This is a genomic window from Lacticaseibacillus baoqingensis, assembly GCF_003946165.1.
Classification (GTDB): Bacteria; Bacillota; Bacilli; order Lactobacillales; family Lactobacillaceae; genus Lacticaseibacillus; species Lacticaseibacillus baoqingensis.
The window spans coordinates 1-110,687 of sequence record NZ_RHOI01000009.1 but is presented as its reverse complement, the minus strand read 5'-3'; the positions used below and the strand labels follow the sequence as shown (position 1 = coordinate 110,687).

The window sequence follows — 110,687 nt, the reverse complement described above, 5'->3', positions numbered from 1 at the left end:
GATTTCATTTTACAAGGACTCAGGCTACGAGTCTTTTCTATTTGGCTAATTTGTTGCACTTACAGTGTAAATCCGTCGCGCAAAAATGGCGCTGCGGCCACTTTTGCAGTGTGCCGCAGCGCCATTTTGCCGGGGATCATTCGTACATATATTCGCGGGTTTGTGGCAAACCGGTGCCAGAAGCGCCTTTGGTTACCAAAAACTGCATGACATCGATATTGCCAGAAGCAAAGCTGGCAGCACAAGCTTGCAGATAAAGGTCCCACATCCGCGCAAACTCGCCACCCATCAACTTGATCACGTCTTCGCGCACATTATTGAAGTTATTGTCCCACAGTTCAGTGGTCCGTTGGTAGTGGCGGCGCAGCGGTTCCAGATCAGAGATCTGTAAACCGGCGTTGATGATGTGATCGACGTTTTCGCTTAAACCGGGGACATAACCGCCTGGGAAAATGTACTTTTGCAGCCAGGCGTTATTAGCGCCGCCTTGTTGGCGCGTGATCCCATGGATCAAAGCCGAACCGCCTTGTTTCATCAACTTAGCGACGTCATTGAAGTACAGGCCTAAGTTTTCTTGACCGACGTGTTCAAACATGCCCACACTGGTGACATAATCGAATGGTTCGTGGTCCAATTCGCGATAGTCGCGTAACAGCACTTGGGCATGGTCTTGCAAGCCAAGCGCATCGATGCGATCTTGGACAAATTTGGCTTGTTCTTCAGACAGCGTAATGCCAACCACATCAAGATGATATTCTTGAGCGGCGGTCAGCATCAGCGTGCCCCAGCCGCAGCCGATATCCAAGAAGGTCCGGCCGGGTTGGGGATTCAGCTTGCGCAAGATGTGTTCGACTTTGTTTTTCTGTGCAGTTTCCAGATCGTCGTGCCAATCATCGAAATAAGCACAGGAATAAGTCATGGTCTTATCCAGCCACAAGCGATAAAAATCATTACCGATATCATAATGCGAGTGGATATCGGCCTTGGACTTATGCTCGGAGTGAGACTGTTTTGGAATAAAGCGCATCAGCTTCTTATTGCGCATGAAGCTGCCGGCACTTTCATAAGCAGCGGTCAAAAGGGTCTCTAATGGCCGATGGTGCATTTGGCTGGTGACGTCGATGTCGCCTTTTTGATAGGCTTCACCGAGTGCCAAAGATGCGTTTTTGGCGATGGTGCGGATCGGGATCTCCTTATGAAAAGCGATCGTGATCTCTGCAGGGCCATCTCCGTATGTCTGCTCCGTATGGTCCCAGTATTGAACCTTGACTGGGATATTGAAGGAGTGGGCGAACATCTCGTCGTAGAATTTCTTGGTTAACATGATTGCCTCCTCGTGGGTATTACCCTATTACTTTACGCCTTTTTCCTAAGAAAAGGAAAGTAAAATGCACGGATCAGTGCCGACTTTTCTGTAAAAAATCGGCTCACATACCAGGCTCGTCGCCGTTTTCTTCGGCATCAACCGTATAATAAAGCTCCTTTTCAGGAAGCAAGACGGCGGCTTTGGTGTGCGCATCCAACGCGGCGGCGGCACGATCAGGCGCTAAACAATGCCAAGGCACGACAATGTCTGGGGCGACCATTTGGCACAAGCGGATGACATCCGGTGCCGTGGCATGACTGGCGACTGCAAAAGTCCGGACCAGCGGCTGCAATTTGGCGCATAACGGCGGGAAAACGGCAGCCGTTTCGGTGGTTACATGACAATAAAGGTCCACGGGCAAGTCAGCTAGCGCACCCACTGTGGCTGGGGTGGTGGCGACGACATACCGGTTTGGCTGCGCGCGCAATTGGGCCAAGCGGATCGGGCCATCCGGCGTGATGTGCGCGACTTGCGCCAGCAGCTGCGCGGTGGCTGGCGGCCAAGCAACTTGCCGGTGATGGCGATGCGCGGTTGTTTGCAATGCCGCCAAGCGCTGCCAGTTGCGCTGGTCGCAATCGACTGCCACCAACTGCGAGCTGGCGGCTAAGCAATCTGCTATCGCCGCTTGTAAGTCCGCTTCATTCAAAAGCGTTGGCGCGGCACCAGCTGGCGGCATCTCGTTGGCAAAAGCGGTGCAATCAAGAAAAAGCATTTTGACATGCCGTTTTTTCACCGCCTGGCACCACTTGGCCACTGCGGTTTGGTGCGCGTCGTTTAAGCGCACATCGCCAGAAGTCAGATAAGCGTGGTCGCCGTCATCGATCAAAACGGCCATGGCCCCAGGTTCGTCATGATCTGAGGCAAAACCAGTCACGCTTAAGTCGCCGATGGCCAAGGGGATCGTTAACGGCAAGGGATGCACATTGGCCAGCGGCTTTTGTTGGCCTAAAGCGACTAAAGCGGCATATAAGCGCATGCTGGCAGGCGATAAGTAAATGGGCACGGCTTTTTGCAAATAGCGCAAAGCGTCCATGTGGCCATGATGCCAATGGGTGATGACGATCGCTTCATCGGTAAATGCGTCGGCAGTATCGGCAAACAGCTCCGGTAAATTTGGAAGCGGGTTTGCGGCGCTGCCGCCAGCAGCAGGTGCTGTGGTGGCGAGGCCAAAATCTGTGATCACCCGGCTGGTCGCCGTGGCGATTTCGACAATGTTGCCGCCGAGCGTATTTAAACCGTTTAAGAATCTAACGCTAGTCAATGTGTGTCCTCCTTGATGGTAACGGCTTAGCTTAACACGCGAGCGATCAGTAAACAATCATGCCAGGATCGTGGTCAACAATCGTTAAAGAGATGCTATACTAGAAGTTGCCGCGGGTGAATGGAGGGAGTTATCGCCGCCGCGGCTGATCCATTGATCTGGCGATAACACGTTCATGATCCGACCAGCAGTTCCAACTGATGCGCAGGCAGTGGTGCCTTTGATCGACATTGTTTTTGAAGAGATGGAGATCCCAGCGCTGATGAAATTACCTAAAACGACCTTGTATCCCGTTTTTGAGCAGGCCTTTTTGCTCAAGGATTATCGGTATGGGTTTGCGCAGACGTTTGTCCATGAGCAAAATGGCCGCGTAGATGGCATCTTAGTGGGCTATCCGCATGGCCAAGAAGCGCATATCGACGATGCCTTTGCGCCGTTATTGCCGAAAATCGGGATCGCCCAAGACGCCGCGTTATTCCCGGATACGGAAACCTATTCTGGTGAGTGGTATGTCGATACCTTAGCCGTTGCCGATGAAGCGCGCGGTCATGGGATCGGCACCGCGTTGTTAACCGGGGTCGAACCCTTGTTGAAAGCACGTGGGGAACACTTATTGAGCTTGAATGTGGATCAAGTGAATCCACGGGCAGAAAAACTATACCGCCGCGTCGGTTATCAAAAGCATGGCGAGTTGATGATCGGCAGTCACCGTTATAATCACATGCTCAAAGCGCTATAAGCCAGTCAAAAAGGTGCCGCTGACAAACCCGTCAGCGACACCTTTTTGATGGTTACATCCCAAAACTCATCCCGACATTGTCATGGCGCACCAAGGGGTTGGCGTTGTGGACTTGCCGCCAACGGTCGAGGATCGCGGCGATCAGCAACCCAGCGGCGACGTTATTCGGGTCATCGATTTCAAGTTTAAACACGGTATTGGAAGCTGTGCCGGCTTCAGCAATAGTCGTGATGGATTTGACCCCGTGGTATATATGGTATTGGTTCGCCAATAAATTGCCGATGATCATCCAATTGAGGTCTGAAACAAAAATAAATTCACGCCACACGCCAGCCATTTTTTTGATCGAACCCACGCGCTGGCGGGCCACATAAAGGTCATAACGCGGAAAGATCCCGACGGTTTTTTGCCGGATCTCTCCCAGTTCTTGGCCGCCGATCGTGTGCAAATTGAATCCGTCATTAGCCAGACCATGGCGGCCGTTAAGAATGTACACGGGCTTAAAGTCACCATCTTTGACGACGCTCATCCCGGTGTCTTTTAATGATTGTGCATCTACATAAAACAGCACCCGTGAAACCTCCTTAAGCGAATCGGATCACTCGGCTTTTTCCGCGGCGTTTAAAGCGATCGCCTTATCGATGGCCATCCCGACGCCGTCTTTGGTGTTGATCGCCGTGGTCCATTGCGCCAAGGCTTTGATCTTTGGCAAGGCATTGCCCATGGCAACCCCGTATTTGGCCATGGTGATCATCGATTCATCATTCAAATTATCCCCGATGGCCATACAGTTTTCTAAGGTCAGCCCTTTTTTGGCGGCATACGCGTTTAAGGCCAACCCTTTTTGGGCTTTGCGCGAGTTGATCTCAATGTTATTGACCGCACTTGAGGTAATGATCAGCTCACCGCTTTTTGCCAGCACTTGCTGCGGCTCTGCGAGGGCTTTTTGGCCTTGCTGCGAAAAGGCGATCACTTTCATCACTTCGACGTCTTTTTGGGCGACCAGCGCGTTATAGTCATCGACATAGTTGATTTCCATCAACTCTAAGCGCGCAGCCGCCAATGCAACCGCGATTTTGTAGCTGGTATCAGGGTTGAGCCGCACCAGGACATCGGCCACATTTTGGATCCGACGGACGCGGCTGTCGGAGTAAATGCCTTGGTTGGTCACTAATTCAAAATATAGCCCGCGGGCTTGTAAGGTCTCAAGCGTCAAGGCGACCATCGCTTCAGGCAAGGGTTCATCAACGGTCAACTGGCCGTCGGTATCAAATACCCGCGCCCCATTCAAGGTGATAAAGGCGGTTTTTAGCCCGTGTGCTTGCACCAGCGGCTGGGCTTCGCTTAAGCCGCGGCCAGTGGCCACCATGAACTCGATGCCGGCTTGTTGTGCGCGGCGAATGGCGGCTGCATTGCCATCAGAGATCTGCATTTTGTCATTGAGCAATGTCCCGTCCATGTCTGATGCGATCAACTTGATCATGTCATGCCTCCTTGGCGTGTGCGTGTTTGCCGTGTCTGCCTACAGTTTACCATGTTTGGGCTAGAGCACAAAGGTGGGGCAGTGTAGAATAAAGAGGGAGGGACGAGCATGAAAACGATAATCCATAATGATTGGCAAACGGTGCTTGAACCGGTGTTCACCAGCCCGGAATACGCCCAATTACACCAATTTTTGAAACAAGAATATCAAACCCAAACGATTTATCCGGAAATGCATCATATTTTCCAGGCCTTTGAGTGGACGCCTTTTGCCAAAACCAAAGTCGTGATCTTAGGCCAAGATCCGTATCATGGGCCGAATCAAGCCGTTGGGGCCAGTTTTGCCGTCGCCCCAGGGGTGCCTTTGCCGCCATCTTTGCAAAATATCTACAAGGAACTGCAAGCCGATGTCGGCTGTTTGCCAGTGACGCATGGGTATTTGAAAGCTTGGGCGCAACAAGGCGTCTTATTGCTCAACGCCGTTTTGACCGTGCGCGCTGGACAGGCATATTCACACCAAAATCACGGCTGGGAGCAATTGACGGATGCCGCGATCGCCGCTTTGTCTGCGCGCGGGCAGGTGGTGTTTATTTTGTGGGGTGCGGCGGCGCGGGCCAAAGCGCGGGTGATCGATACCCAAAAAAATGTCATCATCCAGTCCCCGCATCCGAGTCCGCTGAGTGCTTATCGAGGTTTTTTTGGCAGTAAACCGTTTTCAAAAACCAACGCGGCTCTAAGGGCGATGGGCGAATCACCGATAAATTGGCAACTTCCTAGTACACTTAAGGACTAGTCAAACCGGCATAAAAGGGCTATCATTAACACAGTAAAACGCTTTTATGGAGGGACACTATCGTGGATTTATTTGAGAGTTTGAGCAACAAGATCGCTGGTAAAGGTTTGCGCATCGTTTTCCCAGAAGGTACAGATCCTCGGATCATCGGGGCTGCTGTACGCCTGGCAGCTGACGGCGAGATCAAGCCGTTATTGCTGGGGGATGCGACTGAGATCGCTAAAGTCGCGGCTGAAAAAGGCTTCGACATCACTAAAGTTACCGTCCGCGACCCAAAGACGGATGCGTTCCACGATGAAATGGCAAAAGCCTTCGTCGAACGCCGTAAGGGCAAGGCCACCCCGGAACAAGCAGACGAAATGGTCAAAGACCCGAATTACTTCGGGACGATGCTGGTTTACATGGGCAAAGCAGACGGCATGGTTTCCGGTGCGGTGCATTCAACGGCTGACACCGTGCGCCCGGCTTTACAAATCGTCAAGACCCGGCCGGATGCGACTCGGATCTCTGGTGCGTTTATTATGCAGCGCGGCCGCGACGAACGGTATCTGTTCGCTGACAACGCCATCAACATTGATCCTAACGCCCAAGAATTAGCTGAAATCGCGGTAGAATCTGCGCGTACGGCGAAGCTGTTTGATATCGACCCTAAAGTGGCCATGTTAAGCTTTTCCACCAAGGGTTCTGCCAAGGCCCCGCAAGTCGACAAAGTGGTTGAAGCAACGAAGATCGCCCATGACTTGAAGCCTGAGCTCGCATTAGATGGCGAATTACAATTTGATGCGGCTTTTGTCCCAACTGTCGCCAAGCTCAAGGCACCAGATTCTCAGGTAGCCGGGCAAGCGAATGTCTTCATCTTCCCAGATCTGCAAGCCGGCAATATTGGCTACAAAATCGCGCAACGCTTCGGCGGGTTTGAAGCCATCGGCCCGATCTTGCAAGGCTTGAATGCGCCAGTCGCTGATTTATCTCGCGGCTGCAACGAAGAAGACGTCTACAAGCTGGCCATCATTACGGCAGCTCAAGCGCTATAATTGCGGCACAACAAGCAAGCCACTGCATGCAGTGGCTTTTTGTGTGCTTGGATGCGATAATCAAGTCAAATCAGCAATGAGGAGCGGCAGGTCTAGATGGGATATCCCCTTGAAAAAAGGGTCCTGCCAAATGATAGCATGGATTTTGCAAGTGAAGAGGCATTGCAGCAATGGGCCAAAGCCACCGTTGCGCCGAAGTTGCAAGCCGGAGATGTCTTGTTATTAGACGGTGATCTAGGCGCCGGCAAGACGAGCTTGACGAAGGGGTTAGCGGCGGGATTAGGCATTGCCGGGCCGATCAAATCGCCAACGTTTACGATCGTGCGCGAATATACCGATGGCCGCTTGCCGCTTTACCATATGGATATTTATCGGCTGGAAAATGGCGGCGCAGAAGACTTAGGCTTGGAAGAGTATTTTGAAGGTGACGGCGTTTGCGTGGTCGAGTGGCCGGAATTTTTAGGCGTCTGTTTGCCAGCAGATTATGTGTTGATCCAAATCGAAAAAGACGACAACGATGACGACTTGCGGCATCTTAAAGTGTCTGGTCAAGGCAAGCGGGCGCAAGCCTTAGCAGCCGCGCTACAAGCATAAGCAGCAAGCAAAAGCACTAAGGCGCAGACTTGAGTCTGCGCCTTAGTGCTTTTGACGAAACGTTAGTGGCGCACTAGTTAATGCTGCGCGGCAGGATAAATCGCGCGCAACCCGGCTAAATCAGCTGCCGATAGGGTCGTGACGCCTTGATCGACGGGATACATCACCGAAGTCACCGCCGTGCTGTGATCAAGGCCCAAGGCATGGCCAAGTTCATGCATCGCAACTGATAACGACAGTTCAGAAGCATAAGTCAAATTGAGCTGGGCACTGCCGTGATTCACCGTCGTGGTGGTCAAGCCATAGCGGCGGATGATCTGCGGGCCGCCATGACCAAGTTCAAAGGTGCCATTATTCGTTGCCATTTGCTTGTGGTACACGCCAAATGTCACCATGTTTTGCGTCGCACCGCCGGCACCAGCCGTGAGGGTGACGATCCCGGTGTGGTTATAAGCGGCGACGGCTTGTTTAAACAGTGCTTGCTCGCGGGCGGGAACGCCATTGTCAAAGTGATAAGCATAAGTGTTAGCTAATGGCATTCCTGAGACGATGCTTTCCGTGGGCGTGGCCGGGGTATTGGAAGCGCTGGCAGCACTAGACGAAGACGTACTTGATTGACTGGCTGAGGTCGTCGTTGGCGTCGCGGGGGTAGGCAGTTGCGGCAAAATCGTGTCGCGCCAGGTCCAAAGTCCCATGATAATGATCCCCAAACCTAACAGTCGGGATAACCAACGCATTTAAACCGCCTCCTTATTCCAGTAAAATAACATACCCCGATTGATCAAGGCGAGTCACCGGCGTGTTCTTAAGCATTCGCTAACTTTTGCGGCCGGCTTAGCGCGCCAATTCGCGGTGAAACCGCCAATAAACCAAGGCAACCAGCGGCAAGGTCAGCATCAATAGCGGATAAAACCATTGGAATGGGACGCTGCCATACAGCAGCCCCCCGATCAGCGGGCCTAAGACCATTCCCAGATCCATGCCGATGTAAAACGTGCTGTTGGCTAATCCTTGTTCATTCAACGGGGCAACGATCAAAGCCGTTGCTTGGCAAACCGAATACATCACCCCATAGCCGCCAGCCAAACCGGCTGCAGCCAGCAGCAACCACCAATTATTCGTCATCAAAGTCAGCCCCAGCATCCCAACGAGGCTGCTGATCACCCCTGCCAAAAGAAACAGGCGAAAAGGCAGCCGATCGAAGTAATCCTTCAAAGCCACGCGCAAGCCCAATAAGATCAAGGCGTAAATCAAAAAGAAGCTGCCAACGGCCACGTGCAAATGCCGGGCCGCCACATATTCCACTAAGTAAGATTGCGTGGTGAAATAAGGGATCGACAACAGCATGACGATCAATGCCACAGGAACCACTTGCGGCTGCACCAAACGCAATTTTTTTTCGGGGTTTGCCGGCGCTGATCGGCGTTTGGGCTGGCCATGGTCGGCAATGAATTGGATCACCACGACTAAGATGGCGCTAAATGCGGCGGCACATAAAAAGGCCCAGCGGTAGCTGAAAGTCTGATACATCCAAATGCCTAACGCCGGGGCGACTGCCATGCCTAATGCATTCATCATGCCAAAAAAGCCCATCCCGGTGCCGATGCGGTCTCGCGGCAATAGTCCTGAAAGCCAAGTCGACATACAAACCGAACATAAGGCAAACCCTAAGCCATGCACGATGCGGATCAAGGCGATCAGCCAGACATTGGCGGCAAAGGCGTAGCCCAACCCGGCGATCAACAAAAGGCACCCGCCGCTTAGTGCCAGGCGAAACTTTGAAACCCGGTCGGTCAGCTGTCCTGCAAACGGGCGAAAAACCAGTGAGGTCAGGTTCATGATGGCGGCAATACTGCCGGCAAGCATCGCACTGGCGCCGATGCTATGGGCAAAGCCCACGATCAAGGGGTTGATCAGCATGGTGCTGGACATGTAGCAAAAACTCCCGAGCAGGATCAAGAGGGTGTCTTTGTTGAACAATTTTTTTGTGGTAGGCACTAATTTCAGCTTCTTTCTATAAGCGCTAGCCACCATTGTACCACGAGCTGGCGCACTTGCCGCTTGTGGGCAGGCCAAAAAAATGCGCTGATCGGCACGATCAGCGCATGGGTGACTGGGACTTTATGCCGCTTTGAGCCAAGCATTCAAGCGGTCAACGCCAAAGCGTTGCGCTTGACCCAGCAAGATCCGAGCACATGCATAGCTGTCTTCTAAGGCATTATGGTGATGCTCCAGCGGGATCTGCATGGCGGCACTGACGGTATTGAGTTGATAATTGGCCAGTCCCGGCATCAATGCCCGCGAAGTTTTCAACGTATCGATCACTTGATAATGCGGTGCCAACAAGCCGTAGCGTTCCAGGCTGCGGCGCAGCACGGAAACGTCAAAAGTCGCATTGTGCGCACAAACGATCCGGTTTTCAGTGAAAAAGTGCTGAATATGCGGCCAGATATCAGGAAACTTCGGGGCGCCTTGGACCATTTGCGGGGTGATGCCGTGGACTTGAATGTTGCGGCGGGCAAATTCTACTTCCGGGTCGATCAACGAATAGAAACTGTCGACAATGCGGCTGTTTTCAACCACGACCAGCGCGATCGAACAAGCTGAGGCCCGTTTGGCATTGGCGGTTTCATAATCCATCGCAATAAAATCCATGTTAATCTCCTATTAAATCTTTGGTGACCAGTTCCACAGGACAATGGTCGCTGCCGGTGATCTCGGTGTGGATCTTAGCATCTTCGATGACATCAATGAAATTATTTGACGCCACAAAATAATCGATCCGCCAACCGGCGTTGCGGCTGCGTGCCCCAAAGCGATAACTCCACCAAGAATAAATGTCGGTTTGATCCGGATAAAAATGGCGGAACGTGTCGACAAAGCCTGCATCCAGCTGCCGGGTAAAGTCTTGGCGCTCTTCATCGGTAAAGCCGGCATTGTGATGATTAGACGTGGGGTTTTTCAAGTCGATCGGCTGATGCGCGACGTTGAGGTCGCCGCAATAAACCACCGGCTTTTGGGCGGCTAATTCAGTGGTATAAGCTTGAAACGCTTGATCAAAGCGCTGCCGATAGTCCAGCCGCTTAAGCTCACTGCCGGAATTAGGGGTGTACACAGTGATCAAGAAAAACCGTGGGTACTCAAGCGTGATCACGCGGCCTTCATCGTCAAATTCAGGGATGCCGATCCCATAAGTCACCTGCTCAGGCTGATGTTTAGTGAAAATGGCCGTCCCAGAATAACCTTTGCGCTGAGCATAGTTGAAGTATTGATAATACCCTGGCGTATCGACTGTGGCCTGGCCGGCTTGCATTTTGGTTTCTTGCAAACAAAACCAATCTGCGTCGAGGGTTTTGAAGGTCGCATCGAAGTCTTTTTTTAACACGGCTCGCAAGCCGTTAACGTTCCAAGAAATGAGTTTCACATTGATCACTCCAATCTTCTCTAGTGTACAAGAGAAAACCGTCTGCGACAATTATGTTAAAATATATCCGAGTTCAATTCAGAGAGGATTTGATGATGTGGCAGCCAGTGTGTCTGCACTAAATGGGATTCAATTGTTGCATAATGAACCATTAGCCAACTATACCTTTACCAAGACTGGCGGGCCTGCAGATCTGCTGGCATTTCCTAAAACCGTCGGCGAGCTACAGATGCTTTTGGCGCACGCACGCCAACAAACCTTGCCATTGACGATCATTGGCAATGCGTCAAATTTGATCGTCAAAGACGGCGGGATCCGCGGGCTGGTGATCATTTTGACGGCGATGAGCACCATTACCGCCACTGCTGATACCGTCACCGCCGAAGCCGGCGCCCGGTTGATCGACACTAGTGAAGCCGCTTATCAAGCCGGCTTGAGCGGGCTGGAGTTTGCCGCTGGCATCCCAGGGTCCGTTGGCGGGGCGGTATTCATGAATGCCGGCGCGTATGGCGGTGAGGTGCAAGATTGTCTGTCAGAAGCGACGGTGATCACCCGCAACGGTGAGTTAAAGACGTATGACAATGCGGCTATGGCGTTTGCGTATCGCCATTCGCTGGTTCAAGAGACTCAAGATGTGGTGATCCGCGCGACATTTGCGTTAAAGCCAGGCGATCAGCCGACGATCCGCGAAACCATGGATCACCTCAACGCCTTGCGCGCCGCCAAGCAGCCTTTAGAATACCCGTCATGCGGATCTGTGTTTAAGCGGCCAGTGGGCCATTTTGTCGGCCCCTTGATTCAAAAAGCGGGCTTGCAAGGCACCGTGATCGGCGGGGCGCAGATCTCCACCAAGCATGCGGGGTTCATCGTGAATATCGGCGGGGCGACTGCCACCGATTATTTGGACATGATCCATTTGGTGCAAAAAGAAGTTGCGGCCCAATTTCACGTCCAATTAGAACCTGAAGTCCGCATCATCGGCGAAGATCGATAAGGAGGACAAGGATGCACCTACTTGAAGCGATCTTGTTATTGATAACGTTGGTGATCCTTTCCAACATCATCAGCCATTACGTTGTGGTCATTCCCGTATCGCTGATCCAAGCAGGGCTGGGTTTGCTGGTGGCGTTAGTTTTTCAAGTCAAGCTGCAAATGCAAACAGATTGGTTCATGTTGTTGTTCACCGCCCCGCTATTATTTAACGATGGGCGGCATTTTCCTAAGCGGGAATTATGGGCTTTGCGCGGGCCGATCATTGGCAATGCGATTTTCTTAGTATTTGCGACGACGTTTATCGGCGGGTATTTCATTCATTGGCTGATCCCCAGTTTGCCCTTAGCCGCGGCACTGGCGCTGGCGGCGATCTTAAGCCCCACCGATCCGATCGCGGTGCAAAGTATCGCGCAGCGGGTCCATTTGCCTAAAGGGATCTTGCATTTGGTCAGCGGTGAAAGCTTGATCAATGATGCCAGCGGTTTGATCGGTTTCAAGTATGGCATCGCCGCCACGGTGACAGGCAGTTTTGTGGCGACGCAAGCGATCGGCGATTTCTTTTTTGTGGCGATCATTGGCGCCCTTGCCGGCGCGGTGTTGATGGCAGCGTTGAATTTGTTGCGGCTGTGGTTGCTGCAACAAGGGCTCAATGACGTGATTTTGCACACGGTCATGCAATTGGTGACGCCGTTATTGATTTATTTAGTCGTTGATGAAGGGCTGCATGCTTCTGGGGTGATCGCGGTCGTCGTCGCAGGGTTATTGAATAATGCTCGGGGCAATCGCTATATTGCCGCGCTGCCGGAATTGCGGATCGTGTCAGAGCGGACCTGGGATATTGTGGTGTATGTCTTAAACGGGATCATTTTTTTGATCTTGGGGATCGAATTACCGGTGGCCATGCATCAAACCATTACCGCGCGCGATGTGAACACCGGGCAGGCATTGCTGGATGTGGTGTTGGTGTATTTGGTGGTTTTAAGCTTGCGCGTTGCTTGGGTGTATGGGTATCAAGTCTTTGGCCACTTACCGCAAGCAAGTTTCAAAACGGCGGTACTCAGCGGCTTATCTGGGGTGCGCGGGGCCATTACCTTAGTTGGGGTGTTGGCGGTGCCATTGACCTTGGCCAATGGGCAGCCGTTTCCAGAGCGGCATTTGATGCTGTTTATCGCGGCGGGGTTTGTCGTGTTGAGCCTGATAGTGGCCGTAGTCGGCTTGCCGTTGTTTACTAAGACGCGTACGCCGTTGACCTTGCGGGGGTCGACGGTGTCTGCCGACGACGATGATGACGAAGGCAAAACGCCTGCTGCCCCGCGTTTGTTGACGCAAGCGCAAGCACAGCGATTCTTATATCAAATGGCGGTGCGGCGCTTGGAAAGTGAACGCCGAGAAGCCAATCAAAAACCGGTTTTAGATCTGATCAGTGAATATCAAATTTTGATCCGCCGCTTAGATCTGGCTGCCGACACCAGTGAAGACCCGATCCCGCCATTAGTGCGCGACGAGTTGACGTTGCGGCGGATCGGGTTAGCCGGTGAATTGGCAGCTTTAGAAGCGGTTAAGGCAACCTTATCTGCGCCTGTTTATGCCAAAATGGCCAAGCGCCTGCGCCAAAAACAAGCGGATATCGACACCATGTTGGCGCATGCTGGCAAACCGACCGTGCGCATGCATTTGGCCAAGTGGCGCTTGGCGGTCACGCATGGCGGCATGCACCTGTTGGGGATCCGCCGCAGCAAAGCCGGATATCAACAACGCTTAGCGTTAGAAAAAACGTTGGCTAAAGGCGGTTTGAAGCAGTTATCGGCGTACTTAAAGCAACCTGAACAGCGGCATCATCGGTATAATCGGCAAGTGATCTATGCGCTGATCGTGCAATATCGCAATCGCATCGCCAGTGTCAAAGCGATCGCGCAGCATAAAAGCACGCAATATGAAGCACAATTGCAACAACTGCGCGCCATCGCCTTGGCGGCAGAGCGCGCAGCGATCCATGATCTGCTCGAGCAAGGGTATATTACCGGCGGATTGGCCCAACAGTTGAGCCAAGGCGTCAACTATACCGAAAACGCAGCGGCCATGACAGCAGAAGAAGTTTGACGGTTTCAACGCCGGCATGATCCTCACTTACGGAGGATCATGCCGGCGTTTTTGTGTGCAGTAATGCAGACGCTCACGAAGCCGTAATTATTCTTGCAAGAAGTGCTTGTTATTTTCTTGGCAGTCTTTATAATAAGTTCTTGGCATTAAACTTTTAGTTTAGTTTAAGTGAACTCGATGATTGGAGGCGGGTATGGATATTGGTCGCAAGATCCGGGATCTGCGGATCCGGAAAAATTTAACCCAAGAAGAGCTTGGAGAACGCACTGATTTAAGCAAAGGGTACATTTCGCAGCTTGAACATGATCAAAGTTCCCCTTCGATGGAGACATTTTTTGATTTGCTGAATGTGTTAGGCCAGTCGCCGGCGGAGTTTTTTTCGGAAGAGCCGAACCAACAACTCGTCTATACGCGCGCTGATCAAGTTGAATATGTCGATGAAGACCGCGGCTATCAATTACAGTGGCTAGTCCCACAAAGCAATGAAAACGAAATGGAGCCGGTGCGCATTACGTTTGCGGCCGGCGGGGAATTCAAGACCTTTGAACCCAGCCCAGCAGAAACGTTTATCTACGTCGTTTCCGGCAAGGTGCGGCTGAAGCTGGGCGAACATGATTATCAAGCCAAAAAAGGCGAAACGATCTATTTTCATGCCACCAAACAACATCGGATCCAAAATGCGTCAGCAGGGCGTGCTGAGATCTTGCTGGTGGCAACAGCGTCTTATTTATAACGCGCCTAATTAAAAGGGGGAGTTTGACCGTGAGTCATACGATCATTGAATTGCAGCATGTGAGCAAGCGCTATGGAGACACCGTGGTGCTCAAAGATATCAACATCGAAATCGAACAAGGTAAATTTTATACCTTGCTGGGACCGAGCGGCAGCGGCAAAACCACGATCTTGCGTGCTATCGCTGGGTTTTTAGAAGTGAGCGAAGGCGACGTTTTATTTGACGGCCAAAGGATCAACGATGTGCCGGCCAATGAGCGCAAGGTCAATACGGTGTTCCAAGATTATGCGCTATTCCCGCACATGAACGTCTTTGAAAATGTCGCTTACGGGTTGCGCATCCAAAAAAAGCCTAAAAAAGCAGTGGCACAACGCGTGGAATCTGCGTTGAAAATGGTGCGGCTGGAAGGCTATGGGGATCGTGAGATCTCTGAATTATCCGGAGGACAGCAGCAGCGCGTCGCGATCGCTCGGGCGATCGTGTTAGAGCCGGCGGTGTTATTGCTGGATGAACCGCTGTCGGCGTTAGATGCAAAGCTGCGCAAAGACATGCAATACGAGCTGCGCGAGCTGCAACAGCGCTTGGGGATCACCTTCTTATTTGTCACCCATGACCAAGAAGAAGCTTTGGCTTTGTCTGATGAGATCTTTGTCATGAATGATGGTGAAGTGCAGCAAAGCGGGACGCCGGTGGATATCTATGATGAACCGATCAATCACTTCGTTGCAGATTTTATTGGGGAAAGTAACATTGTTGCCGGGCATATGATCGCGGATTATCAAGTTGAATTCAATGGCAAAACATTTGAATGTGCCGATGCTGGGATGCGGCCCAACGAACCCGTCGAAGTGGTGTTGCGGCCAGAAGACTTGGATATCACCTCAACCGACGCCGGCAAGGTGCAAGTGAAAGTTGATACCCAATTATTCCGCGGCGACTATTATGAAATCGTGGCTTATGACCGGTTGAATAATGAGTGGCTGATCCATTCCACCAATCCTGCTGTCGATGGCGATACCGTCGGGCTGACGTTTGACGCAGAAGACATTCACGTCATGCGGCTTAACGAGTCTGAAGAAGACTTTGACGCGCGGCTGGAAAGTTACGAAGGCGAGTAGGAGGAAGATTTGATGAAGAAAAACGGGACCAGCATGGCATTTTATGTGCCATATGGGTTATGGTTGGCGCTTTTTGTGATCGCGCCAGTGATCTTGATCATTTATCAAAGCTTCTTTGACATCAATGGGCACTTGACTTTGGCCAACTACCAGACTTACTTCAGTTCTGGGACGTATATTTTAATGACGTTCAATTCGGTGTGGTATGCGTTTTTGATCACGGTGGTGACCTTGTTGATTTCATATCCAACCGCGTATTTGTTGCATTACACCAAGCATAAGCAGTTGTGGTTGTTATTGATCATCTTGCCCACTTGGATCAATTTGTTGTTGAAAGCCTACGCCTTCATTGGCATCTTCAGTCAAAATGGCGGGATCAATACCTTCTTGGGGATGCTTGGGATCGCACCAAAACAGTTCTTATTTACGGATTTTTCCTTTATTTTTGTCGCCAGCTATATTGAGATCCCCTTCATGATCTTGCCGATCTTCAACGGCATCGAAGAGCTGAACGAAAGCTTCGTCAATGCCAGCCGCGACTTAGGGGCCAAATGGTGGCAGACTTTCACCAAGGTGATTTGGCCATTGACGATCTCAGGGGTGAAGTCTGGGGTCCAAGCGGTCTTTATCCCGTCGTTGTCACTCTTCATGCTGACGCGCTTGATCGGCGGCAATCGGGTGATCACACTGGGGACAGCGATCGAAGAGCATTTCTTAGTGACGATGAACTGGGGGATGGGATCGACGATCGGCGTGGTGTTGATCGTCGCGATGGTGATCATTATGTTCCTAACGGGTGAACGGAAGAAACGGGGGCGGCGCGCATGAGAAAGTTTAAGTGGTCTAACCTCTATTTGATCTTGGTGTTTGTGATCTTGTATGTGCCGATCGCCTATTTGATCCTTTATTCCTTTTCCAAAGGCGACGCGATGAATCATTATCATGGGTTCACTTGGGCCCATTATGCCGCATTGTTTGCCGATACGCGCATGATCCAAATCGTGATCGATACGCTGTTGTTGGCGTTATTGTCCAGCTTGATCGCCACGACGATCGGGACTTTAGGGGCTTTGGCGATCCACCGGACGTCACGGCCATTCGTGAAAAATACCGTCTTGTCGTTGAATAACATTTTGATGGTCAGTCCAGATGTCATCATTGGGGCCAGTTTTTTGATTTTTTATACCGCATTGAAGATTCCCTTAGGCTTTGGTTCGGTGTTGATGAGTCACATTGCTTTTTCGATCCCCATCGTGGTGTTGATGGTGCTGCCCAAGCTGCAAGAAATGCGCCAGTCGATGCTGGATGCGGCACGTGATCTGGGCAGTACCAATGCGCAGATCTTGTCGCGGGTCGTGGTGCCGTTTATTACGCCAGGGATCTTGAGTGGTTTTTTCATGGCGTTTACGTATTCGTTAGATGATTTTGCCGTGACGTTCTTCGTGACTGGGAATGGCTTTTCCACCTTGGCTGTGGAAATTTACGCGCGGGCGCGTCAAGGGATCAGCTTAGAGATCAACGCGTTGTCTGGGGTAATGTTTGTCTTTGCTTTATTGTTGGTGATCGGATATTACTTCATTCAACAAAGCAGTCAAACCCGCAAAGCCAAGCACAAAGCAGAAAGTGAGGCGAAGCTCAATGAAGCGACTCATTAGTCTGGTTGTCGCCATTTTGGTAGCGGTAGCGGGGTTGGCGTTGTGGTCTGCGCACTTGCAAAAATCTCAAGGCGCGACTGGCGACAACACGTTGAATTTGTACAACTGGGGCGATTACATCGATCCGGCGCTGATCACGAAGTTTGAAAAACAAACCGGCTATCACGTCAACTATGAAACCTTTGATTCCAATGAAGCTATGTATACCAAGATCAAACAAGGCGGGACGGATTACGACTTGACCGTCCCATCGGAATATATGATCGAAAAGATGAAAAAAGCCAACATGTTAATCCCATTGGATAAAAGCAAACTGACCGGGCTCAAAAACATGAGTCCAGACGTGATGGATCGCAGTTTTGATCCTGGTAATCGTTACTCGATCCCTTATTTTTGGGGGACGCTGGGGATCATCTATAACGACAAGTTCGTGCATGCTGGCGAGATCCAGCACTGGAATGATCTGTGGAAGCCGCAGTATCATGACAACATCATGTTAGTCGATTCTGCGCGGGATATTTTAGGCTTTTCCTTAGTGAGCTTAGGCAAGTCGATGAATACCACTGATGCGCCGACCCTGCAAGCGGCCAAGGGTAAGCTGGATGAGCTCGCCCCGAATGTGAAAGCGGTCGTTGCCGATGAGATCAAGATGTATATGGCAGAAAACGAAGCGGCCATTGCCGTGGATTGGTCTGGCGAAGCCGCGGACATGATGGCGGAAAACGCCCATTTGCATTATGTCGTGCCTTCAGAAGGGTCCAACTTGTGGTTTGATAATTTGGTGATCCCTAAAACCGCCAAGCACTTTAAGGCGATCTATGCGTTCTTGAATTTCATGATGACACCTAAAAACGCTGCCCAAAATGCGGAGTACGTCGGCTATTCGACGCCTAATCAAGCGGCGTTGAAGCTGCTGCCCAAAGCCGTGCAAAACGATCAGCAATTTTACCCAAGTGAAGCGATCATTCGGCGTTCAGAGGTCTATCAAGACCTGGATCCAGCGGTCGTCGGGATGTACAATGATTTATTTCTAGAATTTAAGATGTACCGTAAATAACGTCGAGACTTTGAACCGATTGGTAAATCTTGGCAATAATGGGGTGAGACGCTTGCTTGTCTCCCTCATTTTTTATTGCCTAAACACGGGTTGCAAAGCCGCGTATACGCAATACTGTTTCCTTACTTTACCGGGAAAATGCGGGGTATACCATAACCCATGATTACCGTGTCACTAGTATAACTTCGTTCAAACACGATGAATAATTTTTATATATCATGACTTAAAAGACGTGCAAATATCGATATAATATAAAATGATGAGACGTTCACGAGAAAGGTATGGGAAAATATGGCATTGATGCAAAAGCAACATGGCGACATTTTTCTCTCCTCTTCGGCGCTGGATCGCTTGAATCTTTATAAAGTGATCCGCCAGCTTCGCCTCGTTCAGTCGCCGGTTGATGAGCGGCTGGCGGCGCAAAAAACTGGTGCTCCATTAGTCAAAGAGGTGAATTTGCGGCAAGTCGCGAATTTGACGGGTCGCAACTACGGCAGCATTTATAATATTTATAATGATTTGTTGGGGGTCTTAGGCGGGCTCGTAGGCAATGAGCACGCCCCATTAGCAGAATTGTTTGCGATCCCTGAAGGTCAGTTGCGCTTTCATATGATCGCCGTGACGGATCCCTTTCAATTCATGCAAGCGGTCATGGATGGTGAGTATGAGTCGTTTGAAGACTTTGTCGCGGCTTTAGGCATGTCGCGGATGACAGTGACCCGCCATTTGCGGCCGATGCGCGAATTGGCGCAAACCTTTGGGGTGCAGCTGCAGCCGGATACCTTGAGTTTCAATGGGGATGAACGGCGTTTGCGCTTATTCGTGACGATGATGTATTGGCAAGCCACGGCCGGAGCGGTTTGGCCATTTAAACAGCTCAGCCACGCAACGGCAGAACGCTTAGTCGACACGCTTTATACCGCGTTGGATACTGAGCCTGCCAATTTAGTGGCGCGTGAGCTTTCGATGTATTATCTAGCGGTGTGCTATTGGCGCATTAGCAACAATCACATCTTGACTTACGATCGCAGTAAAGCGGTCATGGATTATCCGCTGCCTAATTTGGATCTGGCCTTGGGGCATGGGCGCTTTAAGGACTTCACGCTGCCGCCATTGTCGCGGCAGCAGCTAATGGGGGAAACTGAGTACGGCTTTTTCCTGATGCATTTTGCGCCAGTGTACTTGACGGCTGGCGATCAAAATGCGGCCACGACGATCGAGCGTTTTCGGCGCTATGCTGGCAGCATGTATCAATTGGTGGCGCATTTTGTCCAGGCCTTCCCTGAATGGTCACAAGACCTTTCAGATGCTGATCAGCAATTGTTGATCGTAAACTTGCTGACGATCACTTGCGGGACCTTGGCATTGGGGGAAGACTTTCACCAACACGTCGCATATACCTTCAACCGCAGTTTGCAAGCGCAAGCAGATGATCCGCGCTATGAGCGCGTGATCCGCCAAACGATCACCCAGGTGGTGTTAGCGGATCATTTGGAACAATATATCGATCGCATCGATAGTCTGACGGAAAACTACTATCGGAATTTGTTGCAGCTGCGGGCAGCGTTTCATCCGCAACGCGTCGTACGAGTGGCGCTGGTGTTAGATCAAACGACGCTGGAATATGTTGACTTGATCGCAATGTTGTCACAACAAGCATTCGTGGAGTTATTGCCTAGCGGAGCCGATTTGATCGATGCGGACTTGGTGATCCAAAGCGGTTCACTGCCGCTGCCTTTGCCTGCTGGTGTGGCCGGATTTGAATGGACGCCGAATGCGTCAGCCGACCGGTTTGGCGAATTGTTTGCGATCTTGGTATCACTTTGGCGCAATAAGCGCGCTGGCGCGATCGACTCCCAACGGCGGGCATGACGGCAAGACTGAGACATAAAAACGCGCTTGTAACCGACTGAGACCTTCAGCGGTTTTAGGCTGACGCCTTGGGCCGCGATTCAATCGAATCGCGGTTCCAAGGCGTTTTTGTGTGGCGCAAACCGCAACTGCCAAATCAATATCCAGGCGGTTTTTTGGGCACACTAAAGACTCCCAACGCCTTTGCGTTGCGAGCCTTTGAATTTTGAACTGTGTAGACCTTGGCGCCAAATCGCCAAGGGTGACACCCACAGGCACAGGGACGACGGCCAGATGCCGGGCCTAGTTGCAAAAGCAGGCAGACCAGTAGCGCAAGACCTTGGCTGCGGCATACGCACAGCGTTAATTTTGCTTGTGCGTTGACGCTAGCAGGGATTTGGCTAGTGATGTGGCTGCCGCCACAAACTAGACGCGGCGGTGATGCAGGTGGGCCGCCACGATTTTGGCGCGCGACCTCAGCGGGAGTGCCTGTGGCGATGCGCCTGACCGGCCAAAGCCGCGCCAGGCATGGCATCGAGATTAACAGGCGAAGCGGCAGACAACGACCTGATCAACTGAGGCGATAAAATAAGCTTGCAGATTATCGGCACAATTATCAGGTGAACCGTGCGGGCCCACACGGTGGCGAGTGTACGTGCCCCGCGCTGGCTTTTGTGGGGCAAAAACCAGCGACTCACGCAGTCGCCAACAGGCAGTGATCAATTGCCTGTCTATATACAAATAAGGCAATTTTGCCCGATTTTTGCTAGACAGATACGCACAATAAATTAGGCTAATCGTGCGGAGCTGGGCATCGGTGTAAGGCTTTCATGTAAAAAAATTTATTTTTTTGTATTAGAATTCGCTGAGAGGGCTCTACTTTTTCGGTCTAAATTGCCTCTTTGTATATAGGGGGGTCTTCAGCCCACGAGCGTGATCAAATCTTGGGCGGATGACTGTCGTCAGAGTTAATTGGTTTTACTCAGAAACCCTGGTTTGCGCCCAAGCTAGCACCGCTTGGACACAAGCACTATCGGCGTCATCATCATGGCGGGTCAGCAGATAGAAATGACGTAAATAACGCGGCCCTAGCGAGCGGGCCAAAAGCCCCCTGGCGGCGCGTTGAGAAATGATGGATTGGCCAAAGCCGGCTTGCAACAAGGCAACGATGACGGCATTTGAAGCAATTTGGACTTGCGGAGTTTGATCATTTTGCTCAGTCAAGTAGCGTCGGGTGTAATAAGCCACCCCAGAATCTGGTTCGCGCACCAGCCAAGGGCCTTGCGTGCCGACATGCACCAGTTGATCTGACACCAAGGTGCTGCGGATCAGATCGCGGCCGGCCAGGGGTTTTTCGATAAAACCTAATTCGGCATCATGGTTGGTGATGGCCGTTTGCACCGCCGAGGAATTTGCCATTTGCACGCTAAAAGCGATCGTGGGGAAAGCTTGATAAAGCGCTGGCAATAAAGTGGGCAGCAAATAGGTGGCGAACGTATGCGACGCCACGATCCGGACGCGTTGTTGTTGCGGACCAGCACTCAACTTGAGGTGCAGCTGTTCCCAGCTGGCGATGATCGTCGTCGCTTCTTGATAGAGCTGCGTCGCCGCGGGGGTCAACCCAAGCGCACCGCGCCCATTGCGAATGAATAATTGCGTGTGAAATTCAATTTCCAGTTGCTTGATCTGGGCAGAAACCGTTGGCTGAGCGATGAAAAGCAGGCCTGCTGCTTTGGAAAAACTGCGCGTTTCATAGACCGCTTTGAATGTCTGCAGATTTTTCATGGGCGCCTCCCGTATTATTAAATTATCTGATAGCTATTATTATAGCAATCAATACCGCTGATGGTTAGACCTAGGTATAATTTGGCTTATATCAGTATCTGAGGAGGTTATTAACTGTAATCGATGATGTAGAGTAATGTGTTAATTTGTAGTAATTAGTCGTTCTGCGGTAATCAAGTGGAAGGCAGAATGACCAAGTGCTGCGCAATGATAAACTCGTGAAAAATCGCTGACTGATGCATGGACAGATGATGACGGTTTTCATCATGTCTCGACAGGGTCTCCTTATCTTAATTTGCTATGATATCCAAAAGCAAGTTGGAGGTGAAAACATGTTGAGAACGCACAAGATCCGGTGCTACCCGAACGCGACGATGCGCCGCGTATTGGAGCAAGCATGCGATTATCGCCGCTATTGTTACAATCAGGCGCTTGCCACGTGGAATGACATGTATGACGCGTCACTAGTGCTGGCAGATAAGACGGCGCGGCCTAACGAACGTCAAGTCCGCAATGAGTTAGTTAACAACAAAGCAGACTGGCAATACCGTCGTTCAGCACGGATCTTGCAATTGGCGGTACATGACCTGGCGCATGCCTGGGCGAATTTCTTTAACCCTGAGATGCCAGAACATCGCAAGCCGCGGTTCAAGTCGAAAAAGCGTAGTCGCTGCAGCTTCAAGACCGACAGAGCAATGGTCGTTAATGATAAGTTGCGGTTGGATAAACCGCATGGCTATCGTGATCGATGGTACGACATCCGCTTGGCTGAGAAACCACGCTGGCTAGGGACTATTAAACTCGCTGCTATCGTCAAAGAAGCTGATGGCTATTACGCTTGCTTATGCATCGATGTGGCCAAACCTGAGTCGTTACCGGAAAGCCAACAAGTATGTGGCGTTGATGCCAACATTGGCAAATTCGTTTATAACGATGGTGAGGCAATGTCTGCAATTCGCGGATTGACCGAGCAACTGGTCAGTTTATATAACCGCGTGTCCTTGTACCAGCGGCGGCTCGCTCGCAAACGTCAGGCGAATCCCAAGCACTTTCGCTCTAACAATTACCGCGCAACGAAAACCAAGTTGCAGCGGACCTATCAGAAAGTGACACGGATTCAAGACGACCTCTTGCAAAAGTTTACGACGATGTTGGTGAAAACCAACGGAATGCTTGCGATCGAAAACTTGGACGTCAAGCATATGAAGATGAACAAGCGATTGGCGAAGAACTTGCACCGTTCGTTGTTTGGACGTTTCAAAGTGCTGATGAAGGACAAGGTGCAATGGTATGGCCGCCAGCTGATTATAGTTGATCGGTTCTACCCTAGCACACAGCGATGCAGTCGTTGTGGGTTAGTGAAAACCGGTGACGATAAACTGACCTTAGCTGGTAATGTCCTTCACAGCACGAAACATCACGAGTTTCATTGTTACGGCTGTGGCGCTCAACTTGAGCGTGACGAGAATGCCGTACAGAATTTGATTCAATATGCTCAAGGGCAGGCTATGTCCTAAAGGTTCAAGAGCCAGTCAATGTTGCAAGGTTACTACCGACGTAAGCATACTGGTGTTGACGGGACCGAATAAAATACTGAATGTACAACTAAGAAAGGAAATATGTAATCCTTTACTAGTGTCACTAGACATTCTTCCACATTTTATATAGCAGGCATTATGGAAACAACAAAGACGAGGGCAAGTCAGATCCGAGCGACCTTGCCTGGTTTGAGCCTGGCGATCATCGTGGCGATCGCGGCAAAAGGGTTAGGCTTGTTGCTGCCGCAACTTGGCGGGGCAACATTAGCGATCTTGATCGGGATCGTTTTAGGCAATACATGGTGCAAGCAAGCGGGATTAAATGTCGGCACCAAGTTTGCGGAAAGCCGCTTGCTCGAATACTCAGTCGTGTTACTGGGCTTGACGGTGACGTTTCAAACCATTGGCCAAATGGGCTGGCGCGGGGTGCTTTATGTTTGGCTAATGATGACCATCGTGATCTGTGGCGCCTATTATATCGGCCGCAAGCTGGGGTTTGGCGAAAAAATGAGTCTGATGTTTGCAGGCGGCAATGCCGTTTGCGGGTCAAGTGCCATTGGTGCCATCGCCCCGGCCATTGACGCGGATGACGAAGAAAAAGGCCAGATCATCACTTTAGTCAACCTGTTAGGGACGGTGATGATGCTGACCTTGCCATTTCTTGCCACGGCGGTGTTTGGCGATGATTTGATCGCCAAAAGTGCTATGCTTGGCGGGACCTTGCAGTCAGTGGGCCAAGTCGTCGCTGGGGCAAGCTTATTGAGCCCGGAGACGGTGCGGTACGCGATGTTATTTAAGATCACCCGGATCATCATGTTAGTCGTAGTGGTCAGTGTATTTGAACGCAAAGTCAGCCATGGCCGCCCGCGCGCGTCCCAAGCCGCAAAGCGGCGCTTGCCGATTCCCTGGTATGTGCTCGGCTTTTTGGGCTTGTGTTTGCTGAACTCCAGTTTTGCCTTACCCGCGTTATTAGGCAGCGGTGCGCATGCGGTTTCCGGCTGGTTTGAAACCACGGCGTTAGCCGCCATTGGGTTGCGGCTGAATTTTGCCAAGTTCATGCAGCAAGGGACCAAATTTTTAAGCTATGGCGTCTTAGTCGGCGGGTTGCAAACCGTCGCGGCCTTGGGACTGCTCACGCTGTTGCGATTATGATCAGATTTTCCCCAACGCAATGCGATGCCTGGTGAGTTCGAGTCGCTTTTAGGGCAGAGATTGTGTTACAACTAAAGTGAAGGGGGGAAAAGACGATGACAACAAAGAGAATTTTGGTCGCCTTAGATGGCTCTGAAGCTGCCGATCGCGCATTAGCGCGCGCAGTAGGGATCGCCAAGGAACAAGCATGGGGGATCGATCTGCTGCAAGTGATCGATACGCGGCAATACACTTCGGCTTTTGGGCAAACAGGCAGTGTTGACGGCAAGCTGCTGCATGAAAGTGAACAGCGTGTGGAAAAACATCTGCAAGAGATCACTGCGCCATTGGCCGCAACCGGCTTAGATATCAAGCCCCATATTCGGTTTGGATCACCACGGGCGGTGATCGCGTTTGACGCGACCAAAGATTACCAAACTGGTTTGATCGTGATCGGTCGTTCCAGCAAGAAAATGGTGACGCGGATGTTTATCGGCTCAGTGGCGAGCTTCGTCGTCGAAAATGCGCCTTGTGACGTGTTGATCGTCGCCAACCCTAACGCCAATTGATCTTGGAAAGCACGCGCTTCCCTAAGAATTCCTGCAAGAACACGTACACCGGCAAGCTGGAAGCAATTAAGGGTCCATACACGATGAAGCGGTCCAAGCGCCATAAGTTGGCCAATGAAAATACCTTGCCAGCCACAAAGAAGGTGCCAAACAAGGCGATGACTAAGGTGATCAGCATCGCGGCCTTGTAGCGATTGAATGGTCTGGCCACGATGAACAAGACATGCAACTCGATGATCGCGATCATCAAGACCACCATGGTTGAAGTCGCGTTAAACGACCAATGGAAGGTATATTCGCCCCAAGTCAAGATGAGGGTGTACAAGACGATCGCAATCGCCCCAGGAGCGGCGATGGTCATGACCTTTTGCATGAACTGCCCGATCACACGATCGAAATTTGGCTCTAACGTCAGCAAAAACGACGGGATCGCGACGGCGATCGCCGAAACTGGGGTCAAATTGATCGGGGTGATGGGATAATCTAACGGTAAAAAGAGGAAGATCGCAGTTAAGATCACTGAAAAAATGGTTTTGACTAAATACATGGATGCCACGCGTTCGATGTTATTGATCACCCGCCGGCCTTCATTTAAAACCCCATTCATGGCGGCGAAATTTGAATCCAGTAACACGAAATCAGCGATGCTTTTGGCGGCTTCTGCACCACTTGCCATGGCAATGGCACAGTCTGATTGACGCAAGGCTAAGACGTCATTGACGCCGTCACCGGTCATTGCGACGGTATGTCCGGCAGTTTGTAAAGCGGCGATGAGCCGCTTTTTTTGTGCCGGTGTGACCCGGCCAAAAACCGTGTGGGTGGTCACCAGTTGTTGATAATCGGCATCATCAGCCACGGTGGTCATATCGATATTGGCGTCAGCATGAGGCAGCTGCGCTTGCTTGGCCACGTTGGTCACCGTCACTGGGTTATCGCCGGAAATGACTTTCAAATCGACCCCTTGAGTGGTGAAAAAGCGCATGGTGTCGGCAGCCGTGGGGCGCAATTCATCGGCAATGAATAACAGCCCGATCAAAACTAAGCCTGGTAATTCAGGTGTCAATGCTTGCGCTTTGGCAACGACCAAGACGCGCAGTCCAGATTCTGCCGCGGCTTGGACTTGGGCCTGAGCGGTTTGGGGCAAGCTGGGGCCAAAGACAAACTCTGGCGCGCCGATCAGTAAGCTGCGGTCAGAAAATGTTGCGCCAGACCACTTGCGCGCACTGGAAAACGGGACCGTTGCCACCGGTTTTTTGTGCGGATCGCTGGCAGCGTGTTTGATGGCCATGGCGGTTTCATTGTCATCATTTAATGCATAAACGACTGCTGCTGCGGCTTGGGTCACAGCGGCGTCATCATAGTGGTCATAGGCTTGGACATGGTCCAGTTGCAGCCTGCCAGAAGTGATCGTGCCAGTTTTATCTAAGCAGATCGTATCCACCCGGGCTAAGGCTTCGATCGCGGGCAAAGCCCGCACTAACACCCGTTTGCTGGCCAAATTGCGAGCTGACACGGCCAAAGCCACGTTGGTCAACAGGACCAGCCCTTCTGGGATCATGCCGATCACGGCGGCACTGGTGGATAAAACCGCACGATCATAGGCGCCTCGCCGCACCATCGACACCGTGAATAAGGCGATGCCTAAGGGGATCAGCACATACGTCAAAATCTTGATGATGCGATTGATCGTGGTAAGCAGTTGGCTTTGGGTATCTTGGCCTTGTTTGGCTTCTAGGGCTAATTTGGCAGCAAAAGTGGCGTCACCGACTGCCGTGACTTGCATCAAGGCATTACCGGCAACGATAAAGCTCCCAGAAAGCAGCTGCGCGCCAACGGTCTTAGTGATAGGATCCGATTCGCCAGTCAAGGGGCTTTCATCGGCTTCGATGCCGCTAGTGGCGGCGATCATGCCATCTACAGGCACTTGATCGCCGCGGTGCAGTAATAGGAGATCACCGACGACCAATTCCGCTTGGCTAATGGCTTGTTCTTGGCCATCGCGGCGCACGGTAACTGGCGATTCGGCTAAAATACTCATCGCGTCGAGTTTGTGTTTGGCACGGATCTCTTGAAAAGTCCCGATGGCAGTATTAACGATCGCGACGCCAAGAAACAATAAGTTTTTATAGCTGCCAGTGGTAAAGATCAAAACTCCTAACGCTAAGTTAACGAAGTTGAACAGGGTCAGCGTATTTTGAGCGATGATCGTCTTGACGCTGGCGGTCAATGGCTTTAAGGGCGTATTTTTGGCGCCGGTGGCGGCTTGGTGCGCCACTTGGGCGGCAGTCAAGCCGGTTTGCGGGTCGATAGATTCGGACATCTGCTCACCTTCTTTAAGTCTTACTTCCATTCTAACTAATTGCGGCTTAAAAGTAGTACATCAAAAGGCGGAGTTAAGACAAATTTCGCAAAACTTGTTTGCCAACCGGCAGACTTGCATAATAGACTTAATCAAAGGAAGGTGAGTCGATGGCAAAATATGCAACCCAAGGGACCCGCTTCATCACGTTGAAAAATGGCTACCACCTTTGGACCCAAACGACCGGCAGCGGCATTCCCTTACTCACGCTGCATGGCGGTCCTGGAGGGACCAATGAAGTGTTCGAAAATTTTGGCGAGCGTTTGCAGCCATATGGCGTGCAAGTGACCCGTTATGATCAGCTTGGGTCTTGGTTTTCTGATCAGCCAGACTGGCATGACCCCGAAAATCGCCGCCGCTTTTTGACGATCGATTATTATGTCAGCGAAGTCGAAGCAGTGCGCCAGCAACTCGGCTTAGATCAGTTTTACTTATTGGGACAATCTTGGGGCGGAGTCTTAGCAATCGAATATGCGCTGCGCTATCCGCAATCGCTCAAAGGGTTGATCTTGTCGAGCATGATCGATAATCTCGAGGAATATCTCGTCAATATCAATGCGCTTCGGCAAGCCATGTTCACGCCGGCGGAATTGGCGTATATGCACACTGTAGAAGCGCAGCATGATTTTTCCCAGGCGCGTTATCAAGCCTTGGTGGCACAATTAGGGGAGCATTATTTGCATCATCAAGCGGATCGGCAACCACGCCATTTAATTTCCACAATGGCTGCTTCGGTGTACAATTACTTCCAAGGGGATAATGAGTTTGTGATGGTCGGCGCGTTAAAAGATTGGGACCGCCGAGCAGACATGCACAAGTTGACAATGCCGACTTATTTGACTTTTGGTGGGCACGAAACGATGCCATTAGCCGCGGCTAAGCGCATGGCAAATACGATCCCCCATGCGACATTACACGTCACACCGAATGCCGGTCACGGCCAGATGTTGGATAATCCTGACGATTATTTTGCGCATTTAGGTGCGTGGTTACAAGCACAATCCCGGCATTAGGGGCAAGCGCGCAGCAGCGCGATAGGAGGTTCTTATGTTCAAAGATACGAAAGCCGTCGTTTCTAAGTTGGTCGATACGGCAACTGAGCCGATTACGACCTTTGATCGGACACTCCAAGACCAGCCTGAGTTGATCATTCCGTTGGCCGTTTTGCATACCAGTTTGCTGGTTGCCGGGATCGCTGCTGGGGCCGCCATCATTCGTGGCCATCAAGCCGTGGTGATCGCCAAAGAACAAACCAAACAGATCCGGGCACAAGCCCAGCTTGGTGGGCGCGGTCATCATCATGGCGGCTGTAAGCATGGCCACTGCCAACACGGTGAAGGGCATTGCCATCACCATGGGCAATTTGAGCATGGCCCGCATGCGCATGGCGACCACGGCCCGCACGGTCATGGCCCGCATGCACACGGCGACCACGGCCCGCACGGTCATGGCCATGGTCGGCATCAACATGCGCCTGAGGCGTTAGCAGATGCGAATGCATAGTCACAATTGAATCTTGCTTACAATTGCGGGACAATGGGAACAATCACTTATTGGAGGTTGTTGTCATGCCCGCTATTTTTGTCCGCCCAGGAGTTGTCAAAGATGTCCCGGCGATCTTGGATATTATTGCATCCGCACGTCAGTTTCTTGCGAGTCAAAACATTGATCAGTGGCAAGGAACGTATCCCGATGAGGCAGCCGTTCAAGCCGATATTGACGCTGAAACGAACCGCGTGCTGGTGGTTGACGGCCAAGTTGCCGGCACTGCCAGCTTGATCGATGGTCCGGATCCGTTTTACAAGCGGATCGACGGAGCTGGTTGGCAAGGCAATGGGCCATATATGATGATCCATCGCTTCGCATTATCCGGCCGAGTGCGCGGTCAGCAATTGAGCCGGTTTTTCATGAGTAATTTGATCAGCGAAGCCTATGCGGCAGGTTATCGTGATCTGCGGATCGATACCCACGCCCAAAATCAGATCATGCAGCACGTGATCTTAGGCAATGGGTACCAATATCGCGGGATCGTGTATTTGGATGAACCAGTGCCAGAACGCAATGCATATCAGTTGTTGTTAGGCTGAGTTAAAGGGGGTAGCTGATGGGGTATTTAGGGACCTTAGCATTGATCTTAGTCACGACGATGTTTTTGAGTCACTTCAGCCTCAAATTTGGCGTCCCTGCGGTGATCGGTGAGTTGCTAGCAGGGGTACTGTTAGGCCCGGCGATCCTTGGTTGGGTGCAACCCACCCATTTTGTTGCGGAGTTTGCGGAAATTGGCGTCATCTTCTTGATGTTTATTGCCGGCTTGGAATCAGATTTGGGAATGTTGAAGCGGTATTTTCGCCCTGGCGTCTTGGTCGCAGTGATCGGGGTGATTTTCCCGGTGGGGTTGATTTGGGCGTTTAGTCGATGGTGGGGGTTCAATTTTGTCGCCGCCAGCTTTTTAGGGATCACCTTTGCTGCGACGTCAGTTTCAATTTCAGTCGAAGTGTTGAAAGAATTGGCGGCGTTAGACACGCGCAGCGGCGCGACGATCTTAGGGGCAGCTGTGGTCGATGATATTTTGACGGTGATCATCTTAAGCATCGCCGTTGGGATATTTGGTACGGGGCAGCCGGTGTCATCCCTGCCGCTATGGCTTTCGTTACTCGCCCAAGTGGCTTATTTTGGGGTCATTTATGTGGTGGTCAAATGGGCAGCGCCGTATTTGATGCATCTGGCTGAGCGCTTATTTCCCAGCAGTGCCGTAACTGTGATGTCTTTGCTTTTGTGTTTAGGTATGGCTTATTTGGCGGACGCTTTAGGGATGTCGGCGGTTATTGGGGCGTTTTTTGCCGGGGTGGCGGTGTCACAAACACCTTACCGTACCGAAGTTGACCACAGCTTGACGGCGATCGGCTATGGCGTTTTTATCCCGGTATTTTTTGTCAGCATCGGGTTGAATATGCGCTTCGCCGGATTAAGTCGCGATGCCGTGTTTATTATCGGGTTGACGCTGCTTGCTTTGGCGACAAAGTGGGTCGGTTGCGGCTTAGGGGCGCGGTTGGCTGGCTTGGGCTGGCATGATGCCAATGTGATCGGAGCAGGCATGGTGTCGCGCGGCGAAATGGCGTTGATCGTGGCCCAAATCGGTTTTGATGCCCATTTACTGCACGAAGATTATTATTCCAGCGTGATCATCGTGATCATTTTGACGACTTTGATCGCACCATTCATGTTAAAAGCTGCCTTACGACAAGTGCGTGCGTAGACCAAAGGGAGAGACGAAATTTGAAACAACTTTTTTTTGATTTTGATGGGACGATTGCCAATTCAGAACCAGGGATCGTGCACAGCATCAAATACATGCTCCAAAAGATGGGGCTGCCAGAACTGAGTCAGGCGCAATATCGCACCTTTATTGGGCCGGCACTGAATGCCAGTTTAAGGCGGTATTATCCGCAATTAGATGAACAAGCCATCAAACAAGCCATTTTGTACTATCAAGAGCTGTATACGGCTTCGGCAATTTTTGAAGCCGCCTTATATCCTGGCATTAAAGCGGCTTTGGCGACCTTACAAAATGCGGGTTATCGGTTGAATATCGCCTCAGCTAAACCAGAACCGATGGTCAAGCGGCTCGTAGCGCATTTTGACTTAGGGCGGTTTTTTGCCGGTGTATATGGGGCTACGCTGGATGAAAGCGTGCGCAGTACCAAAACGGCGGTCTTAGCTTATGGCTTGGCGCAAAGTCAGGCGCAGCCACGATCAAGCGTGATGATCGGCGATCGCGATACCGATATGCTAGGCGGTTATCAAAATCATGTGCCCACTTTAGGGGTCGCTTATGGCTTTGGCCAGCGCCAAGAGTTAATGCAAGCACATGCGAATTTGGTGGTTGCACATCCTGATGAGCTTCCTGCGGGGGTGGTCCAAGTATTGGCCCAACCCATGCGCGCAGAGGCTTAATTGCACCACACAAGGCCGCTGATCGAACTTGGACAAGTTGTCCAAGCACGATTAGCGGCCTTGTTGGGTCATTTAGCCAGTACAGTCCCGAATTCGTTCAATAAGACGAGTAATTCTTGCAGTTTGGCGGTGCCTAAAGTCTGCTGCCAGCGGTGAAATTCGCGATGGATCGCCAAAGTGGCATCATGTTCAACTTGGGCGCCTAAAGGCAAGAGTTCCAAGGACTGGCGGCGATGATCACGAGCGTCGGGATGGCGTGTGATATACTGAAGATTGCACAAGACACGTATCTGTCGGGAAACAGCGGGCTTGGTGACCGACCTGGCTAAACTCAGGCTGGTTACATTCCTGCGTGGGCCGATGGCGAGTTCATGCAAGATCTGGTATTGATCAAAAGATAAGTGGTATTGGGCTAATGTATGAATGAATAGATGATCGAAATTCTTCAGCGTGTGACCATAGACAAAGTTGAAGGTCGCAAATAAGGTCTGATCGTGCATATGCTTTTCCCCCTTTTCAATTTAGCGTAGCAAACAATCTCAAAGGGACCAAATAATCAGCCTAATAAAATTATTCATAAAAAAGCGTAAAGGAGCAGCTTTGTGACAACAAGAAAACATCATCGCTGGCGGCATGTCTTGATCGGAGTCGTCGTGGTAGGCATCTTAGGGATCCTTGGGGCCAGCATGTATTTTTATCAATATGCCTTCGTGCCGGCGAAAAAGGACTTTTTGAGTACGAATACGCCGCGGATCCAACAAAACGCCGAGACCTGGCTCAAGCACGTCCACAAAGAGACTTGGCACCAACAAGCCGCCGGCGCGGACTTAACGCTAGTTGCGGATTATATTCCTGCGGCTAAAGCGACCACAAAAACCGTGGTGATCGCGCATGGTTATATGGGCAAAAAAGAAGATATGGCGGCGCGCATCAAGATGTTTCATGACTCAGGATTCAACGTCTTAGCCCCTGATGATCGCGGCCACGGGCAATCTCAAGGTCACTATATTGGGTATGGCTGGCCGGATCGGTTAGATTATTTGCAGTGGCTGCACTTATTGTTAAAGCAAAAAGGCCAAGATCAGCAGATCGCTTTATATGGTGAATCGATGGGCGGGGCCACGGTGATGTATTTAAGCGGCACCAAGCTGCCGCAACAAGTGCAAGTGATCGTTGAAGATTGCGGGTATACCAGCATTATTGATGAACTGGCTTACCAGGCTAAAAGCATGTATCATCTGCCGAAATGGCCGCTGGTGCCGGCGGTCGGTGCCTATGCGAGCCTCAAAACAGGCTATAATGTGTTTGCCGCGGATGCAAGGCGGTCATTGGCCCAAAACACCCGCCCGATCTTATTCATTCACGGCACCAAAGACACCTTTGTGCCGACATGGATGGCCAAAGAAAATTACGCGGCAACTACTGCGAAAAAAAAGCTGTGGCTGGTCAAAGGCGCCAAGCATGCGCAAAGTTTTTGTCAAGATCCCGCACGTTATCAGCGCAAAGTCGTCGGCTGGATCGAAGCTAATTTGCATTAAGTGAAGGTGGGGCATCAAGATGGCACAGTCAAAACGATCAGCAGCCAACCATGGCTGGTTTGCATTTTTTGGTTTGATCCAAAGCGTGTTGCTGGTACTTTTTGCCGCAGGGTTGGGTTTTAACTTGACCATCGGCACGCCGCAGCAAGTGATCCGCCAACTGAATCAAGGGCCAAGCTTACAAACGCTGACAAGCGCCTTGAATGATCAGGTATTAGCCGCTGCCGCGCAAGGCGGCGAGACATTATCGGCTAACACGCAAGTTGTCACGCCTGCTATGACGCGATCGCTGGTCGCTCAAGCAGTGGCTGCCAGTGCGGATTTCAAGCCGCAAGTGGCTTTGACGGCAACGACGCAAGCGGTGCAAAACCGCTTGCACACTCAAGCGGCTAAGCAACAGCGCCACCTGTCAGCTGCTGCTTGGCGCCAAGTCGATCGGCGCATTGCGCGCACTTTGCAGCACAGTATCAATCAAGAGTTGATGCGCTATGGCTGGGGAGTCGCTTATGGCATGTTAGTCTTAGTGTTGCAAACCTTGACGATCGTCTCAGCGATATTAGGGCTGTTGGTGCTGATCGTGATGCGTGTGACCAGTCGCGGCTGGCAGCGGTGGCTGCGCGTAGTCGGCCGTATGACCTATGTGATCGGGTTTCTTGGCGGCGCGCTCGCGATCATCGTCAGCAGCGGTACCTGGGTCGCACGCTTGCATCTCGGCGGCGTTCCGCCGGCGATCGTCACGCAATTGCTGGCGGCGTTTGCCCCGGTTTGGCAAAAAGTCGCCGGTGGCGTTGTCGTGGTGGGATTGTTGTTAGCGTCAATGGCCTACTTATGGCAGTTGCCAAAACGAAAATTATAAAAAATTATCATAAATAGGTACAATTTTAACATCTGTTGCAATTACAACAGATGTTATTTAATTGCTGCACAAGACTGTTTAAACAAGGGTATGTATCGATAATTATTATTGTTTACATATTTATTGGAATTATACTTGCTTGTTTTCATAACAGCAGGTATAGTAACGAAGACTTTTCAGTACACCACGTTGGTTCAGTTGTTGATGCGTCAAAATGGGGTTACCTGGTCAATTAGACGACAAGTTTTGTCGTTGGGAGTGTTTGTTGCAGAAGCATTCAGGATCGTTTCCGTCTGGGGGGATGGGCGATCGCCACTGAATGTGGTCAATGTGTAAGTGAGCGGGCTTTTTTGTTGCGCTTAATACAAGTTAGGGGAACTTGATGAACTTTAAAAATAGAATAATTGTCCTGGGATCATTGGTCGTGATCGCTGGTGGTTTTGGTATGGCAACGGTGACGGCGCATGCTGGTCAAAGTCACGAAACAGTGACTGCTGCGCAAACCACTAAGACGCAGGTGAGCCGGGTGAAAGCGGCTGATCACGCCAAGCCAACAGCCAAAGCGGCGAGTGCCAGTGCAAACAAGCACAGCCAAAAAGCGTCGGCTGCCAGCGCTGCGTCTTTAAGCCGTGCAACTCAAGCCAATGCGAGTGCGCAAGCGCATGCGGCGAGTCAAACGGCTGCCAGCACTAAACCGGCAGCTGTTGCGGCGCCGGCTCAGCCTGTTAAAGCACCGGCGCCAGTCGCCGTGCAAACACCAGCGCAAAAAGCGGCGCAAAAAGCGGCCAGCATTCGCGCGACCACTGGTGAAACGTATGTGGGGACCGTTAGCGGGCTTGGCATGGCGACGGATGTGATCCAAGGCAGCATGAGCCGGACCACTGCCCCTGCGCAAGCCGGGTTGGCGATGACTTGGGGTGGCGCGACGCAGCTTTCGACGACGGACGGTTTGACCACTGAAATTGCCGGTCATGCTAAGAGCAATACCTTCTCCTGGATCACCGGACTGGGGGTTGGCAGTCAAGTCGCCGTTACCGACGCTAGCGGCAATTCCCGCACTTATCGCGTGTATGCAGTCGATGACGTCAATGACGACAGCTATTCTGTCAAGGATGGCAAAGATCAGTACAACGCGATCATCAGTGCCAATCAAGGGGAAGCGGTCGTGTTACAGACTTGCTTGTCTGATACGGTCAATCGGATCGTTTGGGCCCGTTAAGTGAATGTAAGCATAAGGAAGCCTGTTGTGGGGCTTCTTTTTTTTGCCTCGACAAGGGCTTTCTCAGATAATTCTCATTTTGGTGTTGACGTGATGAGAAAAGACGGTTAAGATTATGCCATTGAGTTAATCGAATATGGCTTAGCGGAGAAGAGTAGTCTAGGCGCTGTGGTAAAGAGAACCCGGTTGGTGGAAAAGGGACGACGGCAAACAGATGAAGATGAGCTCCAAACAGCTGCTGATGCGTTCACGCGCATCAGCCGGTCGCGACCGTTATATTGCCGGGTATCAATTGGTACCTTGAGGTGATCTTGGATCACGAATTAGGGTGGTAACGCGACGATTCGCCCCTATGCAGCAGGCATTGCTGGCATAGGGGCGTTTTTTATTTCCGCTAAACATATTCGCAACATTAATAACTATTAAGGAGATCATCATTATGACCAAACCATATCGTGCAGACCTTGTCGGTTCCTTCTTACGCCCAGCTGAATTGAAGCAGGCTCATCAAGACTTTTTAGCGGGGAAATTGTCTAACGCGCGTGAAGTTCAGATCCAACATGAAGCGATCAAAGATCTCGTGCAAAAACAAGCAGCGGCCGGTTTTACTGCGGTGACTGACGGCGAATTTTCACGGCAATATTGGCATCTCGACTTCTTATGGGGCCTTTTAGGGGTTGAGAAGCTGAATAACGTTAAGTATGAACGCAACTTCAAAGGCAACATCAATACCGCCGATAACGTGACTTTGACCGGCAAAATCGCGGCCAACCCGAATCACCCCTTCTATGATGCCTTCGAATTCTTGCAAAGTGTGACCCCAACAGGCCATGAACCTAAGTTTACGATCCCAAGCCCGGCGCTTTTGCTGCGTGATCACCGCTCAGATAATTGGCATGAATTCTATGCGAATTATGCCGATTATGCGCAAGCCATTGCCCAAGCTTATATCGACACCATCCAGCATTTCTATGATCTGGGGTTGCGGTATCTGCAGATCGATGACACCAATTGGGCCTTTTTGATCGACAACTTAAAGCGCAATGAAGGCGATCCTGAAGCGCAAAAGCCATTTGTCGACTTAGCCCAAACGGCGCATGACATTATTAAAAATGTCTTGGCCCACAAGCCTGCAGATTTAACGATCGCATCACACATTTGCCGCGGTAATTTCCAGTCGACCTTCTTGTTTGCTGGCGGTTATGAATATGTGGCAGATTATATCAAGGATCTGCCTTATGATGGCTTGTTCCTAGAATATGACAACGAACGGTCAGGCGGTTTTGCCCCGCTAGCCACGTTGTGGAACGGAGATCAACATAAGCGGATCGTCTTAGGGCTGATCACGTCAAAGTTTGCTGATCTGGAAGACCCAGCCGCAGTTGAAGCCCGCATCCAAGCGGCTACACAATATGTGCCGTTAGAAAACTTGGCCATTTCGACGCAATGCGGCTTTGCGTCTACCGAACAAGGCAATAAGATCACGGATGCAGATCAATGGGCAAAGCTGGCCTTAGTCCAACAAGTGGCCCAAGCGACATGGAAGGACTGAGTCGATGAAAAAGTGGGGATTTAGCCTGCTGGCGGCGTTTGCCTTGGTGCTGGGGTTGGCGGGCTGCGGCCATAAAAGCAGTGCCTCACCGGCAAAAACTATTCGCGTCGGGTCGATGGCATCGGATGTGGAGATCTGGCAGCATATTGCCAAGTCAAAAGAGGCCAAAGCCGCAGGGCTCAAGTTGAAAGTGGTGTCGTTTGATGATGGGGTCCAGTTGAATCAATCCACGCTGGATGGGGATGTCGATGTTAACGCATTTCAGTCGTATGCCTATTTTGAAGCCTTCAATAAGCAAAGTAAAAATGGTAAAGAAGTGGCACTAGGGACCACCTATTTGGAGCCGATGGGAATTTATTCGAATAAACACCATTCGCTCAAAGCAATTCCCGATGGGGCAACGGTGATCGTCGCCAATGATGCGGCGAATCAAGCGCGCGGCTTGGAATTGTTAGCCAAAGCCGGCTTGATCAGCTTGCCCAAGGATTTCAACAGCTTTGGCAAGATCAGCGATATCAAAGCAAATCCGCATCACTTGAAATTCAAAGCGGTGCAAGACAATACGATTCCGCGCATGCTCAAAGATGCCGATTATGGCTTATTGGCGAACACGGTGGCCTATCAAGCCCACTTGAATGTGTTGACCGATTCGCTGTATCATGAACGTGTCGATCAAAGCACCCGTAAAAACGTCAACATCTTAGCCACAGCGGCAAAGAACAAGGATAATAAGCAATACCGCAAGCTAATCAAGGTGTATCATCAACCGGGGATCCAAAAATGGCTGAAGCAGAAGTTTGGCGGGACCAAAGTCGACGTGCAAAAGCCGATCAGTTATTTAGAAAATTAACGGCTAATCTTAGGAGGAATCATTCATGGCAAAAGTTGAAAGTTTCGAATTGGACCACACAAAGGTCTTGGCACCATACGTCCGTTTGATCACGGTCGAAGAAGGGGCCAAAGGGGATAAGATCTCCAATTTTGATCTGCGGCTGGTCCAACCGAATCAAGATGCGATCCCCACTGCCGGCTTGCATACTATCGAACATTTGTTGGCCAGCCTCTTACGCGATCGGATGGACGGCGTGATCGATTGCTCCCCATTTGGCTGCCGGACCGGGTTTCATTTGATCACTTGGGGTGAACATTCCACGACTGAAGTGGCCAAAGCATTAAAAGGCAGCTTAGAAGCAATCGCCAACGACATCACCTGGGACGATGTGCCTGGGACGACGATCGAATCTTGCGGCAACTACAAAGATCACAGCCTGTTTTCGGCTAAGGAGTGGTGCAAGCTGATCCTCAGCCAAGGCATCTCCGATGATCCATTTAAGCGCAATGTTATCTAATCACTCGCATTAATCAGCTGGCAAACACAAGCTAAAAGCGGTACCTGGTTTTGATCACACCGATCAAGATCAGGTACCGCTTTTTGGCGTTATTTGGCATGCGTTGTCGCATCAATGATGGCTGGTCACCGTCCAGTTGGCTGGGACCGTTAAAGTCACGATCCGACCGAGATGATACCCATCTTGACCGGAAAAGGCGAACATGAATGCCGCAAAGCCGTTTGAGTAATGCAGAGTTTTGTCTTGCACCAGGCGATAGCCAGTATCGCCTTGGCACCGCAAGCGGACTTGCGTCGTCACACTTGGCTGTGTGCTTACTGGGTGTTGCGGAGCTTGCGCTAAGGCATAAGTATAACGGACTTCGGTGCCTTTTGTGCCTAATGGTTGGGCCATGATCGACCGTTTTGCTAAGGCAGCGGTGTGCGTGCGAAGCGTTGTTTTCATGCCAAAATGCCAAGCATCATTGGCAGCGATCGCCACGACACAACTGACGATGACGAGTCCGCAAAGCCAGACGCCAATAGTGCGTTTTCGCCCTGGAGCCCATAAGACGCGCGTCCAAAAAAAGCCGAGGGCTGCGGCAATGAATAGGATTAAGATCATGCGTCGGCACCTCCATCAAGCTGATCATCTTGTAAGTGCAAGCTTAAAATAAAGCCTAAGACACACAAGATGAGTGATACGACAAACGCCGCGCGATAACCCGCGACAGTCGCTTGTTGTAAATGCTTCACATAAGCGATCGGCGTGGCGGCTTTCATGGCCGCAGTGGGGGCATTTTGGCTGGTGACTGTGGCTAAAACCGAGACTAAGATCGCCGTGCCGATCGACGCAGCCACTTGCCGCACTGTATTGTTCACGGCGGTCCCGTGGCTGATCAATTCATTGGGCAAAGCGTTCATGCCGGCGGTGGTGACAGGCATGGTGACCATGGTGATCCCAAACATTCTGACCGTATATATGACGGTCACAAACAAGATCGGGGTGTCACTGGTCAACGTGATCAACGGAAAAGTGCCGCACAATAATAAAAACAGCCCGGTCGTTGCTAAGCGCTTGGCCCCGATCCGGTCAAAGATCCGGCCGGTGATCGGACTCATGATGCCCATCATGATGGCACCAGGCAGTAAGATCAACCCGGAATTAAAAGCCGATTGGCCGCGGATGGTTTGAATGTACATCGGCAAGACCATTTCCACACCGACCATCGACATAAACGCCACCGCGGTCAAGATCACTGAAAGCGTGAAGGTCTTATTGGCAAACACGCGCAACTCCAGCAGCGGTGTCTTCATGTGCAATTGGCGGTGGGCAAACAAAGCCACGACCAGCGCACCAACTGCTAAAAAACCAATGACGACCGGACTGCCCCAGCCCAGGGTACCGACAGCAGAAAAGCCGTACAGTAATGAACCAAAGCCGATCGTTGATTCAAACACCGATAACACATCGATTTTTGGGTCAGAGGTTTCCAAAACCTTGCGCATCGAATAACTGGCTAATACGATCACGAATAAGACAATGGGCATCAGCATGGTAAACAAAGCCCGCCAAGAATGATGTAACAATACCCAGCCCGAAAGTGTAGGGCCAACGGCAGGGGCTAAGCCAATGACGATCCCGGCTAAGCCCATGGCACTGCCGCGGCGTTCAGGCGGGAAAATCGAGTACATGACATTTTGAAACGTCGGCGCAGACATACCCACGCCCATCGCTTGGATCAAGCGGCCGGCTAACAAAGCAGGAAAGCTCCAAGCAAAACGTGATAAAACGGTGCCAATAAAAAATATCGACATGGCCGTGAGATAAAGATATTTCACATTGAACTTACTCAACAGCCAGGCTGAAACCGGGATCATGATCCCCATGACCAGCATAAAGCCGGTAGTTAGCCATTGCACTGAGCTCGCCGAAATGTGAAAATCAGCCATTAGCGTCGGAAAAGCGGTGGTGAGAATGGTTTGCGTCAAGAAGGTCGTAAAGGTCCCGATCAATAAAGTCGCAACCATCAATCCCCGATTATAAGGGCGGCCATTAACGTCTGTAGGCATATCCAAGTGAGCAGCGCTTCCTTTCAGAGTATAAATCAATGGATTATTATAGCATTATTTTTATTGAAGGCCCTGTGAAGATTATGAGAGCAGCCCAGAACAGTGACGGATTAGGCGATAGAATTGGCGTCGGCATCGCTACCAAGTGACAGTATCAGCGCCTCAAAAAGCGCCTCTGTCTCGCGATTGGTCAAACAATCGTGGGCAAAGACGCTGATTGGGTGGATCAAAAATCGTATTTTTGGAGGATTAATGCCGTTACTTAAGCATCGTCTTCGTCATCGGGAAGCGCCGGTTGCACTTCAGGGCCGACTGTGACATCAAACCAATTGGCAAAGCCGCGGGCGAAATCGGTAACGGTAAAGGTGTAGCGATCGATGGTGATGGTATCATGGAGCTTCAAGTTAGGGTGGTCTTCCATGATGAAGCCGGCGATCGTGACGATATCCGATTCTTGGAATTCACGCAACTTGGTGTGGAAGAAACGTTCAAAGTCATACAGGGTCGTTTTGCCGCTGACGTGGAAGACATCAGATTTATTCGTTTTAATGATGTATTCATCGGACACATCATCGATTTCATCTTTGACCGTCCCAAAAAGCTCTTCATAAATGTCTTTATCCGTCACGATCCCGCTGGTGCCGCCATATTCATCGACGACCACCACGATCGGGGTTTGTTTGCGGATCATTTCTTGTAAGATATTATGGATCGGCATGCCTTCAGGGACATTGACCATGGAACGCAAGATTTTTGATACCTGCACGGAGTCATCGACACGTGCTTGGCGGACCAAGTCATAAATGTACACGTAACCTAAGATCTTGTCTTTGTCACCGTTAGCGACGACGGGAAAGCGTGAGTAACCTTCTGTGAGGTATTCGCGAATGACGTCTTTGACCGTCGCCGTAATATCGATCACGATCAAGCTGGTGCGATCGACCATGATGTCGCGGGCTTCTTTGTCATTAAGATCAAACGCACGCTGCATATAGGTGACGTCGTTTTGGTCCATTTCCCCAGTATCGATGGCTGCTTTGCTCAAGTTTAAGATCTCTGCTTGGGTGAAGGCTTCGTTGCCTTCATCAGCAGGCTTCATGCCGATCAGCTTGACTAAGCCGGTGGCACTGTTATTCAGTAACCACACGAAGGGATAAAACGCGATGTGAAAGTAATGCAGCGGCGTGACGACGAACATCAATGATTTGATCGGCAGATCGATCGCCACGTTTTTGGGGACGATCTCGGTGAGCACCACTTCTAAGTAAGTTAATAATAAAACCCCTAAAATCGCCCCAACAATGTGCAAGCTGCCATCAGGTAACTGCAGGTGGGTCAGCTTAAACAAGTCCAAAAGCAAGAACTCGACAGTTTCTTCCCCGATCCACCCAAGGATGATCCCGGCGACCGAGACCCCCACTTGAGTTGTAGAGAGGTATTCATTAAGGTTGTGGACCATCTTGAGTGCCCGGCGTAATTTTTTGCGATTGCCTTCGCCTGAGTCCAGCAATTCTTCCAGCGCACTCGGCCGACTTTGCACCAGCGCGAATTCACTGGCCACAAAAAACGCGGCAAACAAGAAGGTGACGACCATCACCAGTAGATTAGAGGCGACTTGGCCACTATCCATTCGATCATTCCCCATTTCAATATAGCGATAATTAGTTCTATTTTAGCATTCAGGTGCCAAAAGTAACAGCCTTTCCCGCGGGTCATGTGCTATGCTAAAAGGAAAATAACTGTGGAGGTGCAAAGTGAATCAAATTCGCATGTTTCGCGAGACCATGGCGGCATTTAAAGCTGATCAAGACTGGCCGCAAAGTACCTTGATCACAGATCCATTGCCAGAAACTGCGCCAAAAGGCAAGGATTTTGCCCCTTGGTCGGTGATCAATCAAGACGTTTTGGCGGTGATGAGTCAGTTTCCCCAAGGCGTTGGCGTGATGAATTTTGCCAGTCCCAATAATCCTGGCGGCGGGGTCGAGTACGGGGCCAAAGCACAAGAAGAAAGCATCGCCAAAGCGACTTATCTGGTGCCTGCATTGCGCCAGTTTGAGTCGAGCTATTATGCCCCAAATCGCGCAGACCCCAATGGTGGTTTGAATACTCCGCATTTGATCTATTCCAGCCATGTGCGCCAGGTCTTTGATGATCAAGCACAGCGATTGACAGATCGCTATCTCGATATCGTCACCGTTGCCGCCCCAAATCGGCGGCGGTTTCCGGATCTTGACGCTGATGTTGCGCAAGCCGATATCGATGCAAAGATCTTGCAAACCTTGCGCGCATTTAAAGCGCACGATGTTGCGATCCCGATCCTTGGCGCTTTTGGTGCCGGCGTGTTTGGCAATCCCGTGGCCCCGGTCGCGACCAGTTTTGCGACTGCGTTATTGCGCCCAGAGTTTGCTGGAGCGTGGACGCGGGTCGTGTTTGCCGTTTATTCACCAGATGACGAATTTTATCAGCAGTTCGTTACCGCTTTGAAGGGAGCATCGCATGCAACTGCACATCCTACAACACACTGAACGTATGACAGTAGGCAAGATCGCCGATTGGGCACAGGCACAAGCCATCGAGTTGATCAACCATCGTCCAGACCAAAAAGAAAACCTTACCCCGCTCAATGCCAGCGATCTCGACGGCGTGATCTTGTTGGATGGTCCGCAAGACGTGGCTGAGCACGCGCCGTGGCTGGCAGCGGAGCGAATTTTGATCCGCAGCATGGATAAGATCGGCCGACCGGTGTTTGGTATCGGCTTTGGGGCCCAACAAATCGCGCGCGCATTTGGCAGCCCAGTGCAGCCGCTGTCCGCTCCGATTTGTGGGGCGCAACCGGTGACCCGCGTTGTTGATCAAGCGATCGTGTCTGCATTTCAATGGCAACGTGCTGCATTATTGCCATTGCCGGGAAGCACGGTGACTTATCAAGATGCCGCTGGTGACATTCAAGGCTTCACTTATCACCGGCGGATCACCGGGATCCAATTCCACTTGGAGATGTTATTGGCCGAACAAGCAGCCATCGTTTCCAGCAATCGCCAAGCCAGCCGGTCGTTGAATGACGCCGAACAAATCGCGGCGCAAGCTGAATTAGAACGGCTGTTGACAGCCACTTTCCTTTAAGCACGCACTGCCGCCAATGCACATTAAAACAGCTCTGCACCCGCCGGTGCAGAGCTGTTTTAATGTCGCAGTCAATGCCCGCTGCGGCTGCTGAAGACAAAATGGATCTGTTCACGGGTTTGCAAGCGGGTATCAGAAAGCTGATAAAGCGCATCGATCGTTAGCCGTTGCGTAAACAAGGTCTTAAGCTGTAACCCTTGTTCTGGTGTGGCTGCTGTTATTGGCGTCGTGACTGCGGCTAAAAATTGCCCATTGCGGCGCAACAGCCCGCTGAGACTTTCGCTGATCGCATGCAGATCGTCATGGGCCAGATCAAAAGTCCCCACGATCAAATCATACGGGCCGGTCAACAAACCCAACGTGTGATCTGGCATGATCCGATACCGCAATCGATCAGAGCTGGCGGTGTCGCGGGCCGAAGAAATCGCGCGGGCGTCTTGATCGACTCCCAGTACAGCGACGGCACCGTGGTTGATCGCATAGCGGCAAAACCAGCCATCGCCGGCATGTAAAGCTAAAACCCGCTTGCCGGCAAGCTCTGGAGCTTGTTTGGCGAGGGCTTGCCAAAGGGGCTGCCGGTTGCCGGTATTTGTGGGTAGGTGGATCGGTTTATCTGGACGCATTTTGGGGTAGGTGTCCTCCATCGTGTCACGACCTTTCGCTAAGTATTATAGCGGACAAGAGGTCAGGTTGTATACTGCTTGTTAGACACCCAGGCCATCAAAAAAGCGAGTCAGGCAATGACTCGCTTGTACGTATTGGGAATTTGGTCCGCGTCGATGGGCAACAGCTCAATCAACAAAGATCAATTCAAACTCGTGATTTTTTGTATCGATGTTCACGGCTACATGGCGATTCAAGTCTGCGACCACATTGCGGGCAAAGGTCATTTTATCTTCAAAATCGGTGATCGTAGCGGTTTGCGGATTGCTCTTGAAGTCGTAGTTTTCACCAATGTAAGCCGGATCAGAAACGAAGCGAAGGTTGTTTTGATCATGGCGGCTGCCAGTTTTCAAAACTTTGTCGATGTAGTGGTACAAAAGACTGGGGCTATAGTGCAGCGGCTTGGTCAGTTCGGTTGTGATCGTGAAATCTTGAACGTCATCGATCATGTTATCGTTGACTTGAACCTGGGTTAACCCTTGATAAAGTTTCATTGCACTCACTCCTTTGTGAACTATTTATATTATAACTCAATCCGGTTTGGCGCGCATTGTTTCTAAGGCGTGATCATATTCCGCTTGGGCTTCTGGCGTGTCTTCTTGGTCTCGTTTGCTCGTTAAAAAAGCCACGATCTCAGGATTATTGTCAGGGGATAATTCACCGATCGCCCATGCAGCTGTTGCACGGATCATCGGCCGTGGATCGTGATCGACTACCGCGAGTAAATGCGGTAAGGCACTTTGGTCTTGCAAATTCACCAGCGCGATGATCGCGTTGCGCTGCAGCGGCTTTTTCCCTCGCCAAGCACCGGCTAAGGACCCGAAGCGCTGTTTGAACGCTTTATTGCTGATCGTCAACAACGGGATCAATTCGGGTAAAACGGTATCCACATCAGGTTCCATTTCCGGATGAAAATGAAAGTCTTTCCCCTTATTAAATGGGCAAACTTGCTGGCAAATGTCACAACCATAAATCACGTTGCGAATCTTGCGCCTAAACTCAGGGGCCATATAACCTTTCGTTTGAGTTTGATAGGACAAGCAGCGCTGACCATTGAGCCGGCCATCGCCTAGCAGCGCTTGTGGGGGACAATAGTCGATACAGCGAGTGCAATCACCACATTGGTTGACGCCTGGGGTATCTGGGGTGAAGGCTAAATTGGTGATGATTTCACCCAGATAGACCCAAGAGCCAAATTCTTCCGTGATCAGCAGCCCGTTTTTGCCAATAAAGCCTAATCCAGCGCGTTGGGCCACTACCACATCCATCAACTCACCCGTATCGACCATGGGTTTAAAGCGGGAATCAGCCACTTGTTCGCTGATAAACGCCACCAATTGATCCAACTTGGCGCGCAAGACATCATGATAATCGATACCCCAACTGGCGCGCGCAAATTGACCGCGTTTTGCCCCGGTCCGCGCAGGGCGGTTGGCGATTTTGGTCGGATAAGCTAAAGCAATGGCGATGATGCTTTTTGGGTGATCAAAAATCTGATCTGGGTAAAGACGCTCAGACAAGACTTGATGTTCGAATCCAGTGGTGTGGCCGTTGGCTTTTTGTGCCTTGAGACTAGCTTCCATGTAGCTGAAATCATCAGCCGTCGTAAAGCCGATCTTGTCGATGCCAATGTCTCGGGCATAATCAATAATTTGTTGTTTGAGTGTCATGCCAGCGCCTCCTATTTGAGGTAGATCGCGCGCAGATCGCGGCGCTGCGCCGCATCAACGCCTAAGACATCAGTGAGATAGTGGTCTAATGAGCCAAAGCGGCTGTTGATCGTCATCAGCGCAGAGTCAAGATATTCGTTGGCAACACCGCCTAAAGACCGCGTTGAGGCAATCAATGCCGGGCTGCCGCCGGCTTTTTTGACGTTGTTGACCATGCGTTCGCTTTCACCGATCAAATAATTATTTGAGGCCAAGTAGTCACGCCGAACGGTCACCGGATCGACGCCTAAAGCCGTCAATAAGTAGACGGCACCCATGCCGGTACGATCTTTGCCGGCAGAACAGTGGAACAATAAGGCACTGTCAGGGGCAGAATTGGCCAATAGCAAATCGAAAAATGCGCGATAAGCTTTTTGGGCATTTGGTTGTAATACCATATCCGCGTAAGTGTTGACCATGTTGCGAAAACCGCCTAAGGGATCTTTGGCTAATGCTTGGCGCCGTAATTGTTCTGCATTGGCGCTGGCTTTGGTTTCATCTACGGCAAACACCGGGGTAAAATGATAGGCGGCGCCTGCAGGCAGTTTATCCGGGGCGCTGGCGCGCTCTTGCGGAGAGCGGAAATCAACGTCGATCTTGACGCCGTAATCGGCGAGGTATGCTTGATCGCGGGTGGATAATTCGTTCAACCGCCCTGAGCGGATCAGCTTGTGCGTCCGTAAAGTTTGGCCGGCTTTGGTCACATAGCCGCCTAAATCGCGAAAGTTGAAGCCATGATGGATGTCAAGTATGCGTGGTGTCAAAATGGATCCTCCTCCAGCGCGGCAAGCGCGCCGCATTTGCTTTTAGTATACAAGCAATCCGCGGGTTTGTGAATTTAAGTTGACTGCCGATCGGCAAAAGCTTGGCGGCCGGCAAGCATACAAAAAGGACAAACGATTTGACGTTTGTCCTTTTAGCCGGTACTATTCTGCTTCAGCCGCGGCAGTATTGCTAGCAATGATCAAGCCAGCGGCAAATGAGGCGACGAGCTCTTTTTTGGCTGCGCTTAAAACGTGTTCATTGTAAGTGAGCACAGTGCCTTCGCTTAAGAGGTCTTCAACGCGCACGACGGTTTTGCCTTCAAGATCAGGCTCAACTTTCTTGGCCTTGGCGTATTTATCCGGATAGGCTAATGCCAAAACATCTAATGGATCGCTTTCGTAATATTCGGCTAATTTGCGGATACTACGTTCGCTAGGAATGGTCTGATCGTTCTCCCACTTGGTAAAGCTAGCCGGAGAAGTATGTGTAGCTTTGGCGACCTCGACGATCGACTCACCGCGATTCTTGCGGATCTGACGCAAGGCGCTCCCAACGGTTTCTGTCATATGATTTCACCACGATTCTAATGTAGTAGATGACGTAATCGTCTACCCAAGTCTGGTACATTAATAATCTAACTTTTAACAGCCTAAAATGCAATCTTTAAACCACTCATTTATCGATTTTTTTATTAATAGCGCCATGACAGCCCGCTTTTGAAGGCGCAGGTGATAATTGCTATCATTTGGCATTGGGTAAGCGGTTGCCGCTTTTTGTCGGTTGATGCTTGTTTTCCCTGAGTCAATGGCTTACGCTTAATATATAAGGACAAGGAAGTGATCAGATGGACCAAGAATATAACCAATTGTTAGTCCCAGTTGATGGTTCCGACGAAGCAGAGCTTGCGTTCCAAAAGGCGGTCAAGGTCGCTGGTGCCAACCATGCGCATCTGGATATCCTCAATGTACTTGATACGAAACAATTTATCGGCGGTTATGGCGGGATGATCTCCGGCGATGCCGTGTACCAATTGACCCAAGATGCTGAAAATTACTTGAATGGGCTTGCCGACCGTGCCAAGCAAGCGGGGTTAGAAGATGTCGCGATCCACGTGCGGTTTGGGAATCCTAAGACCGTTATCGCAACTGATTTTCCACACGATCACAAGATCGATTTGATCATCATTGGCGCTACCGGGCTCAATGCGATGGAGCGGGTCTTAGTGGGTTCCGTGACAGAGTACGTGAACCGGACGGCACCTTGTGATGTACTGATTGTTAAGACGACATGATTGCGCTTACGATCGAGGAGACTCGGTCGTTTTTTTTTGCTTTGAAATGGATTATAATGAGCGCACATCAGTGGAGGTGATCGATATGGTCGAGCGTTTAGCATGGGCCGCCCAAGATCCTTTGTTGCAAGCGTATCACGATCATGAATGGGGCGTACCCGTTCACGATGACCGCGCGTTGTTTGAATTACTGAGTTTAGAAGGCTTTCAAGCAGGCTTGAGTTGGTTGATCGTATTGCAAAAGCGTGCGGCGATCAAGCAAGCGTTCTACGATTTTGAGCTTACGGCAGTCGCCCAAATGCCGCCTGCAAAGATAGACGCTTTAGCCCAAGATCCGCAACTGATCCGCAACCGCTTGAAGCTGCAAGCCGTGGTGGTCAACGCCCAAGCGATTCAACGGGTGCAACAAGCTTGGGGGAGCTTCGACGCTTATTTGTGGCATTGGGTAGACGGCAAGCCATTAGTCAATCGACCGCAGTCTCAAGCAGAGATCCCGACGCAAACACCATTGTCACAAACGATCGCTAAGGATATGAAAAAACGGGGCTTTAAGTTTGTGGGGCCGGTGATCATTTATAGTTATTTGCAAGGCGCCGGTTTAGTGGACGATCATCTGGCTGGCTGGCGGCGGCTTGAGTAGGAAGGACAATATGCGAAGAAAGCGGCTCTTTGGGTTAGTCATGGGGACGATCGCCGCGTTGTTGTGGGGGATCTCAGGACCGGCCAGTGAAATGTTATTTGATCATCAAGTCGACGTGGCCTGGCTGATCAGCTCTAAAATGTTGATCGCCGGCGTCATCACGATGGTGTTGGCTTGGCGGTTGCAAGGGAAAACCGCATTGCTGGCGCCTTGGCGTGAGCGGCGCGCTAGCGGACAATTACTGATCTTTATCTTGTTTGGAATGCTGGCGATGCAATACATTTATTTCAAAGCGGTGGCAGTTGCCAATGCTCCGACCGCGACCATTTTGCAATTTCTTTCGCCGGTATTGGTGTTGATCTATGTGGCGTTGCAAGCGCGTCAATTGCCTCGGCGCACAGATGTGTTGATCATTGCCTTGGCCATGTTTGGCACCCTGTTGGTGGTGACCAAAGGCCAGCTGACTGCCTTGGCGATCACCCCTCAAGCCTTGGCTTGGGGGTTAATGGCAGCATTGGCAGCAGCGGCTTATGCGATCTTGCCGGCACAATTGCTAAAACGCCATTCGCCGCTGGTCGTGACTGCTTGGGCACAATTGCTAGGCGGTATCGCGATGACGGTGGTGCGCCCGTTTTGGGTAGACTGTCCGCACCTGACAATCGGCCAATGGGGGGCTTATGCTTTTGTGGTGATCGGCGGGACGATCGTGGCATACTTGCTTTATTTGATCAGCTTACAATATGTATCGGTGACGGCAGTGAGTTTATTAGATGCCTTTGAGCCGCTAGGGGCGACTGTGACTGCGGTCGTATTTTTCGGCTTTCATTTGGGCTTTTTTGAGCTGATCGGCGGGACATTGATCATCATCACCGTCTTGTTGATGAGCATCACGGAACCCAAAGCGCCATAAATCGCGCAAAAAGCGCCTTCGAGCCATGATCCAAGCAAGATTCGTGGCTTAAGGGCGCTTTTGATGTGAGGCTAACAATGGGTTCAGCCTTAATAAGCTGCACGCGAATTGGTATCAGTGTTTGTGATCAGCGTGCACGTGCAATAGATTTGGCAATTTGCGTTGATGTTGGTCGGGGCGGAGTGCGAGGATGTAGCCGTTTTTGACCCGCAGTTTGTACGTGATCTTTGGTTGCAAGATCGTCGGTTCACCGAAAGCATCGAACATGGGTAAATCATGCGTGACGTGTGGCATAAGCATCCCTCCTTGACTTAATTATACGCTCTTTTTCCGGTCTTGACGTTACCGCTGGGTTACAGTTGCCAATGAAAATGATACAATGAATCTCAGCATAATATATATGGAGGTCACGCATGGATCAGTATGGTATTAGCGAATTAGCGGATTGGTTAGAAGCCCAATCAGAGGCCCTGTTGGCAAAGCACACTCAGTTGCCAGAAGCAAAAGTGGTGGCTGCCGTGGATTATCTGCAGGTGCTTAAGCATCCGGCTCAAGACTATCTCAATACGCTTCAAGGCCACTATTTTCGCCATGAATCCGATCATAAGCTGAATTTATTGGCAGATGCCCAGCCAATGGCCGCGCTGGAAGATCGGATCATGGTCAACCACGTCGACGGCTCGATCACAGAAGATCAGATCAACTTTACGTATAACCACGAACCCGTTTTTGAAAACGGCTATTCTGCAAAGAAAGATTTGAATATTATCAAGTTTGGTTTAGAAGTCATTGGTGCCGTCGCGACTTCTGGGCATTTGCAAACCGTTGCCAAGGCCTTATCGCCTGATGCGATGGTGACGTTGATCGTCGCCGCACATCGGTTTGCCGCTTGGCAAGCTCAAGCTTGAGTCGGCGGTAATAGCCAGTCGGTATCGGTGAGCTGGTGCAGCCGTTTGGAAACAGGCACCCAAAGTTGCGCCTTTAAAATCGCGCGGATGCTCTGCCAAAAAGCAGGGTCTTCGCGCTGTTTTTGATTCGTATGGATCATGAGTGTTGCGCCATTTTCCGTGCGCGCTTGTATGTTGGGGTAAGTCACAGCAGTCAGTTGAGCCGTGAGCATATCGAATTCATTCAGTAACATATTGCCTCATCCTTTCACTACTATTATCCTAACGGCGTGCTGTGAAGGTATCGCCACCAAACTGTGTCTTTTCTGTGAACGCTTCCTTGATGCGCACTGCGGCAGCTTACCCCCACAATTGAAGCTCATTGGGTCTATACTAATAGTAAATAGAACCAGCTTGGAGGAGACTTATGACCGTTCAGCAATTGACGCCAGCCAATGAAGCCCAATTTTACGCGTTAGCGCGCTATGCTTTCAACAAACCGCAAACTCCCAACCGCGATGCTGCCTTTGCCAGCCTCTATGCCCATTCAACCGCTTGGGGCAGTGGTGAGCCGCTCGCCAGCGGGTTGTTAGGGACCCATTTTGCCGTTGATTTTGCCGGGGTCTCATATAAGATGAGCGGGATCGGTTATGTGGCCAGCTATCCGGAGGCCGGCGGTAATGGCCAGATCACTGCGATCATGCAAGCAGCATTTGCCCAGATGCGTGCGCAGCACGAAACGCTTTCGTATCTAGCACCGTTTTCTGCCCCGTTTTATCGGCGATTTGGCTATGAAGGGGCGTTTGACCAAGTGACACATGAAATTCAAGCAGTCGATTTCCCGCGTGTGCCTAAGCCAGATCCGGCCATGAGTGTGCAGCGGCGCACTTTCACTGCGGCGATCCCGGCGATGCAGGCGATTTATGGGCGGAATAAAGCAGCCACTCGCGGCGGGTTGATCCGGGCAAAATGGTGGTGGCAAAACTTAGCCGCCCATTATCCCCAGCGCGAAGTGGCACTGGCGCTTTTGGGGGATCATCCCAGTGGGTATGCGGTATATGAACGCGCTGGCGACACGTTTATCCTCCATGAGCTGTTTTATGATGATTTGGCAGCGTTGATCGCATTAGGCCATTTTATTGGTGCGCACCGCTCGGCGTTTGCGCGGTTCGTTTATACCACGGGCAACCCTGAATCGTTGCATGACCTATTGCCAGAACCGGGACGGTTGAAAACCTCGGTATCTGCTTTTATGATGGCGCGCATCGTTGATGTTGAAGATTTCTTGCAACGCTATCCTTATCAAGTCAGCGATTTGGCACCGGTTATTTTTGCCATTGAAGATGACTTTATCCCAGACAATGACGGATTGTGGCAGTTGGCCATCGATGATGGGCGAGTAACTTGTCAGCGGGTGAAAAAAGGTCAGCCAGCGGTGCAATTAAGTGAACAACAATTGGTCAAAGCAGCATTTGGGGTGCGCTCATTGCGAGACAGCTACAGCCTGGGATTGATCGATGGGGATGCTTATACGATCGCGGCGATTTCAGATATTTTCTTCAGTCAGCAAACACAACTCTACGATTACTTTTAGGAGGGGCACATGGTCGATCTAAAACGCTTTGGGTTTGACCGCTTTCACCATATCGTCTTCACTGATGCAGTGCTGGATCGCTTGCCAATGTTAGCTGCGGTGCCGCATACCAAAACGCCAACCAAGGCGACTGACTTGCGAGTGGTGTTGGCCTTAGATCTGCCGGCAATGCAAACTGCGATCCAAGCAATTGCCCAAGATCACTTGTTAGCCGCGTTGGGGGTGGTTGATGTGCTGTATCCCAAACGCGCCAGCCAACGATATGTTGGGGTGCGCCGAGACGATATTTTTCCTTACTTGCACGTCGATGAAGCAACAGGCGAAGTTGGCCATACCGGCTTAAAGTTTTCTCGGATGCGCAGTTTCAACGATGATTTCACATTGTTAGACTTGCGCTGGCTGGCACATGCCCCGCGGTCGCAAACGACCAGTTCGCAGCGTGTCGGTGATTATGCTGAGTTTTTACCACAATTACAGGCGCGCTTAGCCCATCATGCGCCTCAGCAAGCCATTGCGTTTGCGGCATTGCCAGCAGGGATGCAGCGTGAGTGGGCGCGTTATGTTTACTCACCGAAGCGGCTGGCGACCCAAAATATGCATTTTGAGCAAATGGTTTTAGTGTTAACTTCAGGGGCACGGACGCTGGCTGAATATAAGACGCGTCAACATCCTTAAAAATACCGCTGCTTCTGGTTGTGATGCCATCAGAAGCAGCGGTATTTTTAGGCCTCGATCACAGATAAGGGGCATATTCTTGTTGCAGGCGCTGGCCCAATGCAAAGCGGTCAGCAGCGGTGGCAAAAGCGGCATTGGCGGCATTCAGGTTGAACGTTAAAAAGTCTGCCACACTGGTTTTAAAATGGTCGTGAAACATCTTGTACTCATGCGTCAACGTCGTGGCAGAAACGGTGCGGTTATCCGTATTGATCGTCAATTTGGCATGGGCTGCGTAAAGCTGAGGATACGGGTATTCAGCGAGTGAAGCGATCGCTTTGGTTTGCAAATTGCTCGTCAAGCACAACTCCGCGGTTGCATTAGCATTCACGAAAGCGGCGATCGCCTTTGGTGCTTGGGCTAAGGCAGTTGCGTGGCCGATGCGGGTGATCCCTGCGGCGACGGCTTGGACGATGTTTTGGACGCAGTGGCATTCGCCGGCATGCAAGGTCAGCGGGACACCTAATGCTTGAGCAGCCTTGATTTCGGCGGTCAAATCGCTCGTTGGGAAATGGGCTTCATCACCAGCAAAATCGCCGCCGACCAAACCGTGACCCAACAACGGCGCGGCCACTTGGAACATCGCGGTATTGGCGCCAGAGCGATCTTGGCGCATCCCGCAAACAAGGGCGTTGGCCGTGATGTCAAAGACTTGCATCGCATCATGAAGGCCTAAAACCACGGCTTGGATCGTTTCTGCGACGCTTAAACCGCGATCTTGTGACAAGGTTGGGGCAAACCGTAACTCCAAATAGCGGACGTTTTCTGCGGCGGCTTGGGCGCAAACGTCATAAGCTGCCAGACGCAAAGCGGCTTTAGTCTGCAAAAGCGGTCGAATAAAATCAAACGGCTTCAAGTAATCAAGCAGATCTTGGCTGTCTTTAGGGGCTTGGACCAATGCGGCTAAAGCCTGATCGTCAGCCGGCAGCGTGATATTGGCCAAAGCGGCCAAGCGGCGGATGGCAGTCAGCGATAGAGAACCATCGAGATGGCAGTGCAGCTCGACTTTAGCGAGATGGTGATACAATGAATCCATGAGTTTACCTCCATTCTTATTCGAGTGTAGCATAACTAAGGAAAGTAGGAATAAAACATGCGAATGGTCGATTTGATCGCTAAGACGCGCGATCACCAAGCGTTGACGACTGCAGAATTGCAGTGGCTGATCCAAAATTATGTGGCGGATAAGATCCCCGATTATCAAATGAGTGCTTGGCTGATGGCAGTTTATTTTAATGGTTTAAGTGATGCAGAACAAGGGGCGCTGGCGCAGGCGATGCTTGACAGCGGTGAACGCTTGGATCTGACCGCGATCCCTGGCGTCAAAGTCGATAAACATTCGACTGGTGGTGTTGGCGATAAGCTCAGCATCCCTTTGGTGCCGTTGGTGGCATGCTTTGGCGTGCCGGTGCCGATGGTGTCAGGACGTGGTTTAGGGTTTACCGGCGGGACCTTGGATAAGTTGGAAAGCATTCCTGGGTTCAATGTCCACTTAACCAGCGCACAATTCATCCAGCAAGTGACCATGATCCATCAAGCCATTACCAGTGCCAGCCAACAACTGGCACCGGCAGATCAGCGCTTATACGCGTTGCGGGATGTCACGGGTACTGTTGCCTCCAAGCCTTTGATCGCGAGTTCCATCATGAGCAAGAAGCTGGCTTCTGGCACCGATGCGTTGTTGTTTGACGTCAAAAGCGGCAATGGCGCGTTCATGCCTGACGACCAAGCCGCAGAAAATTTGGCGCAAGCCTTGTTAGCCATTGCCCAACACGCTGGCGTCAAAGCGGTTGCCATGATCACGGATATGAATCAACCTTTAGGGATCACCATCGGCAACAGCTTAGAAGTGGCCGAAAGCATCGCTTTGCTCAAAGGCCGCGGGCCGCAAGACGTGCATCAGCTTTTGGTGGCGCAAGCCGCTCAGATGTTGAAATTAGGCGGCAAAACCCCATCATTAGAAGTGGCGATGGGGATGGTGGAAGACGCATTGAAAGACGGGCGGGCAGCAAAGGCCTTCAAACAGCTGATCCAAGCACAAGGCGGCGATCCGCGGGTCGTCGATGACCCAAGACGCTTGCCGCAAGCAACTCACAAAGTGGCGGTCAAAGCCGCTGCCAGCGGCGTGGTGACTGCCATGGATACCAAGGCGTTAGGTACCGCGGTGATGCAGATCGGCGGCGGGCGGGCCACGCAATCTGATGCACTTGATCTGACCGCTGGGATCGTGTTGCATAAGAAGCTGGGCACGCCAGTGACACCAGGAGAGACATTGGCAGTGGTGTATGCCAGCAGCGTGGATCCTGCACGGGTAGCGACTCAGGTGCGCGATGCCTATACGATCGCAGCCGGGCCAATTGAGAAACCGTCTTTGATACACCGAATTTTAAGCTGATTTTTTATGATTATTGCCGCGTCTGAGTTTTTAGACGCGGTATTATTATGGTATAAGCATAATGATAACGCTTCGCTTCCATATGTTGTTATGCTGATCTTGGGGGGATGAGCGCTAATCGTCTCCGCTGAAAGCGAAGGACAAATCAAAGGAGGGATAGGTATGCTTTTGGGCGTTTCCGTATTGGATCTGGCGCGGTTTCAGTTTGCCATGACCACGGTTTTCCATTTTTTCTTCGTGCCGTTTAGCATTGGGATGGCCTTGGTCACGGCGATCATGGAAACCATGTATGTCCGCAAAAAAGATCCGCTATATAAGAAAATGACCTTATTTTGGGGCAAAATATTTTTATTAAGTTTTGCGGTTGGGGTCGTTACCGGTATTATTCAAGAATTCCAGTTTGGGATGAACTGGTCGAACTATTCACGCTTCATGGGCGATATTTTTGGTGCCCCGTTGGCGATCGAAGCCTTATTGGCGTTTTTCATGGAGTCCACATTTATTGGCTTGTGGATGTTCACTTGGGATCGCTTCAAACCGGCATTACATGCGGCCATGATCTGGTTTGTCTGGTTAGGGACCACACTGAGTGCGATTTGGATCTTGAGTGCCAATAGTTTCATGCAACATCCCACTGGTTTTGCGATCAACGAAGCGACTGGCCGGGTGAAACTGGTTGATTTTGGTGCGGTGATCACCAATCCCCAATTATGGGTCGAATTTCCCCATGTGATCTTTGGTGCGTTTACCACTGCCGGGTTTGCTGTGGCTGGGATGGCCGCATGGCGTTTACTTAAGCATGATCACGTCGATTTTTATCATCGGTCTTTACGCGTTGGGCTGACAGTGGGCTTGATCGCCGTTGTAGGTGCAATCGGTGTAGGTGATTTGCAAACACAATTCATCATCAAAGATCAACCCATGAAGTTTGCTGCGACTGAAGGGGTCTACAAAGACACGAAAGATCCGGCACCTTGGGCATTAGTCGAGTTGATCGATACTAAAAATCATCAAGTGTCTGGCAACATCGAGATCCCGTATCTGTTGAGCCTGTTGTCCTACCACAAGACTTCCGGTGCGGTCAAAGGCATGGAAACTGTCGACCAAGAGTTGCAAGCCAAATATGGTAAAGATAAAAACTATTATGTTCCCGTTAAAACCCTGTTTTGGTCGTTTAGAGTGATGTCTGGCGGCGGGGTCTTGTTGGCATTGGTTGCGATTTTGGGCTTGTGGTTCAGTCGAAAGAAAAACAATACCTTGCTGCAAAAGCGCTGGCTGTTATGGGTGTTGGGCTTATGCTTATGGTTGCCGTTTATCCTGAATACGGCAGGTTGGCTGATCACCGAATTGGGACGTTACCCTTGGACCGTTTATGGGTTATTTACGATTGCTGATTCGATCAGTGCCACGACCACAGCCGGACAATTGTGGTTCAGTAACATTGTTTATTTCCTGATCTTCTCGTTGCTTGGCGGGGTGATGGTTTATTACAGCCACCGCAACTTACGTCATGGTCCGGATGCTGACTTGCACACGGACTATGGGGTTGCTGCTGATCCGTTTGCGAAGGAGGCGTTTGGCAAATGAGTTTCCTCCAACTACTCTGGTTTTTGTTGTTAGCCGTATTGTTCATCGGCTTCTTCTTCCTGGAAGGATTTGACTTTGGGGTCGGGATGGCGACGCGGTTATTGGCGCGTAACGAACGCGAGCGCACACAGCTGATCGCCACGATCGGCCCGCATTGGGATGGCAATGAAGTTTGGCTGATCACTGCCGGCGGGGCCATGTTTGCTTCGTATCCACTGTGGTATGCCAGCTTGTTTTCTGGTTTTTACATCATGTTCTTCTTAGTCTTGCTTGGCTTGATCATGCGTGGTGTTTCGTTCGAATTTGCCGCTCATGCCGAAACCGCACGCGGTCGCAGTATTTGGCGCTGGGCATTGTTTATTGGCAGTATCTTGCCGCCGTTCGTCTTAGGCATGATCTTCACGGCGATCATGCAGCCGTTGCCGATCGATAGCCATATGGATGTTTATGCCGCTCTTGGCGATCAGATTAACTTGTTGACGATCGTTGGCGGGGTGGCGGTCACGTTGATGTGCTTCATGCATGGGTTGAACTTTATCCGGTTGAAGACAGAAGGCGCATTGCGCATTCGAGCCCGAGCATGGAATCAAAAACTTTCTTGGCTCTTATATGCTGGGGAAGTGGTGTTTGCAGTCTTGGTCTTTTTCCAAACCGACTTCTTTGCGAAGCGGCCGCTTTCAACTGGTTTGATCATCGTCTTGATTGTTTGTGCGGCGGTGATCCAACACTTGGGCGTCTTACAAGACAAAGAACTGTTGTCGTTTATCGGCAGCGGGTTAGGACTGACCTTAGTGGTGGCTTTGATCTTCAATGGGCTTTTCCCACGCGTTTTGATCGGGACCAATGCGGCACATAGCCTGTTGATCACGCAGGCGTCTGCGAGTCCGTTGACCTTAAAAATCATGACGATCGTTACTTGCATTTTGTTGCCGATCGCGTTGGCTTACTTTATCTGGGCGTATGTGGTTTTCCACAAGCGGATCCCAGAGGTTAAAGCCGCTTAAAAGCGATGACGTTAGGCGGGCGAGTCAGCAAAGACTCGCCCGCCTATTTTGATCCAGCCAGTCAGCTGAGACGATTGTGTCTTGGCCCTGGTTTTCGTATGATAGGGCTAAACTGGCTTGGTATGAACTGAGTTTGTGGTGAAAAGTAGGGGGGATATTATGATCGATAAGCGCTTATTACGCCTGCCAGGTGTGCAACAAGTGATGATCGGCTTGGCGATCTTGACGGTATTGCAAGCGGTGGTCATCATTTTACAAGGCCATTTTTTGGCATTGGGAATCGTCCATTCATGGGCGCAAAAAGCTTTAGTAAGCTTGTGGCCGTTTATTTGGGGATTTGCCGGCGCGTTTGCTGCCCGGCAAGTGCTCACTTGGGGACGCAATCGCTTGGCAGAAAATTTTGCCCGGCGTTTAGCTGATAAGATCCAACAGCGTTTGATCAAGCAGTTATATGCACTAGGCCCGCAAGCCGTCGCCCATGCCGGTACTGGGAATGCGGTGACGATGGCGTTAGATGGGATCATCGAAGTCCAACAATACTTAGAATTGATTTTGAACAAATTATTGAATATGGGCATTATTCCGTGGTTTATCGTCGGCTATATTTTCTGGGAAAATCACCTTGCAGGAATCGCTTTAGTGATCATGTTTCCAGTGATCATTTTGTTTATGATCATCTTAGGCTATGCCGCCCGGGATAAATCGCAACAGCAATATGCTGGGTTTCAGCAAATGTCTAATCACTTCATTGACTCATTGCGCGGGTTAAAAACCTTGCAGTTGATGGGGATCAGTAAGGCGTATGCCGATAACGTTTATGCCGTTTCCGAGCGCTATCGCAAGCAAACCATGGGCGTTTTGCAGATCGCGATGCTATCGAGTTTTGCGATGGATTTCTTTGCAACGTTGTCCATTGCCGTCGTGGCGGTATTTTTAGGGATCGACTTGTTGCATGGCAGCGTGTCTTTGTATCCTGGGATGGTGTGTTTGATCTTGGCGCCAGAATACTTTATGCCGATCCGAGAATTCGGGAATGATTATCACGCCACATTGAATGGCAAAAACGCTTTGGCCGCTATTTTAGATCTGCTGGATCAACCGGCGCCGCAGCTGCGCCAAGCCTTGCCGGCATATACGGGTTGGCAATCAGACTCGACATTGACAGTATCAGCGTTGAATTATCAATATGCTGATCGTACCGGGATCAAAGACGCTGCCTTTACCATCAGTGGGGACATGAACGTTGCTTTGATCGGTGCCAGCGGTTCAGGCAAGTCGACGCTGTTGAATTTGTTAGGCGGATTTTTACAACCGCAGTCCGGCACCCCGTTTGTCGTTGATGGCCAACCGGTGGCTGATCTGAACGATCAAGCTTGGCAAGCCCATTTGAGCTATATTCCCCAGCATCCGTATGTGTTCGCTGACACGATCGCCAATAACGTGCGCTTTTATCGGCCTGAAGCTGATGATGCTGCGGTGGCACAGGCTTTGCAAGCTGCGGGGTTAACCGATTGGGTGGCGACTTTAGCAGATGGGGTCAACACCCGGATTGGTGAAGGCGGGCGTGGGATCTCTGGCGGGCAAGCACAGCGGATCGCGCTGGCGCGGACTTTGATCGATCAAAAACGTTCGGTATGGTTATTTGATGAACCTACCGCACATTTGGATATTGAAACGGAAGCGGCGCTGAAAAATACGATGACACCGCTTTTTGCCGGCCGGCTGGTGATCATGGCCACTCATCGTTTGCATTGGTTGCAACAAATGGATCTGGTCTTAGTGCTTGACCAAGGCCAGATCGTCGCGGCTGGGGCGCCGGCAGAATTAGCGGCGCATTCAACCGCTTATCAGGCCTTAGTGGCCCAGATGCGAGGTGAATTTGATGTTTAAACATGATCAATGGGTGCGCCCTGATTTGAAACGGTATCGCGGCTTATTGTTTTGTTCGCTGGCCTTAGGCGTTTTGACCTTCATTTGCGCCGGTGCTTTGATGTTTACCTCGGGTTATTTGATCGATTTTTCAGCACGGATGCCATTATTTGCGGCCATTTATGTGCCGGTGGTATTGACCCGGGCATTTGGGATCGGTCGGCCAGTGTTCCAGTATCTTGAACGTTTGGTCAGCCACAACTGGGTTTTGCGTATCACCAGTCACATGCGGCGCAAACTTTATCAGGTGTTGGAAAAAGATGCGGCCTTCATTCAAGAACGGTATCAAACTGGGGATGTCTTAGGCTTATTGGCGGATGACATTGGCCACATTCAAAACCTGTATTTACGCACACTTTTTCCGACGGTCGTGGCGACGATCTTGACGGTGATAGCCTCACTGGCGATCGGCTGGTTCGATTGGGGCTTTGCCTTGTGGATGGCATTGTTATTGCTGGTGCAGCTGCTTGTCGTGCCTGCTTGGGGATTATGGGTCGAAGCCAAGCGCAAAACAGCACAAAAAGCGATGACCCATGATGCGTATGTCGAATTGACCGATAGTGTCTTAGGGTTGTCAGATTGGGTGATCGCCCAAAAAGAGCCGGCATTTTTAACGCAAGCAACCCATTCATGGGCCAAATTGGCGGCTTCAACTCACAAAAGTGCACGGTTTACGCAGTTTCGGGACTTGATCAGCCAGCTGGCCTTTGGGGTGATCCCGGTGGCGTTGTTGATTTGGACCAGTTTAACTTGGACTGGGACACAAACAGCGGCCAATTGGGTCGGCGCCTTCGTGTTGGTGATTTTTCCATTGGACCAAGCCTTCAGCAATATTGCCAAAGGCGTGGGCGAGTGGCCCACTTACCGTGATTCACTCAAACACCTGAATGCGATGCAGCCGACCACGCGCCTACTGCCGGCACAACAAGCCATTCCGCACACTTTTGATACTTTGACGGTGGCCCAGCTCAGCTTTCAATACACCCCTGAAGCCCAACGGTTATTAACGGATATTTCCTTTACGATCCATCGCGGTGAAAAAATCGCCTTACTAGGTCCCAGCGGAATGGGCAAAACCACGCTGTTGCAACTCGTCTTGGGCGACCTCACCCCGACTAGTGGTCAAGTCACGATCGATGGGGTTTCGACGCTGGCTTATCAACAACATCGCAGCCAGTTGTTTGCTGTGCTCGATCAAAGTCCGTTTTTATTTAATACCAGCATCAAAAACAACGTGCGTTTAGGCAATGAAGCAGCAAGTGATGATCAAGTCGCCTGGGCATTGGCCCAAGTGCAATTGAGTGATTTGATCGCCCAATTGCCTCAAGGGATCGACACGCCGATGGCCGAAGCGGGATTTGGTTTTTCCGGCGGTGAACAGCAGCGCTTGGCATTGGCGCGGATCTTATTGCAAGATGCGCCGATCGTCTTATTAGATGAGCCTACAGTGGGATTGGATCCGATCACCGAAGCGGACTTGATCCGGACCATCTTCACCACCTTGCAGGATAAAACGGTGCTTTGGGTCACGCATCATCTGCAAGGGGTGGCACGCTGTGATCAAGTATTATTCTTGGAAGATGGGCGTTTGACAATGGCTGACACCCCAGCACACCTTGCGGCTGCCAATACCCGCTATCAACACTTGTATGCACTGGATGCTGGGAAGTGAGCATGGCGTGGTCAAAATGGCCGCGGTATACTAAAAGCAGCTGGTGATTGCAATGATGCCACAAAGATTAGCGAATAGGAGTATTGAAATGTCGGTTGCAAATTTTTTGGAATTAGTTGAAATAAAGGCAAAGACGGCCTCGGTGTTTCCGTTTTTGCTCGGGAGTTTATATGCTTGGTATCACTATCATCAGTTGCACCTGTTCGAGTTGGTGATTTTCTTCATTGCGATGTTGTTGTTCAATATGGCAGTTGATGCCAATGATAATTATCAAGACTATCATCGCGCGACGAAAACGGAGGCGCTGCGTTACCGTGAAGCAACCAATATTATTGGACGCGAAAACATTTCCCCGAAATTAGTCGGGTGGTTGATCGTGATCATGGTCGTGATCAGCGCCGCATTGGGTTTGTGGATGGTAGCGCGTACCGGCTGGCCATTGTTGTTGTTAGGACTGTTCAGCTACATTGTGGGGTATACTTATGCCGGTGGCCCGCGGCCGATTTCCACGACGCCATTCGGAGAGTTTTTCTCCGGGTTCACGATGGGATATGTGATCTGGCTGATCGCGGTATATGTCAATGTTTATGATACTGTGGGGATGACTTGGACACTTGCTGGAATGGTGTTTGTGGCCAGCGGACTGGCGCAATGTGCGATCGCGGCTTTGATGCTAGCCAACAACATTGCCGACGAAGCCGAAGATAAAGCCCTCAATCGGCGCACGATCGTTTATTATCTTGGGCGGGCTAAGTCGTTGGCGTTTTTCAAGGGACTGTATCTTACCGGGTATTTGGCCTTGTTGCTCGCCGTGGTTAATGGCTGGTTGCCAAAGCTGGCATTATTGAGTTTGGTGACTGTTATTCCGGTCGCAAAAAATGTCGGCGCATTTGCCGCTCAGCCGGTAAAAGCAAAAACGTTTATTTTGGCTGTAAAGAATCTGTTCATCGTCACCGCGACACTGGTGGTCAGTGTCTGGTTAGGCGTATGGTTGAATATTTAAAGTAGGAGGCCCTTATGCATCGTTTGCGTAACATCACGATCCGACGCTTTGCTAAGCGTGATTTGGAGGCATTTGCCCAGGCGATTCGACCGCAGTTGACCACCGCGACATTGAATATGGCGATCATCACCGATACGCATGATCGCACGAAGCTGAGCCGCACCTTTTATGGCCCCAATGGGTATTGGCATGTTCAAGAACAGCATTGGCTGGCTTCAGAGTTGCCAATCGATTGGCGGGTGCATCTAGGCGATATGGTCGATGGCTCAGAGCCTGCGGTATTGACGATGTGGCGGCTGCGCAACATCATCAATGATTATCAAGCCGATGATATTCCCTTTGTGATCGCTCGCGGCAACCACGATGACAACGATAAATATGCTGAGCGCAATCGGCGTTTTGCTGGCAGTTTCCATCCTTGGGTCTATCACGACTTGGTGTGGGAAAAAATGGCGGCTCAAGTCGGCGGGCCACAAGTGACGCGGCATGGGTTGAGTGTTTTTGACCATGGCCACGTGCGCGTGATCACCTTGAATACTAGCGATGTGCCAGTCCATTGGATCGGCGGTCGCAAGAATTATGACATCAAAAAAACGCTGGCAGTTACCGCCGATCAACTGCAAGAACTTGCCGATGCCTTGCAAGCAGCAGGTGAGCGTGATGTGTTGATCATGGCACATGCCCCGGCGATGACGCGGCCAGGAAAACCGGGTTTGCGGTTCAATGGCCAAGCGCTGCATGACTTGTTGCGGGTGTTTAACTTGCATGCTAGCGGGACTTTGGATTGTGGCACGAATCCTGATTTTGGGGGTCAGTTACAATTTGACTTTAGTGGGAACACGGGAAAGATCATTGCTTATGTCGCGGGACATTGGCATGTTGAAGAAGATTTCACCGTTAACGGTATCCACTACAGCTTGTTGAACAACAGTGCATTGATGGGTTGGCAACATGGCTTGACCACGCGCTATAATCGCCGCTGGCGGCGGCGCATCAGCACGCCAAGCGAATATGCAGGATATGTCTTGAGCCTTGATGCGGCTAATCGGCGGCTGCGCTTATTTGGGTATGGCGCTGCCACCCCGAAGCGGGTTTTTGCGTACTGAGTTGAATTTTTAGGTTGGCAATTAGGCTGATTGTCAGACTCATGACGCCAGCGGCAAGGGGAGCGGATGATGAAAAAATTCTCGGTCATGACATGGTGTATTGTGGGGCTCAGTTGGTTGTTGACATTGGTTTTGGTGCTGATCGCGCCGCGATCGGTGGCGATGCACTTTAATGCCGCCGGACAAGTTGACAGTACCAGTGGCCGATGGGGATTATTGCTCGAACCGGTGTTGTTGAGTTTGATTGCTGGGGGATGTTCCTGGCTAGCACACGCGCAACGCCGCCGCAACAACTTGACGACGCTGCCAGTGATCTTAGTGGGCGAGTGGCGGTATTTGGGCTTGTTGGTCGTGATCTTGGTGGTATTTGGCTGGCTGCAATTGAATCAAGTAGGAATTTTAAACTAAGCCAATCGCGTGCTTTTGGGCAGCCGCGCGACCAGGGAAAATTTTTCGATAGAATATCGCCAAGTGCGGGTGATCACCAGCCTTTAATGCAGCAAAAAGCGTTTAATGCCGGCCGTCAGCAAGCACACGAAGCTCTGAAAAAATAACAAAATAAATTTTTGGTAAGCGCTTGCAGATGCGGGTAACTCATGCTATACTTTAGTCAGAGTTAAGGAAGGTTCGCGGAACGAACAGGAACAGCTCGAAAGTGCAATATGCAGTTCAACACAACGATTAGAGCCAGGTACAGTGACAGCTGTGCCACCACCAAGTCGAACCAAGAACCAAGAACCAAGAACCAAGAACCAAGAACCAAGAACCAAGAACCAAGAACCAAGAACCAAGAACCAAGAACCAAGAACCAAGAACCAAGAACCAAGAACTAAAACCGTATCCTAGATAAAAAATCAGCATGGAGGCGCAAGTCTAATAACAAGACTTTACGATCCAAACGGAACAATGGGTTTCCAGTAGATGTTTATCAGGTGCAAGTAATTCACCGAACCGTGCCAGGTTATATGGCCACATCAGTATCGTAGCGACTCATTGAACCGTAAAAGTGAATATTAGTTAGAGGTGTCAGAGTATTTCAATTGTAGTAGTAATAAATGTCACACAGACATGTGCAGTAACGCCGCGAACATCCTTAACTTAAGGACTCCGAATCACGAAGTAAGTGAAGCGGAGTCTATTTTTTTGCGCTGATCGGTAGGGGTGAAACCAGTCTTTGGTGATTCAATTAGATTTTTAGTTGACAAATACGCTCATTGTGGTAATCTAACGTTAATCAATTTCTTAGGAGGTTCTCATCATGATCAAGATTCTCAAGTCCAACTTGCATGTTGCGTTTAGCTTCGCGTTTAGACAGTGATCTGTCTGGTGCGAGGCTCATTGACTTGAGTTTAGGCCACGCAGATCGGCTCTCGACTGCGTGGCAAATCGTGACGAAGAATCGTCCCCATTTACCCCGCAGTCGATTATGGCTGCGGGGTTTTGTGTTGTTAACCGCCATTATACATACTTAGGAGGATTTACCATGAAAGTGCAAATGTACTCAGTTCGTCCAGATGAAGATGCTGCCATTAAGAAGAATGCCGCGGAATTAGGGGCCACGATCGATACGGTGAGCCACGATTTTACCCCGGCAGATATCCCCAGCCTTGCTGGCCACGATGTGTTGTGCTTGGCTCAGCATGGCGCGATCGGCAGTGCTGAAGATTATGCCGCGATCGCAGCTGCAGGGGTCAAGCATATCGCCTTGCGGATCACCGGTTATGACATCATCGATTTAGCTGCGGCGGCCGCCAATCATTTGAAGGTCACCAACGTGCCGGCATACTCGCCACGCTCTGTTGGGGAAATGACCTTGACACATGCGATGGTATTGGTTCGCCATCTCAACGAGACCCGTGCGCGGATGGCAGCTGGCGATTACAGCTGGGGCGGCATGGAAGCCGAAGAGATCCACACGCTGACTGTTGGGATCATTGGGGTTGGTAAGATCGGCTCTGCTGTGGCACGGTTGTTCTACGCTTTAGGCGCAACAATCATTGCGAATGATCCGATCCATCGACCGGAATTGAGTGATGTTTTGACCTATGTGGACAAAGACGAGCTGCTGCAAACCGCTGATATCGTCACCGTCCACACCCCGCTTGATGACACAACGCATCATTTGATCGATGCGGATGCTTTGGCCAAGATGAAGTCAACGGCGATCATCTTGAATTGCGCCCGTGGGCCGATCGTTGATACTGATGCTTTGATCGCTGCTTTGGAAAATAAGACGATCGCAGCAGCTGGGCTGGACTCCATTGAAGATGAAAATGGGATCTTTGGTGATAACTTGACCGGCAAGGATGTGCCTAACGCGCGTCTGCTGAAGTTACAAACCATGGCGAATGTTTCCCTCAGCCCGCATATGGCCTTTTACACCCGGCCAGCAGTGGAAAATATGGTCGCAATCGCGTTACATGACGCGGACACCATCTATAATGGTGGTGTTTCTGAACACGAAATTCGGGGGTAATCAGCCATGAAAAATGCCAAAACTGTCACGATGAATATCTTGAATGGGTTGTCAATTGGGATCATCGTGGCGTTGATCCCAGGGGCGATCTTCAACTCCTTGGTCAATGCATTATTACCAACATGGCCACAACTAGCGTTCATCACTGTTTTCACAGGGGCTGCGCAAACCATGATGCCTTTATTATCAGCGGTTTGTGTAGGGATGCTGGCAAAATTCACGCCGATCCAAACGACTTCTTTAGCATTAGCTGCGCTGATCGGCGCGGGGAATGTGACGGCGGCTAAATCCGGTTTTGCACTAGCCGGTACCGGAGACATCATCAATACTGGGATCACTTTGGCGATCGGTTATGTTTTGATCTTGTGGTTAGGTAATGCCTTAAAGGCTTACACGATTTTGTTGATGCCTAGCATCTTGTTGTTAGTTGCTGGTGGGATCGGGCATTTGACCTTAGGCCCAGTCAGCGCCTTCACCCAAGCGATCGGCATCGTGATCAAGAATTTAACGGTCATGCAACCGATCGTAATGGGGGTCTTAATGGGGATCGCCTTTGGCTTGTTGATCGTCAGCCCAATCAGTACCGTGGGGATCGCGACTGCGATCACCTTGGCTGGTATCGGTGCAGGTTCGGCGAACCTTGGAGTCGTTGGGACACAGTTTGCCTTGACGGTTTATGGCTGGTCAGCCAACTCGTTTGGGACTTCGATCGCGCATTTCTTGGGGTCGCCTAAAATGCAAATGGCCAATATCTTCAGTCGGCCGAAATTGTTCTTGCCGATTTTGATCAATGCCGGGATCATGGGTGGTTTAGGCGCTATCTTCAATATCCAAGGGACCCCAATGAGTGCCGGCTTTGGCTTTGCAGGCTTGATCGGACCTTTGGCAGCATTGGCAGGTATCGGCCATACGACTGCTGGCAGTCTCATCGAAGTCACCTTATTGTTCTTGATCATTCCAGTGGCATTGGCAATCATTAGCAACGTCTTGTTCACCAAAGTTTGGCATTATCATGAATCTAGCGACTATGAATTGAACTATGCATGATCACTGTTTTGCACGTGATCATGCAGCAACACACAGGGCAAGCCGTGGTCGGCTGTGCCCTGTTTTTTTTTCTGTAAAAGGCACTGGCGATTTTTGGGTGGCGATGGCGGCTGTGGTATAATGCCTAGTGAAACCGTCCGCAGAGACGTTATTGATTAGGAGATATTAAGAATGACAGAGATTCCCAGGTTTACGCCGGTGTTGCTAGGCAGCGACATGAACGTATATGGCATGGCACGGTCTTTTCACGAACTCACCGGACAAGTGGTGGACGTGTATGCCAAGGTGCAACTGGCGCCGACTCGCTTTTCTAAGATCGTGAATGTGCACTTGATCCCGGACTTCGACTCGGATCCGACGTTCATTGAACATATGCGCAAAGTCGCTGAAAAGTATGCTGATCACCAAGAAAAAATCATTTTGATCGCGTGTGGTGATGGGTATGCCGAACTGGTTTCCAAGCATAAGGCGGAATTGAGCCAGACGTTTATCTGCCCATATGTGGATTACGATCTGTTAAAGCGGCTTAACTCCAAAGAAAGCTTCTATCAAGTCTGTGACGAATATGACCTGCCTTATCCCAAGACGAAGATCATTACCAAGGCGATGTATGAATCCGGGGCGCAAATTTCAACGCCGTTTGAATTTCCCGTTGCTTTGAAGCCGACCAACTCTGTTGAATGGCTCTTGATCCATTTTGAAGGGCGCAAAAAAGCGTTCACGATCCACTCGCAAGTTGAACTTAACACGATCATTGCCAAGATCTATGACAATGGTTATACGAGTGATTTGATCTTGCAAGACTTCGTGCCAGGCGATGACAGTCACATGCGCGTATTAAATGCCTATGTGGACCAACATCACCAGGTGAAGATGATGTGCTTGGGCCATCCGTTGCTGGAAGATCCGACGCCTGCAGCAATTGGCAACTATGTCGCGATCATCCCTGAATATAACCAAGACTTGTATGACAAAATGCAAAAATTCTTGGAAGCGATCAAATTTACCGGCTTTGCCAATTTTGACATGAAATACGATGAACGCGATCATACCTTTAAGTTATTTGAGATCAACATCCGCCAAGGGCGTTCCAGCTTTTTTGTCACGTTGAATGGCTATAACCTCGCTCAGTGGCCAGTGTTGGATTATGTTAGTGAGACTTTAGCAAAACAGCCTACGGTATACGGTAATAAAGATGAAAGTCAGCATCAGCTATGGCTTGGCGTGCCGAAGAAAGTCTTCAAAAACTACGCCAAAGATAATGCGGATAAAGAGCGCGCCTTACAGTTGCTTGCTCAAAAGCGTTATGGCACGACGGTGTTTTATAATAAAGATATGAGCTTAAAACGCTGGGTGTTGATGACGTATATGTTCCATAATTATGTTGGGCGGTACAAACAATTTTTCGCCGAAAACAAAGGTGACGCTTAACTCAAACAGCGCTTTCGGTGGGGTTCACCCCATAAATTTCTTTATAGGAGGTTTCACCATGGCAACTGAAACAGAGTTTGAAGTAGAATCCATGCACTACAACCGCCTATTATTGGCGGTCGATGATGATGACGACGAATCGTCGCGCAAGGCATTCAATTATGCATGCACGCTGGCGAAGATCTACGCGATCCCGTTGGGCATCGTCTCAGTCCTTGAGACTGGCGACTTGAACATCTACCAATCACTGTCACCAGATTTGTTGAGTGAACGTCGCGGTGAGATCGCGGCTAACTTGAATACCTATGTAGAAAAAGCTGAGGCGTTTGGTGCACAAGACGTGCAGCCATTGATCGGTGAAGGCAATCCGGCGCATGTGATTTTAGAAGAAGTCGCACCTGCGTTCAAACCAGATCTGATCATTCTAGGCTCACACAAGCGCCGCGGGCATAATCACATCGGGCATGTTGCCGGTGAGATCGCGCGTGAAGCGAATGCGTCAGTGATCATCGTGCGCTGATCTTCTGATAGCAAATAGTCTCGAAGTTTGATCGTTGACCATCACCCGCAGAAGCTGGGATGGCGAGCCTAAAATAAGCGCCTCTGCCCTGTTGATCATTGCCATCAAAGGGGCAGAGGCGTATTTTGTTTGGAGAGTTAAAACCGCTGGATCAAGGAGGGCATGATGCAATATACAAACGTCGAAATTGCGACGGTGATCGCGCGTGTTAGCCGCTTTACCGTCAAAGTAGCCTTGCATGGGCAAGAGCAGCTGGCGCATTTGAGTAACACCGGACGTAATAAGGAATTGCTGATCCCTGGGTTTCCGATCAGTGTGCGCCGCGCTGACAATCTCGCCCGCAAGACGCCTTATGACGTGCTGGCAGTGCAGCGAGATGGCCGCTGGATCAATATTGACAGCCTTGCGCCTAATCGAGTCGTCAATGCGGCGCTGCGGGATGGCAGTTTGGTGCTGCCAGGGTGTGCGGCGCCATTAGTGGTGCATCCCGAAACCACTTGGCGCGATTCCCGACTGGATTTTGCAGGCAGTGATGCCAATGGGAAGAAGTGGTTTGCAGAAACCAAAGGGGTGACCTTGGCTAATCGCGATTTGGCGGCTTTTCCTGATGCACCGACGACCCGCGGGTTGAAACATGTTCATACCTTGACGCAAGCGCAAACGGCTGGCTATGCAAGTTACTTATTGTTCGTGGTGCAGCTCAGCGGGATCCAACGCATGACGATCTACCACGAACGTTTTGCCGAGCTGGCCCCTGCAATTACTGTGGCCAAGCAAGCAGGGGTGCAAGTGCTGGCTTTAGGATGTGATACCGGTCCAGATAAAATAACACTTTGCCATGCGATCGCCTTTGATGAGACGCTGCCTTTCCAAGAAGCGATGGCTCCAGAAAATTAGAAAATACTCATTATTTATTCATAATGCATTGACTTGTTTACTTAAGCTAATAATAAGAAATAAGTTGGAGAATATACCCGCAACGGTGCCGTTTCGGGTATTTTTTGTGACGTTAATCAAAAATTTCACAGAGTCATGGCCAGATGAGAGAATTTTCAAGATTAGAAACTTGATTTGATTTAGCCTATTTTTCCGCGTAACATAAAACCTGATGCTTTCGCAAGAAATATGTTTGAACTCACAGAGGGAGGAATTTAATGACAACCAAAGTCGAGGTCAAGAACCTAACCAAATTGTTTGGCAAACGCCAAAAAGCCGCTCAAAACATGTTGGCTGCAGGCAAAACCAAAGATGAGATCCTGGCTGAAACCGACGTCACAGTCGGCGTTGATCGGGCGAATTTTACGGTCAATGACGGTGAGATCTTTGTCATTATGGGCTTATCAGGCTCTGGTAAATCAACCACGATTCGAATGATCAACCGCCTAATCGACCCGACCAGTGGCAGTATTTTGATCGATGGTCAAGATATCGCCAAGCTGTCTAAGGCAGAATTGCAAACCGTGCGGCGCGAAAAACTCAGCATGGTTTTTCAAAGCTTTGCCCTTTTGCCTAATCGGACGATCCAACAAAACACGGAATTCGGCTTAGAGATCCAAGGCGTCGCCAAACCTGAACGTGCCCAAAAGGCGAAGGAAGCTTTAGCTTTAGTCGGTTTGAAAGGGTATGAAGAACAATATCCCGCTCAATTGTCTGGTGGGATGCAGCAGCGAGTGGGCTTGGCCCGAGCACTGGCTAATGATCCAGAAATCTTATTGATGGATGAAGCCTTTTCGGCCTTGGACCCGCTGAATCGAAAAGACATGCAAGACGAATTGCTGGACTTGCAAGAAAATATGCATAAGACGATCATTTTTATCTCGCATGATTTGAACGAAGCCTTGCGCATCGGGGATCGGATCATGATCATGAAAGATGGTCAAGTCGTGCAGATCGGGACGCCGGAAGAAATTTTAAGTCAACCTGCTGACGCCTATGTGGAACGCTTCATCGAAGACGTTGATCGCTCCAAAGTGTATACCGCCGGCAATGTGATGGTGCGTGCCACTACGGTGAACATCGACAAAGATGGGCCGCGCTTAGCAGCGCGGCGCATGCGCGAAAATGAGATCTCTAGTTTGTATGCGGTGGACTCTAAGCGGCACTTGCGCGGGATCATTGATGCCAAGTCAGTCCGTTTAGCCATTGAAGCAGGCCAAAGAGACATTCGCCCGCTGGTCCAAGATACAGTCCCCACCACGCATTTGGACACGCCATTGGCAGACTTGATGGATGCTGTTTCCAGTACTCCCATTCCTTATGCGGTCGTTGACGATGATCACCGATTGTTGGGCATCATTATCCGTGGGGCCGTCTTAGGGGCCTTGTCAGGAAATGAGGTGAACGTCAATGTCTAAACTGCCATTAGCACAATGGATCGACGCGTTTGTTGCGTGGCTGAACCAATTTGAAGGTTTTTTCTATGCGATCACGAACTTTTTAGCGGCGATCGTTAATGCGATCCAGTGGGTGTTTGATTTACTGCCCATTCCATTATTTATCGTCGTGATCGTTGGCGGAACTTGGTGGGTGATCCGCCACAGCAAGCGCTATGGACTGTTGATTTTTGAGTTCTTAGGCTTGTTGTATATCTGGAATCAAGGATTTTGGCGCGATATGACGCAGACGTTGACGTTGGTATTGACGGCGAGTTTGATCGCGATCATCATCGGCGTTCCATTAGGAATATGGGCGGCAAAAAGCCGCACTGTGGCGATGATCGTCAAGCCTTTGATGGATTTCATGCAAACCATGCCAGCGTTCGTATACTTAATCCCGGCAGTCGCGTTTTTTGGTATCGGAATGGTCCCTGGGGTCGTCGCAAGTGTGATTTTTGCGATGCCGCCAACGGTGCGCATGACGCAATTAGGGATTCACCAAGTGTCTGATGAATTGATCGAAGCTGCGGACAGCTTTGGCGCGACCCCTTGGCAAAAGCTCTTCAAAGTCCAGTTGCCATTAGCCAAATCCACCATCATGGCCGGGATCAATCAAAGCATGATGCTGGCGTTATCGATGGTCGTGATTGCTTCGATGATCGGGGCAATGGGACTGGGGACGAAAGTTTACTTTGCGGTCGGTCGCAATGATGCCGGTGGCGGTTTTGCCGCTGGTTTAGCCATCGTGATCGTGGCGATCATCTTAGATCGCGTCACGCAAGCCCTCAACCGGAACAAGGTCTGAAGGGGTGGTGGCATGCGAAAACTCAAAGTATTGGTTTTGACCTTCGTTGTGATGGCATTGGCGGCGTGTTCGAATCGGCCGGCCAGCTATAATGAGACTCAAAAACTCGGTCCGCAAATCAACTACACGATCACCGGTATCGATGCAGGTGCCGGGGTGATGGGTAGTACCACTAAAGTCATTGCGGCATATGGTTTGGATCAGGCCAATTGGCAGCTGCAAACAAGTTCCACTGCGGCGATGACCTCAACTTTGCAAAAAGCCATCCGCCATAAGCAACCGATCGTTGTGACGGGTTGGCAGCCGCATTGGATGTTCACGAAGTACCCGCTCAAGTTTCTCAAAGATCCTAAGGGGGTATACGGCAAGGCAGAAGACATCCATACGATCGTCCGCAAAGGCCTCAAACATGACGCGCCACAAGCTTATACGCTTTTGGATCGCTTCTATTGGACCCCTAAGCAAATGTCGAGCGTGATGTTGAAAGTCAACGCCGGTCAGGACCCGGCTAAAGCAGCGCAGGCGTGGTTGCAGAAACATCCAGCTGAGTTAGCCAAGTGGACCAAAGGCTTGGCCAAGGTCCACGGACAGAAATTGACCATGACATATGTGGCTTGGGACTCAGAAATTGCCTCCACGAATGTCGTAGCGGAAGCGCTGAAGACGATTGGCTACGACGTGACGATTCGCCCAATGGAGATCCAACCGATGTGGGCCAGCATCGCCACGAATGCTGCAGATGCGCAAGTGTCCGCTTGGTTACCCAATACCAGTGGCAAGTATTACGCGGATTACAAAGGAAAGTTTGCGGATTTAGGCGTGAATCTCAAAGGCGCCCAAGTCGGCTTGGCCGTACCAACTTATATGACCAAGATCAATTCGATCAATGATCTCTTGCATAAGTGAGTTTCGTGGACGTTTGGGGCTAGAAACCGCCAGCTAAAAGTTTCCAAAAAAGTGCGCTTGGATAACATCCAAGCGCACTTTTTTTGCAGGCACACTGGCGCTAGTAGTTAGCGGAGGGGCGTTTGATGCACGAATCACCTTGGTTGCAGTGAAATTAATTGCTCGCAATTTGCTTGCAAACGCAATATAATGACGGTAACAGCGTGTGACTTATAGCGGTTGCGCGCATGGTTTGGCGGTGCTGGTTGTGGTGCTGGCGGTGACAGTGTAAAATGAAGGTTCGGAGGTGGATTATGGCGAAGCATAAATCCAGCCGCAAGCGAGTGTGGCTGTGGCGTGTATTATTGACGCTCGGCTTGCTTGTCGGCTTAGCACTGGTGTTTAACGAACAGATCAAGTTGTTCGTCGTTGATCACCTCACCCAAACAACGATGCAAAAAATCGATGCCAATACGGTGAAAAAGAATCAAAAGACCCCAGGAAATTTTGATTTTAAATCAGTCAAAGCCTTGGATGTTTCGACTGTTGGCAAAGCGGCAGCGACGGCCAATCAGCGTAATGCGATCGGCAAGATCGCGATCCCGGCGGTGAACTTGAAGCTTCCGATCCTAAAAGGTTTATCCAACAGCAATCTTTCGACAGGCGCTGGCACGATGAAGCCTGATCAGCAAATGGGTCAAGGCAACTACGCTTTGGCAGGGCATTATATGACCGATCGCGGGATCTTATTTTCCCCTTTGAAAAACGTTCAAGTGGGCAATACGGTTTATTTAACTGATATGGCCAAGGTCTATACGTATAAAGTGGCGACTAAGACGACGGTGAATGAAACACAAGTCCAATGGATCAACGATGTCGCCGGCAAGAAACTCGTGACCCTGATCACGTGTGCTTCGGCAACAGAAGGCGAAACTAATCGGATCATGGTGCAAGGCGCTTTGACCAAAACCACTAAAGCGACGACTAAGACTTTAGCCGTCTTTGATTAGCTTGCCAAAAGGCGTGGTGAAAACTGCGCCTTTTTCGTTTGGCTAGGCGAACTCTGGTATAATGAGCGCAGCGGGGAGGGGTTTGGTTGCATTATCAGAATTTTTTGAAAAACACGCCGGTTCGCCGTGCCTGTGTATTAGCGTCAGTGATCGTGGTCTTATGGCTGGCACGCAGCATTATGAGCACGATCTTATTGACCTTCATTTTTGCTTTTTTGGTGACGCGGGTGTTGAATCTTGTTCGGCGGCACATTCCGATCCGGGCAGTGGCAGTGGTCGTGCCGCTTTATCTGCTAGTAGTAGCTGGCGTCATGTATGCGGCGATCCATTATGTGCCAGAGATCATCAAGCAGACGGTCAGTTTGTTTAACTCAGTGCTGGAATTTTATAATAATGGTTCATTTGATAATAACGAGACGATCCAGTGGATCTTGAAAAGTATCGATCAGATGAATTTGAAAACACAGATCCAACACTGGCTGGCTGCCTTGCTTCAGTATGCCGGTAGTATTGGCGCAATGGGTGTGACCTTTGTTTTGTCGTTGTTGCTGAGCTTCTTTTTCACGGTTGAAATCGATAGTCTTAAAAAGTTCGGCAATTTGTTTATCCATTCGCCGTTTGGCTGGTATTTCGCAGATCTGAAGTTTTTTGCAGATAAGTTCATCGATACCTTCGGTGTGGTGATCGAAGCACAAATCGTGATCGCCATGGTCAATACAGCGATCACCACGATCACCTTGATTTTCCTGAAAATGCCCAATATTCCCAGTTTGGCGATCATGGTTTTCATCTTATCGTTGATCCCAGTGGCAGGGGCCTTTATTTCAACACTGCCGCTGGCGATCATTGCGTTTACGGTTGATGGGATCAAAGGGGTGATCACGATCATCATTATGATCTTAGTGATCCATACCCTTGAAGCATATGTCTTAAATCCAAAATTCATGTCCAGCCGAACCAAACTACCGATTTTCTTTACCTTTGTGGTGTTGCTCGTCGGCGAGCAGTTATTTGGGGTGTGGGGTTTGATCGTCGGGATCCCGATCTTCACGTTCTTGTTAGATATTATTGGGGTCAAGAAGATCGCGGATAATTAATGTGAGCCCAAAAGCGGCTGAAAAACAAAACAGTTTTAACCCATAATAAAGCGCCTTGGTACCACGATTCGGCATCGAATCGCGGTACCAAGGCGCTTTATGTCGCTAGGCGGGGCTTTGTAAAACGCGACTAGATGATGTTGTCCTCGTCACGTTTATTGTAATCATTCAATGGCGTCGGATCTTGCTAATGAAATGTAAGATCAAGGCTAAAGCGCCGCCAAACAAACAAAAATCGGCGGCAATATGCACCCCGGCACCGAAAGCGGAGCTGTTGACCCATAGTTGCAGTGACAATGAATTCACATAGACGAGGAAATAGATGATGCTAAGCAACCAGATACCGCCGATGATCCACCAAATTTTTCGCATGCGTTCTCCTTTTGCAAATCATGCCTACTAAAATGTGCGTTAAGCAGGGAATACTTGCTTCTATACTACCAAATTAAGAAAATGGCGTCGCGTTTTTTTCTGAAATGCGGTATCATTAACGAGATATAAAAATTAAAAGCGAGGTAATTTCTAGATGGCAAAATTAGTGCTTATCCGTCACGGTCAAAGTGAATGGAACTTGTCCAACCAGTTCACCGGCTGGGTCGACGTTAACTTAAGCGACAAAGGTGTTGAAGAAGCAAAGGCGGCTGGGCGCAAGCTCAAAGAAGCCGGCCTTGAATTCGACCAAGCTTACACCTCCGTTTTGACCCGTGCGATCAAGACGCTGCACTTTGCACTGGAAGAATCTGACCAACTTTGGATTCCAGAAACCAAGACCTGGCGCTTAAATGAACGCCACTACGGCGCTTTACAAGGCCAAAACAAGGCTGAAGCCGCTGAAAAGTGGGGCGACGAACAAGTGCACATCTGGCGTCGTTCTTACGACACCTTGCCACCACTATTGAGTGCTGACGACGAAGGTTCCGCTGCTCAAGATCGTCGTTATGCCAACCTGGATCCACGCATTGTTCCTGGTGGTGAAAACCTTAAGGTCACCCTCGAACGGGTCATTCCTTTCTGGGAAGATCATATTGCCCCAGACTTATTGGCTGGCAAAAACGTCATCATCGCAGCGCATGGTAACTCCTTGCGGGCGTTGACCAAGTATATCGAAAACATTTCTGATGAAGATATCATCAACTTGGAAATGGCAACTGGCGAACCAGTTGTTTACACCTTCAACGACAAGTTGGAAGTCACTGATAAGACTAAGTTAGGCAAGTAATTGTCACAAACTCAGTATTAAGACACGCCGCAGCGATGCTGGCGTGTTTTTTTGTCGCTGCAGTGTGAAGGTGATATCGATCAATATGCCAAAGCCAAGAATCGCTGGCGGTGGTATACTGATTAAAAGAAAGTGTGTTTTAGTCAGGAGATGACACCATGCCAGCGATGATCGAATTGATCCATGATGAAGATTATGCCACTGCCACTAAGTCCGGGATCGTGGTGGTCGACTTTCGCATGGATTTTTGCCCAGCGTGTATTCGGATGGACCACACCTTGAGTCAAGTAGCGAGTGACCCAGAAATCGCTAAGCGGGTGCGTTTTGTCACGCTGTCAGTCAACCAGGATTTTCATGTCGCTGAGGCGTTAGGGGTGCAAAGCGCTCCCAGCGTGATCGTCAAAAAGGCTGGGCATATCGTTGATGCGGTGGTGGGTTATCAACCGCCAGCGGCGTTTTTGGAACGCTTGCAGCAATTATTGTAGGAGGGGCTTATGTGCACCAGTATTCACCTTGTTGCTAAAGACCTGACGCATGTTTTAGCCCGCACCATGGATTGGCATGAGCTCGGCGCAGGGCCGGTTTTTATCCCGCGTGAGTTTGCTTGGCAAAGTCCATTTGACCATCATAAATATCGCAATCCTTATGCGATGATCGGCAGCGGCACAATCTATGGTCAGCGGATCGACATTTCCGATGGCGTCAATGAGCATGGGTTATGCGTGCAAAAGCTGACTTTCGCCAATGGTGCGCGCTTGCAGACCAAACGGCGGTCGGATCGCATTCAATTAGCCCCTTATGAGTTAGGCTTTTGGTTGTTGGCCAATTGTCGCTCAGTGGCAGACATTGCGGCGCACTTGCCAGCAATCGAGTTGATGGCCGATAACGAAAGCGATACCAAATATGGCTATCCGGAGTTGCATTTTGCCGTTAGCGACCCAACTGGTGCGATCGCTGTGATCGAACCGACTGAGCAGCCGCTGCGCTTGCGTCCAAATCCCTTGGGGGTGGTGACGAACAGCCCAGATTTTGATGTGCAGCGCGAACGGCTGGGGCGTTATGTCGAATTTACTCCGGAATATTTGGCGGGGCGCGTTCCGTTGAACACGCCACGGGTGACGACGGGCAACTTGTCTGGCAAAGCCATCCCGCCAGGTTCGTCATCTCCAGGTGCACGATTTATTCGCGCCGCGTATTACAAGGAGCGCACCGATCAACCGGCAAATGAACAAGCCGCGATCGTCACCGCTTGGCGGCTGTTAGATGGGGTGACGGTGCCGCAGTCTTTGGCGCATCAGCCGACATATTCGGTATATCGCGCGGCCGTGGTACCAGAAAGCCGCCGTTATTATTACCAAGCGTATCACCAAGCGGCGGTCGTTTCGTTGCAGTTAGATGCGGCATTATTGGCGACTGCGCAGCCGCGAGTGTTTCCGGTGGCTGATGTTTGGCAACCGCGCAGTTTGAATCAATGAGGAACTACGAATGAAAAAAATCTTCCTGACAATTAGCCTGATAGTCGCCTTGTTTTGTGCCCCCACCGTCAGCGTCTCAGCCCGCGTCGGCGGCGCCATTGGTGGTGGCGGCGGGATGCATATGGGGGGCCACCCGAGTTATGGCGGCGGTCATATGATGTCTGGACGCCGGATGTTATTAGGACGCGGTTTGTGGTTTGGGGGACCCATAATTGTGCTGGCTTTGGCAGTCGGCGGCTGGCAGCTGCTCAAACGGCGACAACAAGACCGAGCCGCAACGCGCACAGAAGCGTTGTCCCCGATCGATCCTGCATTAGCCAAAGATTTCGAGCCGTTATTTTACACCGTTGAAGAAGCCTGGTCGCAAAATGACCAAGCAACTTTGGCCCAACATATGACCAGTAAGTGTTTTAGCCGGCAAAAAGCCATCTTGGATCGCTGGCAGCAAGCAGGACGGCTCAATCGGCTTGAAGACTTGGTATTGATCGATATGCAACAAGAATTAAGCGACGCCGATCATCCACATGTGGTGATCACCGCGCAAGCTCGCGATTACTTCGAGTATCTCGATCGCCCAGCAGCCTTCAATCAAACTCAACACGATGATGCAATGATCGAGCGTTTCAGCGAAGTGTGGGAATTGGCATACGCGCAAGCAGACGGGCGTTTATTGCTGGCAAAGATTCGGCAGTAAACAGCCTCTGTCAGACCGATACGTTTTGCAGGTACTTAACATCAAAAGCATTTTGTCGTCGAGATACGACTTAAACTCGGCCAAGCTAATTGATCGAACCGAAATTTGCACGCAACAAGCACCGCCAATGTCCATCATTTTTGATGGGTGGTGGCGGTGCTTGTTTAACTTTGCAGATCAAGTACCTTAGATCAAGATACCGTCGCAATGGTCGCATTCATGCTGAACGATTTGCGCAAAGTAATCATTGAAGGTTTGCTGTTGCGGTTGAAAGCGGGCATCGAGATATTGAAGCGTGATCGATCGATAGCGCTTGGTTTGGCGTTGTCCAGATAATGATAAACACCCTTCTGTGGTGAGATAAGGGTCATGTTTTTCAATGATCTGCGGGTTGATCATCGGGATCGCCATTGGTCCCAGCTGGGCGATGATGATCCGCCGATCACTGCCGATCATGTTAGCCGCCATGCCGACGCAATGATCTTGATGGGCCCGTAAAGTGTCTTGTAAATCTGTGATCACAGCAGTGTCTTTAGGTGTTGCCGGTTTGGCGACACGTTGTAACCATGTTTGGTCGCGATTGATCGGTCGAATCATAGCCAGACTCCTTTTGGTGGTTTTATTTAGTATAGCCATAGACGACAATGAGAAAAAGGGGAAATCCTCAGCGATGACGTTATTAATAATATAATCGTAACAAGACGGTCGAATGATTGCAAACTAAGCCTATGCTATTGTTCGCTTATTTTTCCTGTAATAGCGGTCAGTTAGGATGTTTTCATACTTGTCGCATGTCAATCCGAATTTTGATAAGATAATTTCCTATTAACAATCGTCATCAAGGAGGCACGCGCATGTTGGGAAAACCGCGACAAAAGCGGGGGATCGTGTTGTTGATCGGGAGTGTTTTGGCACTGATTTTTGCGGCCAGCACCGCTTATTCAGGGATGAAAGCCGGGCTGACTGTGGCTGCAGGGATCCCTGGGGCGATCATTGGGTCAGGGTTGGTGCAGTTATGGGCGGCGCCTCAAGGGATGCGCGGCAAGAATCTGATCCAAGCAATGGCCAGCGGCGGTGAATCGATTGCCAGCGGCATGATCTATGTCGTTCCTGCAATCATTTTGATCGGTGGCCGAGTCAATTTCTGGGCGGGGTGCGCAGTCGGTGCCGCAGCGGTGGTGTTTGCAGTGAGTGTGGCCGGGTTGGTCGAAGATTTCATGGTGATCTCCCAAGCTAAGCAGCTGCCTTATCCTGAATCGCAAGCGATCGCCAGTGCATTGACTGCCAGTGAAGCAGCAAGCGACCAGCTAGGGGTGATGGCTTGGGGATTTGGGATCGGCGGGTTGGTGACGGCATTATCAACGCAAGTATTGGGGTGGGTGAACACCACCATCACGGTCGTCGGCGATGCCAGTTATCGCTGGAAATTTGCGTTAGAAGTGAACCCGATGCTGATCGGGATCGGATTTGTGGTCGGGATGGAAGTGTCGTTGACGATGTTTGCCGGGTCCTTACTGGCTAATTTTGGGCTGACGCCTTTGATCGCTTATTTTACACAATTTGCAGATCCGCAGGCGCAGGTATGGAATGCAGCCACGCCGATCGCGCAACTGGATGTTGATGCGGTGGCAGGGGCTTATGCCAAGTATATCGGTGCTGGGATGATGCTGTGCGGCGGGGTGATCGGGGCGTTGAAGCTGATCCCGGTGATTCGAACATCATTGCAACAGACCATAGGCTCAGGCCCTGCTGCTGGCAGTCAGCATTTCTTGGGACGGCTGGGTGGTGCGTTAGCGGTGGTGGTCATCACTGGTTGGTTGGTCAGCGGCCATTTGGGGTTAAGTCTGCTAGCGGCGGTGTTGGCTGCGGGTTTGGCGCTGCTGTTTGTCATCGTGTCTGCGCGTATGGCCGGGACGATCGGCTGTTCGAATGCGCCGGTATCAGGGATGACCATTGCCAGTTTGGTGATCATGACGGCGGTATTTGTCTTGTGCGGGTGGCGGGATGGCCAACATACGCAATGGTTATTATTGTTTGGTATCTTCATCGTCACGGCGATCTCTGTTGGCGGTGCGTATACGCAAACCCAAAAAGTCGGCGTGTTGGTGCGTATCGACCGGCATGTGGTGCGGCCGTATTTCATCTTGGCGGCCTTGATCGGGGTGATCATTGTCATGGCGACCACCAGCTTGTTGGCGCCACAGCTGGCGATCGGCGGGGCAAATCCGCCATTTGGCTTGCCGCAAGCTAATTTGATCGCCACCTTAACTGCAGGGATCATGTCTGGCAAGCTGCCTTGGGCGATGGTGATCGTCGGTATCGTGTTGGGATTGGTTTGTTGGTTGTTGAAGCTGCCGATCATGACAGTTGCATTAGGTTTTTATCTGCCGATGGCAACGACCAGTGCGATCTTGGTAGGGGCGTTGTTGCGTGCTTTGGTGATGAAGGTCAGCGCGGCAGGGGTGCGTGATACCCGGGTGGGGTTGGGCGTGTCGCTGGCTAGCGGCTTGATCGCTGGTGGCTCGCTGGTCGGCTTGATCGGCATCGGTTTGCAAGTCGCCGCTATCGTCACGCCAGGGAGGCCTAGTGGGGACCTGCCGGCATGGGTCATGTTGATCGGCTTGTGCGCGGCCATCATTGGGCCGCTATTGCAGGTCCGGCGGGTTGCAGCGCATAATGGTAAAGACAAGCGATAGCACAAGTATTTGGAGGAGAAAAAATGATCACACGCTCTGCATGTACCTCGATCATGGTCGGTAAAAAAGCCAGCCTGGAAGGGGCACCTTATATTTCTCGGAATGAAGATCGGCTGCAAGCCATCTATCCTAAAGCAGTCGTCGTTCGCTCGGCTGTGCAAGGTCGATCGGAGACCTTTGTTTCGGCTTACAACGGGCTGACGGTACCATTGCCAGCCAATGGGTATCGCTATACGGCGACGCCTAATGTCGATCAAAGCCAAGGCCCGAACGAAGAAGATGGGTTCAACGCACTTGGCGTTGGCGAATCTGCGACTGAAAGTGTTTATGCCAACCAGCGGGTCTTAGCTTACGATCCGCTGGTGCCCAACGGTTTGGCAGAAGATGCCTTAACGACGCTGGTGTTGCCGTTTATCGAATCCGCTCGAGACGGCGTGCGGTATCTGGGTGAATTGGTCGCCGAGTATGGTTCTGCTGAAGGCAATGGGATCCAGTTTGTCGATGCCAATGAAGTTTGGTATATGGAAATCGTTACCGGGCATATGTGGGTCGCGGTACGGATTCCGGATGATTGTTATGCCGTTGCGGCGAACCAAGTGGCGATCCAAGCCATTGATTTTGACGATCCTGACAATTATATGTGGGCTAAAGGCATCCAGGAATTCGTTGAAGAGCATCAACTTAATCCGGATCTGACCGGGTTCAACTTTCGCCATATTTTCGGTACGGATACGGAAAAAGATCATCACTATAATACGCCGCGGGTGTGGTTTGCCCAGCGCTATTTCAATCCTGAAGATCAAACCCAAGATCCTGAATCACCAGAATTGCCATTTATTCGCAAGCCCAGCCGCAAATTGAGCCTTGAAGATATTCAATATGTGTTGAAGTCACATTTTGATGAGACCCGCTTTGATCCATTAGGCAGCGGCAGCGCGCATGACAAAAAAACTTACCGGGCGATCTCGCTGTCACGCACCGCCAATTCGCATATTTTACAGGCACGTCCGGATAGCCTTGGCGGCGTGCAGTGGGTGGCGTTTGGGATCCCGACGTTTTGCCCGCATGTCCCGATGTTCACTAATGCTGATGACATTGATCCGACATATGCACAGGTGCCAGCAAAACTTGATCTCGACTCGGCGTATTGGTTGTATGAAGCTTTAGCGATGGTCGTGGAAAGTCACTATGCCGACTTTATCGAAGACGATCTCGCCTATCAAAAAGACCTTGGACAATGGGCCCGCCAGAAGTTGGCGGCGGTGGCTAAGGATGCGGCGGCGCTTGTTGGTCAAGAAAAAACCGCTTATTTAACGGCACAAAATCATGAGATCGTCCAACATTATAACCAGGTGACGCGAGCTTTCTTATTCAGTTTGATCACTCGCGGCACAGAATTGTCCCAGTTGACCTTCAAAATGGATCCGAATCTTTAAGCTTTGACCGGCACTGACCGAATTTTTGGCCAGTGCCGGTTTTTTTGTCTATTTGGAAACGGTTGCAAAAATGGCAGCTATTGTTTGCCGCTTTTTCGTGCGTTGATCGATAAAACGTGGTACCGTGAAGATATCAAAAATTAGAATTTGGAGAGTAACGATGCCAGAAGTGAGATTTCACAGTGTTTTTGATATCATCGGACCAGTCATGGTCGGCCCTAGTTCATCGCATACCGCTGGTGCGTCTCGCATTGGACGCGTCGTGCGCAATATTTTTGGCGAAGCACCAGAGCGCATTGATGTGTATTTATATGAATCATTTGCCAAGACTTATCGCGGTCACGGGACAGATGTGGCGATCATCGGCGGGCTATTAGGTATGGCACCGGATGATCCGCAGCTGCGCGATTCCTTGCGCTTGGCGCATGAAGCCGGTATCAAAGTGACTTTTGTCCCCAAAAGCGATAAAGTCGATCATCCAAATTCTGCGCGGATCGTTTTGCAAAAAGGCGCCCACAAACTCACCGTGTTAGGCGAGTCGATCGGCGGTGGTAATATCCGCATCACCGAATTAAATGGGTTCAAGATCTCGTTATCGATGGGGACGCCCACTTATATCACCATTCATGATGATGTCCCAGGGATGATCGCGGCGGTCACCAAGATCTTTTCAGATGCGGCGATCAATATTGGCACGATGACAGTGACACGAGAAGCCAAAGGCGAACACGCCATCATGATCATCGAAGTTGACGCGTACCAAGCCGATATTTTGGCACAGTTAAAGCAGCTGCCACATATGGTGAATGTCACGTACTTCGAATAAAAGGAGCAAACATGTTTTATACCATCAAAGAACTCATCGCGCAAAGCCGCGATTATCCCTCGGTCGCGGAATTAATGATCGCCGTCGAACTGGAAAATACCACCCGCACCCGTGAGCAAGTGCGCGCCTTGATGGCCCGCAACCTTGAGGTGATGGCCGCTTCAGTGGCAGAAGGCGTCGCTGGGGTGAAGTCGATGACCGGCTTAACTGGCGGTGAAGCCAAGAAGCTTGATGATTATCTTGCTGCTGGCGATTGGCTGTCAGGCGAACCGATCTTGGCGGCGGTGCGCAATGCCGTTGCGGTCAATGAGGTTAACGCTAAAATGGGCTTGATCTGCGCGACGCCAACTGCAGGCTCAGCAGGGGTGTTGGCTGGCGTGTTGACCGCCGTGCGTGATCGCTTAAAGCTCAGTCATGACCAGCAGATCGATTTCTTGTTCACTGCCGGCGCCTTTGGTTTGGTGATCGCCAATAACTCAGGCATCGCAGGGGCAGAAGGCGGATGCCAAGAAGAAGTCGGGTCTGCCAGTGCGATGGCGGCGGCGAGTTTGGTCTTAGCCAAAGGCGGCACCGTTGAGCAAGCCAGCGCGGCGGTGGCGATCACCTTGCAAAATATGATGGGGCTGGTTTGTGATCCCGTTGCCGGGCTGGTCGAAGTCCCTTGCGTCAAACGCAATGCGTTAGGGGCTAGCCAAGCCATGATCGCTGCTGACATGGCGCTGGCAGGGATGATCAGCGTGATTCCAACCGATGAAGTGATCGAAGCGGTACGCAAAGTCGGCGTTTCCTTGCCTAGCAGCTTGCGTGAAACGGGCGAAGGCGGCTTAGCAGCGACACCGACGGCAGTGCGTTTGAAGCAAGAAATTTTTGGGGACTGAGTGTGTATCAGTGTACAAAGCGGCACTGTCAGGTATACTAACAGGTGAACACTTGTTGGAGGGGGAGCGTATGGGAGAAGAAGACAACGATCGCATTTTGATCTTAGATGTATTGGGGCGGATCACCAAAAAATTAAATATTCACTCGAGTTCATATTTGTATCTGGAATTTGGCTTTAGTGAAGATGAAATCGATCAGCTCAACCAATTCATGATGACCCAAATGATCGCCGATCACACTGTGACTCCCAAAGCATTGGGCCGCGTGATCGCCGCGACAAAACCGGAGTTGGGCGACGAACAAGCCCAAGCGTTTGCGGTGAAGTTGATGCGCGCGTGGATCGAAGAAGGCATGTATAAAAGTACCATGGATTGATCAAGCGCCAATTAAGGACGACGCCCCTAAGCCAGTCAGGTTTAGGGGCGTCGTCCTATTTTTGAATTATTGCGGCAAGTGTTGATCCAACCAAGCTAAGACGCCTTGTTCATCGCAACTGGTGGTGACCGCATCGGCATGGGCCTTGATGGCTGCTGGCGCATTGGCCATGGCCACCCCGCACCCAACAGCTTCAAGCATGGTGACGTCATTGCCGCCATCGCCAAACGCGACCATGTTCTTGAATGGGATCGCCAATTGTTGGCTCAAAATATTCAACCCATAGGCCTTATCCAATCCCGGCTGAATCACGTCGATGCTGCCGCGACCGCTGGATGTGGGGTGGGCCACGTCACCAAAGCGGGCTTTGAGTTGCGCAACTAACGCAGGCGTTTGTTCAGGTGGACATTGCAGCGCCAGTTTGACCACCGATTCAGTATGGTCCAAAAGCGAAGTCACTTCACGGGTGTCCGGGCAAAATTGGCGGGTGATCTGTTTATTGATCGCCGGTTCACTGCTGCGAATATAGGCCGCTTTTGGCGTACACAAGGAAAAATGCAGGTCCGGCATGGCAGCCAGATACTTGACCAGCGCGGCGACATCGGCAGCTTGAAAGTGGCTTAAGGCGTAGGTGTGTTGGGCATCGGCCACATAAGCACCGTTTTCGGCAATATATAAGATGTCGTCGTCATCTGGGAAAAACGCTTCTAAATGGGCGCGTTGATTCCCGCTGGCGATCACAAAGCGGATCTGGTGGGCCAACATCCGTTGATGCAGCTGGTTGAACCAAGCGCGGTCGTAATGGCTTTGATGATCGATGAACGTACCATCAATATCGGTAGCAATGAGTTGAATCGGCATGCAACAGCCTCCTGTGACGTTTACTCACATTCTAGCACACAACCAGACGGAAAATGCTATGCTAAACTCCAGAAGGAGGCGGTGACAATGATCACACATATCGGAGTATGGGTGCAAGACTTAACCGCGTGCAAAGCATTTTACGAAACGTATTTTGCGGCGCATGCCAATACGTTATATACCAATCCTCAAAAACAGTTCAGTTCGTATTTCTTGAGTTTTCCCAACAGTGCTGTGCGCTTAGAGTTGATGCATCAGCCAGAGCTGGCACCTGCCAAAGTCAGTTTGGGCTTTGCCCATGTGGCGTTTAGTTTGGGCAGTGAAAGGGCGGTGGCAGCGTTGACCAAGCGCTTGGCGCAAGCCGGTTATCATACCACGGCGCCGCGGCGCACTGGCGATGGGTATTTTGAAGCAACCGTCGAAGATCCAGAAGGCAATTTGTTGGAGTTAACGGTGTAGCAAAATCGCTAACTGCCAAAGCGTGTGCAGCTGAGTTCAGCTGCACACGCTTTTGTTTCGGCTCCAGGTGGAGAATATGGTAGACTATGCCAAAAGCGCATACATCAAGAAAGGGTGATGATATGGAGCTGCATAAATTAGCGGTTTTTGTTGACTTGGCGCAAACGTTGAATTTTTCAACGACGGCTGCGCGTCTGTTTACTTCGCAAGCGACTGTCTCAAAGCAGATCAAGGCCTTGGAAAAAGAATTGGATGCCAGCTTATTTGATCGCAGTCATCGGCAGATCAAGCTGACGGCAGCCGGGAAGCTGGTGTTGCCGTATGCGCGATCGCTGCTGGCTACAGAAAAGCAAATGCTGACTGCCTTGGCAGCGCAGCAAGACCAGGTGCATAAGCGCCTAGTTTTGCGGGCGATCCCGTCGATTGCGCAATATAAAGCCTTCAACTTGATTGCGGCTTTTGCCAAACAGCATCCGGAAATCGACTTGCAGTTTGCCGAGGCGGAAAGCGACACGTTGTTGCCGGCCCTAGATGCCGGTCGAGTCGACATAGTGTTCACGCGGTTGTTTGGCGATGAAGCTGCTAAATACGCCACGATTATTGGTGAAACCGATCACTTCGCTGCGTTATTGCCTAAAAACCACCCTTTTGCCACTGCTGCCAGTGTTTCCGTCCAAGCCTTAGCAGAAGACTCGTTTTTGCTATTAAGCGATGCGACTTATCTCTATCAACCAGTGATGGCGATGCTTAAAGCGGCCAATATCGAGCCGAAGATCGCTTATACCGGGCAGCGCATTGACTTGATCGCCGGGATGGTGAATCGAGGCATGGGGGTATCGATCATGATGGCGCACGCTTTTGATGCGCTCGCCTATCCGAACGTGGTCGCAGTGCCGATCACACCTGTCCAAAATAGTCAGCTGGCCTTTTTACGATCGCGTGGGGAACACACCTTAGCCAGTGATGCCTTTTGGACGTTTTGCCAAGCCCGGATCCGGTAGCGAATTTGGCATGATTGGGCAGACAGTCTGAAGGGTTAGCGGCCGCGGTTTCGCGCATACTTAATAAGTAAGCGCGAAACAGAGAAAGCAATATGACTGAAAAACCATACGATCTGCGCCAAGTGTTAGCCGAGCTCAAGACAACGCCAGGGTAGTATCATGAAACTGATCAAGCCATCGATCCTAATGCCGATCTGGCGAGAGCCTATCGGTATATTGGCGCTGACGGTACGGTGCAAAGACCCACTCAAATTGGCCCCACCATGATGCTTAATCACGGTAATAAGAAAATGGCCGCGGCGAGTGCCATGACCAACCAGTTGGCACAAACGGTTCAGGATTGGCTCACTGCTTTGCCGGCGGTGTCGATCACCGCAGAATTTTCTTGAGCTTCAGCCGTGATGACCACTGCACAAAGGCTTAGTTGCTTGGATCCCCGCTTTGGATCGCGAGGTTAAATGCGTGTGCTTTTTGGTCGGTATCAAGGGGTGACTGGAAACCCAAGTCCGCTTCCCGTATAATGAACCACGAAGAGAAGGCGGGAGGGCCGCGATGTTCATTTTTTTTAACGGCTTGGGCCACGCATTGATCATGCCGCTGCCGCCGCCGCATTCGGCGTTGGTTGTCGGGATGGATCGCGCATAGCGCACAAGGAGACTACAAACATGGAAGCAATTGATTTACGTGCAGGAATGACATTTGAAAAAGATGGCAAGCTGATCAAGGTGATCGAAAGTAATCACCATAAGCCTGGTAAAGGCAACACCTTAATGCAACTTAAGTTATATGATGTCCGCGCCGGTTCTACGGTACAAACCACGATGCGCCCGAGTGAAAAGATCACGCCAGCGATCTTGGAAAAGAAAAACGCCCAGTACTTATATGAACAAGACGGCACCAGTTTCTTCATGGATACTGATACTTATGAACAATATGAACTGCCAGACGAATCTATTGAGCATGAACGCTTGTATTTATTGGAAAATGCCTTGGTCCAAATCGAATTCTACGGTAGTGAAGTGATCGGTATCACCTTGCCTTCTACTGTGAACTTGAAAGTCACTGAGACTCAACCTAATATCAAAGGCGGTTCCGTGACGTCTGGCGGCAAGCCGGCAACACTAGAAACCGGGTTAGTGATCAATGTGCCAGAATTCATCCATGAAGGTGAAGTCGTGCAGATCAATACCGCTAACGGCGAATACCAAAAGCGTGCCTAACTGCTGCGGCAGCCAGGTGGCTTAAGCCTGTTGCCAGGCAACAGGCACTAAGCGGCAAACTGGTAATACGCCTCAATAGTGTCATCAAAAGCATATCGGGAAGCCGATATGCTTTTTGGGTTATCAAGCGGCTGATTGGAAATAACGGGGAAGCGATACTGGCAACCGAGGGTGGTAGAGATGAATACGGTGAAATACGCGGGGCACTGGTGTGGGGAGAATTTGGGCGTTTGGCTAGTGGCAATCGGGTGGTCGTTCGTTTCGGAAATTGGCGTGGTGCTCGCCGGTGCTGTTGGGGTGAGTCAAGCGCTAATCGAGACCAGGACGCTGACGATGGTGTGGCTGTATGGGGAAGTTTTGGGCATTTTGGGGATGGTGTGGTATTATCGTTTCCGCAAGCGGGCGTACTTAGTGCCATTTACTCGGCAAAAGGTCATGCAAAACTATTTGCTCGGCACCTTGATCGGGCTCGGCAGTTTTGCCTTCATCTGGAGCGTGATTTGGCTGGCTGGCGGATATCACGTCACGTGGGTCTTTCACTTGCAGCGAGTGCCAGAGTTATGCTTATTGATTGGTGGTTTCATGGTCCAGTCAATGTTTGAAGAATTGCTGTGTCGCGGCTACATCATGGGTTATTGGCTGCATCAACAACACGTGCGCACCGCTTTTTTGACGAATACATTATTATTTACATTGCTGCATGCGGCCAATCCGGGCTTTGATTGGCGCGCTGGTTTGGGCATCTTTTGCTTTGGCTTGTTCATGTCGTTCTTAAGGTATCAAGCAGGTAGTTTATGGTTGAGCGGGGCGGTGCATGCTGCTTGGAATATTGCCGAAGGGGTGATTTTTGGGACTGCCGTATCTGGAACGGCTGATGTCAGTGTCATCTGGCATTCAACACCATTGCCGGTCAGTCAGTGGCTTACTGGGGGTACTTTTGGCGTTGAGCGCAGCTTGCCCACCCTGATCGTGCTAGGCGGGATATGTGCCGCTTATTGCTGGCGCCAGCGGCAGATCTTGGTTGGCCGAAACAAATGAGCTGATCGCGTATGCTTGCTTGTGGTACCCTGAAAATAATTAGAAAAAAGAAGATGAGTGCGTATGTCTGAAGATGAAATTACTCGGCAACTCCAACATAAATCGATCCGGCACTTTACCAAACAATCAGTGGCAGATGCGTTGATCAAGACTTTGATCGATGTGGCGCAACATACTGCCACATCACACTATCTCCAATCATTCAGTGTGATCAGCATCACAGATTCCCGCTTGCGGGCCCAGATTGCTCAAATCAGCGGCCAGCAATACGTGGCAGAGAATGGGCATTTGTTTATTTTTGTCATCGACCAACACCGCGCCGCCTTGTTAGCAAAACAGCCGCAGTTGCAAGAATTAGGCAGTACAGACAAATTTCTGCAAGGCGCTTCTGATGCACTATTGGCGGCCCAAAATACGGTGAATGCCGCAGAAAGCTTGGGATTAGGGACGGTATTGCTGGGCAGTATCTTGAATGATGCTAAGCGCTTGATCGCATTATTGCACTTGCCGACATTGACCTTTCCAATCATTGGTTTGATCGTCGGCTATCCCGATCAAAAAACCCAAGCTAAACCGCGCATGCCGCAAGCCGCAATGCATTTTACCAACGGCTACAACTTGCCGGCGCAGTTTCAACAAGACATGCAAGCGTATGATGAGGTGATCGCGCATTATTACGCGACGCGACTGACCAATCAGCGAGCCGAGTCGTTTTCACATTTGTTGACGCGCAGCGCCACGACGTCTCCTAAGAAGCGTTCAGAGTTATTGTCAGCACTCCATCAACAGGGGTTTTTGACTACCAAATAAAAAACTGCCGCCCATCACGAAATCGTGGTGGGCGGCAGTTTGATGTGCGGCAAAGGGGTTATTTGGTGTGCGTGATCGGCGCTTGTTTGGGGGCAGTTTCTTCGTCAGGGAAGGTGATAAAGAAGGTCGTCCCTTGGTTCAGTGCGGATTCAACTTTGATCGTGCCACCATGGCGCGTAACCAGCTGGTGCACGATCGCCAATCCTAGGCCAGACTCGCCGTATTTGGTATTTTTACGCGAGGGGTCGGCTTTGTAATAACGTTCCCAAATATTTTTCACTTGATCAGGGCTCATGCCGATGCCGGTATCTTGTACGGCCAACTCCGTTTGGTGATAGCCTGCTTTGGCGGAGATGGTGATCGTGCCATTTTGGGTGAACTGGATCGCGTTTTGCGTGATGTTGAACAACACTTGCACGAACCGGTCATGATCGGCAAATACGGGAACCTCGTCAGCGGCGGTTAAGACAAGCTGATCATTTGAGGCTTCGGCTTTTTGTTGCAGCTGCGAGACGATGTCGTGTAAGGCTTCTGTGGCGTTGAAAGTTTGCTTGTTGAGCAGGATCTGATTGGTGCGGATCTTTTCATAATCCAAGTTTTCGTTGACTAAGCGGATCAGGCGCTTGGTTTCTTTTTGCATCAATGCGATCGATTCACCTTTGGATTCTTCTGGGATCGCATCATACGCCAAGCCTTCAAGCAAGCCGTTGATCGTGGTCAGCGGGGTGCGCATTTCGTGTGCCGCATCGGCCATAAACTGACGGCGCCGCTCTTCTTGACGATGGATCTCGGCTTGACTTTCACGCAGCGAGCCGACCATGTCTTGAAAATCATCTGCCAAGGCGGCCACTTCGTCATGGCCTTTCTTGTCAAATTGGACTTGCACATCATAATCGCCTTCGGCCACTTGGTGCGTGGCCTGGCGCAAGCGATTGATCCGATTGACTTGAAAACGCGCCAGAAAATATGAGATTACGATCGCGGCAAGCAGTGACAGTAAAAAGGCAACGACCAGGTTTTTTTCGGTTTGCTGAATCGAGCTTTGGATGTTTTCGACGGGGGCAAATGCAGCGATCACAAAGAGCAATTTTTGACTCAAAAATACCGGCTTGTAGTAGATCGTCATGCGCTGCTGCCGACCGTTTTGCGGGTTGGTCGTCAGTTCTGGCAACGCCACGGTATTGCCTTTTTTCAACTGACTCCAATACTTGCTGGCAATCGCTTGCGGGGCGCCGCCGGGAATGTTGGGATAGCGCGCATTGTTGGCCGCATCATAGATCATGAAGTGAACGTTTTGCTTGGCCAAGATCTCCTCAGCGTTTTCGATGAATTGGGCATTGATCAAGTAAGTATCGTTATCAACGGCGCGGTCTTTGAGCACATCGGTATATTGTTCCAGTTGATTGAAACTGTTTTGCCAAACGGTGTTGGTGGTACTGCGAATGAAGAGGATAGAGACGATGACCAAGGTGACGGCGATCACACCAAAAAAGGCCATCATTTGCTGATAGAGCATTTTCATTTGTCTAAACCACTGTCATCGAACTTGTAGCCGACGCCCCAAACCGTTTGGATGATCTGCGGTCCGACCTTTTCAATCTTTTGGCGCAATTTTTTGATATGGGCATCCACCGTCCGTTCATCACCGTAATATTCATAGTCCCACACCAGCTGCAAAAGCTGTTCCCGTGAGAAGACTTGCTTCGGATTTTGGGCCAAGGTGTGCAGCAAATCGAACTCCTTGGGCGTCAGGCCCTGGATCGCTGCACCGTCTAAAAAGGCCTCGCGGGTCTTGGTCGACAGTTTGAAGTGGCTGGTCACCACATCAAAATCGGCATTGCCTTCATCGGCTTCGGCGACTGCCGCAGGGGCCACTTCTGCGCGGCGATGCAGTGCTTTGATCCGTGCGACTAAGGTGATCGGTGAAAACGGTTTGGTCACATAATCGTCTGCGCCTAATTCCAATCCCAGTACTTGATCGCTGTCAGTGTCGCGGGCGGTCAGCATGATCAATGGAACCGTTTGTGATAACTTACGAATTTCTTGGGCCACTTGCATCCCGTCCATTTTGGGCAAGTTGAGATCCAAGGTGATGATGTCGAAGCTCTCCGGGGCTTGTTTGAAGGCCTCTAACCCGGACTCGCCATCATACGCATTGAATACTTCCCATTGTTCTTTTTTAAAGAACATATCCATCATTTGAGCGACACTTTCATTGTCTTCAATCATTAATATTTTCATACTACGCCTCGCATTCTGGTAAGATAGTTGCAGTTTACCCTTTGCAACATAAAAAGAGCTTAAACTATATTCAGACTAGCACGGACGCCAGTCTTTGACAAACGCTAAGTGGCATGCTATGATGGCGATTGCACACGGGGGTGTAATGGTCTCGACATTGGTGCTTGCGCACGTGGTGCACGTCGGAGGGTCGGCTCCGTCATCAACGCATACAGTTTATTAACTGCAAAAAACAACAATTCTTACGCTTTAGCTGCTTAATAACAGCTTAGCGTGATCGCCGTACCTTTGCTCAAGGGGTGCTTAGCGGTCTCAAACTAATTGAGCTACGGACGTCCTCGCCACCTGAAAGGATGCCAAGAGCCTAACAGGTTAGTCTATCGGCGTTAGCCTTGCGTCCCGGCGCGGCTGGTAGGCGAATTTCAAATAGGGGCACTAAGCGTGTAGAGCCATGTGTAGTGGGGCTGATGGACAGGAGTTCGATTCTCCTCACCTCCATTTTTAGAACTTTATTGATTTCGTTAGAACACTGGAAAGCCTGATATCAAGGCATTCCAGTGTTTTTTGTTTATCGATGAAACTCGTTGATTTTTTTAGTTTGGTGCACGTTTGGTACCCGGCAGTCTCTCAACTCCAAAAATAAAAGTTGTCACGGTATATAAGGCTGTTATCAGCCGATATTCCGCTTTTTTACAATCGTGCAGCACAGAGTTTTATCGGCAACAAAACACCCTCCAGCAACCGACTGGAGGGTGGTAAGTACATTAATGCGGCAACATATTATTGTGATGACTGTGAAATGGCAGCATGGCGCCGACACGCTCCATGAACTCTTGGTTGATGAAGGAGATCACCGACCCGATCAAGATGATCACGACGCCAATGATCGTCGTGACGGTGATGTTTTCGTGTAACAGGATGGTGGCCATGATCGGCGCTAGGCCTGGTTTGATGAAGAAGACTAATGAGGCGGTCGACACGTCTGAGCGCTCCATGGCTAAGAAGTAAAAGGCAAACCCTAAACCGGTGACGCCAATGCCGATGTATGCTAGAAGCGGCAGGTGGGCCCAAGTGATGCCGGCGATGATCGGAATGCGCACGAAAGCGGCAGTCAGTTGCGGCGAGTGGGCAAAAAGGTGCCCAGCAATCGGCAGGTAAGACAACCCGATCAAGACCAGCAGCTCTAAGGCGCCGGCGATGAAGGTAAAGGCGGTCATGGTAATGCCGTTATAGCCGTATTTTTGCGATCCTCGCCGTGATAAGATGCTATACAGGCCAAAGGTTACCGCTGAAGTCAACGCCAGCAGCAAGCCAGCGGGATTGCTCAAATGGGCCGGATCAATGATCACCAGCAGCCCAATCACCGACACTACGACTGAAATAATACTGGTGCGGCTGAGCCGTTCATGCAAGATCAGAAACGAAAATAGTAAGGCAAAAACTGGGTTGATCGAGAAGATGACCGCCACCATCGAGGCTGGCGCACTGATGACGGCGAGCTGATACAAGGTCATACTGATTAAAACGCAAACCAGCCCAGTCGCCAAAAACAGCGAGAGGTGTGGCAACAAGCGCAACTGATTCTTGCGGACATAGCTCATCGCGAATGGTACTAAGATCACACCGCCAATCAAGAAGCGCAAGAAGTTTAGTTGCAAGGCACCAAAGCTGGCACCAGCCAATTTTAGTGCAATTTCCATGGAACTAAACAGCAGCGTTGATAACAGGACATACCCTAATGTTCGTCTCATCTTTCTCATCTCCAACTTATGAATACATATGAAAACCAGTATATCACCAGTTGTCAAGTGAAACACATTTCAAGCTTGATGAGAATGTCGAAAAACCGCATCCCAACGGGCTGGAGACCGCTTTCTTTTTTTGTCGCCAAGCAGCTGGCATGGTACAATAGTGCCATTGAGAACTAGGAGGATGTCCCGTGGACAAATATTACATCGTGGATCGCTCGATCTTACCGGATGTGGTCGCCAAGGTGATCGAAGCGCGAACGTTGATTGAAAACGGCCAAGTACGTCAAGTGTCTGAAGCGGTCAAGCGCGTCGGGATCAGCCGAGGGACTTACTATAAGTATAAAGACTTTGTGTTCTTACCAGATACTGGGCTGAATCAGCGCAAAGCAGTGATCTCGTTGATGCTTCATCACGATCGAGGTATTTTGTCAGAAGTACTCAACGCGATGTCTGCAGCCGACGCCAGTATCATCACGATCAACCAAAACATTCCGATTCATGATTGGGCCAGTGTGGTGATCTCATTTGATATTTCCCACTTGCAAACCAGCCTCGATGAGCTATTAGCTAAGCTTAAGGAGTCACGCGGGGTAACGGATGTGACCTTGATCTCAGTCGAATAAACGCAGTCGCCAAAACTGGCGGCTTTTTTTATTGCAAGAAGCTGGAGCAAGCCATCGCTCCTCCAGTCGTGTGCTCCAAAGCCGCGCCCTGCAACAAAAATGCCTTGGGGCCGCGATTTTAAAAACCAAATCGTGGCCCCAAGGCGCCTGTATCATGGGTTTGTGTCACAGCTTGTGCTGATCAAGTTATAGCGCGTGACTGCTGCCGCCATCCACGATCAGTGTTTGGCCGTTGATGTAGCGTCCTGCTGGGGAGGCTAAAAACACCACCGCATTGGCAAATTCTTGTGGGGTACCAAAGCGCCCCAGGGGAATCGTTTGTTTGCTGGCCGCTTGTAAATCGGCAACCGCTACCCCGGTCGCTGCAGCGCGGGCGGCATCTAAAGCCTCGATGCGTGCCGTTGCGATACGCCCAGGCGCGACGGTGTTGACTGTGATGCCGTATTGGCCGAATTCTTTAGACAAGGTCTTGGCGAGATTGGCCACGCCTGCGCGCATCACATTAGACAAGATCAACCCCGGGATCGGTTCTTTGACCGATGAGCTGGCAATGTTGATGATCGCGCCATGGGTTTGCTTCAGACTTGGCAAAGCGGCTCGGATCGTACGAATATTGCTCAGCAAATTTTGATTGAATGCGTGCAGCCAAGCCTCGTCATCGAGTTCTTCAAAAACCGCAGCGCGTGGGCCCCCTGCGTTGTTGACTAAGATGTTGATCGGCCCAAAGTAAGCAATAGTTTCGGCCACTAGCGCCTTGATTGCTGCCGGGTCGTTGACGTCGCATAAAACTGCGTGCACGTTTGGTGAGTCGAGCTGGGCTATGGCCGCATTTAAGTTGGTTTGATCGTGGCTGCAGATCACGACTTTGGCGCCTTCGTGCAGTAAGGTTTTGGCGGTGGCAAATCCTAGTCCTTTGCTGCCGGCCAGGACCAACGCGACTTGATCAGTTAGTTGAAGTTCCATCTGTCCGCCTCCGATAAATCTATTGATAATGTCAGTCTAACATGGCAAAGGCCCTGGCCCCAAATGCAAATCGCAAAAGAGCCAGAGCCTGTGAGCGCATTGATCCGTCAGGTCCCAAAATACGGTTCTGGCGCATTGCGCGTGTGTAAGAAGTTTTGATAGATCGCATTGAGCGCACGGGCGTAATCGGTAGAGGCAACTCCGATCAAGAGATTGGTGTCGCCACTGTTTTGGCTGACTAACCGAACTGGAATATTATTATCATCAAGATAAGCCAACAAACGTCCGGCGATCGCTGGCCGCTTGGCAAGGCGAGGTGAGATGGTTGAGATCAAGGCGATATTGGCTTGGATCTCTAAGTCGTCTGGCGCACAAGCAGCGACGAGATCAGCCGCCAAGTCATGTCGAGCAGTAGCTTCCAGGGTCCCATGACAAATCAGATTCAAGGTGTCGATGGAAGTGGGCATGTAGGCCACTTTTAAGTGATACGTTTTCATCACGGCCAGCGCCTGCTGGATGACTTCAAGATGTGCGGCGAGTTGATAGCGTTTTAAGGTGATCACGGTGTAGTGCCTGCGGCCGGCGATCCCGGTTAAAGGCCCGTCGAGGTTAGTGGCGCGTTCCACTAAGGTGCCGGGGTCTTGCGGCGCATTGGTATTAAGAATGCGCGTGGGGATGCCTTTGGCCCGCACTGGCTGAACCGCATCGGCTTGAAAGACCGCCGCACCCATGAAGGTCAACTCGCGCAATTCGGCGTAAGTGAGCTTCGTGATGGCTTGTGGCGCATGCACCACGCGAGGATCGGCCATTAAGATCCCGGAAACATCCGTCCAGTTTTCATAAAGTTCCGCGTCCAGCAGATTGGCTAACCACGCACCGGAAATATCAGAACCGCCGCGAGGCATCAAATGGATCTTACCGTTGAGGTCGCCGCCATAAAACCCAGGCATGATGAAGTGCGTCGGAACGGTTTTTAATGCTGCGGCACTGGCAGCGGCATCGAAGGTATCACCATTGAACTTCAGGTAGTCACGGGCGTCTAAAAACGGCCAGGCAAGATATTCTGCTAACAGATTGGCGGTCAAAAATTCACCGCGTGAAACCAGATAATCATGGTCATGATCGGCATCCCATGTGGCTTTGATGGTCGCGACTGCCGCTTCGAGATCATAGTGCAGATGCAAGGCAGATTTTAAGGGGGCCAAACGGGCGATGATGGCAGCAAATAAGGCATCATCATCACTGGCTGCGATCCGCAACAAGAGGTCGGTGAGTTTGACGGGATGTTTTGGATCTTTCCCAGCAGCAGACACGACCACGACTTGGCGCTTAGGGTCTGCTTTTAAGATGGCTTTGACTTTATTGAACTGATTGGCGTTGGCCATTGAAGAGCCGCCGAATTTGCAGACTTTCATGATTAACTTCCTTTCCGATCCGTAAGAAGCTGGCTTGCGGGTGTTCGTTTTGACGGATGATCAATTCGCCCACTGTGCGATCTGCCAGATATTCGTAGGTGTCGCCGTCACGCCAGATGAAGTCTCCGCGCAACATGGCAGCGTCGTTTTTGAGGGTACGGTTAAAGTGACGCGCCAAATGGGGAACGTTCAAGGCGATGTCTAAGAGGTCTTGGATGATCGCATGGGCAGTCGGCAGCTGCCCTGCGCCTTGGCCAAAGAACTGCAACTCGCCGATCGTCGGGCCGTCTAGGCGGATCAAGTTGAAATTATCCGGGCACTGGGCTTCAAGGCTTTGTTGCGGCACCAGCGTTGGGGCGATCACCGCCGCGAAGCGGTCGTGTTGGCGCACGGCTTCACCAAGTAAGCGGATCGCCAAGTTATGATCGTTGGCCCAGGCAATGTCTTGGGCGGAAACGTGGCGAATCCCAACAGTCGGTAAAGCAAAGTTAGGCGCTGTGTTGAACGCGATCGCCCCAGAGATGCGGACTTTGTTGGCCACGTCTAAGCCATCGACATCTGCTGTCGGGTCTTTTTCCGCATAGCCGAGTGCTTGAGCAGAGGCTAAAGCAGAGTCAAAGTCTTCACCGGTTTTAGTCATTTGGTCAAGGATATAATTGCTGGTGCCGTTGAAGATCCCAGAAAACGATTGGACGTCGTCGACTCGGGCAGCATTTTCAAGATTCTTCAACCAAGGAATGCCGCCGCCAGTCGTCGCTTCATAATAGAAGTGCACGCCATTAGCTTCCGCGGCTTCAATAAATTCGCGCAGGTATAAGGCGGTGACCGCTTTGTTGGCGGTGACCACATGTTTATGCGCGGCTAAGGCTTTGAGAATATAGCTGTGGGCCGGTTCGATGCCACCCATGGTTTCGACGACGGCGTCCAAGGCGGGATCGGCCAAGATCGCGTCGTAATCGGTGGATTCGATCGGTAACATTGCCGGGTGGTCTGCTTTAGCCAAAATGTGCGTGACTTGAAGCTTTTTAGTTTGGTTAGTTTGCCCAGCAATAATCTTGTAGACACCGCTACCGATAGTCCCTAAACCTAAAATCGCGATCTGCATTTGGAGCCTCATTTCTGTGTTTTTATTTAATAAACACTTGTATTTGAATACTGAACAGATTATCATAGCTATTATTCAAATGCAAACAGAAATTGAGGCGATCACATGTACACCAGTACCCGCGATTCAAAGCTTTCATTGACTAGCCAACAAGCCCTTAAGACCGGTTTTGCCCCAGACGGCGGGTTATATGTTTTACCGACGTTTACCAAACTTGATCTTGAAGCAATCCTGGCAGTCCCGTACCAAGAGCAAGCCGTGCAGGTTCTGTTGGCGCTGTTACCAGATTTTGGCGAAGCAACCTTGCGCCAAGCCGTCACCGCGGCTTACGGGGATAATTTTTCCGATCCGCAGATCACCCCAGTGCATACAGTAGGAGAAACGCATTATCTCGAATTATTCCATGGCCCGACCAGTGCCTTTAAAGATATCGGGCTGCAACTATTGCCACGCTTGTTGCAAGCGGCGTTAGCAGCCAATGACCGGGTCTTGATCTTAGCGGCCACCAGCGGCGATACCGGCAAGGCCGCCTTAGAGGGATTCAAGGACGTACCGCAAACCGGCATTGCCACCTTTTACCCTGATGGCGGGGTCAGTCCGATCCAAGAACGCCAGATGACGACGACTGGCGGCCAAAACACGACTGTTGCGGCGATTAGCGGAAACTTTGATGATGCGCAAAGCGCCGTCAAAGCGATGCTCAACGATCACGCGCTGCAAGCACAACTGTCACCTGTGCAGCTTTCTGTGGCGAATTCGATCAATATTGGCCGCTTAGCCCCGCAGGTGGTGTATTATTTTGCCGCTTATCGCCAGCTGGTGCAAGCTGGGACCATTCAAGTCGGCGAGCGGGTCAATTTCACCGTGCCGACTGGCAACTTCGGTGATGTCTTAGCCGGCTATTATGCCAAGCAGCTTGGATTGCCGGTGAATAAGTTCATCGTTGCAACCAATGCCAACAGCGAAGTTTCGGACTTTTTGGCCACAGGCGTGTATGATCGCAATCGTCAATTCTTAAAAACCAGCTCGCCAAGCATGGATATCCAGATTTCCAGTAACTTAGAACGGCTGCTTTATTATAAGAGCAATGGCGACAGCGCGTTGGTCGCGCAGTTGATGCAATCACTTGCCGACACCGGCCGTTATCAAGTCCCGGCTGACTTACTGGCGGCGATCCAAGCCGATTTTGTTGGCGGCAAGGCACAAGACACTGAGGTGCTGGCAGCGATCCGCGCGGTGGCAGATGCCCATGGCTATCTCATGGATCCGCATACTGCCGTTGGTTATGTGGTCCAACAACGCCTCGCACTTGCCGGCCCGACGGTGTTGTTGGCGACTGCCAGTCCCTTCAAGTTTCCCCAAGTGGTGGCTGAAGCGGCGTTAGGCGAACATTACGCGGATGGCTTTGAAGCCATGCAGGTTTTGGCTTCAGCTTATCACCAAGCGATCCCGCAACCCTTAGCGCAACTAGCTGACTTGCCGATCCGCCATCACCAGTTGCTGCAACCAGCGCAAATGCCTGAATTCGTCGCGCAATTCGCTCAGGAGGTATTGTGATGTTTAAGATTACAGTTCCCGCAACTAGTGCTAACCTGGGCGTGGGCTATGATGTGATGGGGTTGGCGTTATCGATGTCGATGACCGTAACATTTAGCGCCCATGCTTCTGGGGTGTTGATCACGGGCGGCGATCCGCGGTTTCAAAATGCGGATAACTTGATTTATCAAGCGTTTGTCCGCGGTTGTGAGGCATTAGATCAACCTGTGCCTGGGGTGCATTTGGACGTTGCTTGTGAGATTCCAGCCGCGCGCGGTTTGGGAAGTTCTGCGGCGTGTATCGTCGCTGGTTTAGCCGGCGCCAATCGCTGGTTTGGCCAGCCTCTTGAGCGGTTAGACTTGTTACGCTTGGCCACAGCAATGGAAGGCCACCCGGATAATGTGGCTCCGGCGATTTTTGGCCAGTTGGCGGCTACGATCATGGTTGATGCTGAACCGGTGGTGGCTCATTATCAGGTCCATTCCAGCTGGCATTTTGCCGTGGTGATCCCAGATACGCCATTGAGTACCGCAGAAGCCCGTGCAGTGTTGCCGACCCAAATGAGCTATGCGCAAGCCTCTTATCAAATGGGGCATTGCACACTGGCTTGTACGGCGTTAGAACGCGGCGACAAAGCGATGCTGCAAGCCGCGTTACAAGATAAGATGCAAGAGCCTTATCGCGCCAAGCTGATTGCTGGTTTTGCAGACGTTAAAGCACTGGGGGCGACTTTGAATATCCCAGTTGTGATTTCCGGGGCGGGGTCGACGATGTTGGCCATTTCCGCAGATGCCAAACGTTTGCAGCGTTTTGTCACACAAGCCCGGATACAGCATCCTCATTGGCAAGTGCAAGTGCTGACGATCGATCAGCAAGGCTTTCAAGTCCAAGAAGCGTCACGCGCCATTGCCGAATAAATTGATTGGCCCCAACACAAATGCCGCTAGCAATTTGCTAGCGGCATTTGTGTTGGTCTAAGCGGTTTCTGGATGCCGCGGTTTTAAAGCTGGCGGCGTTTTCCAGCTCGTGTCAGGATTGGCGGCGATCAGGCTTTCATCAGTGGTCAAGATGATCAAACTGGCGTCGGTTCGCGTCACCGCTGCTTGGGCATGGGTGAGAAACAGCCGCGTTTCTTGCAGCGTCATGGCCTCTGGAAAATCAGTCATCAACAAAAACTGCCGACCGGCCAATAGCCCCCGGAACAATTGAACATAGAGGCTTTGGACAGCGGTCAAGTGCGCCGCCGATTGGTCTAAAAACAAGGTATCCCGGCGCAAACTCTCGGGTAACAGCGAAAAATCACGTTGCTGACCATTGATCAAGATGTTGCTGCGCACGGTTAAATAAGGCACGATCGACGCATCCGGGTAGGTGATCATGCCCATGTGTTTGGCACAGTTTGCAGAGATAAAAGCTTGCGTATAAGCTTGATAGCTTTGTTGCAAACTAGCGTGATCGGGGAAGTAGAGGTAATACAGACCCGCTGGTGTGAACAATGATGCCAGCTGTTGATGAAAATTTTTGGCGACTTGGTGATGAAAAAGGGGCATGGCAAACCTCCTAAACTAATCTTGGTGTAACAGACGATGACGCTGCAAGCTGATCACGGCAGTATAGGTCAGAGCTTGACTGACGATGAGCGCACCCGCGCCGCAAAGATAAGTTTGCATGCAGCCCACTAATGTTGCCGGCTGCATGCGCATTCCGCGTTGTGGGAACATCAGATCATTGCCAGAAAAATCGGTCAGCCGGTGGGCAAATAATTGCTTGGTGACCTTCTGAAAGGAGGCCACCGAAACGTTAGGCGTGAGGTGTTGCTCAAACAAAGTCAAATTCAAGGTATGCAGCCAATGATCCAGCCAGGTTCCGCCCAGCATTGCTGCACACCAAGCAAGCAAATAGCCGCCAGTAAAAATGATCAGGTTTTCTAAGACATATTGAGCCACGACATCGGTGGTGCTTTTGCCGACTAATAGATAAGCCAAAGTCTCTTGGCGCCGTTGAAAAGCAAAAACCAGTGCACAGCCGGCGGTGGTGGCAAATAATGCGGCCAACAAGCCCCACCACCAAAGCTGATATTGGCTGCTGACCGCGGAATAGGCGGTATTGGTGGCTTTGACGAGGTGTTGGGCAATGGTAAGCGTTTGGCTGTCGAATTGTTGTAAGCGAGTGGTGAAGGCATTTTGAGTTTGACGATTGAGAAATTGGGCAGTTAACAGGATCAAACTGAGCAAACTAAAGAAGAAGACGCCGACTAGCCCGCCTAGATATGCACGGCGATGATAGCCGAGTGCTTTGATCGCTCTTTCCATGAACCGCATGTTGTCACCTCTCACTGTATGCCATCAGTATAATCGGGAGTTTTGAACAAACTATGAACTTACCAAGAAATCCAGCGCAACCCTTGTTGACGATGCTGACATCAAAACAGCATAGGCTAAAGTCAAAAGTGACTCGCCTATGCTGTTGTCAGAGCAGCTGTTGCCTGGCGCTTGTGGTTTAAGGCTGACTGCTGCTGGTGGCGGCTTGTTTCAGGACGCTTTTGGGGAATTTGGTTAAGGCACTGCGGTCGTCAGCCAGTTCCGGCGCGTCGGTGTGAAAGTCGTTGACCGTGGATTGGTTCCCATTTTGGCTGTATAACGACGTCGATTTGGCGCCAAGTTGCGTTTGGGTGGCCAAGACATTGCTGAGGCTGGCGGTGTAATCAATGTTGGCGGGATCGATCGGTTGAAAGCCTTTCGGGACGTAAAAGCGCAAGAGGTTTTTGGACGCCACAGTGTCAGACAGATCCAGAGCTTGATTGACTTGTTTTTGGTCTTGAGCAAGCTGGGCTTTTAAGCTGGCGTTGGGGGTGATCGCCTCGCCAGTTTGGTTCAGGTAAACTTTGTTGCCGATCACGGTATAACGCGGCGTCACAAAGTTGTGGTTGCGAAACGCCACGGTTTGATCATGTTCGGCGGAAAGCAAATCAGTGCCAAACTGGACATACGGCTTAGAGTTCACGCCTAACAAGTGCATCAACGTCGGCAGGACATCGATCTCGCCGCCATATGTGTGTTTGATGCCGCCTTTTAACCCATCCATGTTAAAGATCAACGGCACGCGTTGCATTTGCGCATCATCGAAGCTCGTCCAGTCTTTGGCGTTTTTGCCTAATAACGGCGCCAAGGTCGGATTGCGGTCATTGGAGATGCCATAGTGATCGCCGTACATCATGATCAAGGAGTGCTTGTACAGCCCTGACGACTTCAAGTAGGCAAAAAACTCTTTCAAGGCAGCATCCAAATAATGCGCGGTGCGGAAATAGCCGTTGATTGTGGCATCACTGGTGCCGGCATCGGGAAAATCGGTATCGGTGTCGGCAATGTAAAACGGATAGTGGTTCGTGGTGGTGATGATCTTGCTGTAAAACGGCTGTTGCAAGCGTTCCATATACTTGATTGTTTCGCCGAACATCAGCTTGTCTTTGATCCCGTAGTCGGTCGTTTGATCCGAGTTTTGCGCATAATAGTCACCGTCGAAAAAGGATTGATAACCCAGACTCTTATAGGTATTGTTCCGATTCCAAAAGCTGCCGGCACCGCCGTGGAAAACGGCCGTTGAATAACCGGCAGTTTGGTTCAAGATCGCCGGGGCCGCTTCAAACGTATTATCGGTGCCTAAACTGGCAAATAAGCTGCCGGCTTCTAGCCCATAGGTACCGGTTTCCAGCATGTTTTCCGCGTCAGAAGTTTTCCCGGCGCCGACTTGATTATAGAAGTTATCAAACGACAACGTGTTCTTATCTTTGACCAAACTGTTCAAAAACGGCGTGACCTCTTGACCATCGACTTTGAAGTTGAGCAAGAATTGTTGGAAGGACTCTAAGTGGATGATGATCACGTTTTTACCCTTGGCGACGCCAGCGTAGTCTATGTTAGGCGCAGCGTAATGCGTCCGGGTATAGTTGAGGACTTGATCCATTTCGCTAGAGTCGGCTTGGGCGCGCACTTGCGAGTTTTGCGCCGTCTTGACGCCATCATATAAGGTGAAAGGCGCCAAGCCGAGATATTTAACGATGTAATTATGGTCAAAGGTCCGAGATAACAAATTAGGGCGGTTTAATTCACTGACCGCCATCGTCACGCCAAATAAGGCGATCGCCAGCATCGAAACGGCTTGCGGCACATGATAACGCGGAGGGCGCTGATCTAAGCGCAAGCCAAAATGCGGCCAGCGTAACGGGGTGTTTTGAAGGAAGCGCCAGACATTATAGCCGCCAAACAGCACCAAGGTGAAGATGACGATGATCAAATCACAGCCATAAATCACGTCATGCGGCGTTAGCATATTCAAAGAACTGGCGCCTAGACCTTGCGAGACTTTAGAGACACCCAGCATTGTGGCGATCGTTAAGAAATCGCTGAATTCTCGGTAGTACAAGACATTGGCAAATAACAAGAGATTCAATAGTAGGTAAATGATGATCCCGACGGCATAGGCAAGGCGGGGTTTTTTGATATATAAGGCAGCCGACAGTAATAAGGCACTGGTGCCCAAGGGATTGATGAGCAGCAAAAGCTGCTGGATCAAACCGCTGGCGCCGAGGTCAAAGTCGACGTGATAAGCGAATAGCGTCTTTAACCACAATAAGCCCAATAGCAGCCCTAAAAAGCCGAGGCGAGTAGTACGGACGCGGTGCAATAAAGTGGACACGACGCTCCTCCTAAATCTCGATCGCAAACGATGCGTTCGGTATTGTCTTTGCTATTGTACCTGTGTGCGGCGATCGCGGCAAACTTCCCTCGAAACTATACGGAAGATTTAAATTCATTCTGCAAATACCGCTTGGACGTGTCGCTTTGGTACAATAAGTGCAATGGAGGACGACAATGCTGTTTCTTGATCCACTATACCAGCAGGTGGCGGCACGCTGGTCGGGACGTATCAATCACTTTCCTTTGATCCGCTTAATTTTTTATTCGCTTGATAAGACCTTGTTGTATCTGCTGGTGTTTTTAGCAGTGCGCTGGGGGTGGGCGCTGTTACATCATCGGCGCTTGGCGATCGGGCATGAACTGCGCGTCTTGGTATTTGCCGGATATGTGATCTTGTTGTTGATGTTGACGGTATTTCGAGACGTCTATTATCCCTGGCAATTGGTGTTTCATTGGCATCGCAGCTTGGATGTGATCAACTTGACGCCTTTTGTCGAGACGATGAAACTGCGGCTGGGCAGCAGTCACTTTGATTTTTGGTATCAGTCGCTAGGCAATGTGCTGTGGTTTTTCCCCTTTGGTTGGGGGATGAGTAGCTTAACCAAACGGGTAAACACGTGGCGGGTGTTGGTTCGAGGGCTGGCATTGAGTCTAGTGATCGAAGCGCTGCAATTTTTGCTGATCAGCGGCGTTGCTGACATCGATGATGTGATTTTCAACGTGACTGGGGCCGTTGTGGGGTATTGGGTTTGGCGAATGTGGCATCATCGTTAACAAATGGCTTTGCCACCAGATGCAAGCTTGCGTCTGGTGGCAAAGCCATTTTTGTAGACGATAGCCGAGAATTCACTTATATTTTAATTAGTTTAAGTGATTTGTTTTCAGAAATCCGAAAGCTTTGGCGGCGGGTCATGAAATACTTCAGCACAAATACCCGCTTGACCCAGAAAAAACGCGATTGTCACATAATTTTTTGCTGAGAATTTACTTGCCGCACGCGATTAACGAAAGTGGCGTCTTTTGGGCGCTTTTGGCTGAAGCCTTGGCAGAGTGGCCGTTTTGCCAGCGGTTTCAGTATTCGTTTTCATGGCATCAAGTGCGCGGCCATGCGGTTGAAATGAAAACGAAATCAAGATAGAATAACTACTTGTGTATTTTGAATGAATTGGACAAAATCCGATACTTACAAATTTATTAATGGAAAGAGGTAAGGTAATGGCAATCATTATCGCATTGATCCCGGCAATCGCTTGGGGCTCCATCGGGTTGGTTTCCGGCAAACTCGGCGGTAACGCGTATCAGCAGACCCTTGGTATGACACTGGGGGCGTTAGTTTTCGGGATCGGGACATGGTTATTTATGCACCCGGTATTGGACACGAAAGTTTGGTTATTAGGCATCTTGTCCGGGCTGTTTTGGGCCTTGGGACAAAGCCAGCAATTTCAAGCGATGAAGTACATTGGCGTTTCGATGACGGTGCCCATGTCGACTGGGATGCAGCTGGTTGCCAATACCTTGGCGGGCGCTTTGCTATTTTCTGAATGGAAAACCGGCAAAGACGTCTCCATGGGGCTGCTTGCATTAGTCTTGTTAGTGGTTGGGGCGACTTTGACGTCTCGCAAAGAAAAAAGTACTGATGCCAGTGCGGCGACTTCTTATGCCAAAGGGATCCGGACGTTATTGATCTCGACGGCGGGCTATGCCGGCTACACGATCGTGGTCAATGCCGGGCACTTGGATGCAACAGCAGTGGTTTTGCCACAATCTGTCGGCATGGTGATCGGCGCGATCTTGTTTTCGATCGGCCATGATGCGTTCAACCGCGAAACCGGCAAGAACATTATCACCGGGCTCATTTGGGGGACTGGGAATGTCTTCATGCTATTGGCCATGAGTTCTGTTGGCTTAGCGATCGCCTTTTCCATGTCGCAAATGGGGATCGTGATTTCGACATTTGGCTCGATTTTCTTGTTGGGCGAACGCAAGACGCATAAGGAAATGACTTGGGTCTCATGGGGCTCGGTTTTGATCATCTTAGGCGGCATTGTTTTAGGGATCATGAAGTAAGCATATATATAGAAAAAAGCGTCTGCTATGGATATTTTCATAAAATTCAGAGTAGGCGCCTTGCTTTTTTCAAAGTGAGTGTTTAAAGTTAAATTGTGTTTGAGTGAAAATTTAGGAGGAACGCAGATAATGGCTTATATTTCATTTGATGCATCAAAATTGGACAAGTTCGTGCACGCTAACGAGCTCGGCCAAATGCAAGCACTGGTCACCGCTGCTGACAAAGAATTGCGTGAAGGTACAGGTGCCGGTAACGATTTTCGGGGTTTCTTAGACCTGCCAGTTGCTTACGATAAGGACGAATTTGCCCGCATCAAGGCGGCTGCCAAGAAGGTCCAAAATGATTCCGAAGTTTTCGTTGCGATCGGTATCGGTGGTTCTTACCTTGGCGCCCGGATGGCGTTTGACTTCTTGTCTCATACCTTCCGCAACTATGAACCAGGCCGCAAGTTGCCAGAAGTTTACTTCGCCGGCAACTCCATTTCCAGCACCTACCTCGCAGAATTGATCGAAATGATCGGCGATCGCAGCTTTTCATTGAATGTGATCTCCAAGTCTGGGACCACCACCGAACCTTCTATTGCTTTTCGGGTATTGAAGGCGAAGTTGATCGAAAAGTATGGTGAAGATGGCGCCAAAGACCGTATCTATGCCACGACTGATCGCGCTAAAGGCGCTTTGAAGACCGAAGCAGACGCTGAAGGCTATCAAGAATTTGTTGTGCCTGATGATGTCGGCGGCCGTTTCTCCGTTCTTTCTGCTGTTGGCTTGTTGCCAATTGCCGTTGCCGGTGGCGACATCGATGCTTTGATGCAAGGTGCTGCTGACGGGCGTGAAGCCTATGCGGATGCTGATTTGAGCAAGAACGAAGCTTATCAGTATGCAGCATACCGCAACATTTTGTACCGGAAGGGCTACACCACTGAATTACTTGAAAACTACGAACCAACCTTGCAATACCTAGGTGAATGGTGGAAGCAATTGATGGGCGAATCCGAAGGTAAGGATCAAAAGGGGATCTACCCATCATCTGCTAACTTCACTACCGACTTGCATTCCTTAGGGCAATACATTCAAGAAGGCCTGCGCAACTTAATGGAAACTGTGGTTTGGGTTGAACAACCTAACAAAGACCTCACCATTCCAGTTGAAGAAGGCTCCTTGGACGGCTTGCAGTTCCTTGAAGGCAAGAAGATGTCTTACGTTAACCGTAAGGCCTATGAAGGTGTGGTCTTAGCCCACACTGATGGCGGCGTGCCAGTCATGACCGTTTCCATTCCTAAGCAAGACGCCTATACCTTAGGCTACTTGATCTACTTCTTCGAAGCTGCTGTGGCAATTTCTGGTTACTTGAACGGGATTAACCCATTCAACCAACCAGGTGTCGAAGCCTATAAGAAGAACATGTTTGGCTTGCTTGGCAAACCAGGCTATGAGAACCTGACCAAGGAACTCAACGCACGCCTGTAAGCTAGGAGTAAGTATCAATTAAAGCTTCAAAATCAGGACGATTAATGTGCTGGTTTTGAAGCTTTTTTGTGTATCATGCGTGAATGCTTGATTTTTACTTAGGAGCGTGGCTGGCGGCGGGATTTGTTTTGACCCATACCAGCTCCTGTGCTAGCGTTAAGACATAAATTAGGATAGGTGATCATATGTTAAATATTGGCGTTATCGGCCTTGGTAAAATCGCATTGAAGGCTTACTTACCAGTGTATGCACAGATGCAATCTGAAGCACAATTTTACTTGATGAGTCGGGATTTACAAAAGGTGACTCGCGTTGCGAACCAATTCCATATGGTCGCGGCAGGGACGGACTTGGATGCGCTTGACAGTTTGAATTTGGATGCCGTCATGATCCATGCGGCGACGACGGCGCATTATGACTTGGTCAAGCACTTCTTGGCCCGCAATGTGAACGTTTTTGTGGATAAGCCGCTGGCCGAAAATATGGACCAAGTGACTGAATTATATCTGCTTGCGGCCCAACATCAGAAGTTATTGACCGTTGGGTTTAATCGCCGGTTTGCCCCGGCGATCAAGAATTTGATCGCGCTGCCGGATAAAAATCTGATCCAGGTGACCAAAAATCGCGTCGCGCATCCGCAAGCCCCAAAAGAGGCGATTTTTGACCTACTGATCCATCCGCTAGATACGGCGTTGGCATTGGCTGGTTTTCCGACAGACCCAACGGCGCGGTATGCCTTGCATGCGGATAAAGATGGCAATGTTGAGCAGGCAAGCGTCACGATCATGGCCAACGGCATCCGCGGTGAAGCAGCGATCAACTTGGTGGCTGGGACGAATCTGGAGGAGGCGACGGTTGCCACTCCTAACGGGTTATTCCGCGTGGCTGATCTGGCGACTAGCCATACTTATCAAGGCACCAGCGAAACAGTGATTGCCGCACCGGATTGGCAACCCATGTTAGAAACACGCGGTTTTGCGCCAATGATCAAAGCGTTCCTTGAGGCAGTGACCAATTCCGGTGAAAACCCGGTATTGCCGGAAACCAGTCGGCTGACACATCAACTATTGAGTGACATGGTTGCAGAGCTGCAGGGCTGAGCATGAGTTCTTGCTGGTGTTAAAGTCATGTAAAATGCGAAATTTGCAATTGTAGAATGCCGGTTTGACGGGATTTGTTTAGTGTATTCCCCGCACACGCGGGGGTGATCCTCACGGTTATATAGTCGCCGGGGTTTGCCATCGGTATTCCCCGCACACGCGGGGGTGATCCCGACGTTTATCTGCCAACCGGAGATCGTCACGGGTATTCCCCGCACACGCGGGGGTGATCCGCAGTAAGCCTGATGGTTTGCGCTATCGAGTTGGTATTCCCCGCACACGCGGGGGTGATCCCGTGTGACCGTTGAAATGAGTGTCAAACGCAGGGTATTCCCCGCACACGCGGGGGTGATCCCTACTGCTGAAATACGTAAAATAATAAATTTCGGTATTCCCCGCACACGCGGGGGTGATCCCCACTTGACCGCTTGCAAATCGGTATTGGGACGGTATTCCCCGCACACGCGGGGGTGATCCTGCGACATCACAGGACTTGCTAGTGGCCAGTTAGTATTCCCCGCACACGCGGGGGTGATCCTGCCATCTGATGATGCCTTAGACGCACCAAGGTGTATTCCCCGCACACGCGGGGGTGATCCTAGCGGAAGTGGCATCAAACGGTGTTTGCCATTGTATTCCCCGCACACGCGGGGGTGATCCAGCTGGATATAGCAAGAAATATGCAAATACAAAGTATTCCCCGCACACGCGGGGGTGATCCTATAATGATGATGAATAGGATTGGTGCGTAATGGTATTCCCCGCACACGCGGGGGTGATCCTAGTACCAATATTTTGACTATTTGCAACCTTTGGTATTCCCCGCACACGCGGGGGTGATCCTCAATATTGCCGTTTCGCTGATCGAGCTGCTTGGTATTCCCCGCACACGCGGGGGTGATCCCTAGATCATAGTGCAACTACACTTACCATCTTCGTATTCCCCGCACACGCGGGGGTGATCCCCAATTGCAACCACTTTTTTAATTATTTTTTAGGTATTCCCCGCACACGCGGGGGTGATCCTTACTGAAGTATAATGGACAACATTATCAGTAGGTATTCCCCGCACACGCGGGGGTGATCCTTCTTGGTGTAGTCACTGACCCGACTACTGCCGGTATTCCCCGCACACGCGGGGGTGATCCTCCCGTTACCGGCTTTGCCTGTATCGCCCATCTGTATTCCCCGCACACGCGGGGGTGATCCTCCCAAATGGCACTATTTCAGAGCGTTGCTGAAGTATTCCCCGCACACGCGGGGGTGATCCTTGCTGTTTCGATATTTACACTCATGCTATTTAGTATTCCCCGCACACGCGGGGGTGATCCTGCCAAAGCGTTTAACTCAGTTGCTGGATATGCGTATTCCCCGCACACGCGGGGGTGATCCCTTGCGTGATACTGTATACAGCCAGATCGGGTGGGTATTCCCCGCACACGCGGGGGTGATCCCTGCTGCTCAGGAGTGGGAATCACCTTATTGGCGTATTCCCCGCACACGCGGGGGTGATCCCGTAGTGTGCATAGGCGCGTGCTTCGTTTTCTAGTATTCCCCGCACACGCGGGGGTGATCCTGCTGATGGCAGTCAAACAGTTACGGCCTTAATGTATTCCCCGCACACGCGGGGGTGATCCAGTTGGATGTCTTTCCACGCCATGGCGGAGGTGGTATTCCCCGCACACGCGGGGGTGATCCTATATTTTTGACCTGCTTCACCGCCGTAAAATAGTATTCCCCGCACACGCGGGGGTGATCCCAGCGGACTATGTAGTTAATGAAGAAAATGTGCGTATTCCCCGCACACGCGGGGGTGATCCTTCTTCTGCAAGCGCACGGTATTGTGGATCAATGTATTCCCCGCACACGCGGGGGTGATCCCACGACATTGAAAAACGGCATGAAGCAGAGGGCGTATTCCCCGCACACGCGGGGGTGATCCCCAGCCAAACAAAGCCCCACCGCCCAACTCTACGTATTCCCCGCACACG

Annotated in this window: 108 protein-coding genes, 1 other RNA gene, 1 pseudogene and 1 CRISPR repeat array; of the genes and pseudogenes, 76 read left to right on the top strand and 34 right to left on the bottom strand. The window is 50.7% G+C overall.

Features of this window, described 5'->3' with window-relative positions; translation table 11 throughout:
* Positions 1-136: 136 nt before the first annotated feature.
* The gene (locus tag EKM91_RS05700) at positions 137-1,324 is read right to left on the bottom strand and encodes an SAM-dependent methyltransferase (protein ID WP_125751099.1); all 1,188 of its coding nucleotides are present in this window, start codon (positions 1,322-1,324) and stop codon (positions 137-139) included.
* A 103-nt stretch (positions 1,325-1,427) separates the two neighbouring features.
* Positions 1,428-2,627, bottom strand: a complete 1,200-nt coding sequence (locus tag EKM91_RS05695; protein ID WP_125751096.1) for an MBL fold metallo-hydrolase — start codon at positions 2,625-2,627, stop codon at positions 1,428-1,430.
* Positions 2,628-2,802: 175 nt separating this feature from the next.
* Here EKM91_RS05695 and EKM91_RS05690 point away from each other — a divergent pair, with 175 nt between their 5' ends.
* The gene (locus EKM91_RS05690; RefSeq protein ID WP_125751093.1) at positions 2,803-3,366 is read left to right on the top strand and encodes a GNAT family N-acetyltransferase; all 564 of its coding nucleotides are present in this window, start codon (positions 2,803-2,805) and stop codon (positions 3,364-3,366) included.
* A 52-nt stretch (positions 3,367-3,418) separates the two neighbouring features.
* Here EKM91_RS05690 and EKM91_RS05685 read toward each other — a convergent pair whose 3' ends face one another.
* Positions 3,419-3,937 carry an LURP-one-related/scramblase family protein gene (locus EKM91_RS05685; RefSeq protein WP_125751090.1) on the bottom strand — a complete coding sequence of 173 codons (519 nt, stop codon included), beginning with the start codon at positions 3,935-3,937 and terminating at the stop codon, positions 3,419-3,421.
* Positions 3,938-3,964: 27 nt separating this feature from the next.
* The gene (locus tag EKM91_RS05680; RefSeq protein ID WP_125751087.1) at positions 3,965-4,849 is read right to left on the bottom strand and encodes a Cof-type HAD-IIB family hydrolase; all 885 of its coding nucleotides are present in this window, start codon (positions 4,847-4,849) and stop codon (positions 3,965-3,967) included.
* 108 nt (positions 4,850-4,957) lie between these two features.
* Between EKM91_RS05680 and EKM91_RS05675 the strand changes: the two genes are divergently transcribed.
* The 3 genes from EKM91_RS05675 to tsaE all read left to right on the top strand — a co-directional run bounded on the left by EKM91_RS05675 (position 4,958) and on the right by tsaE (position 7,269).
* Positions 4,958-5,641, top strand: coding sequence for a uracil-DNA glycosylase (locus EKM91_RS05675; protein WP_125751084.1), 684 nt, complete (start codon positions 4,958-4,960; stop codon positions 5,639-5,641).
* 62 nt (positions 5,642-5,703) lie between these two features.
* Complete coding sequence (gene pta, locus EKM91_RS05670; protein ID WP_125751081.1) at positions 5,704-6,675, top strand: phosphate acetyltransferase; 972 nt, start codon at positions 5,704-5,706, stop codon at positions 6,673-6,675.
* Between the two features lie 138 nt (positions 6,676-6,813).
* Positions 6,814-7,269, top strand: coding sequence for a tRNA (adenosine(37)-N6)-threonylcarbamoyltransferase complex ATPase subunit type 1 TsaE (tsaE, locus tag EKM91_RS05665; protein ID WP_125751121.1), 456 nt, complete (start codon positions 6,814-6,816; stop codon positions 7,267-7,269).
* Positions 7,270-7,346: 77 nt separating this feature from the next.
* Here the strand turns inward: tsaE and EKM91_RS05660 are convergent, their stop codons facing one another.
* From EKM91_RS05660 to EKM91_RS05645, 4 genes are all read right to left on the bottom strand, one after another.
* Positions 7,347-8,006 carry a matrixin family metalloprotease gene (locus EKM91_RS05660; RefSeq protein WP_125751078.1) on the bottom strand — a complete coding sequence of 220 codons (660 nt, stop codon included), beginning with the start codon at positions 8,004-8,006 and terminating at the stop codon, positions 7,347-7,349.
* 97 nt (positions 8,007-8,103) lie between these two features.
* Entirely contained in the window at positions 8,104-9,303 is a 1,200-nt protein-coding gene (locus EKM91_RS05655) for an MFS transporter (RefSeq protein WP_125751075.1), read from the bottom strand.
* A gap of 87 nt (positions 9,304-9,390) precedes the next feature.
* Positions 9,391-9,924 carry a 3'-5' exonuclease gene (locus tag EKM91_RS05650; RefSeq protein ID WP_125751072.1) on the bottom strand — a complete coding sequence of 178 codons (534 nt, stop codon included), beginning with the start codon at positions 9,922-9,924 and terminating at the stop codon, positions 9,391-9,393.
* A 1-nt stretch (position 9,925) separates the two neighbouring features.
* Positions 9,926-10,693, bottom strand: a complete 768-nt coding sequence (locus EKM91_RS05645; protein ID WP_125751069.1) for an exodeoxyribonuclease III — start codon at positions 10,691-10,693, stop codon at positions 9,926-9,928.
* 97 nt (positions 10,694-10,790) lie between these two features.
* Between EKM91_RS05645 and murB the strand changes: the two genes are divergently transcribed.
* The 8 genes from murB (at position 10,791) to EKM91_RS05605 (ending at position 20,221) form a co-directional block, all read left to right on the top strand.
* Positions 10,791-11,687: a UDP-N-acetylmuramate dehydrogenase gene (murB, locus tag EKM91_RS05640; RefSeq protein ID WP_338015982.1), complete on the top strand. Its 897-nt coding sequence runs from the start codon at positions 10,791-10,793 to the stop codon at positions 11,685-11,687.
* Positions 11,688-11,698: 11 nt separating this feature from the next.
* Positions 11,699-13,786, top strand: coding sequence for a cation:proton antiporter (locus EKM91_RS05635; RefSeq protein ID WP_125751066.1), 2,088 nt, complete (start codon positions 11,699-11,701; stop codon positions 13,784-13,786).
* A gap of 193 nt (positions 13,787-13,979) precedes the next feature.
* Positions 13,980-14,519 carry a helix-turn-helix domain-containing protein gene (locus EKM91_RS05630; protein WP_125751063.1) on the top strand — a complete coding sequence of 180 codons (540 nt, stop codon included), beginning with the start codon at positions 13,980-13,982 and terminating at the stop codon, positions 14,517-14,519.
* Positions 14,520-14,548: 29 nt separating this feature from the next.
* Entirely contained in the window at positions 14,549-15,637 is a 1,089-nt protein-coding gene (locus EKM91_RS05625; RefSeq protein ID WP_125751060.1) for an ABC transporter ATP-binding protein, read from the top strand.
* A 12-nt stretch (positions 15,638-15,649) separates the two neighbouring features.
* Positions 15,650-16,465, top strand: a complete 816-nt coding sequence (locus tag EKM91_RS05620) for an ABC transporter permease (RefSeq protein WP_125751056.1) — start codon at positions 15,650-15,652, stop codon at positions 16,463-16,465.
* The gene (locus EKM91_RS05615) at positions 16,462-17,292 is read left to right on the top strand and encodes an ABC transporter permease (protein WP_125751053.1); all 831 of its coding nucleotides are present in this window, start codon (positions 16,462-16,464) and stop codon (positions 17,290-17,292) included. The genes EKM91_RS05620 and EKM91_RS05615 overlap by 4 nt, the downstream gene beginning before the upstream one ends.
* The gene (locus EKM91_RS05610) at positions 17,276-18,349 is read left to right on the top strand and encodes an ABC transporter substrate-binding protein (protein WP_125751050.1); all 1,074 of its coding nucleotides are present in this window, start codon (positions 17,276-17,278) and stop codon (positions 18,347-18,349) included. Before EKM91_RS05615 ends, EKM91_RS05610 begins: the two co-directional genes overlap by 17 nt.
* A 291-nt stretch (positions 18,350-18,640) precedes the next feature.
* Positions 18,641-20,221, top strand: coding sequence for a helix-turn-helix domain-containing protein (locus EKM91_RS05605; protein WP_125751047.1), 1,581 nt, complete (start codon positions 18,641-18,643; stop codon positions 20,219-20,221).
* A gap of 957 nt (positions 20,222-21,178) precedes the next feature.
* On the opposite strand, the gene EKM91_RS05600 is transcribed toward EKM91_RS05605, so the two are convergent.
* A complete protein-coding gene (locus EKM91_RS05600; protein WP_125751044.1) occupies positions 21,179-21,985 on the bottom strand; it encodes a LysR family transcriptional regulator in 807 nt (268 codons plus the stop codon).
* Positions 21,986-22,317: 332 nt separating this feature from the next.
* On the opposite strand from EKM91_RS05600, the gene EKM91_RS05595 reads away from it, so the two are divergent.
* The 3 genes from EKM91_RS05595 to EKM91_RS05585 all read left to right on the top strand — a co-directional run bounded on the left by EKM91_RS05595 (position 22,318) and on the right by EKM91_RS05585 (position 25,223).
* Complete coding sequence (locus EKM91_RS05595) at positions 22,318-23,502, top strand: RNA-guided endonuclease InsQ/TnpB family protein (protein ID WP_125751041.1); 1,185 nt, start codon at positions 22,318-22,320, stop codon at positions 23,500-23,502.
* 159 nt (positions 23,503-23,661) lie between these two features.
* On the top strand, positions 23,662-24,675 hold the full coding sequence (locus tag EKM91_RS05590) for a YeiH family protein (protein ID WP_125751038.1): 1,014 nt from the start codon (positions 23,662-23,664) through the stop codon (positions 24,673-24,675).
* Between the two features lie 95 nt (positions 24,676-24,770).
* Positions 24,771-25,223 carry a universal stress protein gene (locus EKM91_RS05585; RefSeq protein WP_125751035.1) on the top strand — a complete coding sequence of 151 codons (453 nt, stop codon included), beginning with the start codon at positions 24,771-24,773 and terminating at the stop codon, positions 25,221-25,223.
* Here the strand turns inward: EKM91_RS05585 and EKM91_RS05580 are convergent.
* Complete coding sequence (locus tag EKM91_RS05580) at positions 25,210-27,573, bottom strand: HAD-IC family P-type ATPase (RefSeq protein WP_379896161.1); 2,364 nt, start codon at positions 27,571-27,573, stop codon at positions 25,210-25,212. The two genes, EKM91_RS05585 and EKM91_RS05580, sit on opposite strands and share 14 nt — an antisense overlap.
* Before the next feature lie 119 nt (positions 27,574-27,692).
* Here EKM91_RS05580 and EKM91_RS05575 point away from each other — a divergent pair, with 119 nt between their 5' ends.
* The 5 genes from EKM91_RS05575 to EKM91_RS05555 all read left to right on the top strand — a co-directional run bounded on the left by EKM91_RS05575 (position 27,693) and on the right by EKM91_RS05555 (position 31,536).
* Positions 27,693-28,595, top strand: coding sequence for a proline iminopeptidase-family hydrolase (locus tag EKM91_RS05575; protein WP_125751029.1), 903 nt, complete (start codon positions 27,693-27,695; stop codon positions 28,593-28,595).
* Between the two features lie 34 nt (positions 28,596-28,629).
* The gene (locus tag EKM91_RS05570; protein WP_125751026.1) at positions 28,630-29,085 is read left to right on the top strand and encodes a hypothetical protein; all 456 of its coding nucleotides are present in this window, start codon (positions 28,630-28,632) and stop codon (positions 29,083-29,085) included.
* A 65-nt stretch (positions 29,086-29,150) separates the two neighbouring features.
* Entirely contained in the window at positions 29,151-29,669 is a 519-nt protein-coding gene (locus tag EKM91_RS05565) for a GNAT family N-acetyltransferase (protein ID WP_125751024.1), read from the top strand.
* A gap of 17 nt (positions 29,670-29,686) precedes the next feature.
* On the top strand, positions 29,687-30,838 hold the full coding sequence (locus EKM91_RS05560) for a cation:proton antiporter (protein WP_125751022.1): 1,152 nt from the start codon (positions 29,687-29,689) through the stop codon (positions 30,836-30,838).
* A 20-nt stretch (positions 30,839-30,858) separates the two neighbouring features.
* On the top strand, positions 30,859-31,536 hold the full coding sequence (locus tag EKM91_RS05555) for an HAD hydrolase-like protein (protein ID WP_125751019.1): 678 nt from the start codon (positions 30,859-30,861) through the stop codon (positions 31,534-31,536).
* 68 nt (positions 31,537-31,604) lie between these two features.
* Here EKM91_RS05555 and EKM91_RS05550 read toward each other — a convergent pair whose 3' ends face one another.
* Positions 31,605-32,036 (bottom strand): MarR family winged helix-turn-helix transcriptional regulator, encoded by a 432-nt coding sequence (locus EKM91_RS05550; RefSeq protein WP_125751016.1) that lies wholly within the window; start codon positions 32,034-32,036, stop codon positions 31,605-31,607.
* Positions 32,037-32,138: 102 nt separating this feature from the next.
* On the opposite strand from EKM91_RS05550, the gene EKM91_RS05545 reads away from it, so the two are divergent.
* From EKM91_RS05545 to EKM91_RS05520, 6 genes are all read left to right on the top strand, one after another.
* Positions 32,139-33,074, top strand: a complete 936-nt coding sequence (locus tag EKM91_RS05545) for an alpha/beta hydrolase (RefSeq protein ID WP_225419453.1) — start codon at positions 32,139-32,141, stop codon at positions 33,072-33,074.
* Between the two features lie 19 nt (positions 33,075-33,093).
* Positions 33,094-33,930 carry a hypothetical protein gene (locus EKM91_RS05540; RefSeq protein ID WP_125751013.1) on the top strand — a complete coding sequence of 279 codons (837 nt, stop codon included), beginning with the start codon at positions 33,094-33,096 and terminating at the stop codon, positions 33,928-33,930.
* Positions 33,931-34,375: 445 nt separating this feature from the next.
* Positions 34,376-35,149 carry a sortase domain-containing protein gene (locus tag EKM91_RS05535; protein WP_164508469.1) on the top strand — a complete coding sequence of 258 codons (774 nt, stop codon included), beginning with the start codon at positions 34,376-34,378 and terminating at the stop codon, positions 35,147-35,149.
* Between the two features lie 421 nt (positions 35,150-35,570).
* Positions 35,571-36,701, top strand: a complete 1,131-nt coding sequence (locus tag EKM91_RS05530) for a vitamin B12 independent methionine synthase (protein WP_379896230.1) — start codon at positions 35,571-35,573, stop codon at positions 36,699-36,701.
* A 4-nt stretch (positions 36,702-36,705) separates the two neighbouring features.
* Entirely contained in the window at positions 36,706-37,551 is an 846-nt protein-coding gene (locus EKM91_RS05525) for a MetQ/NlpA family ABC transporter substrate-binding protein (protein WP_125751003.1), read from the top strand.
* Between the two features lie 25 nt (positions 37,552-37,576).
* Positions 37,577-38,050 (top strand): S-ribosylhomocysteine lyase, encoded by a 474-nt coding sequence (locus EKM91_RS05520; RefSeq protein WP_125751000.1) that lies wholly within the window; start codon positions 37,577-37,579, stop codon positions 38,048-38,050.
* Between the two features lie 111 nt (positions 38,051-38,161).
* On the opposite strand, the gene EKM91_RS05515 is transcribed toward EKM91_RS05520, so the two are convergent.
* The 3 genes from EKM91_RS05515 to EKM91_RS05505 form a co-directional block, all read right to left on the bottom strand.
* Positions 38,162-38,653, bottom strand: coding sequence for a DUF4811 domain-containing protein (locus EKM91_RS05515; RefSeq protein WP_125750997.1), 492 nt, complete (start codon positions 38,651-38,653; stop codon positions 38,162-38,164).
* The gene (locus EKM91_RS05510; RefSeq protein WP_164508468.1) at positions 38,650-40,101 is read right to left on the bottom strand and encodes an MDR family MFS transporter; all 1,452 of its coding nucleotides are present in this window, start codon (positions 40,099-40,101) and stop codon (positions 38,650-38,652) included. The genes EKM91_RS05515 and EKM91_RS05510 overlap by 4 nt, the downstream gene beginning before the upstream one ends.
* A gap of 262 nt (positions 40,102-40,363) precedes the next feature.
* Positions 40,364-41,731: a CNNM domain-containing protein gene (locus EKM91_RS05505; RefSeq protein ID WP_125750990.1), complete on the bottom strand. Its 1,368-nt coding sequence runs from the start codon at positions 41,729-41,731 to the stop codon at positions 40,364-40,366.
* A gap of 124 nt (positions 41,732-41,855) precedes the next feature.
* On the opposite strand from EKM91_RS05505, the gene EKM91_RS05500 reads away from it, so the two are divergent.
* Entirely contained in the window at positions 41,856-42,626 is a 771-nt protein-coding gene (locus EKM91_RS05500; RefSeq protein WP_125750987.1) for a TIGR02452 family protein, read from the top strand.
* A 4-nt stretch (positions 42,627-42,630) separates the two neighbouring features.
* Entirely contained in the window at positions 42,631-43,224 is a 594-nt protein-coding gene (locus EKM91_RS05495) for a type 1 glutamine amidotransferase (protein WP_164508467.1), read from the top strand.
* Between the two features lie 71 nt (positions 43,225-43,295).
* On the opposite strand, the gene EKM91_RS05490 is transcribed toward EKM91_RS05495, so the two are convergent.
* The 5 genes from EKM91_RS05490 to EKM91_RS05470 all read right to left on the bottom strand — a co-directional run bounded on the left by EKM91_RS05490 (position 43,296) and on the right by EKM91_RS05470 (position 46,927).
* A complete protein-coding gene (locus EKM91_RS05490) occupies positions 43,296-43,868 on the bottom strand; it encodes a class I SAM-dependent methyltransferase (RefSeq protein ID WP_125750981.1) in 573 nt (190 codons plus the stop codon).
* Between the two features lie 147 nt (positions 43,869-44,015).
* Positions 44,016-44,381, bottom strand: coding sequence for a hypothetical protein (locus EKM91_RS05485; RefSeq protein ID WP_125750978.1), 366 nt, complete (start codon positions 44,379-44,381; stop codon positions 44,016-44,018).
* Between the two features lie 36 nt (positions 44,382-44,417).
* Positions 44,418-45,557: a tRNA epoxyqueuosine(34) reductase QueG gene (gene queG, locus EKM91_RS05480; RefSeq protein ID WP_125750975.1), complete on the bottom strand. Its 1,140-nt coding sequence runs from the start codon at positions 45,555-45,557 to the stop codon at positions 44,418-44,420.
* Positions 45,558-45,568: 11 nt separating this feature from the next.
* Positions 45,569-46,360 (bottom strand): tyrosine-protein phosphatase, encoded by a 792-nt coding sequence (locus EKM91_RS05475; protein ID WP_125750973.1) that lies wholly within the window; start codon positions 46,358-46,360, stop codon positions 45,569-45,571.
* 162 nt (positions 46,361-46,522) lie between these two features.
* Positions 46,523-46,927 carry a helix-turn-helix domain-containing protein gene (locus tag EKM91_RS05470; protein WP_125750970.1) on the bottom strand — a complete coding sequence of 135 codons (405 nt, stop codon included), beginning with the start codon at positions 46,925-46,927 and terminating at the stop codon, positions 46,523-46,525.
* A 278-nt stretch (positions 46,928-47,205) separates the two neighbouring features.
* On the opposite strand from EKM91_RS05470, the gene EKM91_RS05465 reads away from it, so the two are divergent.
* The 3 genes from EKM91_RS05465 to EKM91_RS05455 are packed head-to-tail and all read left to right on the top strand — an operon-like array spanning position 47,206 to position 49,202.
* Positions 47,206-47,652, top strand: a complete 447-nt coding sequence (locus EKM91_RS05465; protein WP_125750967.1) for a universal stress protein — start codon at positions 47,206-47,208, stop codon at positions 47,650-47,652.
* 46 nt (positions 47,653-47,698) lie between these two features.
* Positions 47,699-48,292 (top strand): DNA-3-methyladenine glycosylase I, encoded by a 594-nt coding sequence (locus EKM91_RS05460; protein WP_125750964.1) that lies wholly within the window; start codon positions 47,699-47,701, stop codon positions 48,290-48,292.
* 10 nt (positions 48,293-48,302) lie between these two features.
* Positions 48,303-49,202, top strand: a complete 900-nt coding sequence (locus EKM91_RS05455; protein ID WP_125750962.1) for a DMT family transporter — start codon at positions 48,303-48,305, stop codon at positions 49,200-49,202.
* 114 nt (positions 49,203-49,316) lie between these two features.
* Here the strand turns inward: EKM91_RS05455 and EKM91_RS05450 are convergent, their stop codons facing one another.
* Positions 49,317-49,496, bottom strand: coding sequence for a hypothetical protein (locus tag EKM91_RS05450; protein WP_125750959.1), 180 nt, complete (start codon positions 49,494-49,496; stop codon positions 49,317-49,319).
* 119 nt (positions 49,497-49,615) lie between these two features.
* Between EKM91_RS05450 and EKM91_RS05445 the strand changes: the two genes are divergently transcribed.
* The gene (locus EKM91_RS05445) at positions 49,616-50,110 is read left to right on the top strand and encodes a hypothetical protein (RefSeq protein WP_125750956.1); all 495 of its coding nucleotides are present in this window, start codon (positions 49,616-49,618) and stop codon (positions 50,108-50,110) included.
* Here EKM91_RS05445 and EKM91_RS05440 read toward each other — a convergent pair.
* Positions 50,101-50,343, bottom strand: coding sequence for a hypothetical protein (locus tag EKM91_RS05440; RefSeq protein ID WP_125750953.1), 243 nt, complete (start codon positions 50,341-50,343; stop codon positions 50,101-50,103). The two genes, EKM91_RS05445 and EKM91_RS05440, sit on opposite strands and share 10 nt — an antisense overlap.
* Before the next feature lie 173 nt (positions 50,344-50,516).
* On the opposite strand from EKM91_RS05440, the gene EKM91_RS05435 reads away from it, so the two are divergent.
* Together EKM91_RS05435 and EKM91_RS05430 are read left to right on the top strand one after the other, a co-directional pair.
* The gene (locus tag EKM91_RS05435) at positions 50,517-51,683 is read left to right on the top strand and encodes a GNAT family N-acetyltransferase (protein ID WP_125750950.1); all 1,167 of its coding nucleotides are present in this window, start codon (positions 50,517-50,519) and stop codon (positions 51,681-51,683) included.
* A gap of 9 nt (positions 51,684-51,692) precedes the next feature.
* Positions 51,693-52,358, top strand: a complete 666-nt coding sequence (locus EKM91_RS05430; RefSeq protein ID WP_125750947.1) for a YdeI/OmpD-associated family protein — start codon at positions 51,693-51,695, stop codon at positions 52,356-52,358.
* A 58-nt stretch (positions 52,359-52,416) separates the two neighbouring features.
* Here EKM91_RS05430 and add read toward each other — a convergent pair whose 3' ends face one another.
* On the bottom strand, positions 52,417-53,433 hold the full coding sequence (add, locus tag EKM91_RS05425; protein ID WP_164508466.1) for an adenosine deaminase: 1,017 nt from the start codon (positions 53,431-53,433) through the stop codon (positions 52,417-52,419).
* Between the two features lie 57 nt (positions 53,434-53,490).
* Here add and EKM91_RS05420 point away from each other — a divergent pair, with 57 nt between their 5' ends.
* The 18 genes from EKM91_RS05420 to EKM91_RS05335 all read left to right on the top strand — a co-directional run bounded on the left by EKM91_RS05420 (position 53,491) and on the right by EKM91_RS05335 (position 74,739).
* Positions 53,491-54,792, top strand: a complete 1,302-nt coding sequence (locus EKM91_RS05420) for a thymidine phosphorylase (protein ID WP_125750944.1) — start codon at positions 53,491-53,493, stop codon at positions 54,790-54,792.
* Between the two features lie 162 nt (positions 54,793-54,954).
* Positions 54,955-56,379: a cytochrome ubiquinol oxidase subunit I gene (locus tag EKM91_RS05415; protein WP_125750941.1), complete on the top strand. Its 1,425-nt coding sequence runs from the start codon at positions 54,955-54,957 to the stop codon at positions 56,377-56,379.
* Positions 56,376-57,383, top strand: a complete 1,008-nt coding sequence (gene cydB / locus EKM91_RS05410) for a cytochrome d ubiquinol oxidase subunit II (RefSeq protein WP_125750938.1) — start codon at positions 56,376-56,378, stop codon at positions 57,381-57,383. Before EKM91_RS05415 ends, cydB begins: the two co-directional genes overlap by 4 nt.
* Positions 57,384-57,542: 159 nt before the next feature.
* Entirely contained in the window at positions 57,543-59,273 is a 1,731-nt protein-coding gene (gene cydD, locus EKM91_RS05405; RefSeq protein WP_125750935.1) for a thiol reductant ABC exporter subunit CydD, read from the top strand.
* The gene (cydC, locus tag EKM91_RS05400; RefSeq protein ID WP_125750932.1) at positions 59,266-60,984 is read left to right on the top strand and encodes a thiol reductant ABC exporter subunit CydC; all 1,719 of its coding nucleotides are present in this window, start codon (positions 59,266-59,268) and stop codon (positions 60,982-60,984) included. Before cydD ends, cydC begins: the two co-directional genes overlap by 8 nt.
* A gap of 88 nt (positions 60,985-61,072) precedes the next feature.
* Complete coding sequence (locus EKM91_RS05395; protein WP_125750929.1) at positions 61,073-61,987, top strand: 1,4-dihydroxy-2-naphthoate polyprenyltransferase; 915 nt, start codon at positions 61,073-61,075, stop codon at positions 61,985-61,987.
* Between the two features lie 14 nt (positions 61,988-62,001).
* A complete protein-coding gene (locus EKM91_RS05390; protein WP_191987986.1) occupies positions 62,002-63,093 on the top strand; it encodes a metallophosphoesterase family protein in 1,092 nt (363 codons plus the stop codon).
* 69 nt (positions 63,094-63,162) lie between these two features.
* The gene (locus EKM91_RS05385; RefSeq protein ID WP_164508465.1) at positions 63,163-63,501 is read left to right on the top strand and encodes a DUF1648 domain-containing protein; all 339 of its coding nucleotides are present in this window, start codon (positions 63,163-63,165) and stop codon (positions 63,499-63,501) included.
* Between the two features lie 1,075 nt (positions 63,502-64,576).
* Positions 64,577-65,569: an NAD(P)-dependent oxidoreductase gene (locus tag EKM91_RS05380; RefSeq protein ID WP_164508464.1), complete on the top strand. Its 993-nt coding sequence runs from the start codon at positions 64,577-64,579 to the stop codon at positions 65,567-65,569.
* 6 nt (positions 65,570-65,575) lie between these two features.
* Entirely contained in the window at positions 65,576-66,616 is a 1,041-nt protein-coding gene (locus EKM91_RS05375; RefSeq protein ID WP_125750924.1) for a PTS sugar transporter subunit IIC, read from the top strand.
* 171 nt (positions 66,617-66,787) lie between these two features.
* Complete coding sequence (locus tag EKM91_RS05370) at positions 66,788-68,047, top strand: carboxylate--amine ligase (RefSeq protein ID WP_125750921.1); 1,260 nt, start codon at positions 66,788-66,790, stop codon at positions 68,045-68,047.
* Between the two features lie 58 nt (positions 68,048-68,105).
* On the top strand, positions 68,106-68,567 hold the full coding sequence (locus EKM91_RS05365; RefSeq protein WP_125750918.1) for a universal stress protein: 462 nt from the start codon (positions 68,106-68,108) through the stop codon (positions 68,565-68,567).
* Positions 68,568-68,732: 165 nt separating this feature from the next.
* Positions 68,733-69,464 (top strand): DNA/RNA nuclease SfsA, encoded by a 732-nt coding sequence (gene sfsA, locus EKM91_RS05360; protein WP_125751104.1) that lies wholly within the window; start codon positions 68,733-68,735, stop codon positions 69,462-69,464.
* Between the two features lie 257 nt (positions 69,465-69,721).
* Positions 69,722-70,921 carry a quaternary amine ABC transporter ATP-binding protein gene (locus tag EKM91_RS05355; RefSeq protein WP_125750915.1) on the top strand — a complete coding sequence of 400 codons (1,200 nt, stop codon included), beginning with the start codon at positions 69,722-69,724 and terminating at the stop codon, positions 70,919-70,921.
* Positions 70,914-71,747 (top strand): ABC transporter permease, encoded by an 834-nt coding sequence (locus EKM91_RS05350; RefSeq protein ID WP_125750912.1) that lies wholly within the window; start codon positions 70,914-70,916, stop codon positions 71,745-71,747. Before EKM91_RS05355 ends, EKM91_RS05350 begins: the two co-directional genes overlap by 8 nt.
* Before the next feature lie 12 nt (positions 71,748-71,759).
* Positions 71,760-72,653 carry a glycine betaine ABC transporter substrate-binding protein gene (locus EKM91_RS05345; RefSeq protein WP_125750909.1) on the top strand — a complete coding sequence of 298 codons (894 nt, stop codon included), beginning with the start codon at positions 71,760-71,762 and terminating at the stop codon, positions 72,651-72,653.
* A 293-nt stretch (positions 72,654-72,946) separates the two neighbouring features.
* Complete coding sequence (locus EKM91_RS05340; protein WP_125750906.1) at positions 72,947-73,642, top strand: class A sortase; 696 nt, start codon at positions 72,947-72,949, stop codon at positions 73,640-73,642.
* A gap of 86 nt (positions 73,643-73,728) precedes the next feature.
* Positions 73,729-74,739, top strand: a complete 1,011-nt coding sequence (locus tag EKM91_RS05335; protein ID WP_338015981.1) for an AI-2E family transporter — start codon at positions 73,729-73,731, stop codon at positions 74,737-74,739.
* A gap of 168 nt (positions 74,740-74,907) precedes the next feature.
* Here EKM91_RS05335 and EKM91_RS05330 read toward each other — a convergent pair whose 3' ends face one another.
* Positions 74,908-75,111, bottom strand: a complete 204-nt coding sequence (locus tag EKM91_RS05330) for a hypothetical protein (RefSeq protein WP_125750903.1) — start codon at positions 75,109-75,111, stop codon at positions 74,908-74,910.
* A gap of 154 nt (positions 75,112-75,265) precedes the next feature.
* Between EKM91_RS05330 and EKM91_RS05325 the strand changes: the two genes are divergently transcribed.
* The 4 genes from EKM91_RS05325 to EKM91_RS05310 all read left to right on the top strand — a co-directional run bounded on the left by EKM91_RS05325 (position 75,266) and on the right by EKM91_RS05310 (position 78,127).
* The gene (locus EKM91_RS05325) at positions 75,266-75,958 is read left to right on the top strand and encodes a 2,3-diphosphoglycerate-dependent phosphoglycerate mutase (protein WP_125750900.1); all 693 of its coding nucleotides are present in this window, start codon (positions 75,266-75,268) and stop codon (positions 75,956-75,958) included.
* Positions 75,959-76,116: 158 nt separating this feature from the next.
* On the top strand, positions 76,117-76,443 hold the full coding sequence (locus EKM91_RS05320) for a thioredoxin family protein (RefSeq protein ID WP_125750897.1): 327 nt from the start codon (positions 76,117-76,119) through the stop codon (positions 76,441-76,443).
* Between the two features lie 9 nt (positions 76,444-76,452).
* A complete protein-coding gene (locus tag EKM91_RS05315; RefSeq protein WP_125750893.1) occupies positions 76,453-77,433 on the top strand; it encodes a linear amide C-N hydrolase in 981 nt (326 codons plus the stop codon).
* A gap of 10 nt (positions 77,434-77,443) precedes the next feature.
* Positions 77,444-78,127, top strand: a complete 684-nt coding sequence (locus tag EKM91_RS05310; RefSeq protein WP_125750890.1) for a hypothetical protein — start codon at positions 77,444-77,446, stop codon at positions 78,125-78,127.
* Between the two features lie 186 nt (positions 78,128-78,313).
* Here the strand turns inward: EKM91_RS05310 and EKM91_RS05305 are convergent, their stop codons facing one another.
* A complete protein-coding gene (locus EKM91_RS05305) occupies positions 78,314-78,724 on the bottom strand; it encodes a peptide deformylase (RefSeq protein ID WP_125750887.1) in 411 nt (136 codons plus the stop codon).
* Between the two features lie 257 nt (positions 78,725-78,981).
* Between EKM91_RS05305 and EKM91_RS05300 the strand changes: the two genes are divergently transcribed.
* From EKM91_RS05300 to EKM91_RS05280, 5 genes are all read left to right on the top strand, one after another.
* Positions 78,982-80,823, top strand: coding sequence for an OPT/YSL family transporter (locus tag EKM91_RS05300; RefSeq protein ID WP_125750885.1), 1,842 nt, complete (start codon positions 78,982-78,984; stop codon positions 80,821-80,823).
* A gap of 23 nt (positions 80,824-80,846) precedes the next feature.
* Positions 80,847-82,259 (top strand): C69 family dipeptidase, encoded by a 1,413-nt coding sequence (locus EKM91_RS05295; protein ID WP_125750882.1) that lies wholly within the window; start codon positions 80,847-80,849, stop codon positions 82,257-82,259.
* A gap of 160 nt (positions 82,260-82,419) precedes the next feature.
* Positions 82,420-83,085, top strand: a complete 666-nt coding sequence (gene sdaAB, locus EKM91_RS05290) for an L-serine ammonia-lyase, iron-sulfur-dependent subunit beta (protein ID WP_125750879.1) — start codon at positions 82,420-82,422, stop codon at positions 83,083-83,085.
* An 11-nt stretch (positions 83,086-83,096) separates the two neighbouring features.
* Positions 83,097-83,963 carry an L-serine ammonia-lyase, iron-sulfur-dependent, subunit alpha gene (sdaAA, locus tag EKM91_RS05285; RefSeq protein WP_125750876.1) on the top strand — a complete coding sequence of 289 codons (867 nt, stop codon included), beginning with the start codon at positions 83,097-83,099 and terminating at the stop codon, positions 83,961-83,963.
* Positions 83,964-84,033: 70 nt separating this feature from the next.
* A complete protein-coding gene (locus tag EKM91_RS05280) occupies positions 84,034-84,339 on the top strand; it encodes a hypothetical protein (RefSeq protein ID WP_125750873.1) in 306 nt (101 codons plus the stop codon).
* 66 nt (positions 84,340-84,405) lie between these two features.
* Here the strand turns inward: EKM91_RS05280 and EKM91_RS05275 are convergent, their stop codons facing one another.
* Complete coding sequence (locus EKM91_RS05275) at positions 84,406-85,200, bottom strand: Cof-type HAD-IIB family hydrolase (RefSeq protein WP_125750870.1); 795 nt, start codon at positions 85,198-85,200, stop codon at positions 84,406-84,408.
* Between the two features lie 87 nt (positions 85,201-85,287).
* Between EKM91_RS05275 and EKM91_RS05270 the strand changes: the two genes are divergently transcribed.
* The 7 genes and pseudogenes from EKM91_RS05270 (at position 85,288) to EKM91_RS05245 (ending at position 89,728) form a co-directional block, all read left to right on the top strand.
* The gene (locus EKM91_RS05270; protein WP_125750867.1) at positions 85,288-85,659 is read left to right on the top strand and encodes a VOC family protein; all 372 of its coding nucleotides are present in this window, start codon (positions 85,288-85,290) and stop codon (positions 85,657-85,659) included.
* Between the two features lie 122 nt (positions 85,660-85,781).
* Positions 85,782-86,660, top strand: a complete 879-nt coding sequence (locus tag EKM91_RS05265) for a LysR family transcriptional regulator (RefSeq protein ID WP_164508463.1) — start codon at positions 85,782-85,784, stop codon at positions 86,658-86,660.
* 92 nt (positions 86,661-86,752) lie between these two features.
* A pseudogene (locus EKM91_RS05260) lies at positions 86,753-86,938 on the top strand (UbiD family decarboxylase); the annotation flags it as partial.
* Entirely contained in the window at positions 86,924-87,049 is a 126-nt protein-coding gene (locus tag EKM91_RS14170) for a hypothetical protein (RefSeq protein ID WP_274379974.1), read from the top strand. The pseudogene EKM91_RS05260 and the gene EKM91_RS14170, both read left to right, overlap by 15 nt.
* 276 nt (positions 87,050-87,325) lie before the next feature.
* Positions 87,326-87,880, top strand: coding sequence for an elongation factor P (gene efp / locus EKM91_RS05255; RefSeq protein WP_125750862.1), 555 nt, complete (start codon positions 87,326-87,328; stop codon positions 87,878-87,880).
* 180 nt (positions 87,881-88,060) lie between these two features.
* On the top strand, positions 88,061-88,918 hold the full coding sequence (locus EKM91_RS05250) for a CPBP family intramembrane glutamic endopeptidase (RefSeq protein WP_125750859.1): 858 nt from the start codon (positions 88,061-88,063) through the stop codon (positions 88,916-88,918).
* A 63-nt stretch (positions 88,919-88,981) separates the two neighbouring features.
* On the top strand, positions 88,982-89,728 hold the full coding sequence (locus EKM91_RS05245) for an NADPH-dependent oxidoreductase (protein WP_125750856.1): 747 nt from the start codon (positions 88,982-88,984) through the stop codon (positions 89,726-89,728).
* Between the two features lie 58 nt (positions 89,729-89,786).
* Here EKM91_RS05245 and EKM91_RS05240 read toward each other — a convergent pair whose 3' ends face one another.
* Together EKM91_RS05240 and EKM91_RS05235 are read right to left on the bottom strand one after the other, a co-directional pair.
* Positions 89,787-91,250 carry a sensor histidine kinase gene (locus EKM91_RS05240; RefSeq protein ID WP_125750854.1) on the bottom strand — a complete coding sequence of 488 codons (1,464 nt, stop codon included), beginning with the start codon at positions 91,248-91,250 and terminating at the stop codon, positions 89,787-89,789.
* Entirely contained in the window at positions 91,247-91,969 is a 723-nt protein-coding gene (locus tag EKM91_RS05235; protein WP_125750852.1) for a response regulator transcription factor, read from the bottom strand. Before EKM91_RS05235 ends, EKM91_RS05240 begins: the two co-directional genes overlap by 4 nt.
* A gap of 136 nt (positions 91,970-92,105) precedes the next feature.
* Between EKM91_RS05235 and ssrA the strand changes: the two genes are divergently transcribed.
* Positions 92,106-92,470: a transfer-messenger RNA gene (gene ssrA, locus EKM91_RS05230) on the top strand.
* Positions 92,471-92,733: 263 nt separating this feature from the next.
* On the opposite strand, the gene EKM91_RS05225 is transcribed toward ssrA, so the two are convergent.
* Positions 92,734-93,720 (bottom strand): DMT family transporter, encoded by a 987-nt coding sequence (locus EKM91_RS05225; protein ID WP_125750849.1) that lies wholly within the window; start codon positions 93,718-93,720, stop codon positions 92,734-92,736.
* A 188-nt stretch (positions 93,721-93,908) separates the two neighbouring features.
* On the opposite strand from EKM91_RS05225, the gene EKM91_RS05220 reads away from it, so the two are divergent.
* Positions 93,909-94,343, top strand: a complete 435-nt coding sequence (locus tag EKM91_RS05220) for an ACT domain-containing protein (RefSeq protein ID WP_125750846.1) — start codon at positions 93,909-93,911, stop codon at positions 94,341-94,343.
* 186 nt (positions 94,344-94,529) lie between these two features.
* Here EKM91_RS05220 and EKM91_RS05215 read toward each other — a convergent pair whose 3' ends face one another.
* The 3 genes from EKM91_RS05215 to EKM91_RS05205 form a co-directional block, all read right to left on the bottom strand.
* Positions 94,530-95,306, bottom strand: coding sequence for an SDR family oxidoreductase (locus EKM91_RS05215; RefSeq protein WP_125750843.1), 777 nt, complete (start codon positions 95,304-95,306; stop codon positions 94,530-94,532).
* 107 nt (positions 95,307-95,413) lie between these two features.
* The gene (locus EKM91_RS05210) at positions 95,414-96,721 is read right to left on the bottom strand and encodes an amino acid kinase family protein (RefSeq protein ID WP_125750840.1); all 1,308 of its coding nucleotides are present in this window, start codon (positions 96,719-96,721) and stop codon (positions 95,414-95,416) included.
* The gene (locus EKM91_RS05205; RefSeq protein ID WP_164508462.1) at positions 96,666-97,826 is read right to left on the bottom strand and encodes a homoserine dehydrogenase; all 1,161 of its coding nucleotides are present in this window, start codon (positions 97,824-97,826) and stop codon (positions 96,666-96,668) included. The genes EKM91_RS05210 and EKM91_RS05205 overlap by 56 nt, the downstream gene beginning before the upstream one ends.
* 105 nt (positions 97,827-97,931) lie before the next feature.
* Between EKM91_RS05205 and thrC the strand changes: the two genes are divergently transcribed.
* Positions 97,932-99,383: a threonine synthase gene (gene thrC, locus EKM91_RS05200; RefSeq protein ID WP_125750834.1), complete on the top strand. Its 1,452-nt coding sequence runs from the start codon at positions 97,932-97,934 to the stop codon at positions 99,381-99,383.
* Entirely contained in the window at positions 99,383-100,279 is an 897-nt protein-coding gene (thrB, locus tag EKM91_RS05195; protein ID WP_125750831.1) for a homoserine kinase, read from the top strand. Before thrC ends, thrB begins: the two co-directional genes overlap by 1 nt.
* Before the next feature lie 57 nt (positions 100,280-100,336).
* Here the strand turns inward: thrB and EKM91_RS05190 are convergent, their stop codons facing one another.
* The 3 genes from EKM91_RS05190 to EKM91_RS05180 form a co-directional block, all read right to left on the bottom strand.
* Positions 100,337-100,912, bottom strand: coding sequence for a branched-chain amino acid ABC transporter ATP-binding protein (locus EKM91_RS05190; RefSeq protein WP_125750828.1), 576 nt, complete (start codon positions 100,910-100,912; stop codon positions 100,337-100,339).
* Positions 100,913-100,927: 15 nt separating this feature from the next.
* The gene (locus tag EKM91_RS05185; protein WP_125750823.1) at positions 100,928-101,683 is read right to left on the bottom strand and encodes a hypothetical protein; all 756 of its coding nucleotides are present in this window, start codon (positions 101,681-101,683) and stop codon (positions 100,928-100,930) included.
* Positions 101,684-101,861: 178 nt separating this feature from the next.
* Complete coding sequence (locus EKM91_RS05180; protein WP_379896211.1) at positions 101,862-104,084, bottom strand: LTA synthase family protein; 2,223 nt, start codon at positions 104,082-104,084, stop codon at positions 101,862-101,864.
* Positions 104,085-104,233: 149 nt separating this feature from the next.
* Here EKM91_RS05180 and EKM91_RS05175 point away from each other — a divergent pair, with 149 nt between their 5' ends.
* The 4 genes from EKM91_RS05175 (at position 104,234) to EKM91_RS05160 (ending at position 108,696) form a co-directional block, all read left to right on the top strand.
* Positions 104,234-104,833, top strand: a complete 600-nt coding sequence (locus tag EKM91_RS05175; RefSeq protein ID WP_125750817.1) for a VanZ family protein — start codon at positions 104,234-104,236, stop codon at positions 104,831-104,833.
* 441 nt (positions 104,834-105,274) lie between these two features.
* On the top strand, positions 105,275-106,126 hold the full coding sequence (locus EKM91_RS05170) for a GRP family sugar transporter (RefSeq protein WP_125750814.1): 852 nt from the start codon (positions 105,275-105,277) through the stop codon (positions 106,124-106,126).
* 129 nt (positions 106,127-106,255) lie between these two features.
* Positions 106,256-107,596, top strand: coding sequence for a glucose-6-phosphate isomerase (locus EKM91_RS05165; protein WP_125750810.1), 1,341 nt, complete (start codon positions 106,256-106,258; stop codon positions 107,594-107,596).
* Positions 107,597-107,781: 185 nt separating this feature from the next.
* Positions 107,782-108,696: a Gfo/Idh/MocA family protein gene (locus EKM91_RS05160; protein WP_125750807.1), complete on the top strand. Its 915-nt coding sequence runs from the start codon at positions 107,782-107,784 to the stop codon at positions 108,694-108,696.
* Between the two features lie 83 nt (positions 108,697-108,779).
* A CRISPR array of direct repeats spans positions 108,780-110,638; the repeat unit is 28 nt; unit sequence GTATTCCCCGCACACGCGGGGGTGATCC.
* Between the last annotated feature and the right edge of the window lie 49 nt (positions 110,639-110,687).

Bases quoted from the DNA above. Each gene is read 5' to 3' on its own strand.
- EKM91_RS05700 (WP_125751099.1), bottom strand. From the start codon at position 1,324: ATGTTAACCAAGAAATTCTACGACGAGATGTTCGCCCACTCCTTCAAT.
- EKM91_RS05690 (WP_125751093.1), top strand. From the start codon at position 2,803: ATGATCCGACCAGCAGTTCCAACTGATGCGCAGGCAGTGGTGCCTTTG.
- EKM91_RS05680 (WP_125751087.1), bottom strand. From the start codon at position 4,849: ATGATCAAGTTGATCGCATCAGACATGGACGGGACATTGCTCAATGAC.
- EKM91_RS05675 (WP_125751084.1), top strand. From the start codon at position 4,958: ATGAAAACGATAATCCATAATGATTGGCAAACGGTGCTTGAACCGGTG.
- tsaE (WP_125751121.1), top strand. From the start codon at position 6,814: ATGGATTTTGCAAGTGAAGAGGCATTGCAGCAATGGGCCAAAGCCACC.
- EKM91_RS05660 (WP_125751078.1), bottom strand. From the start codon at position 8,006: ATGCGTTGGTTATCCCGACTGTTAGGTTTGGGGATCATTATCATGGGA.
- EKM91_RS05655 (WP_125751075.1), bottom strand. From the start codon at position 9,303: ATGGTGGCTAGCGCTTATAGAAAGAAGCTGAAATTAGTGCCTACCACA.
- EKM91_RS05650 (WP_125751072.1), bottom strand. From the start codon at position 9,924: ATGGATTTTATTGCGATGGATTATGAAACCGCCAATGCCAAACGGGCC.
- EKM91_RS05635 (WP_125751066.1), top strand. From the start codon at position 11,699: ATGCACCTACTTGAAGCGATCTTGTTATTGATAACGTTGGTGATCCTT.
- EKM91_RS05630 (WP_125751063.1), top strand. From the start codon at position 13,980: ATGGATATTGGTCGCAAGATCCGGGATCTGCGGATCCGGAAAAATTTA.
- EKM91_RS05620 (WP_125751056.1), top strand. From the start codon at position 15,650: ATGAAGAAAAACGGGACCAGCATGGCATTTTATGTGCCATATGGGTTA.
- EKM91_RS05615 (WP_125751053.1), top strand. From the start codon at position 16,462: ATGAGAAAGTTTAAGTGGTCTAACCTCTATTTGATCTTGGTGTTTGTG.
- EKM91_RS05610 (WP_125751050.1), top strand. From the start codon at position 17,276: ATGAAGCGACTCATTAGTCTGGTTGTCGCCATTTTGGTAGCGGTAGCG.
- EKM91_RS05605 (WP_125751047.1), top strand. From the start codon at position 18,641: ATGGCATTGATGCAAAAGCAACATGGCGACATTTTTCTCTCCTCTTCG.
- EKM91_RS05600 (WP_125751044.1), bottom strand. From the start codon at position 21,985: ATGAAAAATCTGCAGACATTCAAAGCGGTCTATGAAACGCGCAGTTTT.
- EKM91_RS05595 (WP_125751041.1), top strand. From the start codon at position 22,318: ATGTTGAGAACGCACAAGATCCGGTGCTACCCGAACGCGACGATGCGC.
- EKM91_RS05590 (WP_125751038.1), top strand. From the start codon at position 23,662: ATGGAAACAACAAAGACGAGGGCAAGTCAGATCCGAGCGACCTTGCCT.
- EKM91_RS05585 (WP_125751035.1), top strand. From the start codon at position 24,771: ATGACAACAAAGAGAATTTTGGTCGCCTTAGATGGCTCTGAAGCTGCC.
- EKM91_RS05580 (WP_379896161.1), bottom strand. From the start codon at position 27,573: ATGGAAGTAAGACTTAAAGAAGGTGAGCAGATGTCCGAATCTATCGAC.
- EKM91_RS05575 (WP_125751029.1), top strand. From the start codon at position 27,693: ATGGCAAAATATGCAACCCAAGGGACCCGCTTCATCACGTTGAAAAAT.
- EKM91_RS05570 (WP_125751026.1), top strand. From the start codon at position 28,630: ATGTTCAAAGATACGAAAGCCGTCGTTTCTAAGTTGGTCGATACGGCA.
- EKM91_RS05565 (WP_125751024.1), top strand. From the start codon at position 29,151: ATGCCCGCTATTTTTGTCCGCCCAGGAGTTGTCAAAGATGTCCCGGCG.
- EKM91_RS05560 (WP_125751022.1), top strand. From the start codon at position 29,687: ATGGGGTATTTAGGGACCTTAGCATTGATCTTAGTCACGACGATGTTT.
- EKM91_RS05550 (WP_125751016.1), bottom strand. From the start codon at position 32,036: ATGCACGATCAGACCTTATTTGCGACCTTCAACTTTGTCTATGGTCAC.
- EKM91_RS05540 (WP_125751013.1), top strand. From the start codon at position 33,094: ATGGCACAGTCAAAACGATCAGCAGCCAACCATGGCTGGTTTGCATTT.
- EKM91_RS05535 (WP_164508469.1), top strand. From the start codon at position 34,376: ATGGCAACGGTGACGGCGCATGCTGGTCAAAGTCACGAAACAGTGACT.
- EKM91_RS05525 (WP_125751003.1), top strand. From the start codon at position 36,706: ATGAAAAAGTGGGGATTTAGCCTGCTGGCGGCGTTTGCCTTGGTGCTG.
- EKM91_RS05520 (WP_125751000.1), top strand. From the start codon at position 37,577: ATGGCAAAAGTTGAAAGTTTCGAATTGGACCACACAAAGGTCTTGGCA.
- EKM91_RS05515 (WP_125750997.1), bottom strand. From the start codon at position 38,653: ATGATCTTAATCCTATTCATTGCCGCAGCCCTCGGCTTTTTTTGGACG.
- EKM91_RS05510 (WP_164508468.1), bottom strand. From the start codon at position 40,101: ATGCCTACAGACGTTAATGGCCGCCCTTATAATCGGGGATTGATGGTT.
- EKM91_RS05505 (WP_125750990.1), bottom strand. From the start codon at position 41,731: ATGGATAGTGGCCAAGTCGCCTCTAATCTACTGGTGATGGTCGTCACC.
- EKM91_RS05495 (WP_164508467.1), top strand. From the start codon at position 42,631: ATGACAGTAGGCAAGATCGCCGATTGGGCACAGGCACAAGCCATCGAG.
- EKM91_RS05490 (WP_125750981.1), bottom strand. From the start codon at position 43,868: ATGGAGGACACCTACCCCAAAATGCGTCCAGATAAACCGATCCACCTA.
- EKM91_RS05485 (WP_125750978.1), bottom strand. From the start codon at position 44,381: ATGAAACTTTATCAAGGGTTAACCCAGGTTCAAGTCAACGATAACATG.
- queG (WP_125750975.1), bottom strand. From the start codon at position 45,557: ATGACACTCAAACAACAAATTATTGATTATGCCCGAGACATTGGCATC.
- EKM91_RS05470 (WP_125750970.1), bottom strand. From the start codon at position 46,927: ATGACAGAAACCGTTGGGAGCGCCTTGCGTCAGATCCGCAAGAATCGC.
- EKM91_RS05465 (WP_125750967.1), top strand. From the start codon at position 47,206: ATGGACCAAGAATATAACCAATTGTTAGTCCCAGTTGATGGTTCCGAC.
- EKM91_RS05460 (WP_125750964.1), top strand. From the start codon at position 47,699: ATGGATTATAATGAGCGCACATCAGTGGAGGTGATCGATATGGTCGAG.
- EKM91_RS05455 (WP_125750962.1), top strand. From the start codon at position 48,303: ATGCGAAGAAAGCGGCTCTTTGGGTTAGTCATGGGGACGATCGCCGCG.
- EKM91_RS05450 (WP_125750959.1), bottom strand. From the start codon at position 49,496: ATGCCACACGTCACGCATGATTTACCCATGTTCGATGCTTTCGGTGAA.
- EKM91_RS05445 (WP_125750956.1), top strand. From the start codon at position 49,616: ATGGATCAGTATGGTATTAGCGAATTAGCGGATTGGTTAGAAGCCCAA.
- EKM91_RS05440 (WP_125750953.1), bottom strand. From the start codon at position 50,343: ATGTTACTGAATGAATTCGATATGCTCACGGCTCAACTGACTGCTGTG.
- EKM91_RS05435 (WP_125750950.1), top strand. From the start codon at position 50,517: ATGACCGTTCAGCAATTGACGCCAGCCAATGAAGCCCAATTTTACGCG.
- EKM91_RS05430 (WP_125750947.1), top strand. From the start codon at position 51,693: ATGGTCGATCTAAAACGCTTTGGGTTTGACCGCTTTCACCATATCGTC.
- add (WP_164508466.1), bottom strand. From the start codon at position 53,433: ATGGATTCATTGTATCACCATCTCGCTAAAGTCGAGCTGCACTGCCAT.
- EKM91_RS05420 (WP_125750944.1), top strand. From the start codon at position 53,491: ATGCGAATGGTCGATTTGATCGCTAAGACGCGCGATCACCAAGCGTTG.
- EKM91_RS05415 (WP_125750941.1), top strand. From the start codon at position 54,955: ATGCTTTTGGGCGTTTCCGTATTGGATCTGGCGCGGTTTCAGTTTGCC.
- cydB (WP_125750938.1), top strand. From the start codon at position 56,376: ATGAGTTTCCTCCAACTACTCTGGTTTTTGTTGTTAGCCGTATTGTTC.
- cydD (WP_125750935.1), top strand. From the start codon at position 57,543: ATGATCGATAAGCGCTTATTACGCCTGCCAGGTGTGCAACAAGTGATG.
- cydC (WP_125750932.1), top strand. From the start codon at position 59,266: ATGTTTAAACATGATCAATGGGTGCGCCCTGATTTGAAACGGTATCGC.
- EKM91_RS05395 (WP_125750929.1), top strand. From the start codon at position 61,073: ATGTCGGTTGCAAATTTTTTGGAATTAGTTGAAATAAAGGCAAAGACG.
- EKM91_RS05390 (WP_191987986.1), top strand. From the start codon at position 62,002: ATGCATCGTTTGCGTAACATCACGATCCGACGCTTTGCTAAGCGTGAT.
- EKM91_RS05385 (WP_164508465.1), top strand. From the start codon at position 63,163: ATGAAAAAATTCTCGGTCATGACATGGTGTATTGTGGGGCTCAGTTGG.
- EKM91_RS05380 (WP_164508464.1), top strand. From the start codon at position 64,577: ATGAAAGTGCAAATGTACTCAGTTCGTCCAGATGAAGATGCTGCCATT.
- EKM91_RS05375 (WP_125750924.1), top strand. From the start codon at position 65,576: ATGAAAAATGCCAAAACTGTCACGATGAATATCTTGAATGGGTTGTCA.
- EKM91_RS05370 (WP_125750921.1), top strand. From the start codon at position 66,788: ATGACAGAGATTCCCAGGTTTACGCCGGTGTTGCTAGGCAGCGACATG.
- EKM91_RS05365 (WP_125750918.1), top strand. From the start codon at position 68,106: ATGGCAACTGAAACAGAGTTTGAAGTAGAATCCATGCACTACAACCGC.
- sfsA (WP_125751104.1), top strand. From the start codon at position 68,733: ATGCAATATACAAACGTCGAAATTGCGACGGTGATCGCGCGTGTTAGC.
- EKM91_RS05355 (WP_125750915.1), top strand. From the start codon at position 69,722: ATGACAACCAAAGTCGAGGTCAAGAACCTAACCAAATTGTTTGGCAAA.
- EKM91_RS05350 (WP_125750912.1), top strand. From the start codon at position 70,914: ATGTCTAAACTGCCATTAGCACAATGGATCGACGCGTTTGTTGCGTGG.
- EKM91_RS05345 (WP_125750909.1), top strand. From the start codon at position 71,760: ATGCGAAAACTCAAAGTATTGGTTTTGACCTTCGTTGTGATGGCATTG.
- EKM91_RS05340 (WP_125750906.1), top strand. From the start codon at position 72,947: ATGGCGAAGCATAAATCCAGCCGCAAGCGAGTGTGGCTGTGGCGTGTA.
- EKM91_RS05330 (WP_125750903.1), bottom strand. From the start codon at position 75,111: ATGCGAAAAATTTGGTGGATCATCGGCGGTATCTGGTTGCTTAGCATC.
- EKM91_RS05325 (WP_125750900.1), top strand. From the start codon at position 75,266: ATGGCAAAATTAGTGCTTATCCGTCACGGTCAAAGTGAATGGAACTTG.
- EKM91_RS05320 (WP_125750897.1), top strand. From the start codon at position 76,117: ATGCCAGCGATGATCGAATTGATCCATGATGAAGATTATGCCACTGCC.
- EKM91_RS05315 (WP_125750893.1), top strand. From the start codon at position 76,453: ATGTGCACCAGTATTCACCTTGTTGCTAAAGACCTGACGCATGTTTTA.
- EKM91_RS05310 (WP_125750890.1), top strand. From the start codon at position 77,444: ATGAAAAAAATCTTCCTGACAATTAGCCTGATAGTCGCCTTGTTTTGT.
- EKM91_RS05305 (WP_125750887.1), bottom strand. From the start codon at position 78,724: ATGATTCGACCGATCAATCGCGACCAAACATGGTTACAACGTGTCGCC.
- EKM91_RS05300 (WP_125750885.1), top strand. From the start codon at position 78,982: ATGTTGGGAAAACCGCGACAAAAGCGGGGGATCGTGTTGTTGATCGGG.
- EKM91_RS05295 (WP_125750882.1), top strand. From the start codon at position 80,847: ATGATCACACGCTCTGCATGTACCTCGATCATGGTCGGTAAAAAAGCC.
- sdaAB (WP_125750879.1), top strand. From the start codon at position 82,420: ATGCCAGAAGTGAGATTTCACAGTGTTTTTGATATCATCGGACCAGTC.
- sdaAA (WP_125750876.1), top strand. From the start codon at position 83,097: ATGTTTTATACCATCAAAGAACTCATCGCGCAAAGCCGCGATTATCCC.
- EKM91_RS05280 (WP_125750873.1), top strand. From the start codon at position 84,034: ATGGGAGAAGAAGACAACGATCGCATTTTGATCTTAGATGTATTGGGG.
- EKM91_RS05275 (WP_125750870.1), bottom strand. From the start codon at position 85,200: ATGCCGATTCAACTCATTGCTACCGATATTGATGGTACGTTCATCGAT.
- EKM91_RS05270 (WP_125750867.1), top strand. From the start codon at position 85,288: ATGATCACACATATCGGAGTATGGGTGCAAGACTTAACCGCGTGCAAA.
- EKM91_RS05265 (WP_164508463.1), top strand. From the start codon at position 85,782: ATGGAGCTGCATAAATTAGCGGTTTTTGTTGACTTGGCGCAAACGTTG.
- EKM91_RS14170 (WP_274379974.1), top strand. From the start codon at position 86,924: ATGATGCTTAATCACGGTAATAAGAAAATGGCCGCGGCGAGTGCCATG.
- efp (WP_125750862.1), top strand. From the start codon at position 87,326: ATGGAAGCAATTGATTTACGTGCAGGAATGACATTTGAAAAAGATGGC.
- EKM91_RS05250 (WP_125750859.1), top strand. From the start codon at position 88,061: ATGAATACGGTGAAATACGCGGGGCACTGGTGTGGGGAGAATTTGGGC.
- EKM91_RS05245 (WP_125750856.1), top strand. From the start codon at position 88,982: ATGTCTGAAGATGAAATTACTCGGCAACTCCAACATAAATCGATCCGG.
- EKM91_RS05240 (WP_125750854.1), bottom strand. From the start codon at position 91,250: ATGAAAATGCTCTATCAGCAAATGATGGCCTTTTTTGGTGTGATCGCC.
- EKM91_RS05235 (WP_125750852.1), bottom strand. From the start codon at position 91,969: ATGAAAATATTAATGATTGAAGACAATGAAAGTGTCGCTCAAATGATG.
- EKM91_RS05225 (WP_125750849.1), bottom strand. From the start codon at position 93,720: ATGAGACGAACATTAGGGTATGTCCTGTTATCAACGCTGCTGTTTAGT.
- EKM91_RS05215 (WP_125750843.1), bottom strand. From the start codon at position 95,306: ATGGAACTTCAACTAACTGATCAAGTCGCGTTGGTCCTGGCCGGCAGC.
- EKM91_RS05210 (WP_125750840.1), bottom strand. From the start codon at position 96,721: ATGAAAGTCTGCAAATTCGGCGGCTCTTCAATGGCCAACGCCAATCAG.
- EKM91_RS05205 (WP_164508462.1), bottom strand. From the start codon at position 97,826: ATGCAGATCGCGATTTTAGGTTTAGGGACTATCGGTAGCGGTGTCTAC.
- thrC (WP_125750834.1), top strand. From the start codon at position 97,932: ATGTACACCAGTACCCGCGATTCAAAGCTTTCATTGACTAGCCAACAA.
- thrB (WP_125750831.1), top strand. From the start codon at position 99,383: ATGTTTAAGATTACAGTTCCCGCAACTAGTGCTAACCTGGGCGTGGGC.
- EKM91_RS05190 (WP_125750828.1), bottom strand. From the start codon at position 100,912: ATGCCCCTTTTTCATCACCAAGTCGCCAAAAATTTTCATCAACAGCTG.
- EKM91_RS05185 (WP_125750823.1), bottom strand. From the start codon at position 101,683: ATGCGGTTCATGGAAAGAGCGATCAAAGCACTCGGCTATCATCGCCGT.
- EKM91_RS05175 (WP_125750817.1), top strand. From the start codon at position 104,234: ATGCTGTTTCTTGATCCACTATACCAGCAGGTGGCGGCACGCTGGTCG.
- EKM91_RS05170 (WP_125750814.1), top strand. From the start codon at position 105,275: ATGGCAATCATTATCGCATTGATCCCGGCAATCGCTTGGGGCTCCATC.
- EKM91_RS05165 (WP_125750810.1), top strand. From the start codon at position 106,256: ATGGCTTATATTTCATTTGATGCATCAAAATTGGACAAGTTCGTGCAC.
- EKM91_RS05160 (WP_125750807.1), top strand. From the start codon at position 107,782: ATGTTAAATATTGGCGTTATCGGCCTTGGTAAAATCGCATTGAAGGCT.